Source organism: Polaromonas sp. P4_F6, from assembly GCF_056401275.1.
The window spans coordinates 331965-440375 of record NZ_JBFUJQ010000003.1; the positions used below are offsets into that span (position 1 = coordinate 331965).

The following is a 108411-nucleotide window of genomic DNA, read 5'->3' on the forward strand; positions in this document are numbered from 1 at the left end:
AGGCACGGCCACCTTCGGCGCCATCCTGCTGTACGCGCTGCTCAACCGCAAACACTGAGTCGGCCCCCACAAAAAAGCCCCGGCGGGTGATGCACCCGCCGGGGCTTTTGACTTGCGGCCTGGCCGTTTAACCGATAAAGCGGCCGCCGGCGCCCAGCACGCCGAGCTCCACAAACTTCGAGCCCGCGAAAGGCGGCGCGGCGTAGTCGACGCTGAAACCGCCGAGGTCGAATTTCTGCAGGCCGGCCAGCGCGTTGCGCAGCTTGGCGCGCGTCAGCTCGCGGCCGGCGCGCTCCAGCCCCTCGGCCATGACCAGCGTGTTGATGTAGCTCTCAAAGCTGACGGGCGAGAACTCCTGCTGGCCGATGGCGCGCATGGCGGCCTGGTAGTCGCGCACCACCTGCAGCTTGGCGCGGTACGGGTCGGGAAACACCATGGTCAGCGCCAGGCCGGAACCGGCCGCGCCCAATGCCTTGATGCCGTCGCCCGACAGCGTGACGCTCAGGCCCGCGATCGGCAGCATGGGCGAGGCCTTCTTCAGCGCGCTGATCAGGCCGACGGACACCGAGCCCGCGGTGCCCAGCAGCACGGCGCCGGGTTTGCCCGCGACGACCTGGTTCACGACCTCGGTGAGGTTTTTGCCGTCCACGGCGAGCGCCGCCTGCGTCGCGGCCTTGACGCCCTGCGCCTGCAGCGCGCGGCCGACGTCGACCAGCACTTCCTTGCCGTAGTCGTTGTCCAGGTAGACGACGGCCAGGTCCTTGATGCCCATGCTCACGATACGCTGCACCAGGCGCTGGGTTTCGTCGGTATAGCTGGCGCGAACATGGAACACGTTGCGCATGCCGGGCTTGCGCAGCGAGGAAGCGCCCGAACGCGGGCCGACGTAAGGCAGGTTGGACTCTTCAATCAGCGGCACGATGGCCGTGTTGTTGGGCGTGCCGACGCAGGACATCAGCGCAAAAATGCTGCCGTCGCCGATCATCTTCTTGACGTTGTCGGCGCTGCGCTGCGGCACGTAGGCATCGTCCATCATCTGGAACTGCAGCACCCGGCCGTTCACGCCGCCCTTGGCGTTGATCTGGCCCATGGCGGCGTCCACGCCTTGTTTGAGTTCTGCGCCGACACCGGCCAGCGGGCCGCTGGTCGCACCCGTGCAGCCTATGGTGACGGCCTTGGCGGTCAGGCCGTCCTGGGCATAGGCATTGCGGATAAAAGCAGGGGCGGCGGCAAGGGCAGCCATTTGAGGGGCAAGCGAAAGGAAGCGGCGGCGAAACATCGCGAAGAATCTCCAAGGGGGCGGCCGTGAAGCCGGAAGAACAAGGCCGTGCGGCCTTGGGGGTGAACAACTGGCCACCGCCCGGCGCAAAAGCGCGGGCCGGCAGCGTGAGCACCGGAGTGTAATGGATTCTAGGTAATAACCCTGATAAACCGTTCAACAACGGGGGCGATCAGGGACAGGCCGCGTGGGCCGCCGCCTTACTTATTTGGCCTGAGCTTGCCCTGTCGCCTTGGCCAGGGCGGCCTTGGTGGCCCTGAGTTCGCGCTCCAGGTCGGCGCGCTCGTCGATTTGCTGCTCCAGCACCTCGTTGACCTGGGCCAGGTCTTCGGCGGACTCCTGGATGCGGGTTTCCAGGGCATCGGTTTTTTCCAACGCCTGGGCGACATCGCCGCTTTGCACTTCGGGCGGGATTTCCTGTTTGAGCACCGTGTTGATCACCAGCAGTTCGGCGGCCGACTGTTCCACGGTGTCTTTCACGGACTCGTTCTGGTCAAGCGCGCGTTCCAGTGGCGTGGGTACGGCGGAGAGCGGCTGAGGCATGTCAGGGTCCTAGATGAGGGGAGGCAGGACCGTTGCCGTGGCAAACCTGTGCAAAAGCGAGGGCTTACAAACGGCACGCGGAATCCGCGGACGATTCTACGCTTGCGGCCCGCGGGGAGCCCGCCAAAGGCCTGGCGCGCGCCGGGGTCTCCCATCCCGCACAAAGCTCATCGGCTTGTGGCGGGCCTGGCCGTGCGCGCGGACGGCGGCGCGGAGGCGGGCGTCGCCGGCCCGGGGCTGAAAATTCTTCCCAGCGTAGCCCCTATGCGCGCGCCTATGGCCGTGCCCACGCCCGGCAGCACGGCCGTGCCGACCACGGCGCCCGCGATGGCGCCGTTGGGCACGGAGAATTTGACGTTGTCGAGCGGGCCGCTGACGCTGAGCGGGACGCCGACGATGCCGTCCACCAGGTCGACGGCGAACTCGGCCTCGATCTGCCGGTTGGCGACCTTGGCCTGGCCCGAGGCGCTCAGCGAGCCCGAGGTCGCCTTGAGATCTGTATAGGTGACCACCATGCCCTGCGGTGTGTTCTGCGTCTCGAGCTGGCCGGTGATGGAGTCCAGCGGCGTCTGGCCGGCGTGCTCCCTGCCGGCGCTGCGCACGGCCTTGTCCAGGTCAAAGCGCAACAGGGTGGACTTGCCGATGCTGAAGGGCGTGCGCGTGTGCAGCGAGCGCGCGAGCTCGCCCACCGTGTCGCCGTTGGCCGAGAGCGTGGTCTCGCCCGAGGCCTTGCCCGCGATGACGGAGCGGCGGTTGAAGGCCGCCATCATGGTCTCGACTTCCACGCCCTGCGGCTGCAATGTGCCCTCCAGGTGCATGCGGCCATTGGCACGAAAGTCCAGCCGGACTTCGCCGTTGGCCGTACCCCCGCCCACATGGATGCGCGCGGCCCAGCGATCCTCCTGGCCCTGGCGCGCCAGGCTCAGGTCGGTGGCGGGCTTGAAGCCGGGCCGGCGCAGCTCGGCCTTGCGCGGGCGCCAGCCGGGATCAAAATCAACTTCGCCCTCATAGACCACCGCGATGCCGCGCCGCGAAATCCAGGTCAGGTCGCGAAACACAAACCGCGCGAGCGGCAGTTCTTCGGCCGCCGTCTCGTCCTTCTCGCGCCCGCTGCCCAGGCCGTGCAGCGAGAGCTGGGGCACCACGGCGCCTTCCAGTTCGGCCCGGTCTATCTTGATGCGGCGCTGCGCCAGCGCGAACACGTCGGGATAGGCGGTGAGCTTTTTGATCAGTATGGGCTGGGGCTGCTCGGTCGCGACATCTTCGATGACCACGGCGGGCGAAGGCAGCAGCCGCCAGTGCAGCGCGCCCACGCGCACCTTGGTGCCCAGCCGGGCCTCCAGTTCGACAGAGGCGCGGCGCGCCAGCTCTTCGTCGGACGGCAGCCAGCGCAGCAACGCAAGCCAGGCGGCGCCCAGCACAAGCACGGCAATGCCCAGACCCAGCAGCCACTTGTTCGCGCGTGTCATCAAATCATGTCCCTCATGCAGGCCAGCTTAGGCCTTGGCGCCGCTGTTGCCGAGGCGACAAGTGGCCCACCTGCTGTAGGCCGCAGGCTTATAGTCCTGATAGCCGAGAAAGCCCCATCACCATGCCCATCTGGAAACAGCCCATCTCCGTCGCACTGCTCACCGCCGCCAACGCCGACAGCGCGGTGACGCACCTGGGCATAGAGTTCCTGGAGGTCGGCGACGACTTCATACGCGCGCGGGTGCCGGTGGACCGCCGCACGGTGCAACCCTATGGCCTGCTGCACGGCGGCGTGTCGGTGGTGCTGGCCGAAACCCTGGGTTCCTGCGGCGCGGCCTTCGCCGCGCCCGCGGGCCATCGCGCCGTGGGGCTGGACATCAATGCCAACCACCTCAAGGGCACGACCAGCGGCTGGGTCACGGGCACCACGCGCCCGGTGCACATAGGCCGCAGCACGCAGGTCTGGCAGATAGACCTGCACAACGACGCGGGCGAGCTGACCTGCGTCTCGCGCATCACCATGGCAATGCTGCAGCCGGGCTAAGGCGGCCGACTTACAAATAGCAACCAATTGCCCGCGCCGGGCAACCGCCCCGGCGCTTGCCGTTGGCAGCCCTTCATGGCCGGCGGACGGGCAGGCGCCTGCGGCTTTCGCGACAGCTTGCTCACCCACGCGGAGTGAGGCGGCAAGCCGCTTCCAGCCATGCCCCGCCGCATTCACCCAGACCGGCGCCAGCATCGGCACCATATTTTTTTCGTCTGGAAAAGCCGTTTTTATCGTATTTGATCTTATGAGTATTCGTCCCTATCGTTCGGCGACATAAGGCTCAAAGGTAACAAATGGACACGAAAACACTTCAAAGATGCGCGGCGGCGCTGCTGGCGGCCGCCCTGTGCGGCGCGGGACAGGCGCAGATCCTGATCGGCCAGACCGCCGGGTTCACCGGCCCCGTGGCCGCGGGCGTGAAGGAGACAACCGACGGGGCGCGCCTGTGGCTGGACGCGGTGAACGCCAAGGGCGGTATCGCGGGCCAGCAACTGGAGCTGGTGTCCATGGACGACAAGTTCGATCCCAAGCTCGCCGCCGAGAACGCGCAAAAGCTGGCCGAGCGCGGCGCCGTCGCGCTGTTCCTCACGCGCGGCACGCCGCCCACCGAAGCCGTGCTGCCCGTGCTGCAGGCCAACCGCCTGCCGCTGGTGGGGCCCTCCACCGGCGCGATGGTGTTGCACCAGCCGGTGCAGCGCTATGTCTTCAATGTGCGCGCAACCTACCAGCGCGAAGCCCAGAAAGCCATTGAGCACCTGAATACGCTGGGAATCACGCGCATCGCCCTGGTCCATGCGGACGACTCCTTCGGCCGTGACGGCCTGGAGGGGGCCAACAAGGGCTTTGCCCAGGCCAAGCTGAAACCCACGCACGTGCTGAAAGCCGACCGCAGCAAGCCCGACTACAGCCAGCTCGTGCCGCCCATCCTCGCCAGCGATGCGCAGGCCGTGCTGTGGATTGGCTCGGCCAACGCCGTGGCCGAGGGGGTGAAGGCCTTTCGCGCCGCCAAGTCGTCGGTGCGTGTGGTCACCCTGTCCAACAACGCATCGCAGGGCTTCGTCAAGGCGCTGGGGGAGTATTCGCGCGGCGTCATCGTCACGCAGGTCTACCCGTCCGAGCGCTCTTACGCCTACACCATGGTGCAGGAAGCCACCGAGCTCGCCAAGGCCAAAAAAATCATGCTGTCGCCCGCCATCCTCGAAGGTTATGCCGCCGCCAAGGTGCTGGTGGAAGGCCTGCGGCGCGCCGGCAAGAACCCCACGCGCGAGACGCTGCAAGCGGCGCTGGAAGGCATGAAGCGTTACGACCTGGGCGGGCTGGAGGTAAGTTTCGGCCCCGACGACCACACGGGCCTGGACTTCGCCGACCTCTCCATCGTGGACCTTGAAGGCCGCTTCGTGCGCTGATGGCGGGCCTTCTGTTTTGACGACCTCCGCCGCACCGGATCCATCCACAAGGAGAACCCGCCATGGCCTGGAAAAAGTCGCTGCACAGCTGGCTGCACGAAAGCGTCGCCGCGGCAGGCAAACCGCAGCACCTGGAGGCGCTGCGGCTCCAGCTCCACGAAGCGCTGCTGCGCTGCGAAGGGCCCATGTGCGAACGCATGCACTGGCGCATAGACGCCGCGTGCACCGCGCAGCACCTGTGGCTGTTGCGGGGGGAAATATTCCAGCTTGTCTCGCGCCAGTTCTGCCAGGAAGAGGCCGCGCGGCGCGTCAACGCGCTGCTGCCCGCCTTCTCCGGCCGGTTGCCGGAGCGCATGCTGACCCGGGTCCAGGGCTCTTAGGATGTTTTGGTGATTTAGAACGAACTAATCAGTAGTTCCTCAAATAAGGGCGCCTGCCCACAATCCGGTGTTTGACCTCTTCAACACCGCGCGCCCCGCGCCTTCGCCACCATGAATTTCCAGCAGCTGCGTTCCATGCGCGAGGCCGTGCGATGCAATTTCAACCTGACCGATGTGGCCAATGCCCTGCACACCTCGCAACCCGGGGTCAGCCGGCAGATCCGCGAACTCGAGGAAGAGCTGGGCATTGAACTCTTTGTGCGTGCCGGCAAGCGCCTGACGGGGCTGACCGAGCCGGGCGCCCATGTGCTGCCCATCATCGAACGCCTGCTGCTGGAGAGCAGCAACCTGAAAAAAGCCGGCCAGGAATTCATGGCCCAGCAAAGCGGCCTGCTGTCGATTGCCGCCACGCACTCCCAGGCGCGCTATGCGCTGCCGCATGCGGTGCAGGAGTTCCGCAGCCAGTTCCCCAATGTGAAACTGCACCTGCACCAGGGCTCGCCCAAGCAGGTGGCCGACATGCTGGTGTCGGGCGAGGTCGACGTGGGCATCGCCACCGAGGCGCTCAACGACTACCCCGAACTCGTCGCCCTGCCCTGCTACCGCTGGACACATTCGGTCATCGTGCCGCCCGGGCACCCGCTGCTGGACGGCCCGCTCACGCTGGAAAGCCTGGCGCGCTTTGCGCTGATCACCTACGACACCGGCTTCACCGGCCGCTCGCACATCGACGGCGCTTTCACCCAGCGCGGCCTGGCGCCCAACATCGTGCTGACGGCCATGGACGCCGACGTGATCAAGACCTATGTGGAGCTGGGCATGGGCGTGGGCATCGTTGCGTCCATCGCCTACGAGGCCGAGCGCGACACCGCGCTGCGCGCGCTGGACGCGGGCGCGCTGTTCGGCATCAACCTCACCAAACTCGCGGTGCGCCGCGGCAGTTACCTGCGCGGTTACGTCTATGCCTTTATCGAGTCCTTCGCGCCCACGCTGACACGCGCCGTGGTCGAGAAAACCTTGAGCGACGAGCCGGGCGCCGCGAGCTACGACATCTAGCGCCGCTCGTCTGTTCGGGCTGAGCATCGAAGCCTCTTCCCCTGTTCAGTGCCTGACAGGCGGCATCCCAAGGATGCGGCACGCGGGCGTCAACAGCCGCGCTATTCGCTTGCCGCGCGCGCCATGCGTTCGCTCTTCCAGTACACATCGTCGCCGCCATTCATGCGGTTGAGCACGCGCGACAGCACAAACAGCAGGTCGCTCAGGCGGTTGAGGTACTGGCGCGGCGCATCCTTCAAGGGCTCGGCCGCGCCCAGCGCCACCACGGCGCGCTCGGCGCGGCGCGCCACGGTGCGGCACACATGGGCCAGCGCAGCGGCGCGCGAGCCGGCCGGCAGGATGAACTCGGCCAGGCGCGGCAGCTTCGCGTTGTGCTCGGCCAGCGCCTCGTCGAGCAGCGCCACGGCCTCGGGCTTGAGCAATTCAAAGCCCGGGATGGACAGCTCGCCGCCGAGGTTGAAGAGCTGGTGCTGCACCTCCACCAGCAGCTCGCGCACGCCGGGCGGCAGCTCTTCGCACAGCAGCACGCCGATGTGCGAGTTCAGCTCGTCGACGTCGCCCATGGCATGGACGCGCAGGCTGTCCTTGGACACGCGCGTGTTGTCGCCCAGGCCGGTGGTGCCGTTGTCGCCGGTGCGGGTTGCGATCTGTGAGAGTCTGTTGGCCATGGTGCGAAGGCGCGGTGAAGCGCGATGAGGAAAAGTCAATGAAGCAAAGGGACTAATAAGAGACCCAAGCGGCAAGCGTTACGCGGGGCAAAAAAATGTGTCGTCCTAGGACATCATGTCAGTGAGGCAACACCCTGAAAAACTGCTGGCCGCAAGGCGCCGGCTGGGTTGCAATGGCGGCTTGTTCACTCTTTGAAAGACTCCTCGCATGACCCTACACACGACGGCAACCTCCCCCGTAAAACATTCAAAACATTCTATTCCCGGCTTTGAGTTGCGCAGCGTGCTGCTGGTGGCCGCATTGGCCGCGGGCGCTGCCGGCGCCGCGCGGGCCCAGACCGCCCCGCCTTCGCCGGCCAGCCCCGGCAGCCCGCCCGCCCAGATGGCGCCCTCCGCCACCCCGGGCGCCGTGCCGCAAAACCGCACCACCCCCAAGGACGTCGAGGCGGCTTTCAACCGCGCCGACGCCAACAAGGACGGCAAGCTGGACCGCCAGGAGGCCGAGCACCTGCCGGCCGTGGCCCAGCGTTTTGAGCAGATCGACACCAACCACGACTCCTTTATCTCGCTGGCCGAACTCACCAAGGCCGCCACGGGCTCGGGCTCCTGATCCCTCGCGGGGTGACCATCGCCCCGCTTTCATGCCACTCTCCCGCGGCCACGGCCGCGGGGTCTTCGGGCCGCCCTGGCGGAAATGGCGAAATGGCGGAAAGGGCGCACACGTCGTAAACTGTGCCACCGATCCGGAGACAACCATGAACGCCCCCCTTCCCCAGCACCTGCTTCCCGAAATCCACCAGCGCGAGACACCGGCGGCGCTGATTGACGCGCTCAAGGCCCGCTTCGCCGAGCGCTGCTCCACCGCCCTGGTGGTACGCGAGCAGCACGGCCGTGATGAATCCTCTTTTGCCGCGCCGCCGCCCTCGGCCGTGGTGTTCGCCGAAAGCACGCAGGACGTGGCCGATGCGGTCAAGCTGGCCGGCCAGTACAACGTGCCCGTGATCCCCTTTGGTGTGGGCACCTCGCTGGAAGGCCATTTGCTGGCCGTGCAGGGCGGCATCAGCATCGACGTGAGCCGCATGAACAAAGTCTTGTCCATCAACGCCGAAGACCTGACCGTCACCGTGCAGCCGGGCGTGACGCGCAAGCAGCTCAATGAAGAAGTCAAAAGCACCGGCCTCTTCTTTCCGATAGACCCGGGCGCCGACGCGACCCTGGGCGGCATGAGCGCCACGCGCGCCAGCGGCACGAACGCCGTGCGCTACGGCACCATGCGCGAGAACGTGCTGGCGCTGGAAGTCGTGACCGCCGACGGCAGCGTCATACGCACCGGCACGCGCGCCAAAAAATCATCGGCTGGCTACGACCTGACCCGCCTTATGGTGGGCAGCGAAGGCACGCTGGGCGTGATCACCGAAGTCACCGTGAGGCTTTACCCGCTGCCCGAGGCCATCTCGGCCGCGGTGTGCTCTTTCCCGAGCATAGAGGCGGCCGTGCGCACCACGATTGAAGTGATACAGCTGGGCGTGCCGATCGCGCGCGTGGAGCTGATAGACCACAACACCGTGCGCATGGTGAACACGCATTCCAAGCTCACGCTGCGCGAGGAGCCCATGCTGCTGATGGAGTTCCACGGCTCTCCCAATAGCGTGAAGGAGCAGGCCGAGCTGGTGCAGGAACTCGCCAGCGGCCACGGCGGCAATGCCTTTGAATGGGCCAGCACGCCGGAAGAGCGCACGCGCCTCTGGACGGCGCGGCACAACGCCTATTTCGCGGCCATCCAGTCGCGGCCCGGCTGCCGCGCGATTTCCACCGACACCTGCGTGCCGATCTCGCGCCTGGCCGACTGCCTGCTCGAGTCGGTGGCCGAGGTCGACGCCAGCGGCATCCCCTACTTCCTGGTCGGCCACGTCGGCGACGGCAACTTCCACTTCGGCTACCTGATTGACCCGACCATCCCCAAGGAACGCGAAGTGGCCGAGGCGCTGAACCACAAGCTGGTGGCGCGCGCGCTGGCGCTGGAAGGCACTTGCACCGGCGAGCACGGCGTGGGCCTGCACAAGATGGACTTCCTGGTGACCGAGACCGGCGACGGCGCGGTCGACATGATGCGCACCATCAAGCGCGCGCTGGACCCGAAGAACATCATGAACCCGGGCAAGATTTTTTCACTGTCCTGAAGCCGCATCGCCTCAGCCCCCGGCCAGAGTGCCGGGATCGCCGAGCGTGAAGAAAAACGTGGCGCCCCGGCCGGGCTCCGAATGCGCCCACACCCTCCCCCGGTGCCGCGCCACCACGGCGTGGACAATCGCCAGGCCGGTGCCCAGGCCGGGGAATTCGTCCGCCGCGTGCAGCCGCTGGAAGGGCATGAACAGCTTGTCGGCGTAGGCCATGTCAAAGCCCACGCCGTTGTCCCGGATCCACCACATAGGCACGCCGGATTCGTCCTGGCCGCAGCCGACCTCTATCTCCGAAACGTCACGGGTGGCGCTGAACTTCCAGGCATTGCCCACCACATGCCAGACCACCACCGCCAGCAGGCTGCGGTCGGCGTGCGCGGGCCGCGTGGGCCCGGCAAACAGCCTCAGCCGCCGGCCCGGCTCCTGCTCGCGCAGCTGGGCCACCATGGCCTTCACCAGCCCGCTGACATCCACCGTCTGTATCCACAGGCTTCGGCTGGAGACACGTTCCAGTTCCAGCAAGGCGTCGGCGCAGGCGTCCACCTGCCGGGTGGCGCGCAGGATGCGCTGCATGAGCTTGCGGCCTTGCGCGTCCTTGGTTTCAAGCAGCCGGCGATCCAGCAGTTCGCCGAAGCTGCCCAGGGAGATCAGGGGCTGCCGGAGGTCATGGGCCAGCAGGCTCATGAAGGTGTTCAGGCGCTCGTTGGTTGCGTTGAGTTCGGCGGCGCGTTCGTGCACACGCTGCTCCAGGTGCTTGTTGAGCGCGAAGATCTCCGCGCGCGCCAGGATGTTGCGGCTCATCTCGCGCCGGACCGATGCCATCAGCACGACAAACACCGCCACCGCCAGGCCTATGGTGACGAGAAGCGACACCAGCATGGTGGTGCGGCCCTTTTCCAGGGGGCCGGCCTGCTCGCGCCGCAGCGACTGTTGTGCGGTTTCAAGCTCCCTCTCCAGCCGCGAGAGTTCCGCGAACAGCACCACGCTGGCGAAGGAGTCACCGGCATCGCCGTAGCCGGCCGGCAGCGGCGCGCCCGGTGAGGCCGACAGCGCCTCGGCCGTCACACGCTGCGCGCGCGCCAGCGAGGCTTTGAGCGCCGCGACACGCTGCTGCTGGCCGGCCGCCATCTGGTCCGCGTGCCCGGTGAAGTCCACCACCGAGCGATAGGTGTAGCTGGCCGACGCCACCAGGACCACCAGCGTGCCGGCCATGGCGAGCACCACCTTGATCTCCAGCGGGGAGAGTTCGGTTTCCATGCTGCTGAGCGAGGTGTCGCGCGCATGCGCGGCGGCCACGGCAAGCCCCAGGGCGGTGAAGGCCAGCGCGGTGTTGACCGCCACGGGCGGCAGCCAGACGTCCGTGACCAGCTCGCTGGCATGCCAGAGGTAGCCCAGCAGGCTGACCGCGCCTATGCTGGCAACCTGGCCGCCGCACACATAAGCCAGCCAGCCCGCGTGCCGGCAGCGCACAAAGCCCAGCCCCATGCCCAGCCCCATGCCCAGCATGAAAAACGTCCAGGCGCTGAAGGGCGACATGCGGCCGGGGGTCAGGTTGTAGGCGATGGCCCCGTCGCGAAACAGCAGCTCATCAATCCCCAGGTCCGCCGCGAAGAGGTACTCAAACAGCGTGGCCGCGCCTATGGCGCTGACGGCGGCGGCCAGGGCGTAGCCCCAGTAGCGCATTCTTTTTTCATGGCGGCGCAAACCCACAAGCAGGGCCGCGGCGGACAGGCACAGGCCGACGGCCGTGTTGGGTTTCATCTGGACGGCGCCCGGTATCAGGCTTTTCAGGATGTCCAGCTGCAGCACCCAGCCCAGCAGCGCCACGATACCCATGGCCATGGCCAGGCCCGCGGCAACCAGGACGGTATGCCTTCTGATGTGGCTCAGATTAAAGGTGCGCATGGCGGACCCCATTGCTTCTTCGCCGGCGCGGCCAGCTCCGGAGGGAGGTCTGAAGACCTGGCCGCACCCTTGAGCCCAAAGATTAGCACTTTATTACTCAGACAAATAGAGCAATTAACACTATTTGGGTATGTCTTTGGCGCCGAAGCGGAAAAGAAAAAGCCCCCTGGAAGGGGGCTGCGGCACAGCGTAAAAAGGCCTAGCCCGAGCCGGCCGGGCGGGCTATTTGTTGCCGCGCAGGCGCTCGATCAGCCCGTTGAGTTCGTCCATGGAGGCGAACTGTATCGCCACCTCGCCCATGTCCTCGCGCTTGCCGTTGCGCTTGACCTGTTTCTTGACGCGCACTTCCACGTCGGCCATCAGCAGGTCGGCCAGTTCTTCTTCCACGCGGCGGGTGTCGCGCGATTTTTCCTTGGCGGCTTTTTGCGGCTTGAGCGAGAACTCCGCGCTCAGTTTCTTGACCAGGCTTTCGGCCTCGCGCACCGACATTTTTTTGGCCGAGATCTGGTTGGCCGCGGTGATCTGCGCGGCGCGATCCAGGCCCAGCAGCGCACGCGCATGGCCCATGTCCAGGTCGCCGGCCATCAGCATGGTCTGCACCGGGTCGGCCAGGTTGAGCAAACGCAGCAGGTTGGAGGCGGCGCTGCGCGAGCGGCCCACGGCCTGCGCGGCGAGCTCATGCGTGAGGCCGAACTCCTTGACCAGGCGTTGCAGGCCGTGCGCTTCTTCCAGCGGGTTGAGGTCTTCGCGCTGGATGTTTTCGATCAGCGACATGGCGGCGGCCGACTCGTCGGGCACATCGCGCACCAGCACCGGCACGCTGTCCAGGCCGGCCAGTCTGGCCGCGCGGAAGCGCCGTTCGCCGGCGATGATTTCGTACTTGCCGTCGTTGGCGCCGGACGTCAGGCGCCGCACAAGGATGGGCTGCATGATGCCCTGCACCTTGATGGATTCGGCCAGCTCATAGAGCGCGCCCTCGTCCATGCGCGTGCGCGGCTGGTACTGGCCGGCGACCATGTCTTCCAGCCGCAGCGAGGCCGGCAGGCCCGGGCTGTTGGCGCTGATGCTGGCGTTCTCGGCGTCGCTGGCGCTCTCGCTGACCTTGGGGCCCAGCAATGCTTCGAGCCCGCGGCCCAGGCCTTTGGGTTTTTTGGTGACCATGGTTTCTATTCCTTCAATCCGTCAATGTTTATTTATGTATGGCGCAGTGTTATTGGGGCGTGAGGCTGCCGCCCAGGGACTGCAGCACGCCGCGCCACAGGGCGTCGCGCTCTTCGTAAGGTTGTGCATCCTGCTTGCCGCTGGCCTGCTCCCAGGCCGATGTCATCACCAGCACAATGCCGGTGGAGGGCTGCACATAGACCGTCTGGCCGTGGATGCCCTGCATGGCGAAGGTGCGCGCCCTCAGGGGCATGAGCCAGAACTGGTAGCCGTAGCCGAAATAGGGCGTGGCCGTGCGCGGCTTGAAAGCCTGCGGCTGGCGCGTCGCGTCGGTGGCGTCCAGCAAATACTCCAGCGGCAGGACCTGCAGCGCGCCAGGCTTGCCGGTGGCTTTGTCGATGGCGCGGCCGTCATTGGCCAGCAGCTGGCCCAGGCGCGCCCAGTCGCGCAGGCTGGCGTTGAAGCCGCCATTGGCTATCTCTTGCCCATCGACGCCGATGCGCCAGAAGGCGTCGTGCTCGGCGCCCATGGGTTTCCAGATCCACTCAGTGGTGAGCTCGGACATGTTCTTGCCGGCGGCGCCGGCCAACGCGCGGCCCAGCACGTCGGTCTCGGAACTGGCGTAGACAAATTTTTCGCCGGGTGGCGAGTGGCGGTCGGTGATGGACTTCAGCACATCCACCGGTTTGCCCGCACCGGGCGCCCCGGCGGCCGCGCGCGCGAGACGCGCGATGTCGTCCTTGCCGTCGTAACGCTCGGTAAAAGTGAGGCCCGAGCTCATGCGCAACAGCTGGCGCAGGGTGGTCGCGCCATAGGGGCTGCCGGCGAGTTCTTTGACGTATTTCTCGGCCGGGTCGTCGAGCGAGGCGATCAGCCCCAGCGAAAGTGCCTTGCCGACCAGCATCGAGGTGACGCTCTTGGCCATGGAAAAGGACAGGAAGCGCGCGTCGTCCTTGCGGCCGTAACGGTAGTGCTCGGCGACGATCTCGCCATTCTTCAGTATCAGCAGGCCGGTGGCGCGCTGGCGGTCCAGGTAGTCGGCCAACGTGTAGTGGGTGTTCTTGTAGCGGTAGCTGATGGACGCGGGGCTGGCCGCGCGCGGCAAGGGGCTGGGCTCAGCCGGGCGCGCCACCGCGCGGACCTGCACACCGGGCACCTTGTCCATGGCCGACCAGGCGCCGATGCGGTAAGGGTTGCTGTACCAGGTGCTGGCGTTGCCCAGCGGGTAGCCCTGCGATTTGCCAAGCAGCTCTTCATCAGGCTCGGCATGCAACGCGGTGCAGGCGAGCGAGGCGGCCAGGGCGGCCACGGCCAGTGCGGTGGACGCCAGGTGAGAACGAGAGCGGGCGAATAAGCGGGGCAAGGGCATGGGTTCTCTTGTCATGAATGTGTGCCTGGGAGAGAAGCGGGCAAGGCTTGAAGGCGTTGCAATTTTTCAAAGGCCTCGGGCCAGTCGCCCAGGCGGCTGTCGGCATTGAGGTGGCCGCGCGGCCCGGCTTCAACAAGCTCGGCGCCCCAGGCCGCGGCGAACCGGCGGGCGCGCTCGGGCGCGCAAAACGGGTCGTCGCTGCTGCAGAACACCACGGCGGGAAAAGGCAGCTTGCCCAGCGGCACCGGCGCCCAGCCCGGCAGCATCTGGCACACGTCCTCGCGCTCCACATCGGGCGGCGCGACCAGCAGCGCGGCCTTGACGCGGTGGGTGTTGCGCGAGTGCGAGGCCCAGGCGGCGGTGAGCATGCAGCCCAGGCTGTGCGCAACCAGCACGGCCGGCTCGTCGCGGGAAAGCAGCACCTCTTCGAGCCGCGCGCTCCAGTCGCCGCGCAGCGGCCGCATCCAGTCGTGCTGCTCGACCCGGGTATAACCGTGCGCATTCTCCCAGCGGCTTTGCCAGTGGCCGGGGCCGCTGTTTTGCCAGCCGGGGAGTATCAGGACGTTGCGGGGGTTCATCGCTTGGTGGATCAGCTTGCTATAAATTCAGTAGCAACAGGAGCCCTGTTTATATGGCTCTCTGGCGCGCCCGATTTACATTGCCTTGATGCGGTCGACCATCTCTTCGGCGAAGGTGATGAAAGCCTGCGCGCCCCTGGAGGACGGGTCGAACACCACGCCCGGCAGGCCGTAGCTGGGCGCTTCGGCCAGGCGCACATTGCGCGGGATCACGGTGTTGAACACCTTGTCGGCGAAGTGTTCCTTGAGCTGGTCGCTGACCTGCTGCTGCAGGGTGATGCGCGGGTCGAACATCACGCGCAGCAGGCCGATGATCTGCAAATCCTTGTTGAGGTTGGCGTGCACCTGCTTGATGGTGTTGACCAGGTCGGTCAGGCCTTCGAGCGCGAAGTACTCGCACTGCATGGGCACGATCACGCCGTGCGCGCAGCACAGGCCGTTGAGCGTCAGCATGCTGAGCGAAGGCGGGCAATCGATGAGCACGAAGTCGTACTGGCTGTCGACTTCGGCCAGCGCGAGCTTGAGGCGTTTTTCGCGGCGCTCGACATCGACCAGCTCAACCTCGGCGCCGGCCAGTTCGCGGTTGGCGCCCAGCACGTCATAGCCGCATTTTTCGCTGCGCACCCGCGCCTCGGCCACCGAGGCGGATTCGAGCAGCACGTCGTAGACCGTCATCTCGAGCTGGCGCTTGTCCACGCCCGAACCCATGGTGGCATTGCCCTGCGGGTCCAGGTCGATCATCAACACCCGCTGGCCGACTTTCGCCAGCCCCGCCGCCAGATTCACCGTGGTGGTGGTCTTGCCCACCCCGCCCTTTTGGTTGGCAACGCAGAATATTTTGGCCATGTGTGTTTTTAGTTTTTGTTCGGAAGACGACGCGAAATGCGATGGCGGCTTATTTGGAGACCGCGAGCTTGAGGCCGAAGCCGATCAGGAAAATACCGGCCAGCTTGTTCAGGACCGCCGTGATTTTCGGGTTGGCGCGTATGCGCTCGGCCAGGTGGTAGGTGATCATCACCGAGCACAGGCCGTACAGAAAGGTCAGCCCGGCAATCGTGGCCGCCATCACGGCAAAGGTCTTCAGGCCCTGGTGCTGGGCCGGGTCCACGAACAGCGGGAAGAAAGCCATGTAAAACACGATGGCCTTGGGGTTCAGCAAGGTAATCATCATGGCCTGCTGAAAGTAATGGCGCGGCTTGATGTTGAGCAAGGGCGCGTCGCCGGGTTTGGCCACCAGCATCTTGATGCCCAGCCAGGCCAGGTAAATCGCCCCGGCCCACTGGACGATGTGGAAAGCCGTGGGGTAAGCCGCCATGATGGCCGACACGCCGGCCACCGCTGCCCAGAGCAAGACCTGGTCGCCGGCGATCACGCCAAGGGTGGCGCCCAGGCCGCCGGCAATGCCGCCCTTGCTGGTCGAGGTGATCAGCGCAAGGTTGCCCGGGCCGGGAATCAGCAAAAACACAATGATGGCGACGACAAAAGCACCGTAGTCGGCAATGCCGACGAATGAGCCCAACATGGAGGTTCTCCAGAAAGTAGAGAAAGGAAAGAGGAACCGAGTTTACAGGGTATAGCCCCCACGCTTGTCGCTTCGCGTACTGCGCTGCCCCCCAAGGGGGCCGCTGCGCCTGCGGCCCGGCAAAGCCGGTTCCGCGGCCCCGGCTGGCCGACCCTTTTTTAAGGCTGTGAACTGGCCTTGACCCGCATCCAGACAATGCAGCGCTCGGCATCCAGCCCGGGAACCTGCAGCTGTTCCACGTGAAACACCTCGGCGCCGGCCGGCAAGGCCGCGATTTCCTCGGCCGGGTGTTTGCCTTTGAGCGCCATCCAGACACCTTGGGGCGCCAGGGCGCCGACCGACCAATTGCTGAAATCCGCCAGCGAGGCAAAGGCCCGGGAGCAGATCACCTCAAACGGCGTGGCGATGGTTTCGACCCGGGCGTGCAATCCCGAGAGATTGGGCAGCTTGAGCGCCAGCGCCGCCTGCTTGATAAAGGCGGCTTTTTTGGCGACCGTGTCCACACAGGTGACGGCCACTTCCGGGCAGCAGATCGCAATCACCACCCCAGGCAGGCCGGCGCCGGATCCCACGTCCAGCAATCTGGCGCCCTGCCCCAGCCCGACTTTTTGCAGGTGGCGGCGCAGCGGCAGCACCGCAGCCAGGCTGTCCAGCAGGTGGTGGGTCAGCATTTCCGCCGGGTCGCGCAGCGCCGTCAGGTTGTAGACCTTGGTCCATTTGCCTATCAGGTCCTGGTAATCCAGCAACTGGCCGACCTGGGCGTCGCCCAGCTCCAGTTGCAGCGCCTTCAGGCCGGCGCGCAAATCCTGTTCACCGGCCCGCATCAGGCTTTGGCTTTTTCATTGACGGCGCCAGCAGCCTGGAGCGGAACCGTGTTCCTCCACAGGTTCTTTTTCAGGTGCACCAGCAGCAGGGACACGGTGGCCGGCGTGATGCCCGAGATGCGCGAGGCCATTCCCAGGGTTTCGGGCCTGTGCTTGGCCAGGGTCTGGCGCGCCTCAAAACTCAGGGCCGAAACCTGCAGGTAGTCCAGGTTGGCCGGCAGTTTGAGGTTTTCATAATGGGCGGCACGCTCGACCTCGGTCTTTTGCAGGTCTATGTAGCCGGCGTACTTGGCGGTGATTTCGATCTGCTCGATCACGCTTTTGGCCAGGTCGTCGCTGGCCGCGGCTTCGGCCGCCAGCTCGGGGTTGGCGTACTTGCCCTCCTCCAGCGACATCAGCCCGGCATAGTTCACATCGGGGCGGCGCAGCAGGTCCAGCAGGTTGTACTCGCGCTCAATTGACTTGCCCAGCACGCGCTCGGCTTCGGCCGCCGGCAGGTTGTTGGGGTTGACCCAGATCCCGCGGAGCCGGGTTGTTTCACGTGAAACCGTGTCGCGCTTGCGATTGAAAGCGTCCCAGCGGGCGTCGTCGACCAGGCCCAGTTCGCGGCCTTTTTCGGTGAGGCGCATGTCGGCGTTGTCCTCGCGCAGCATCAGACGGAACTCGGCCCGGCTGGTGAACATGCGGTAAGGCTCGGTCACGCCCTTGGTGATCAGGTCGTCGACCAGCACGCCCAGGTAGGCTTCGTCGCGCTTGGGCAACCAGGCTTCTTTACCCTGGCACTGCAGCGCGGCATTGATGCCGGCGAACAGACCCTGGGCTGCCGCCTCCTCATAACCGGTGGTCCCGTTGATCTGGCCGGCAAAGAACAGGCCGCCGATCGCCCGGGTTTCAAAGCTGGACTTGAGCGCCCGCGGGTCGAAGTAGTCGTACTCGATGGCATAGCCGGGCCGCAGGATATGGGCGTTTTCCATGCCGGCCATGGACCGCACCAGCTCGTACTGGATGTCAAAAGGCAGGCTGGTCGAGATGCCGTTGGGGTAGATTTCGTGGGTCGTCAGGCCTTCGGGTTCCAGGAAAATCTGGTGGCTGTCCTTGTCGGCGAAGCGGTTGATCTTGTCTTCCACGCTGGGGCAGTAGCGCGGGCCGACGCCGTCTATCTTGCCGGTGAACATGGGGCTGCGGTCAAAACCGGAGCGGATGATCTCGTGGGTGCGCTCGTTGGTATGGGTGATCCAGCACGGCACCTGGCGCGGATGGGCGATGTGGCCGCCCATAAAACTGAACACCGGCACCGGCCCTTCGATGCCGCCGGGCATACCGTCCCCGGGCTGCTCTATGCATTTGCTGAAGTCAATCGTGCGGCCGTCTATGCGCGGGGGCGTGCCGGTCTTGAGCCGGCCCTGCGGCAGCTTGAGCTCCTTGAGCCGGCTGGACAGCGAGACCGCCGGCGGGTCGCCCGCCCGGCCCGCCGAGTAATTGTTCAGGCCCACATGGATCTTGCCGTCCAGGAAAGTCCCGGCCGTCAGCACCACGGTGCGCGAGCGGAACTTGATGCCCACCTGGGTGACGGCGCCGACCACCCGGTCGCCCTCCACCATCAGGTCGTCGACCGCCTGCTGGAACAGCCAGAGATTGGGCTGGTTCTCCAGCCTGCGGCGTATCGCCGCCTTGTACAGAATGCGGTCGGCCTGGGCCCGGGTGGCGCGCACGGCCGGGCCCTTGGAGCTGTTCAGGATGCGGAACTGGATGCCGCCTTCGTCGGTGGCCAGCGCCATCGCACCGCCCAGGGCGTCCACTTCCTTGACCAGGTGGCCCTTGCCAATGCCGCCTATCGAGGGGTTGCAGCTCATCTGGCCCAGCGTCTCGATGTTGTGCGACAGCAGCAAAGTCTTGCAGCCCATGCGGGCCGAAGCCAGGGCGGCCTCGGTGCCGGCATGGCCGCCGCCGACCACGATCACGTCAAATTCTTGGGGGTAAAACATATCCAACCTTCAGCTTTCTATCAATTCCGTGGCCAGGCCCATACCGCGTGCCACCTGCGCCTGGCGCCTGTCCGCCGTGACAAACAGGTCCACGCGGCTGGCCAGCGCGCTGCCCACATGCAGGGCATCCATGCCGTGCAAGGGCCCCTGCTCCATCGCCGCAAAGGCAAACCGCTCCACATGTGCGTCCAGCGGCACCAGGGTCATGTCGGCCACGTCGCGCTGCGCCGCCGCCCACGCGCGGTCAAACTCGGGCGCGGGCAGGCTGCCGTCACGCCGCCGCCGCAGCAGCGCCGAGGCCACCTCGGTCTTGCAGTGCGCGGCCACCAGCAGCTCGCTGGCCGCCTCGAACAACATCAGCACCCGGTCGCGCCCGGCCTCGCTGGCGTAGCGTTTGGTCAGCGCCGAGGCGTCGAACATCAGCCGCGCCTCGCCGTCACGCGCCACCACCCGGGTGGCGGAAACGGCCTGCGGCGCATAAGCGGCTTGCGCCCTCTTCACCATGGCGATTCATTCCGTTCGTCCAGCACCGCCTGCGACAGCGACACGCCGGGCGGCAGGACCACGGGTTCAAACGGCTTTTTCCAGCTCGGGACTTTGGCGTCGTCTTCTTCCGCCTTCAGGGGCACCAATTCGGCCACCGGCTTGCCGTGCCGAAGTATGCGGACGGTTTCGCCCTGCTCCACCAGGTCGATCATGGCGGAGGCATTGGCGCGAAACTCGCTGAGTGGGATGGTATGCATTTTGTACAAATTTCAATGTTTTGTACATTTTAGCGGGTTTGTGCTTGCAAGCCGCTCCACACGCAGTTTTTCACCTTACGGCCTGTGGTGAAATCGGACGCATGAACGCCCCCCAAAAACTCCTGATCTTCGCCGGCAGCACCCGCCAGAACTCCTACAACCGCAAGCTGGCCCATGTCGCGGCCGCCCTGGCGCGCGCAGCCGGCGCCGAAGTCACCCATATTGAATTGGCCGACTTCGACATCCCCATGTACAACGCCGACCTCGAGGCCAAAGGCACGCCGCCCGACGTCATGAAGCTCAAGCAGATCATGTACGAGCACCCGGCCTGGATCATCTGCTCGCCCGAGTACAACGGCAGCTACACCGCGCTGCTCAAGAACACCGTCGACTGGGTGTCCAGCCCCGTCAAGAGCGAGCCGGCCTGGCACGACGGCTTCAAGTCCTTTACCGGCAAGGTGGTGGGCGTGCTCAGCGCCTCGCCCGGCGCGCTGGGCGGCCTGCGCTCGCAAAGCCACCTGGTGCCGCTGCTGCTCAACGCGCAATGCTGGGTCGCGCCCAAGGCGTTTGCCCTGAGCCGCGCCGGCGATGCCTTTGATGCCGAGGGCAAACTGGTCCACGAAGCCAGCCTGCAGAACGTGCAGGCCGTGATCGACCAGGTGCTGTTCGCCAGCCAGCGCCTGGCAGCATGACAAAGCGCTCGGGCCGGTGGCTGTCCGGTCTGGCGGCCTTTTGTCTCGCTTCCTGCACCTACGCGATGGACGTAGAGATCAAGGAGCCTTTTATCTTTCTGTCGGGCAAGGTGACCGGCAATGAGCAACGGATCTTGCAGGCCGCAGTAGAGGAACACCCCGGTATTACGACGGTGGTACTCAAAAACTCTTCCGGCGGGGATGCCCGGGCCGGGTATGCCACCGGCGAATACATCCGCGAAAAAGGCCTGGCGACTTTGTTATCGGGCTATTGCCGCTCTTCCTGTTCACGCATGTTTCTTGGCGGCAAAACACGCGCCTACTCCGACGACCAGCCTCTCGACAGAACAGCCGTGGCCTTCCATGGCAACTACGCGCAGGACGGCAGCTTGCAGCAGGCGCGCATGCCGGCGTTGAAAGCCTGGATCATCAAATACAGCGACGGCAAAGCCAACCCGGAGCTGGTTGAGCAGTGGGTCAATCTGCCCAACCGCAACGGCTTTGCGTATTTCTATCACCCGCAGGTGCCCGGCACAGGCCCCGAGGGTGTGATGCTGTGCCAGGGAAGCGAAGACGCGAAACTGCGCAAGGAACTGTGCGCAAAACCGCAACAGGGTGATGCGCTGGCCAACGGGATCGTGACCACACTGGAAATCGCAAAAATACCCCGGTGACCGTCGCATTAATTTGTAGCCAGCATCCGTGCCCGCTCCATCGCCGCGGCCTTCGTCACCGCCAGGTCTTCGGGCGGCACCAGCGTCGGCGCGGCGCTGATTTCCGCCTCGACCGCAATATCCAGAAAACGCAGCCAGCGCCGCATATACGGCTTCTGGAAATCCGAATCGTCCTCCTCGGGCCGCAGCGGATAGGCGCCGGCGCTTGAATACACCAGCGTTGCGCACTTACCCGACAGCAGGGCCTGGTAGCCGGCCTGCCGCGACCAGGACCAGTTCTGTCCCGGCAAGGTCACCACATCGATGAAATGCTTGAGCCGGTAGGGGATGCCGAAATTCCACATCGGCAGGCTGAAGAGGTAATGGTCGGCCGCGTTGAAGCGCCGTGACAGCGCCACCGCGCGCGCCCACAGCGCCTGCTGCGGCGCCGTCGCATTCTGCGCGCGCAGCACGGCGAACTTGGCGGCGATCATCTCGGCGTCAAAGGGCGGCAGGTCGATATCCCAGACATTGACGGCGTCCACCGTGTCCCCGGGATGCGCCGCGCGCCAGGCATCCAGCCAGGCGGCGGCGACGGCACTCGATGTTGATGCGGCCTGCATGGGCGACGCTTCTATATAGAGCAGATGGGTCATGGGGCTTCTCCTTGCCGGGGGCCTATCACGCCGCACCATCCAGCAGACGCAAGCCCACCATGCCGGCCACGACAAACGCCACGCACAGCAAGCGCAGCGGCGTGGCGCTTTCGCCCATCCAGAGGATGCCGATAACGGTCACGCCGACCGAGCCTATGCCGGTCCAGATCGCGTAAGCCGTTCCCACCGGCAAGGTCTTGACGGCATGCGTCAAAAAGAAAATGCTGGCGCCCGCCGCGGCCACGCCCAGCACGCTGGGCAAGAGCCGGGTCCAGCCCTGGGAAGATTTGAGAAGCAAAGCCATCGCGATTTCGACAATGCTTGCGGCGAACAGGTAGAACCAGGCCATGGGAGTCTTTCTTTTAAAGAACAGGGTTAAAGATTGAAGAGCCGCCAGCTTAGGGTTACGATTACCCATAGGCAAGTACGCACCTTTTGGTAACCATGACAATTCCCGACGCGCCCGACACCGATTCCTCCACTGTGTTTAGCCAGGCCTGCCCCTCGCGCCAGGCGCTGGAGCTGGTCGCGAGCAAATGGGCGCTGCTGGTCATCCCGGCGCTGGCCGAGGGCCCGGTGCGCAACAACGAGCTGATGCGCAAGATCGAAGGCATCTCGCAAAAAATGCTGACGCAGACCCTCAAGGAGCTGGTGCGCAACGGCCTGGTGCTGCGCTTTGACCGCCAGACCGTGCCGCCCCATGTGGAATACCAGCTCAGCACCTTGGGCCAGTCCCTTAGCGAAACCCTGATCCCGCTGGACAACTGGGCCGAGCGCAACCACCAGAACCTCAAAGCCGCGCGCGAACGTTTCGACGCATCTTTCAACTAGCCCGCACAACGCGGCAGGGTTAGCCTCATTAGCGGAATCACGTAGCGGCCCGCCGCAAGTACGGTCCTATATTGGGCCAACGACAACGATACGGAGACATTCATGAAACTCACCAACACGCGCCGCGGCGCATTGCAGTTCGGCCTCAAGGCCGGCGGCGCACTCGCCGCGGCTTCGGCCTTTCCGGGGCTTCTCCATGCGCAGGCCGGCTGGCCCAGCAAACCAATACGCCTGCTCGTGCCCTTCGCGCCCGGCGGCAGCTCTGAAATCGTCGCGCGCTCGGCCGCCAACGAACTCGGCAAAAGCCTGGGCCAGAACGTCTTCGTCGAGAACAAGCCCGGCGCCAGCGGCAACATCGCGATGCAGGAATGCGCGGCTTCCACCGACGGCCACACCATCATCCTGGGCCACATCGGCACCATGGCGGTCAACCCCTTCATCTTCGACAAGCTGCCCTTCGACACCAACAAGGACTTCAAGCCCATCTCGCTGCTGGCCAAGGTGCCCAGCCTCTACGTGATCAATTCCAGCGTGCCCGCCAACAACCTCAAGGAATTCATCGCGCTGGCCAAAGCCAAGCCCGGCCAGCTCAATTACGGCTCGGCCGGCAACGGCAGCGCCGGCCACCTGGCCTTTGAATACCTGAAGATGGCCACCGGCATCTTCGTGCTGCACGTGCCCTACCGCGGCACCGGCCCACAGCTCACCGATTTGCTGGCCGGCCGGCTCGAAGCCGCCAGCGTGGGCGCGCCCGCCATCCTGGCCCACATCAAGTCGGGCAAGCTGCGCTGCATCGCCACCGGCACCAAGGAGCGCCTGCCCCAGTTGCCCGACGTGCCCACGGTCGCCGAAAGCGGTTATCCGGGTTTTGAGATGACGCAGTGGTACGGGCTGAACGCACCGTCCAACATGCCGCAAGCCAACATAGACCGCATCGCCGAAGCCTGCAACAAGGCCATGCGCAACCCGCAGGCCACCGAACGCCTGCGCGGCGACACGGCCCAGCCCGTGGGCGACACGCCGGCGCAGTATGGCGCCTTTATCAAGACCGAGCAGGCGCGCTGGAAACTGGTCGCCGACCGGGCGAAAATCAAGCCTGATTAAGCGGCCCGCCGCATTCCCATTCTTCCCAACCGCGAGCCCTCTTCATGAACTGCCGCCCCGGCTGCGGCGCCTGCTGCATTGCGCCGTCCATCAGCTCCGCCATTCCCGGCATGCCCCAGGGCAAGCCGGCCGGCGTACGCTGCGTGCAGCTGGGCGATGCCAACCAGTGCCTGATCTTCGGCCGGCCCGAGCGGCCAGCATGTTGTTCCGGACTACAGCCTTCCGTGGAAATGTGCGGGACATCACGCGAACTGGCCATCCAATGGCTGGATGACCTTGAGCGTTCCACCTCTACAACGCCGGCTACGTCCCTCACAGACTGATGGCCTGAGGCCATCGCTTCGCAGCCCCGATGGGCCGCAGGCTCCTTGGGTCGGCCCGGCACCCATCGCGTTCTACCCGTTTCGATAGCACCTACGGTAGCCCGCTACCGTAATCGCGGCCTGCACCAACCGTAATTTTCCGACTGGGCTGCGGCCTGGTTCCATCGCACACTGAGGTCACAGCTTCTTGTGTGTGGACGGACTCCGCGTATCCAATATCGCCATCCAAGCTGGCTTGCATTTCCATCCATTCACAAAGGACACTCGCCATGAAGAGGTTACTTGCATTTGCATACGGCTTGACGGCCTATGCCGTTTCCTTCGGCACAAGCTTATACGCCGTCGGTTTCCTTGGCAACTTCCTGGTCCCCAAGACCATGGATTCCGCACCGCATATGCCCTGGACGCAGGCACTGTTGGTCAACGTCTTGTTGATCGGCGTATTTGCGCTGCAGCACAGCGTCATGGCCAGGCCCGCATTCAAAAAGGCCTGGACACGGATTGTTCCTGAACCCGTGGAGCGCAGCACCTATGTCCTGGCCTCAAGCCTGGCCCTGATTCTGCTGTTCTGGCTGTGGCAGCCCATGGGCGGCGTTGTCTGGAGCGTGCAAGACACCAACGGCAGAACACTGCTCTACATCCTGTATGCGCTGGGATGGCTGACCGTGTTTGGCAGCACCTATGCCATCAACCATTGGGACTTGTTTGGCCTGCGGCAGGTTTACTGCTACTTGCGCGGCGAGTCCTACCAAACCATCCCGTTTGCATCACCAGGCCCTTACCGGTACGTACGCCACCCCATCTACCTGGGTTGGTTGCTGACTTTCTGGGTGACGCCCACCATGACGATCGCGCATCTGGTGTTTGCTGTTGCCACCACGCTGTATATCCTGATCGCGATCCGGTTCGAAGAACGCGACCTGATCGACTATTTCGGTGACACCTACCGGCAGTACCGCAAGCGCGTGGCGATGATCATTCCATTTCCCGGAAAGACGCTTCGCTAAGGCCAAGGCGTCAACATGGACGCTTGTGAACTGGTGAACATGCCTAGGACATGCTTTTAAGCACAGGATATCCGCCCCATTGAAGCGAGGCGGACTCTGGGCCAGATGTCGTTGGACTGCGCCCTGGTCGCCTCTTACAATCGGCGCGATGCACCGGGAACGACAACAGCAGATTCGTTTTTGCACCAGCGCGGACGGCACGCGACTGGCCGTTGCGACGCTCGGGGAAGGCGCGCCCCTGATCAAAGCGGCCACCTGGCTGACCCATGTCGAGAAGGACCCGAGCAACCTGTTCACCCGGCACTGGGTGTCAGAGTTGAGTCGCGGCAATACCCTCATCCGCTACGACTCCCGCGGCTGCGGCTTGTCGGAGCGGCAGGTCGAACGCATTTCCATGGAAGCCTGGATCGAGGATCTGGAGGCCGTGGTCGCCACCCTGGCCATAGACCGCTTTCCCCTGTTTGGCATGTCCCAGGGCGCAGCCATCGCCGTCAACTACGCGGCGCGCCACCCGGACAGGGTCAGCCACCTGGTGCTCTATGGCGCTTGCGCTCGCGGCCTGTTGAAACGCGATCCGCCGGCCAAGGTCATCGACGCGGCGCTGGCCATGCTCAAGGCGGCAGAACTGGGCTGGGGTTCCGACAGTTCGTCGTTCAGGCAAGTGTTCATTTCCCAGTTGCTGCATGATGCAACGGCGGAACAGCAACGCGCGGTCGACGAAGCGCAGCGGCTGACGATCTCCGGCGCGAACGCCGTGCGTTTCCTCAAGGAGGTCTTCGAGATCGACTTGCGCGAATCGGCGCCCAAGGTGCGCTGCCCAACGCTGGTGTTCCACGCCAAAGACGACCCCTGTTTTCCCTTCGAGGAGGGCCGTCTGCTCGCATCGCTGATCCCGAACGCGCGCTTTATACCGCTAGAGAGCAAAAACCACCTGCCGTTCGAGACCGAGGCCGCGTGGCCCGTGTTCCTGTCCGAATTTCGGGCCTTCCTGCCCGGGACCGGCGCCGAATCCGCACCTCGTGATGCGAACGCGCCAACAACCAGCAAGCCGCCGCTGACACCGCGGCAAATCGAGATCCTGCGCGAGGTTGGGCAGGGCCAGACCGACAAGCAGATTGCGCGCAAGCTCGCCCTAAGTCCGCGCACCGTTGAAATGCATGTCGCGAACGCACTGCTGGCCTTGAAGTGCCGCACGCGCGCCGAGGCGGTGAGGCGCGCAACAGAACTCGCGTTGATCACCTCGGCCCCCGGGTGACCTTGGCCACCCGGCTCCTCGGGCCCGCGCCTTCAGGTGCGCACGGTGGCGAGGATCGGGCTCACAGTCAACGCACCCTCAGCACCGTGCGCCCCTGTGCCGAGCGTTGTGTGACCTTGTGCATGCCGGTGCGAAACTCCTCCAATGGGAGGCTGGCACTGACATGTGGTTTGATACTGCCCTGCGCCACCCATGCGAGCAACTGGGCATCGGCATCAAGACTGGCCTGCGGAAAGCGCTCAGCCCAGGCGCCCCAATAGGAGCCTACGACGGAATAGTTCTTCAGCAACGGCAGGTTCATGGGGACCGAGACTATTTCCCCGCTGGTGAAACCAACCGGCAGCATCCGCCCGCCCCAGTTCATCAACCGTGTCATGGTGCTGAAAATTTCCCCGCCAACGTTGTCGAAGAACACGTCAACCCCTTTGCCGCCGGTGATGTCCTTGATCCGTTGGCGCAAGCCTTCACTGCCATAGACAATGACTTCCTGCGCTCCATACGCCCTGGTGATCCCGGCCTTGTCCGGCGTCCCGACACCGGCGATGATTGTTGCGCCGAGGTGCCGCGCCAGATCAACCGCCGCCAGCCCCACGCCGCCGGCCGCGCCCGATATGAAGATAGCCTCACCGGCCCGCAGCCTGGCGCAGTCAAGCAGCGCGTAGCGGGCGGTTCCATAGCAATGGCGAACGATGGAGCCAGTCTCGAAATCGACGCCGTCCGGCAGCAAAACCGTCGCGTCCTGCGAAGCGACCACCCGTTCCGCATAACAACCAGACCAACTGCCGCAAATCACCCGGTCACCCGGCTTGAAGCGGGTGACCTCGCTGCCGACTTCCGCCACCACGCCCGCCGCGTCCGTCCCCGGCACAAAAGGGGTCTGCGGGCGCAACTGGTACTTGCCGGCAACCATCAGGCAATCCATGAAGCTGATGGAGGCGGCATGCACGTCGACCAGTACTTGATCAGCGCGCGGCTTCGGGGAGTCCATGGTTCCAAGCACCAGGGAATCGACGCCATCAAAGTTGTTGCAAATAACGGCGCGCATCATCAGCCCATCCCTTTGACACGAATGGCCACGACTTCCGCACTGGCGCACTCGGCGCCATTCTGCAAAACCCGGCATGCCACCACAAATTTCCGGTCGGTTTGTTCCTGGACCCGCGCGTAGAAATCCAAGCAAGCATCAATTGCCACGGGTTTGAGGTAGTTGACGGTCAATCTGCCGGTGACAAATGCAAACGGCGGGGGACCGCCTGCGAGATCGTGGCCCGACTGCCGGCAAGCGGTGGCCAGCGCGGTCCAGATGGCATGGCAATCAACGACGCAGGCAATTGCTCCGCCATACACAAAACCAGGATGGCCGATGTGAAAGGGTTGCGGGCGCCAGCGGCACACCAGCTCCTTTCCCACCCAATGGCTCTTGATTTGCAGGCCGTGCGCGTTGAGAGCGCCGCAGCCGAAACAATGGACTTTGAACTGATCCTGCAGCGCCTGTCCGGCCTCGGCCTGCATCTGATCTTCGACAACGGGTTCCTGAACGCTCATCACAACTCCATGAAAATGCCTGGAGCCAGTGTTGCATCGCCCGCCGGACCAGGTAACTGTGCCTACTACGGTATTGGCGCCCGGCGCTACGGTACGCCTACGGTAACCCGAACTCGCGCGCTCAACTCAACCCGCCGCCCCCAGCACCTCCAGCCGGTCCATCGCCAGGATCTCCATGCGCCCATAGCGCAGCGCCAGCACGCCTTGCGCCGCCAGCGCCTTCAATTCTTTGGAGAGCGTCTGCCGGCTGATGCCCAGCATCATGGCCAGCGCCTCCTGCGACACCGGCACCGCCGGCCTTGCCTTGGGCGCCATGGTGGCGTCGCCGCGCGCCAGCAGCAGCAGGCGCCGCGCCACGCGGGCGCGGGTCGAGCGCAGCGCCGCGTCCTCCACCATGCCGTAAAGCGAGCGCACGCGCGCCGCCAGCAGCCCCGCCACCGCACGCGCAAAGGGCGCGCCCTCCATCAGCGCGGCAAAAGCCGCCTGCGGCACCACCAGCACCTCGGCCGCCGACAGCGCCGTGGCATCGTGGGTGCGCGGCTCACCGTCCATCAGCGAGATCTCGCCAATCCAGTTGCCGGCCTCCAGCACCACCAGGATGGCCTCGCGCCCGTCTTCGCGCAGCGAAGAAATCTTGAGCAGCCCGCCCAGCAAGCCGTAAAAGCCGCCGGGCGCATCACCCTGGCGAAACAGCATTTCACCGGGCCGAAGCCGCAGCAGCTCGGCCGAGCCCAGCAGCGCCTGCCTGTCCGCCAGGGGCAGCGCGCCAAACCAGGGGTTGGCCGACATGCGGTCCAGCAAGGAAGAAGGCAGGGCTGTCGCGGGAACGATAGGCATGCGGTCAATTGTCAAATTTTTGACAGTTCGCCGTCAAGCACGGACGTATCGTGCACCTGAACCCATTCAAATCACCAAAACCACTACAACCATCACCCCCGGAGACAAACCCCATGCACATCCCCTCTCTCAAAGAAGTCGTCAGCGACCAAGAATGGCAATTGCGCTGCGACCTCGCCGCCTGCTACCGCCTGGTCGCGCTCTACGGCTGGAGCGACCTGGTCTTCACCCACATCAGCGCCAAACTGCCCGAGTCGGTGTCGGGCGCCGGCAATCACCACTTCCTGATCAACCCCTACGGCCTGATGTTCGACGAGATCACCGCCTCCAGCCTGGTCAAGGTCGACGGCCAGTGCAACAAGGTGATTGACTCGCCCTTCCCGGTGAACCCGGCCGGTTTTGTGATCCACAGCGCGGTGCATGAGGCGCGCGCCGATGCCGGCTGCGTGCTGCACACCCACACGCGCGCCGGTGTGGCCGTGAGCGCCCAGCAGTGCGGCGTGCTGCCCATCAGCCAGCAATCCACCTTTGTGCTGGCGTCGCTGGCCTATCACGAGTACGAAGGCGTGGCCTTTCGCGATGAAGAGAAGCCGCGCCTGCAGGCCGACCTGGGCAATGCCAATTTCCTGATGCTGCGCAACCACGGCCTGCTGGTCGTGGGCAAGACGATTGCCGACGCCTTCCTCAGCATGTACACCTTCGAGAACACCTGCCGCATCCAGCTCGACGCCCAGGCCGGCGGCCCGCTGACCGAGGTCAACCCGCTGATCGTCAAGGGCGTGGCCGAAGCCATGCGCGTGCAGACCGGCGGCATGGGCGGGGCTTTTGTCTGGCCCTCGCTGATCCGCAAGCTCGACAAGCTCGATGAAAGCTACAAGTCATGAGCGGCGGCTCACCCATCGTGGCCCAACTGCTGATCGCCGCGCTCGCGCTGGTCATGCTGGGCCTGGGCCTCACGCTCAAGGTTGAGGATTTCACCCGCCTGCTCAAATACCCCAAGGCCGTGATCGTGGCGCTGGTGCTGCAGGTCGTCGTGCTGCCCATCGCCTGCTACGCCATCATCGTGCTGCTCAATGTGCCGCCGCTGTTCGCCGTGGGCCTGATGCTGCTGGCGGCCTCGCCCGGCGGCATCTCGGCCAACCTGTTCAGCCACCTGTTCGGCGGCAACGTCGCGATGAACATCTCGCTGACCGCCATCAACACCCTGCTGTCCATCGTCACCATGCCGCTGATCGCCAACTGGGCCATCAACACCTTCGCCAAAACCGGCCAGGTCGTGCCGCTGCAGTTCGGCAAGGTGGTGGAGGTCATCGTCATCGTGCTGGTGCCGGTGGCCATTGGCATGTGGCTGCGCACCGTCAGGCCCGGCTGGGCCGCGCGCAGCGAGAACCCGACCAAGGTCTTCAGCATCATCGTGCTGGTCGTGGTGGCCGTGGGCGCGGTCGTCAAGGAATGGCAGGCGCTGAGCGGCGGCTTCGCGGCCATAGGCCCGGCCGTGCTGGCTTTCAACCTCGTGAGCCTGCTGGCGGGTTATTACGTGTCGCGGGCGACCGGCCTGGACAAGCCGATTTCCACCGCCATCAGCTACGAGATCGGCATCCACAACGCAACCCTGGCCATTTTCATCGCGCTGGCCGTGCTGAACAACTTCCAGCTGGCCCTGCCGGCGGCCATCTACTCCTTCAGCATGTACCTCACGGCCACGCTGTTCGGGCTGCTGGTGCTCAGGCGAAAGAGCGAGCCGGTGCCGGTGAAGGCGCCAGCCTAGGCGCTCACCACGGTCAGCTGGGGCGGCGCCTGCGCGGCGCCGGGCGGGCGCGGCGGCATGTCGCCCTCCTCCACCGTCAGCTCCTTGCGCGTCATGCGCACGTCGCCGAAGATGGTGGCGAAGGCCACGTCCTTGGCGTCGCGCCCCGTGCCCACGCGCACCAGCCGGTCTATGGGCGCCATGCGCGACGGGTCGAAAATCACCCAGCGGTCCTCCAGCCAGGCTTCGAACACCGCGTGGAAATCCTGCGGCGGCTCCTCGAAATGCACATAACCGACGACCAGCCGCGCCGGGATGTTGAGGGCGCGGCACATGGTGATGCCCAGGTGGGCGAAATCGCGGCACACGCCCGCGCGCTGCACGAACACCTCCTGCGCCGAGGTCGTGGAGTCGCTGAAGCCGGGCAGGTAATTGATCGATTCATGGATCCAGCTTTCGATGGCACGCACCCGGCCTATGCCGGGCGGCAGCTGGCCGAACAGCTGCTGCGCCGCGCGGCTCATCACGTCGGACTCGCAATAGCGGCTGGGCATCAGGTAGCGCAGCACGTCGTCGGGGACGCCGGTCACCGGCGTTTCTTCCAGGTGCAGCGGGACGGGCGCGGGATGCAGTTCCACGCGCGTGCGGTAGTTGACCGACAGCAGCCCTCTGGGCGCATCCAGGCGTATGAAGCGGTTGCCGCTGCGCTCGTCGCAGAAGTTGCGCACCTTCATGCTGGGCGTGATGGTCAGGCGCTCCTCCACCACATGGTGGCCTTCATGGAAAGCCGTCTCGATATTGAACAGAAAGTGCGCGGGGCTGCCGACTTCGTATTCCAGCAGGGATTCAATCAGGGCGGTATGCATGGCTCAGGCGTGGGCCGTCACAGGCGGGTCCGATGGTCCGGACTGCCGCGGCGCGGCTGGGCAAACCAGTTCTGGCAGGTCACAAACACAATGCGCGCGGCGCGCTCCAGCACGTCCGCCGAAGGCTGGGCGCGCCGGCGCGCGCGCAGGCGATTGATCAGCAGGAACTCGGCAATGCTGGCCTGGAAAGTGATCTTGCGTTTTGCGACAGCCGGGGGCGCGCCGGCCGGCGCAAGCGGCCCGGACCAGGGATGGAACAGCCGCTGCCGAAAGCGCGACGCCAGCGATGCCGGCGGCACGGGGGCGCTATCCATTTTTTGTGGCGCCATCTACTTGAGCACCTTGTTCACCGCGCCCACGCCCAGGGCGGCCAGCAGCAGGAAGATGACCGCCAGGATCAGGAACAGCCCGAACAGGATCTTGGCGATGCCGGCGGCGCCCGCCGCCACGCCGCCGAAGCCGAGGGCGCCGGCAATCAGTGAAATCAGCGCAAAAATAATCGCGTACTTGAGCATCTTGGCCTCCTGTGCAAGGTAGGTCGGCCCGGTCCATGCGCGAATCGGCATGCCAGCCGGGGCCGGGACGGCCGCGACAAGGTGCCGCAGCGAATCTTCATGCTAAAAGTGCGCCGGCCCCTGCCCCATCAGCAGCACCCGCCAGGCGCTGTAGGACAAGGGCGCGGCGGCGGCGGCTTGCTATGTTTTTAGTAGCACAGCATCCCCAAGACACCGGGGCTGCGGGGCTTACTTGCCAAACAGGCTGCGAAAGCCCTCACCCACGCGGTCGCCCAGGTTGGCGCCCGCGCCGGTGCCCACGCCGGGCAGCAGCGCCGTGCCTATGGCCGCGCCCAGCAGGGCTGAGCGCGACAGCGTCACCTCGGGGTTGTCCAGCGTGCCGCCCACCGTCAAGGGCACGCCCACCGCGCCGCCTATGGCGCTGCCCAGCTTGCTGTCGCCGGCCACGTTCACGCTGACGCGCCCGCTCAGCACCTTGGCCGGCGAGATGGCGACATTGCCGGTCGCGCTCAGCGCGCCCGAACTCGCCACCAGGTTGGTCAGCTGCGCCGACTTGCCCTGGGTGTTGACCTGCCCGGCCAGGGTGTCCAGGGCCGTCTGGCCGCCACGGCTCAAACCAATGGTCTTGACCGCCTTGGCCAGGTCCAGGCCGTGGATCACCGCGTCACGCACCGTGAAAGTCGTCTGGCTCTGCAAGGCCTCCACCAGCGCGCCCGTGGTCGCGGCCCGCGCGTGCAGCGTGGTCGAGGCCTCCAGCCGGCCCGTCAGCGATTTGCTGGGCGCGGTCAGCGCCGACACTTCCACATCCCTGGTCTGCAGCTTGCCCTGCAGCTCCAGCTCTTCCCGCGCGGCCGCCGCCGGCACTTTCTTCAGGCCCAGCTTGCCTTCGACCTTGCCGCCGCCCACGTCCACGCGCAAGGCCCATTCGTCGCCTGCGGCGCCGGCCTTGGGCTCCTCGCGCTTCAAGTGGGCCTCCAGGCCCTGCAGGTTGCCCTTGATGAGCTTGAGCGAGACGCTGTCGGGCAGGCCGTCGTCACCCAGCGCGGCTTCGGCATTCACGGTGGTGCGCGCGCCCGCGGCGCTGATCCAGGTCACCTCGTCCAGTACCGTGCGGCGCGGCAGCCAGTCCATGGAGGCCTGCCCTGGCGGCGCGGAAGGCGCGGCGGCGGCCTGCGCCGGGGTTTTCTTCTTTTGCAGCAGGAGCAGCACGGCATCAATGCCCTGCTGCGGCAGCACCGCCTTGCGCACCAGCAGGGTCGCCACCGCCAGCTTTCCCGTCAGCAGCGGCTGCCAGCGCGGCCGCACCTCCAGGCGCTCCAGCGTGAGGGGCGGCTTGCTTTTGATGGAAATGCCGCTCAAGGCCACCGCCGGCAGCGGCCAGACGTCCACGGCGACCCGGTCCAGCGCCACCGGCACACCCAGCGCGGCCGAGGCCTCGCGCTCCACGCGCTGGCGGAAATCATCGGTGCTGACCCAGCGGTGCAGCGTGAAAGCCACCACCGCCAGCAACACCATCAAACCCAGGGCCAGGAACACCAGCCATTTGAAAACTTTTGCCATGCGGCTATTGTGGCGCGCCCATGGCACGCTCCCGCAGCAAAAATCCGCCGATGCGGCTAGCATCGGGGGCTCTGCAACATTCCCGCCACACCCCAAAGGACGAGACACCATGAAGCTTTATTACTCCCCCGGCGCCTGCTCCCTCTCCCCGCACATCACGCTGCATGAGTCCGGCCTGAAGTTCGAGCACGTGGCGGCGCCCACCAAAACCCACCAGCTGGATGACGGCACCGACTACTACACCATCAACCCGCTGGGCTATGTGCCCCTGCTCGAGCTCGACGACGGCACGCGCATCGCCGAAGGCCCGGCCATCGTGCAGTACATCGCCGACCAGGTGCCCGAGAAGAAACTCGCGCCCGCCAACGGCACGCTCGACCGCTACAAGATGCAGTCCTGGCTGACCTTCATCGGCACCGAACTGCACAAGGGCTTCAGCCCGCTGTTCAACGCCGCCACGCCGGCCGAGTACAAAACCATCGTCATCGACAAGCTGCTGTCGCGCCTGAAGTGGGTCGACGGCCAGCTCGCCGGCAAGCAGTACCTGATGGGCGACAGCTTCAGCGTGGCCGACCCCTATCTTTTCACCGTCACCAACTGGGCGCCGCGCGTGGGCGTGGACATCTCGGGTTTCACCAACCTGGCGGCCTTCCGTGAGCGCATGGCGGCCCGGCCTGCGGTTCAGGCAGCCATGAAGCATGAAGGTTTGACGAAGTAACACCCCTGTCCAAGCTCACTTCGTGTAGCTTGTTCCCCCCTCAAGGGGGCGGCGCCTGCGGCCCGGCAAAGCCGGTTCCGCGGCCCCTGCTGGTTCTATCGGCGGGGCTCCAAATACCACGGATTTAGCAACCCGTGTTGGGCAAGCCAATCGAAACAGGGCCAAACTGGCCCTGTTTTCATTCAGCCCCTCAGGACCCAAGCCATGCCCACCTTATTCGACTCCAACAAAGCCGGTGACCTCGTCCTTGCCAACCGCATCGTCATGGCGCCGCTCACGCGCAACCGCTCGCCCAATGCCGTGCCGCCGGCCATCGCCCGGACCTATTACGCGCAGCGCGCCAGCGCCGGCCTGCTGATCACCGAAGCCACGGCCATCAGCCACCAGGGCCAGGGCTATGCCGACGTGCCGGGCCTCTACGGCAGCGAGCAGCTCGACAGCTGGAAAAAAGTCACCCACGCGGTGCATGAAAAAGGCGGCAAGATCGTCGTGCAGCTGTGGCACGTGGGCCGCGTCTCGCACAACAAGCTGCAACCCAATGGCGGCAAGCCGGTCGCGCCCTCGGCCATCACCGCCAAGACCAAGACCGTGCTGATCGAGGACGGCGTGCCGACTTTTGTCGAAACCTCGGAGCCGCGCGCGCTCGACCTCGGCGAAATCCCCGGCATCGTGCACACCTTCGCGGCGGCGGCGCGCAACGCGGTCGAGACCGCCGGCTTTGACGGCGTGGAAATCCACGGCGCCAACGGCTACCTGCTGGACCAGTTCCTCAAAGACGGCAGCAACCACCGCCGCGACGACTACGGCGGCAGCATCGAAAACCGCGCCCGCCTGCTGCTGGAAGTCACGCGCGCCGTGACCGACGCCGTCGGTGGCGGCCGCACCGGCATACGCCTGTCGCCCGTCACCCCCGCCAACGACGTGCACGACAGCAAGCCCCAGGCCTTGTTTGAATACGTGGTCAAGCAGCTCGCCAGCCTGAACCTGGCCTATGTCCATGTCATCGAAGGCGCCACCGGCGGGCCGCGTGAAATCGACGACCGGCCCTTTGACTACCCGGCGCTCAAGGCTGCCTACCGCAAGGCCGGCGGCAAGGGCGCCTGGATGGTCAACAACGGCTACGACCAGGACCTGGCTGAAAAAGCCGTGGCCGACGGCGCCGACCTGGTGGCTTTCGGCAAGCCCTATATCGCCAACCCCGACCTGGTGGAACGCCTGCGCGCCAGGGCGCCGCTCAACACGCCCGACAAAAACACCTTTTACGGCGGCGGCGAAAAAGGCTACACCGACTACCCGGCGCTGTCGGCTTAAGTGCCGCGGGCCTGCGCCGCCAGGGCCAGGCCCTGGCGCGCGGCCTCTTGCGGGTCGGCCGCCAGCGTCACCGCGCTGACCACCGCCACGCCGTCCACACCGCAGGCCAGCACGCCCGGCATCAGCGCCAGCGAAATGCCGCCTATGGCCACCACCGGATAAGGCGCGGCGTCCTGCGCCCATGACTTCAGGCGCTCCAGGCCCACGGGCTCATAAGGCATGACCTTGAGCGTGGTCGGGTAGATCGGGCCTATCGCAAGGTAAGAGGGTTGCACCGCCTTGGCCCGCGCAAGCTCAGCCGGCGTATGCGTGCTCAGGCCCAGGCGCACACCGGCTTTGCGCAGGGCCGCAATGTCGGCCGTGTCCAGGTCTTCCTGGCCCAGGTGCACGCCGTAAGCGCCGGCCTCCAACGCCAGCGCCCAGTGGTCGTTGATAAAGACCTGCGCGCCCGGTACCTCGCGCCCCGCCGCCACCGCTGTGCGCACTTCCCAGGCGATCTCGTCCGCGTCGTGGTCCGCCGCCTTGATGCGCAGCTGGACCGTGCGCACGCCCCAGCCCAGCAGGCGCCGCACCCAGGCGGCGTCGGGAACGACGGGGTAAAAACCAATGGGGCCGGTGAGGGGCTTAAAGGAATTCATGGGGGCCTCAAGGGGAATGCCAGAAGGGAACACCGACGGTGGGCGTCGAGGCCTGCGCCGCCGCGCGTTCGGGCATCGGTGTGGATTCATATGCGGCGCGGCCTGCCGCCACACCATCGGCAAAAGCGCGCGCCATGCGCACCGGGTCGCCGGCTTGCGCCACTGCGGTGTTCAGCAGCACGGCGTCAAAGCCCAGCTCCATCACCTGCGCGGCATGCGAGGGCCGGCCCAGGCCGGCATCGACCACCAGCACCGCATCGGGCAAACGCCGGCGCATGGTTTCCAATGAGTAGGGGTTGAGCGGCCCGCGGCCCGTGCCAATCGGCGCGGCCCAGGGCATCACCGCCGCGCAGCCGGCCGCATGCAGGCGCTGCGCCATCACCAGGTCGTCGGTGGTGTAGGCGAACACGGAAAAACCCTCTTTCACCAGCGTGGTCGCGGCTTCCAGCGTAGCCACTGTATCGGGCTGCAGCGTGTAGTCGTCGCCTATGACCTCCAGCTTGATCCAGGGTGTGCCGAAAATCTCGCGTGCCATCTGCGCCAGCGTGACGGCCTCTTCGGCGCTGTGGCAGCCCGCCGTGTTGGGCAGGATGCGGCAGCCCATGGCCTGCACGCGCTGCCAGAAGCTGTTGCCGCCGCCGCTCTCGGGCTGCAGCCGGCGCAGGCCCACCGTCAGCACCTCGGTGCCGCTGGCGCGCACCGCGTCGGCCAGCACCTGCGGAGAAGGGTAATGCGAGGTGCCCAGGAAAAAGCGGCTGGACAGCGTGACGCCGGCCACGGTCCAGGAGCTGCCGTGGGCGATAGGGGATGAAGAAGCGGTGGTGGTGTCCATTCAGCCTCCGGTTATTGGGGTGACGATGTCTATCCGGTCGCCGTTATTCAAGACGCGCTCAGGCCACTGAGGCCGTGGCACAAAGCTGTTGTTGATCGCGCAGGCAAACGCGCCTTGCAGCTGGTAGCCCCGCGCCAGCAGCAAGGCCTGCAAGGTAGGCGCATCGGTTTCAATGGCTTCGCCATTCAGCGAAATGTTGAGTCTTGTCATGCCATCCATTTTCACTGCCCCAACAGTTGATGAACCAGGTCTTCGACCAGCGCCGGCGCACACAGGTAGCCGTGGCGGTAAAGGCCGTTGATATGCCACACGCCCTCGCGTTGCTGCAGCGTGGGCCGGTGGTCGTCCAGCGCCGGGCGCAAGGCCGCTGCCAGGCGCAGCACCCGCGCCTCGCCAAAAGCCGGGTGCAGGCTGTGCAGCGCGCTGCCCAGCTCCAGCGTGGAGCGCAAAGTCACCGGCCCGGTGTCTTCCGACTCCAGCTCGGTCGCGCCGACCACAAACTGGTGGTTGGGGCGCGGCGCCACATACAGCTGGTAGCGCGGGTGCATCAGGCGCACCGGGCGCTGCAAAGTCACACCATCACATTCGACTGTCAGCACTTCGCCGCGCACGCCGCGCAGCTGCGGCCAGCTGCCCTTCGCGCCCACGCCGCGGGCATCGACCGCCACATCCACATCGTAGCTTTGCCCGCCGCATTCAATATGGCCGTCTTCCACCACATCGACCGCCCGGCCTTCAAGCCAGCTGCCGCCCAGCCGGTCTATCTCGGTCGCCAGCGCGGCCATCCACTGGTCGTTGGCCAGCTGGCCCTCGCCGTCCAGCATCAGCCCCTTGCCGAAGCGCCCGGCCAGCGCCGGCTCGGCCTGGGCCAGTGCGGCCGCGTCCAGCGTATGCACCTGGGCGCGCGCGGCTTCGGGCAGCTTGTGCAGCAGCAGGCCGGTGAAATGCGCCAGCGAACTCTGGTCGGGCGCATGCGCGACGACCAGCGTGCCCTCGCGCCGGAAATACACCGGCAGGCCCCGATCGGCCAGCTCGCTGATCCACTGCGGCCACAGCTGCATGGAGCGCTGGCCCAGCGCAAACACGGCCTCATCGGACACCGCAAGCTCGGCCAGCGGCGAGAGCATGGCCGCCGCCGTCATGGACGCCGTGGCCAGGTCGCCGCGCGCCCGCGCATCGAACAGGCTCACGCGGCAGCCGGCACGCAGCAGGCGCCAGGCCAGCGTGCGGCCCGCCAGGCCCGCGCCTGCAATGCCGATGTGCAAACTATTCATTTCAAGAATAAATCTCGCTGCCGCCTTCGCGGAACTCCTTGGCCTTTTCCTCAAAGCCCGTCGCGATCTGCTTGATGGGAATCGTACCGGCGGCCGGTGCCAGCGTCGTCGTGGCCGGATTCAGCCGCGCGAATTCACGCACTTCCTGCGAAATCTTCATCGAGCAGAACTTCGGCCCGCACATGGAGCAGAAATGCGCGACCTTGGCGTTCTCTTTCGGCAGGGTTTCATCGTGGTAGGCCATGGCCGTGTCGGGGTCGATGGCCAGGCGGAACTGGTCTTCCCAGCGGAACTCGAAGCGCGCTTTCGACACCGCGTTGTCCCACATCTGCGCGCCCGGGTAGCCCTTGGCCAGGTCGCCCGCATGCGCGGCGATCTTGTAGGCGATCAGGCCCTGCTTCACGTCGTCGCGGTTCGGCAGGCCCAGGTGCTCCTTGGGCGTCACGTAGCACAGCATGGCCGTGCCGTACCAGCCGATGTTGGCCGCGCCCATGGCCGAAGAGATATGGTCGTAACCGGGCGAGATGTCGGTGATCAGCGGGCCCAGCGTGTAGAACGGCGCCTCGAAGCAGGCTTCGAGCTGCTTGTCGACGTTTTCCTTCACGAGCTGCAGCGGCACGTGGCCGGGGCCTTCGATCATCACCTGCACGTCGTGCTTCCAGGCGATCTGCGTGAGCTCGCCCAGGGTGTGCAGCTCGGCAAACTGCGCTTCGTCGTTGGCGTCGGCAATCGAGCCGGGCCGCAGGCCATCGCCCAGCGAGAAGCACACGTCGTAGGCCTTCATGATCTCGCAGATCTCGTCAAAGCGCTCGTACAAAAAGCTTTCCTTGTGGTGCGACAGGCACCACTTGGCCATGATGGAGCCGCCGCGCGAGACGATGCCCGTCAGGCGGTTGGCCGTGAGCGGCACATAGGCCAGGCGCACGCCGGCATGGATGGTGAAGTAGTCCACGCCCTGCTCGGCCTGCTCGATCAGCGTGTCGCGGAAGATTTCCCAGGTCAGGTCCTCGGCCTTGCCGTTGACTTTTTCGAGCGCCTGGTAAATCGGCACCGTGCCGATGGGCACCGGCGAGTTGCGCAAAATCCATTCGCGGGTTTCATGGATGTTCTCGCCGGTCGAGAGGTCCATCACCGTGTCGGCGCCCCAGCGGATCGACCAGACCAGCTTGTCGACTTCTTCCTCGATGCTCGAGGTGACCGCCGAGTTGCCGATGTTGGCGTTGACCTTGATCAGGAAGTTGCGGCCGATGATCATCGGCTCGCTCTCGGGGTGGTTGATGTTGTTGGGGATGACGGCGCGGCCGCGCGCCACTTCATCGCGCACAAATTCGGCGGTGATTTCTTTGGGTATCGAGGCGTTGAAGGAATGGCCGGCCTTGGGCAGGCGCTCGGTCTTCAGGCGCTCGGCCAGCTGCGCGCGCACCAGGTTCTCGCGCACCGCGATGTATTCCATCTCCGGCGTGATGATGCCTTTGCGCGCGTAATGCATTTGCGACACATTGGCGCCCGCCTTGGCGCGCCGCGGCACGGGCGCATGCGCCATGCGCAGCGCGGCCAGGGCCGGGTCGTTCAGGCGCTGGCGGCCGTAGGCGCTGCTGATGCCGGCCAGGGCCTCGGTGTCCTGGCGCTCGTTGATCCAGGCGCCGCGCAGCGGCGGCAGGCCGCGCGTGATGTCGATGGGCGCAGCCGGGTCGGTGTAAATGCCCGAGGCGTCGTACAGGCGCAGGGGCGGGTTGGCTTCGCGGCGCGGCTCGCCGGCGCCCTCGTGCACCAGGGTGTCGGTCAGCGTGACCTCGCGAAACGGCACGCGGATGTCGGGGCGCGAGCCCTCGATATAAATCTTCGCCGAGCCGGGAAAGGGCGCGCGCGTGATGCGCCCCGTGAGGTCTTGGGTGTCAACGGTGAGTCGGGTTTTGGCCATGTGGTTCTCCAGGAGGTGGGGTGCCTGCTGGGGAGCCGGAGGGTCCTTGCGCGGCCTCTGGGGGTGCCGCTACGGAATACCGGAGCCAATTGCGTTGTTCCCTACGCGGGGATGACCCCGATCAGGTTCAGCGGGTCTCGCATACTGCGATCTCAGCCTCGACACTCCTTACGGAAAATCTTTGGCACCCCGACAAGCTGCATGCATTGTATGCACGCCCGCCCATCCTGGCAACGACGGTGCTTACGGCAGGTTTTCGCGGAAGATGACCTGGCTGCGTACGGCATCCACCCCGCTCATCACATCCCGCCCATCGCGCAAATTGGTGAACATGCGCACGCAGCTCATCATGGCCGACTGCGGGCTTTGCGTGATCACCGCGTCCATGCTGCCGTCTATCAGCATCGCGCGCGTGTCCGGCGTGAGGCCGTGGCCTATGAAGACCACCTTGTGCTCACGCCCCATTTCTTTCAACGCCCGCGCCACGCCGTCGGAGGCGCCGCCTATGTTGTAGATGCCGGCCAGGTCCGGGTATTGCTCCAGCAGCGTGCGCGTCTGCTCGTAATTTTTCTGCGCATCGTCGTGCCCCTCGCGCAGGCCCACCACCTGCAGTGTCGGAAACATCTCCTCGATCACATGCAGGAAGCCGGCTTCGCGCTCCTCATGCGCGCGGTAGCTCAGCGACCCAGCGATCAGCGCCACCTTGCCGCCGCGCGCGCCGGGCGCGATAAAGCGGCCCAGCAGGTAGCCCGCCGTACGCCCGGCCGCGCGGTTGTCCAGGCCTACATAACCGGCGCGCTGCGAGCCCGAGAGGTCCGAGATCAGCGTGATCGTGGGCACGCCTTTTTCGGCCAGTTCACTGACGGCCTCGCGCACCGCCGGGTGTTCCAGCGCCATAAAGGCAATGCCCTCGCTGCGCTTGCCCTGCTGCAAGAGGCTGGCGGCCAGCTGCTGCGGGTTAAAGCTTTCAAACAGCTCGGTGCGGCACTTCACGTTGAACGGCGTCAGGTGTTCCTGCGAATAACCCACCGTGTCGCCCAGCATGCGGATAAAGCGGTTGCTGCCGTCGGGCAGCAAAAAGGTCAGGCGCATGGGCGGCGCCGCCAGCGCGGCATACAGCCCCGTCTCCGGCAGGTAGTCCATCTCGGCCGCGGCCTTGAGCACTTTTTGCGCAGTGGCCCCGCGCACGCCGGGGCGCTGGTTCAGCACCCGGTCTACAGTGGCGGTGGAAACGCCGGCGGCCCGCGCAATGTCCACCACGCGTGCCCGCTGCTGCGGTACCTGCAACCCATCAGGGATAACCCTCATACATCAAATTCCATCATTTTTCTCGTTTGACGCTTCAACACCATGAACCTATCGTTGCGCTGCTTTCGCCCGATGATGCATCAAAACGCATCAAAACAAAACTGGAGACAAACCATGACCGAAGTCACCCGCCGCAGCGTGCTGCGTACCCTGTCCGCCGTTCCCGCCGCCGGCATCGCCGCCGCCCTGCCCTCCATGGCACGCGCCGCCGAGTTCTCCTACAAGTACGGCAACAACCTGCCCGTCACCCACCCGCTCAACATACGCGCCCAGCAGGCCGCCGACCGCATCCTGAAAGAAACCAACGGCCGCGTCGAGATCAAGATCTTCCCGAACAACCAGCTGGGCGGCGACACCGACATGCTGGCCCAGGTGCGCTCGGGCGGCATCGAGTTCTTCACGCCCTCGGCGCTGGTCATCGCCACGCTGGTCCCGGTGGCCGCCATCAATGCCGTGGGTTTTGCCTTCAGCGATTACAACCAGGTCTGGGGCGCCATGGACGGCAAGCTGGGCGCCCACGTGCGCGAAGCCATCAGCAAATCGCGCCTCTATGCCTTTGAAAAGATGTGGGACAACGGTTTCCGCCAGACCACCAGCAGCAAGGCGCCGGTCAACACGGCCAAAGACATGGACGGCCTGAAGATTCGCGTGCCGGTCAGCCCGCTGTCCATCTCCATGTTCAAAGGCCTGGGCGCCGCGCCCGCCAGCCTGCAGTTCAGCGAGGTGTATTCCTCGCTGCAGACCAAAATCGTCGACGCGCAGGAAAACCCGCTGCCCATCATCCAGGTTGCCAAGCTGTACGAAGTGCAGAAGTTCTGCTCGCTGACCAACCACATCTGGGACGGCTACTGGTTCATCGCCAACGGCCGCGCCTGGGAAAAACTGCCCGCAGACCTCAAGACCATCGTGGCGCGCGCCATCAACGAGGCCGGCCTGCAGCAGCGCGAGGACATCAAGAAGCTCAACGAAACCGTGGTGACCGATTTGCAGTCCAAGGGCCTGAGCATCAACCGCCCCACCTCGGACAGCTTCCGCGCCAAGCTGCGCGAGGCCGGTTTTTATGGTGAGTGGAAAGAGCGTTTTGGGGCCGAGGCCTGGGGTCTTTTGGAACAGTCAGTCGGCAAACTCGCCTGAAGGCGGAAATAAACCTACTGCGCAGACCGATCCCGGCACTCCGGTCCTCACCGTACTGGAGTACGGCTCCGGTCCTCCTGCCGGGCTAGGCCTGCTCGCTACGGTTTCTTCCGCGCCTTCACCGCGTCCCTCCTCAGGGTTTTCCATCTCTCACAGATTCCAGAACCACCATGTCCCACGCCTCTCCCCAAGCGCCAGCCGACGCCCCACCCGCCAATCCGCTGAGCCGCCTTGCGCACACGGCGGACCGCGGCCTGGGCGCCGTGGTGGAAGCCATCGCCGCCGCGCTGGTGCTGGCCGAGATCTTCGTGCTGTTTGCCGGCGTGGTCTCGCGCTACGTCTTCCATGCGCCGCTGGTCTGGTCGGACGAGCTCGCCTCCATCATGTTCCTTTGGCTGTCCATGCTGGGCGCGGTCGTCGCGCTGCGCCGCGGCGAGCACATGCGCATGACGGCACTCGTCAACAACGTCAGCCCGCACACCCGCGCGCTGCTCGACACGATTGCCATCACCGCCTCCATCGCCTTCCTGGTGCTGGTGATCTACCCGGCCGGTGAATACGCCTATGAAGAAAGCTTCATCGTCACCGCGGCGATGGAAGTCAACAACGCCTGGCGCGCCTCGGCCATTCCCGTGGGCATGGGGCTGATGGTCATCGTCGCCGTGCTGCGGCTGCTGCGCATCAGCACCTTCAAACAAACCGGCATCGCGCTGGCCGGCACGGCTGCCGTTGTTTTGCTCTTCTGGTTCGCGCAACCGCTGCTGCAGCCGCTGGGCAAGCTCAACCTGATCATCTTTTTTGTCGTCATCGTCGCCAGCACCGTGCTGTCGGGTGTGCCCATCGCGTTCTCGTTTGCGCTCGCCACCTTCGGCTACCTGGCACTCACCACGTCAACGCCGCTGCTCGTTATGGTCGGCCGCATGGACGAAGGCATGTCACACATGATCTTGCTGGCGGTGCCGCTCTTCATCTTCCTGGGCGCGCTGATCGAGATGACCGGCATGGCCAAGGCCATGATCCAGTTCCTGGCCAGCCTGCTGGGCCACGTGCGCGGCGGCCTCAGTTATGTGCTGATAGGCGCGATGTACCTGGTCTCGGGCATCTCGGGCTCCAAGATCGCCGACATGGCGGCGATTGCGCCCGTGCTGTTTCCCGAAATGAAAAAGCGCGGCGCCAAGCCCGGCGACCTGGTGGCCCTGCTGTCGGCCACCGGCGCGCAGACCGAAACCATTCCGCCCTCCATCGTGCTCATCACCATAGGCTCGGTCACCGGTGTGTCGATTGCCGCGCTGTTCACCGGCGGCCTGCTGCCGGCCGTGGTGCTGGGCGCGGCCCTGTGCGCCGTCGTGTGGTGGCGCTACCGCCATGAAGACCTGAGCGGCGTCGCGCGCCACAGCAAGCGTGAAATCGGCAAGCTGCTGCTGGTCGCCCTGCCCGCCATCATCCTGCCCTTCGTGATTCGCGCCGCGGTGGTCGAGGGCGTGGCCACGGCCACCGAGGTGTCGACCATAGGCATCGTCTACTCGGTGCTGGCCGGGCTCTTCCTGTACCGCCAGTTCCCGTGGCGGCGCCTCATGCCCATGCTGATCGAGACCGCCTCGCTGACCGGCGCCATCATGTTCATCATCGGCTGCGCCACCGCCATGGCCTGGGGCCTCACGCAGTCGGGCTTCTCGCAGGACCTGGCGCGCGTCATGGGCAGCCTGCCCGGCGGCGCCTACGGTTTCCTCGCGGTGTCCATCGTCGCCTTCGTCATCCTGGGCAGCGTGCTCGAGGGCATTCCCGCCATCGTGCTGTTCGGCCCCCTGCTGTTTCCCATCGCCCGCATGGTCGGCGTGCACGACGTGCACTACGCCATGGTCGTGATCTTCGCCATGGGCATAGGCCTGTTCGCGCCGCCCTTCGGCGTCGGCTACTACGGCGCCTGCGCGGTCAGCAAAGTCGACCCCGACGAAGGCATTCCCTACATCTGGGCTTACATGGGCGCGCTGCTCACAGGCCTGGCCCTGGTGGCGGCCGTGCCCTGGTTCTCCACCGGCTTCCTCAAAACCTGAACCCCACTTCCTCCCCTTTCACTGGAGCAAAACAACATGAGCAAGTTTTTTGGCGAGATCCGCCAGCTGGGCTACGTCGTGCCCGACATCGAGGCGGCGATGGACTACTGGAGCAAAACCCTGGGCGTGGGCCCCTGGTTTTACAACCCCAAGGTGCCCATCAAGAACTACCGCTACAACGGTGAATCGCATGAGCCGCACAACTCGGTGGCGCTGGCCAACTCGGGCTTTGTGCAGGTCGAGCTGATCCAGACGCGCAACGACGTGCCTTCCATGTACCGCGACTTCCTGCGCGCCGGCCGCACCGGCCTGCAGCACGTCGCCTACTGGACCAGCGACTACGACGCCGACCTGGCGCGCCTGCTCAGGCAAGGCTTCAAACCCGTCATGAGCGGCGAGGTCGGCGAAAAAGGCCGCTTCATCTACTTCGACACCGAATACCACCCCGGCACCGTGATCGAGCTGTCCGAAGTCGCCGGCCCCAAGGGCAAGATGTTCGACCTGATACGCGCCTCGAGCGAAGGCTGGGACGGCAGCGAGCCGGTGCGGCCCTTTCCTGACCTGAGCAAACTCTGAGCCCCGCGATGCAAGCCGACCGCTTCGAGGCCACCTACCTGATCGAAACCCCGCTGGCGCCCGCGCAGGTCGCCGAAGTCATGGCGGGCGAACAGTCCTGCGGCACCTTCACGCGCGTCGAAGGCGAGACCGACGAGCTGCGCCGGCGCGCGCGCGCCACGGTCGAACAGATCGACGAGCTCGAATCCGTGAACGCGCCCAGCCTGCCCAATGCCTTGCTGGAACGAAAAGGCCACACGGGCCCCTGGCGGCGCGCGCGCGTGCGCATCTCCTTCCCGGTCGCCAATGTGGGCACCAACCTGCCTACGCTGGCCGCCACCGTGTCGGGCAACCTTTATGACCTCGGCGAGGCCAGCGGCTTGCGCCTGGAAAGCCTCAAGCTGCCCGCCGGCTACCGCGCGCTTTTCGACATGCCGCGTGTCGGCATCGCCGGCACACGCAAGGCTACCGGCGTTGCCGGCGGCGCGCTGGTCGGCACCATCATCAAACCCAATGTCGGCTTCAGCGCGGCGCAGACCGCCGAGCTGGTGGCGCGCCTGTGCGCGGCCGGCGTGGACTTCATCAAGGACGACGAGGTCTGCGCCAACCCGTTCCATGCGCCGCTGGGCGAACGCGTGCCGGCCGTGATGGCCGTGGTGCGCGAACACCAGCAGCGCAGCGGCAAACACGTCATGGTGGCCTTCAACATCACCGACGAAACCGACGCGATGAAACGCCACGCCGACCTGGTAGCGCGCGAAGGCGGCTCCTGCGTGATGGCCAGCCTCAACTGGTGCGGCCATTCGGGCATGCAGACCTTGCGCCGCCACACCGGCCTGGCGATCCACGGCCACCGCAACGGCTACGGCGCGCTGTCGCGGCACCCGCTGCTGGGCATGTCCTTCCAGGCCTACCAGACCCTGTGGCGCCTGGCCGGCGTGGACCACATGCATGTGCACGGCCTGCAAGGCAAGTTCTCGCAGGCCGACGAAGAGGTGATCGAATCCGCGCAGGACTGCTACACGCCGCTGACCGAAGCCTTCGACGACCGCGTCATGCCGGCCTTCTCGTCGGGCCAATGGGCCGGCACCGTTCCCGCCACCTGGGCCGCCGTCAAAAGCGACGACCTGCTCTTCATGTCCGGCGGCGGCATACTCGCGCACCCGGGCGGCCCCGCGGCCGGCGTGGCCAGCATTCGCCAGGCCTGGGACGCCGCGCGCGCCGGTGTGGCGCTGGCCGACCACGCGCGCGGCGCGCCGGAACTCGCGGCGGCGCTGGCTTTCTTCGGCAAATAAACGATGGCCGCTGACGAGGGCTCATTGAAGATCGCCTACTACGGCGACGACTTTACGGGCGCCACCGACACCCTGGCCACGGCCGCGCGCGCCGGCCTGCGCAGCCTGCTGTTCCTGGGCCTGCCCACGGACGCGCAACTCAAACGCGCCGGCCCGCTGGACTGCCTGGGCATTGCCGGCGCTGCACGCGCCATGAGCCCCGATGAAATGCGCGCCGAACTCGAACCCGTGGGCCGCCTGTTCGCGCGCCTGGGCGCGCCCGTCATGCACTACAAGACCTGTTCGACCTTTGACAGCGCCCCCGAAGTCGGCAGCATAGGCGCTGCCATCCGCATACTGCGGCCGCACGCCGGCAATCCCTTTGTACCCATCGTCGGCGGCCAGCCCAACCTCAGGCGCTACTGCGTGTTCGGCAACCTGTTCGCCGGCGCCGGCGCGTCCATGCACCGGCTCGATCGCCACCCGACCATGAGCCGGCATCCCATCACGCCCATGCATGAGGCTGACCTGCGGCGCCACCTGGCCGCGCAGGGCCTGGCGCAGGTCGCCGGCATGGACTACCCCGACTACGCGCAGGACGCCCAGGCGCTGGACCGCCAGCTGGCTGGCCTGCTGGCCCGCAAGCCCGACGCGGTGCTGCTGGACGTCGCCCATGAAGGCCACCTGGCGAGCGTAGGCCGGCTGATCTGGCAACAGGCGCAACAGCAGCGCCTGCTCGCCGCGGGGCCCAGCAGCGTGGTGCAGGCCCTGGCAGCGCACTGGCGGCAGGCAGGCACCGAAGCGGCGCCGCCCCACATCGCCGCGGCGGCAGGCCCGGTGCTGGTGCTGGCCGGCAGCCTGTCGCCCGTGACGGCGCGCCAGGTCCAGGGCGCAAGCTCCTACCAGCAGGTCGCGCTTGACGCCGCCCGCCTCAGCAGCGACACGGCCTACGCACAGCAGATGTCCGGGCAGGTCACGGCGCTGCTGGCCCAGGGCCGCCATGTGCTGGCCTGCACCTCGGCGCCGGGGCTTGCGCCCGCCGGCGCCGTAGACGGCCGCGCGCTGGCCCAGGCCAGCGGCGCCCTGCTCGCGCGCGTGCTGCAGTCCATGCCCCTGCACCGCCTGGGCATTGCCGGCGGCGACACCTCCAGCCTGGCGGTGCAGGCGCTCAAGGCCTGGGGCCTGTCCTATGCCGCCCAGCTCGCGCCCGGCGTGGCCCTGTGCCGCCTGCACAGCGACGAGGCCGCGCTTGACGGCCTGGAGATCATGCTCAAAGGCGGGCAAATGGGCGGCGACGATCTGTTTGAAACCCTGCTGCACGGCACCGCCTGACGGCAACAGCGAGCTGTCCCAGCTTCAGGGGGCCGCGGTCCGGCTTTGCCGGCCGCAAGGCGCCCGTCCCCTGCAAGGGGAAAAGGCACTACACGAAGTGAATGCCGATAGGGGTGAGCTTTTTTCCAGAAACTTTACAAACCCTCATCGCTCCGGCAACGGCGGGTATACAGACGGCCGCCACACTTGCCTTCAACCTGAAGCCGAGCCGTATGTCACGGCCGCGGATTTCAGGCATCTTCTCTTCGAAAGGAAGTCCCCATGAAATTCGCATTCAAGCCCTCCGCTTCCCTCAACAGCCTTGTCCTGGCCGGCTTGCTGGCAACGGTGGGCGCCGGCGCCATGGCGCAAACGCCTCCCGCACCACCTGCCGGATCGCCTCCTCCCGCCGGCGCGCACGGCGAACGCATGGGCCGCCATGACCCCGCCAAGATGCAGGCCATGATCGCCAAGCACCAGGCCGAACTCAAGGCCAAGCTCAAGCTCACCCCGGCCCAGGAAGGCGCATGGACCAGCTACACCGCCGCCATGCAGCCGCCCGCACGCGGCCCCCGCCCCACGGCCGAGCAGCGCGCCGAGTTCGACAAGCTGACCACGCCCCAGCGCATCGACAAGATGAAGGAGATGCGTACCCAGCACGTGGCCGAGATGAACGCCGCCATGGACAAGCGCGGCGAAGCCACCAAGGCCTTTTACGCCGTGCTGAGCCCCGAGCAGCAAAAAACCTTTGATGCCGAGCACAAAAAGCACGGCCCGCGCGGCGGCCACCGCGAGCACGGCGGCCCCGCCCCGCAAAAAGGTTAAGCCAACGCCTTCGCCAAGCCCGCACCGCAAACCGGTGCGGGCTTTTTTGTGCGCCTGGTCATGAACAGGCAGCAAAAAGCCGGGCCGCGGGACATGCCCGCGCCCGGCCTTGCAAGATCAATGGCACCGGCCGCGAACGGCCGGCCCGGACTTCTGCTTTTAGTGAGCGCCGCCGCTGACGGCCGCGCCACCCTGGACACTGCCCTGCACGCCGCCCTGGAGGCTGCCCGCGGCATTGCCCATGCCGTTGCTCACACCGTTGTAGGTGCGCTTGGCGCCGCTCTTCACGGCGCTGCCCGTGCGGGCCACGGCCCGGCCTGTGGCGCGTGCGCTGTCGTCCACCGCGCCCGAGACATTGGCGCCCGCGCCGACGCTGCTAGCAGCGCCCACACGGCCGGCAGTTGCGCCGGTGCCGCTGTCGCCACCGCCGCCCGCATTCGCGCGGGTGGAAGCATCAATATTGGCGTTCTGGCCGGCATTGACACCCAGGTTCACACCCAGGCCGGCGCCGGCATTGCTGCTGGTCCGGTTGCCGCTCAGGCCCGCGCCGGCGCCCACACCCACGCCGACACCCAGGCTTTGCGCAAAAGCGCCGGGGGCGGCCAGCGCGGCCGCCAGGGTCAGCGCCACGGCGCCGGGAATCGAACGAATCAAGAACTTGGACATTTCAGTCTCCTTCAAAAACGGTGGGCTTGCTCAACATGGCAACCCACCCGGCAGGGCCGCCTGGGGCCGTGGATCACGTCGCCCCAAAACGGATCGGCGGTCTTAATGGTTGTCGCCCTTCGTGGGACCTTGCGCGCCGCCGGTCGAGGTCGCGGCCGCATCACGCGCGGCGGAGTTCCGGGCACGTTTGGCCGCGCGTTTTTCGCGTTTTTCGGCCCTGGCGACCGCGCGGTCAGCCTTGGCGGCCGTGCGTGCTTCAGGCGTCGTGGGCGTACCGCCCGCAGGCGCCGCCGCGACCTGGTCCTGTGCCTTGGTGCTTCCGGGCGGGGTCGTGGTGTCGGTCTGCGCATGGACTTGCGCGCCCAGCAACAAGGCGGAAACAATTGCAGCCGCTGCGGGAATGGACTTCATTGAAATTTTCGTCATGGTGATTTCCTCTTCGGTTGGCCCCATTGGATAAGGCGCGTTGGATAAACAGGCCCTGATGTGTACGGGGCTGGTTTCAATTTAGGGGCCGGGCCGCGGCGGACTTGCCGGAGAGGCCCGCCGCGCCATGTAGGACACTGCGCCCGCGGCGTGTGGTTGCGCCCATTTCCGTGAACCTGTTCACGCGAAAGGGTCAGCCAGGCTCGTGTACAAATAAGTTTCTGTCCTACACCTGGGAAAAGACGCGCGGGGCCACAATGGCTGTCCGGGTGACCGCCCTCCTGCCTGCCGCACTCCTGCGCGTTTCCCCGACTGTCTTATGCAAAATCTTCCGTCCGACTCCTCCCGCCGCCGCGCGCCCGACGCGCTCTCCGTCGCCGTGCCCGTCGCCCCACCCAAAGCCGGCACACGCGTCGACATGGCCGCCGTCGAGGCCGACACCCAGACCGCGCTGGCGGCCGTGAGCCCCGAGTCCTCGTTTTCCTTCAAGGTGCTCACGGTCAACATCCACAAGGGCTTTACCTTCTTCAACCGCAAGTTCATCCTGCCCGAGCTGCGCGAGGCGGTGCGCAGCGTGGGCGCGGACGTGGTGTTCCTGCAGGAAGTGACGGGCAACCACGTCAAGCACGCCGACAAGTTCGACAACTACCCCGACACGCCGCACTACGAATTCCTGGCCGACACCATCTGGCCGCAGTTCGCCTACGGCCGCAACGCCGTCTACACCAACGGCCACCACGGCAACGCGGTGCTGTCGAAATTTCCCATCGTGCGTTTTGAAAACCGCGACGTCTCCATCAGCGGCCCCGAGCGCCGCGGCCTGCTGCATTGCGAGCTGCAGATCCCCGGCCGCAGCGTCAACGTGCACGCCATCTGCGTGCACCTGGGCCTCATGGAAACGCACCGCGAGCAGCAGATGGACATGCTGTGCGAGCTGGTGCGCAAGGACATCCCGCCGCACGCCCCCGTGGTGGTGGCCGGCGACTTCAACGATTGGCGCCACCGCGCCCATGCGCGGCTTGAAAAAGGCGCCGAGCTGCACGAGGTTTTTGTGCAGGCCAACGGCCACGCGGCGCGCACCTTCCCCGCGCGCCTGCCCCTGCTGCGCCTGGACCGCATCTATGTGCGCAACGCCATAGGCCATGCGCCCGTGGTGCTGCCGCTGCGGCCCTGGTCGCATCTGTCCGACCACGCGCCCTTGGCGGCAGAAATAGAGCTCTGAGCATGAGCAGGTGGGTGAGCGGCAACCAGTTCCACCTGCTTGAGAACGGCGAGGAGTTTTTTCCGCGCGTGTTCGAATGCATCGCCGCCGCCAAACGCGAAGTCGTGCTGGAAACCTTCATCCTGTTTGAGGACAAGGTCGGCGAAGAACTGCACGCGGCCCTGCACCAGGCCGCGCGGCGCGGCGTGCAGGTCGACGTGACCATAGACGGCTACGGCTCGCCCGACCTGTCGCCCGAATTCATCTCCACCCTCACGCGCGCCGGCGTGCGCGTGCATGTGTTCGACCCGGGCCCCAGGCTCTGGGGCTGGCGCACCAACCTGTTTCGCCGCATGCACCGCAAGATCGTGGTGGTCGACGGCGAGCGCGCCTTTGTGGGCGGCATCAACTACTCGGCCGACCACCTGGCCGACTTCGGGCCCCAGGCCAAGCAGGACTACGCCGTTGAAATCGAAGGCCCGCTGGTCGCCGACATCCACAGCTTTGTGCTTCGCGCCCTGGCCGCCGGCCAGCGCAATGCCGGCGCCGAGCCGCCCGGCCTGCGCGAGCGCTTTTCCGACCGCGCGCGTTCGCTGGCCGGCGCCTGGCGCGGCGACAGCATTCCCGCGCCGGTGGGCGAGGCCTCCGCGCTTTTTGTCACGCGCGACAACCGCAAGCACACCAACGACATCGAGCGCCACTACCGCGCGGCCCTGCGCACGGCGCGCAAGCGCGTGGTCATCGCCAACGCCTACTTCTTCCCCGGCTACCGGCTGCTCAGGGAAATGCGCCACGCCGCGCGCCGCGGCGTGGACGTGCGCCTGATCCTGCAGGGCGAGCCCGACATGGCCATCGTCAAGACCGCCGCCAGCATGCTTTACCACCACCTGCTGGACGCCGGCGTGCGCATCTACGAATACTGCGAGCGGCCGCTGCACGGCAAGGTGGCCGTCATCGACGACGACTGGGCCACCGTGGGCTCCAGCAACCTGGACCCGCTCAGCCTCTCGCTGAACCTGGAAGCCAACGTCGTCATACGCGACCCGGCCTTCAACAGCGAGCTGGGCGCGCGGCTGGAGGCGCTGATCCGGCACAGCTGCAAACAGGTGACCCATGACCAGCTCGTGGAACCCAGCTGGTGGCGCACCGTGCGCAGCTATTTTGTGTTCCACCTGCTGCGCCGCTACCCGGCCTGGGCCGGCTGGCTGCCGGCGCACACGCCGCGCATCACGCCCGCCGGCCAGGGCCTTGCCGCCAAGGCCGGCGCCATCGGCCCCACTGGCAGTGACCCCGAGCCGGTGGGCCAGGCCAAACCCGTGTGAGCGCCTGATGGCTTCAAGCCACAGCCCCCTGCGCGCACGCCCCTGGTGGCCCTGGCTCAGGCGCGGCACCACCGCCCTGTTTTTTGCACTGGTGGCCGGCCTGCTGGTGTCGCAGGCGCGCAGCATTGAATGGGGCGAGGTGCTCAGCTCACTGGCGGACTACCCGCTCAGCGCCGCCTGGGGCGCCGTGGCCCTGGCCGCGGCCAGCTTCACGCTGTACAGCTGCTTTGACCTGCTGGGCCGGCGCTACACGCACCACAAGCTCAGGGCCTCCACCGTGATGCTGGTGACTTTCACCAGCTACGCCTTCAACCTCAACCTCGGTTCGCTGGTGGGCGGCGTGGCCTTTCGCTTTCGCCTGTACTCGCGCCTGGGCCTCAAGCCCGGCGCCATCACCCGCGTCATGTCCATCAGCATGCTGGCCAACTGGATGGGTTATGTGCTGCTGGCCGGCCTGGTGTTCAGCCTGCACCCGCCCACCTTGCCGGCGGACTGGCCCGTCACCGCCGGCCACCTGCGCCTGGCCGGCCTGGCGCTGCTCGCGGCGGCCGCGGCCTACCTGGGTGTTTGCGCCTTCACGCGGCAGCGCCACTTCGAGCTGCGCGGCCACACCATCGAACTGCCCTCGCCGCGGCTGGCCGTGCTGCAGCTGCTGATGGGCGCCGGCAACTGGCTCATCATGTCGGGCATCCTGTACATCCTGCTGCAGCACCGCATCGAGTTTTCCGCCGTCGCCAGTGTGCTGCTGCTCGCGGCGGTGGCCGGCGTCATCACCCACATCCCGGCCGGCCTGGGGGTGCTGGAAGCGGTGTTTGTCGCCCTGCTCTCGCACCTGATGCCGCAGGCCGAGCTGCTCGCCGCCCTGGTGGCCTACCGGCTTATCTATTACGTGGTGCCGCTGGGCATTGCCACGGCGGTCTATGCGGTGATGGAAGCCCATGCCAGAAAACTGGCCCGCGCGGCCAGGACGGCCCAGCCCCCGCGAAACGCCCACCCCGCCACACGCTGAGCCGCACGGGCCCCAGCCAGGGGTTTTCAGCGCCGTTTAGGCGCCAAAGCCACATGCCGCCAGGGTTTTGGGCCCAGGCTTTGTGTCCATAAACCCAAACTACTGTATATTGATACAGTGTTTTTGGTTTTCTCTTTCCCGGCGATGCGCCGCCCGCACCCGGGAAGTCGGCTTCTTTGCCTACAAACGCGCCTGAACCCGCGGCGGCACCATGAAGTCAGACCGTGAAGCAGAAAGGATGTATCGCATGGGCGTGATGAATGACCTGCTGACGACCGACCTCTTTCCCCAGGCCGCGCTGCCCGTCGCGCTACGCGGCCAGACGGACTTCGAGGGCTTTCGCCGTGCCGCGCGCGGCCTGCTGGCGCAAAACATCCTGCCCGCGCAGGTCTGCTGGCAATGCGGCGCTGCGCCCCCGCAAACGGCCCAGGCCCCGCAGGCCGCCGGCAGCGCGCACAGCCCGGCCTTCAGCGACGCGCCCGCCGTCAGCGTGCCGCCCGAATTCCTCGCGCTGTGCCAGGCCGCCGTGCTGCACCGCAACCCGCAGCGCTTTCACCTGCTCTACCGGCTGCTGTGGCGCCTGGTGCATGAACCCGAACTGCGCCACACACCGCAGGACGCCGACATGGACCAGGCCCGCCAGATGGCCGACGAGGTGCGCGAAGACATCCGCAAGATGAAAGCCCAGCTGCGCTTTCGCTCGGTGCAGGACGACAGCTTCAGGGCCAGGCCCCTGGCCGGGCCGCTGCATGTCGCCTGGTATGAGCCTGAACACCATATTGTCGAAGCCGTGGCGCCCACCTTCGCCAAACGCTTTTCCCTGATGCGCTGGGCCATCCTCACCCCCGGGGGCAGCGTCGAGTCCGACTACCTGGGCCCGCAGGACTTTGCGGCAGACGCAAAATCGCCCGGCGAGGGCCTGGCCGCGCTGCGCTTCGGCCCAGCCGCCGACCCGCAAGACGCGCCGGCCCTGGATGCCGGCGAACAGCAGTGGCTGGCGTACTACGAGCAGGTCTTCCACCCCGCGCGCCTCGCCAGGCGGCGCCTGCTGCAAAAACAGGCATCGCCGCGGCGCTACCGCAAGGCCCGCGGCCCGGCAGGCCGCAAAGCCCATGCGCCCCGGGCACCCGGCGCCAGCCGGGCCGGCAGCCAGTCGCTGTCGCTCTAAGCGGCAAAAATCCCTAGGGCCTGCGCGCGTCCGATGCCGGCGGCTCAGGCGGCAACACCGCGTCGCGCCCGTCGCTGCTGACAGGCGGCAGCGTGGGCCGGGAAGTCGAATCGCGCGGGTCCGGCGGTGGGATGGAGTTGTCCGGCGGCAGCGCGCGGCGCGCCGGGTTGCGGTTCAGCGGGTTCTTCAAAGGCACGGCGGGCTTTTGCACAGCGCCCGGCTCCACGGCAGGTGTTGGCGATGTGGTTTGCGCCTGCGCCATGGGCCCGGCCAGCAAGGCCAGCACAGCGCCGAGCGCCAGGGGGATGGGGTGGGTTTTTCGCATGGCCATGAATGACTCCTTCAAGCCGCATTGACGTTGCGGGGCTTGTTGCCTTTTACTGTACGCCGATCAAAGTTCAAGATCATGGCCGGAATGCCGGCCGCACAGTCAGGCCCGGCCTACAGGCTTTGCCACCAGCTCCTTGAAACCGGTTTGCGCATCATGCTCACGCGTGAACACCCAGCCCGGCAAAGGTGCCAGCACAATCTCCGCCGTGGTCCGCACCACACAGCCCGGCATCACATGGCCGCCGCGCATCTCGCCGCGCGCCGTCGCCACACTGGCATGCAGATGCACGCCGCCGGCGCTCAGCGTGCCCGACAAGGTGATCAGCTCCAGCGGCTCCACCAGCACCGTGCCCTCGGGTTCGGCTGCATAGCGCAGGACGGCTTGGGACAGGCTGCCCACGGCCGAGATGATGCAGGCCGCGGTCGTGCTCTGCTCCACCTGCAGCTGGGCGAAGGCTTTGGTCAGGGTGGTGCGGAGGTCTTCTCCAGGTTGCAGCCGCAGGACGTGAGTTTGGATATGGCTTTGGGGCATGGGCGTTAGGGTAACGAGGCGACTGGGGTTATTCAAGAGGAGGGTTCTCCTCTTACTCCTGCTGGCCGGGACTCGCCCCGGCGGGCGACTTACTTTCTTTTGCTTCGCCAAAAGAACGTAAGCAAAGAAAAGGCGACCCGCAGTCTGGGTCCCTCCGCTGCGCTACGGGCAACCTGCGGTGCTCGACTACGGCGGGGTCTCGCGCAAACTCGCCTTCGGCTCAGACAAGCGCGATCCCTGATCCGCCTACGTCTGCGCTCCTCGGCCCAGCCAGGACGGGGCAATCGGGAGCGGGAACAGAAGACAAATACCAAAGAACAAACCAAGACAAACAAGGACTCGCCACGGCGAGTCCTTGTTTCTTCAGGTATTGGTATTCCTTCCCCACCCCTTGTGTATGCGCCGAGGAGCGGAGGGCCAGACGGATCAGGGCTGGCGTTGTCTGAGCGAAGCGAGTTTAGCCAGACCCCGGCTGGACCGAGCACCGCAGGTTGCCCGTAGCGAAGCGAAGGGACGCAGACACCAGGGTCGCCTTTTCTTTTGCTTACTTTTCTTTTGGCGAAGCAAAAGAAAAGTGAGTTGCCGCCGGGCAACCCCCGGCCAACCACACTCAGCAAGAGAACTGAGGAAATAAGAGAACCGAAGAGCGCGCCCGCCGGAGCAAGACCCGGTGAAAACTATGCAGAAACCAATTTCAAAAAAGTAATCTCGGACGGTGCCCCAAACCGCTTGGGCGGCCCCCAATATCCCGTCCCGCGACTCGTATAAACCCAGAGGTTCTGCAGCTTGTGCAAACCCGCCGTGAACGGCTGCTGAAACCGCACAAACAAATTCCACGGATAGAACTGCCCGCCGTGCGTATGGCCCGACAGCTGTAAATCAAAACCCGCTTTGGCCGCCGCTGCAGCGCTGCGCGGCTGGTGGGCCAGCAGCACGCGCACGGCGTCCAGCGGCGCGCCTGACAAGGCCGCTTCGGGGTCGCTGCGGTGGGCCGGGTCGAAGTGGCCGGCGCTGTAGTCCGTCACACCGGCCAGCACCAGCGGCTTGCCGTTCTGGCCCGGCTGGCGGATCACCACGTGTTCGTTCATCAGCACCGTCAGGCCCAGGCGGCGCAGCTCGTCCACCCAGGCGTGGGCGCCCGAGTAGTACTCGTGGTTGCCGGTCACAAAAAAGGTGCCGTGGCGCGACTTCAAGTCCGCCAGCGGCGCGGTGTGGGCCGCCAGCTCGCCGACCTTGCCGTCCACCAGGTCGCCGGTGATGGCCACCACGTCGGCGTCCAGTGCGTTGACCTTGTCGACGATGCGGCGCAGGTATTGCTGCTTGATGGTCGGCCCCACGTGGATGTCGCTGAGCTGCGCCACCGTAAATCCCTGCAGCGCGGGAGGCAGGCCTTTGATGGGCACGTCCACCCTGACCACAGCCGCGGTGCGCCGCGCATTCAGAAAACCCAGCAAGGTCACCAGCAGGCCCAGCAGCGGCACGGCCTCGGCCGAGGCGATGCGCAGCCAGGCCAGCGGCAACTGGCCGGGCACCAGCAGGTCGGCCAGCCACAGCAGCAGCAAACCGGCGTCGCGCGCCAGCGTCAGCACAAACAGGGACGAGAACAGGCCCATGAACAGCAGCCCCACCCAGGTCAGCACATCGGCAAGCGGCTGTTTGGCCACACGCCCGGCCATCAGGCCCAGCGGCATCAGCAGCGCCGACAGCGCCAGGCCGATGATGAGCAGCCACTGGACAAGGAGATGGGCCTGCAGCCCGGGAACAAGGCGTGCGCCAATGTAAACATGGAGCAGCGCGGTTACAAGCGCCAGCGGCAGGAAGTTCATGAACAGGGTTCCGGTAATGAGCACTGCATATGGGTGCGGGCCGCATGCATTCAATGCCAAAGCGCTTTCCGGTGATGGACGGTGATGGACGGCGGCAGCGCACCAAGGCCGTGCACGCGGCTTCAAGGCGTTTCACCCGCTCACAACTGCGACAAAGCGTGCGGCTCAATCGCGCACTTCACGGGCTACCCTCGGCCATCTTTTCATTTGCCGCACACACCGGCCTCTTCCGCCCATGCGCCTATGACCGTCGCCCTCCAGGCCACCACTCCCGCCACCTTTGAAATCAAGAGCGCCAACCTGCCCCTGGTGGCCTTGCTGCTCAAGTCGACCGACCTCGTCGCGCTGGCACGCGAACTGGAAGCGCGCTTTGGCGACATTCCCGACTTCTTCGACCAAGACGCGCTGATGGTCGATCTCTCGCCCTTGCCGCCGGCGGCGGGCGATATCGACTTTCCGGCGCTGATCAGCCTGCTGGGCAGCTACCAGCTGGTGCCCCTCACGGCCAAGGGCGGCAGCCCCGCGCAAATGGCCGCGGCGCTGCAGGCCGGCCTGCTGCCCGTACCCGATGCGCACCTGGTGGCGGCCCGGCCTACGGTAGCAGCGCCGCCCGCGCCAACACCTGTTGCCCCTGTTGCATCGGCGCCCGCCGCACCGCTGGGTGCCCTGGTCGTCGACAAGCCCTTGCGCTCCGGCCAGCAGGTTTATGCGCGCGGCCGCGACCTGGTGGTGCTGGCCATGGTCAATGCCGGCGCCGAAGTGATTGCCGACGGCCACATCCATGTCTATGCGCCGCTGCGCGGCAAGGCCATGGCCGGCGCGCGCGGCAACACCGAGGCGCGCATCTTCTCGCTGGCGCTGGAGGCCGAGCTGCTGTCGATCGCCGGCGTCTACCGCACCAGCGAACACCCCCTGCCGCCCGGCATGGCCGGCAAGCCCACACAGGTGCGGCTCGTTCCGGGCGACGAGGGCGACAAACTCGTGATGAATGTGATGTCAGCATGAACACGGCCACTTTGCTTCCCCCTGCTTCCACTGCACACCCTGCCTCCACCCAAAACACCTCTCCCGTTCTCCAAGGAAATTCAAGCATGGCAAAAATCATTGTGGTCACCTCCGGCAAGGGCGGCGTGGGCAAAACCACCACCAGCGCCAGCTTTGCCACCGGCCTGGCGCTGCGCGGCCATAAAACCGCAGTCATCGACTTCGACGTGGGCCTGCGCAACCTGGACCTCATCATGGGCTGTGAACGCCGCGTGGTCTACGACCTCATCAACGTCATCCAGGGCGAGGCCACGCTGAACCAGGCCCTGATCAAGGACAAGCAGTGCCACAACCTGTTTGTGCTGGCCGCTTCGCAGACCCGCGACAAGGATGCGCTGACCAAAAGCGGCGTCGAGAAGGTGCTCAAGGACCTCGGCGAAATGGACTTTGAGTACATCGTCTGCGACTCCCCCGCCGGCATAGAGACCGGCGCCCTGATGGCCATGCATTTTGCCGACGAGGCCCTGGTGGTGACCAATCCCGAGGTGTCATCGGTGCGCGACTCCGACCGCATCCTGGGCATGCTCTCGAGCAAGACCCAGCGCGCGATTGCCGGCGGCGACCCGATCAAGGAACATCTCCTGATCACCCGCTACAACCCCGGCCGCGTCGACCAGGGCCAGATGCTCTCTCTCGAAGACATCCAGGACATCCTGCGCATCAAGCTCATAGGCGTGATCCCCGAGTCCGAGTCCGTGCTGCAGGCCTCCAACCAGGGCGTGCCGGCGGTGCACATGAACGGCAGCGACGTCTCCGAAGCCTACAAGGACGTGGTCGACCGCTTCCTGGGCGACAAGGACAAGCCGATGCGGTTTATCGATGCGCAAAAGCCGGGGATCTTCAAGCGCTGGTTCGGAGGCAAATAAAGCATGGCGTCTTTTTTGTCCTTCCTGCTTGGCGAGAAGAAGAAAACCGCCAACGTCGCGAAAGAGCGGTTGCAGATCATCCTGGCGCACGAGCGCACCGACCGCAGCCCCAAGCCAGACTACCTGCCCGCGCTGCAACGCGACCTGATCGCGGTGATTGCCAAATACATTCCCATCAACCCTGAGCACATCAAGCTGCACCTGGAGCGGCAGGACAACCTCGATGTGCTGGAAGTGAAGATCGAGCTGCCCGACAAGAAGTAGCCGGCAGCCCTCTCCTGTGGGCATCCCGCTGGCGCCGTCAATGGCGCCACGGCCTCGCCAAAAAAATCGCCTGGACCGATTCGTTTGGCCCTTGCCCAACGTCTATACAGGTACGAGCCCTCCTGTACGGGTTCGCGGAGCCTGTTCATGTCGATACCACACACCCCCGGCCGGCCTGGCCGGCGCAAGCTGCTTGCCGGCGCGCTGGTGCTCGCGGCGAGCGCGCCCTTTGCCTCACCCTCCCAACCGAAACCCCACACCATGACACTCAACATCAACCCCGATGCCAAACTCACCACGCTGATCAACGTCTTCAGCGTCTCCCCTGAAAACCTCGACCGGCTTGTGGCGCTGCTCAAGGAAGGAACCGACGCCTGGATTTCCAAAGTCCCCGGCTTCGTCTCGTCCTCTTTGCATGTCTCGCGCGACGGCAAGCGCGTGATAATCTACGGCCAATGGCGCAGCGCCGACGCGATCGCGACGATGCGGCAGCGCCCCGAAATGCCGGAATACTTTGAACGCATCAAGGCGATCGCGCAGATGGAAGCGACGATTTGTGATGTCATCTCCACCATTGCCGCCTGATTCGCATCCCCTGTCGTCGGTGGACCTCGAGCGGCTGCGGCCCACCCTGCACCGCTACTGCGCCAGGATGGTGGGCTCAGCCCTCGACGGCGAAGACATTGTCCAGGATGCCCTGGTGCGCGCGCTGGAGTCAGCCCCGCCGGACCAGCCGATAGCCAACCCCGAGGGCTGGCTGTTCCGCATCGCCCACAACCTGGCACTCGACCTGCTGCGCCGCAGGGCGCGCGCGAACGGCACGCAGGAGGAGGACGACATGGACCTGATCGTCCACCCCGTCGACGAACTGGCGCGGCGCGAGGCGGCCGCCGCGGCCTTGCCGACCTTTATGCACATGCCCGCCTCCCAGCGCAGCGTGGTCATCCTGTTCGATGTGCTGGACTATTCCGCCGAAGAGGTCGGCGAGATCCTCGGCACCACGGTGCCCGCGGTCAAGTCCCTGCTGCAGCGCGGGCGCGGCCGCCTGCGCGAGCTGGTGGGGCAAACGGCGGCGGCGGGCAAGCGCGCCGCCTTGTCCGCCGCTGAAGAAGGGCTGCTGCGAAGGTATGTCGAGCTGTTCAACGCACACGACTTCGACACGCTTCGCAGCATGCTGGCCGCCGACGTGCAGCTCGACCTGGTGAACCGGCGGCGCCTGCAGGGGCCTGCCGTCGGCGAGTACTTTACGCGCTACAGAGAGGCGCCGGGCTGGAGAGCCTGGCCGGGCCTGGTCGAGGGCCGGCCCGCCGTGCTGATTCAACAGCAACAGCTCGCCGAGCTGCGGCGGCCGGACTATTTTGTGGTGCTGGGCTGGTCCGGCGAACGCGTGTCGACGATTCGCGATTTTCTGTTTGCCCGCTATGTGATGGCGGACGTTGAACACGCGTCGCTGTAGCCGTGCCGCCGTCGGCGATCGCTACAGCTTGAGGCTGGCCGGCAAATACTTGGCCATCAGCTCGTCGTAATAAGGCTTGAGTTCAGCCAGCACCGGCGGCTTGTCATTCTTGGAATAAAGGTCATAGGGGTTGAACTTCTGCACCCATGAGAGGTGCGCCTTATCCTGGGCATCGGTCAAATGCCCATACCCCCCTTCCCGGTGCCAGGCATAAAACGAGTGATAGCGGATCATGTACAGCGCCGGCAGCGGCAGGTAGGGCTTCATGAGCTGGTACAAATATTCGTCGTGACCCCATGACATGTGCACCGCGTCTAGCCCGCAGCCGGGCGTGTAAATGCCGTTCTCGCTGTTGTAGCGGGCATCGTTGCTGTCAGGGTTCAGCGCAAAGTACTCGGGGTACACAATGCGCTCCGAAAAACGGCAGCCCACCGGGAAGGTGTCGCCCACCACCGCCCACTGCGGCTCGCCGAACAGGCACAGCACCTTGCCCAGGTCGTGGATAAAACCCGTCAGCACAAACCAGTCGGGGTGGCCGTCGGCGCGAATCGCTTCGGCGGTCTGCAGCAGGTGGCTGATCTGCGGCAGCTCGATGTCCGGGTCCGACTCATCGACCAGGGTGTTCAGGAACTCCAGCGCCGCCCAGGGCGTCATCTCGCGCTGCCCAAAACCCAGCCACTGGGCCTTCTTGGCCCGCACAAAGTCCAGCGTCTGGTGCTGGTGGTTGTTGCGGTAAAAGTTGCGCACCCTGTCTATGCCGGGCTGGTCGTAATCGCGGTAGGCGGCGCGCTCGGGCTCGCTGGCCAGCAGGGCGGTGGTTTGTAAAGCGGGGCTGGCGGCGTGGGGCGTGGCGGCGTTCATCATCAGCCGATTGTAGAAAGCGCCGCGACTGCGTGCAAACCCGCTGGCGCGCCGGGCCGCAGCGGCTATATTGGGCCGCACCCCGTGCACTGAAAGCACCCCATGCCACGCACAACCCTCTTACGCGCCCTCTTGCGCACCCTTGCCACAGGCCTGTTGCTGGCCTTGGCATGCCTCACGGGTGCCGTGGCCCAGGCCCAGCCCAAAATCGGCGTGCTCATGCTGCACGGCAAAAGCCCCGGCAGCAACAACGACCCCAATATGGGCCGCCTCAAGCCCGTGCTCGAAGGCGCGGGCATGCTGGTGCTCTTTCCCGACATGCCCTGGTCGCGCGGCCGCTACCTGGACGGTAGCTGGGACAGCGCCATGGCCGAAATCGCCGCGCATGTCAAAACCCTGCGCAGCCAGGGCGCCACCGCCATCGTGATCGCCGGCCACAGCATGGGCTCGCCGGCCGCCATGGGTTTTGCGGCGCGCGGCGGCGACGTGCAGGCCCTGGTGCTGCTGGCACCCGGCCATGTGCCCGCGCGCTACTACGCCTTCCAGCAAAACACCGCGGTGCGCGAAAGCGTGGATGAAGCCCGCAAGCTGGTCGCCGCCGGCAAGGGCGATGCGCGTGAACGCTTTTACGACATCAACCAGGGCAAACAGCAAGCCGTGGTCACCAGCGCCAAAGACTATTTGAGCTATTTCGACCCAGGTTCCGACGCCGACATGGGCGTCAGCGCCCCGCGCATCCCGGCCGCCACGCCCGTGCTCACCGTGGTGGGCGACGAGGACGGCATCAGCAAATACGCGCGCGCCTACTTCGTCGACAAGCTGCCCGCCAACCCCAAAAGCCAGTACCTCGAAGTCAAGGCCAACCACCTGAGCACGCCCGTCGTCGCCGGCGAGGCCGTGGTGCAGTGGATCAAGGCTGCCGTCAACTGACAAAAAACAGCAGAAGGACCACCATGAACACCCGCCTCTTTCCCCGCCGCCTGTGGCTGCTGCTGGGCCTGTGCGCGCTGCTGGCCGGCCGGCCGGCTTTTGCGCAAAGCGCCGCGCCGCGTGTGGTCGACATCCCCACCCGCCCCGGCGTCACCCAGCGCTTTGTCTATATCGCCCCCGCGGGCGCACCCAAGGCCTCGGTCATCCTGCTGGCCGGCGGCCATGGGGGCTTGCAAATCAAGGACGGGGGCAGCTTTGGCTGGGGCGAGGGCAACTTCCTCGTGCGCACGCGCCAGCTGTTTGCCGACGCCGGCCTGGCCGTCGCCGTCATAGACGCGCCTTCCGACAAACAGTCGCCGCCCTACCTCTCGGGCAACCGGCAGCGGCCTGAGCACAGGGCCGATGTGCTGGCCGCCATTGCCTGGCTCAAGCAGCAATCACCTGTCCCCGTGTGGCTGGTCGGCACCAGCCGCGGCACCCAGTCGGCCGCTTATGTCGCCACCGAAGCCACGCCCGAGCAGGGCGGCCCCGACGGCCTGGTGCTGACATCCAGCATCCTGCTGGACCCCAACGGCCGCGCCGTGCCCCGAATGCCGCTGGAAAAGCTCGGCATCCCCGTGCTCGTGGTGCACCATGAAAGCGACGGCTGCAAGGTCTGCCCCTTCAGCGAGATCCCGGCCATGATGGACAAGCTCAGCAAAACACCCAAAGCCGAACTCATCAGCGTGAGCGGCGGCCAAAGCCGCGGCGACCCCTGCGAGGCCATGGCCTACCACGGCTTTAACGGGCTGGAGGCCGATGTGGTCGGCAAGATCAGCCGTTGGGTGATTGCGGCAAAGCCTTGAGAGAAAGAAGAAGGCAGGCCGCTCAAGCCTGCTCAGGCTTGTCCTGCGGCAGGTCGCTGGGGCTGCTGCCCACGGCCGCATGGTTAAGCGCCAGGCTCACACCCGCGCGCTTCTCTGCCTTCTGCATGGTGTCCATCACATCCGGGTCCGGCGCCACACCCCAGGCCATGGCGGTGGTCAGCACCACCAGCGAGGGAATCGCGCGCAAATAACGCGGGCGGAACAAAAAGTCGGCAAGCTTCTTCATGGCAGGCACTCCGGTCTCAACAACATCAGCAAAAACAACAAGCCTCGATGCTGCGCCGCCAGGCTTAGGGTCGTGCGTCTGCCATGTTGCGCTATGTATCAATTTGCGCCAATGCCCAGCCGGCGCGGCCCGGCGGCCGGTATCTTTACGTAAATGCCTGCCCGGCGGGGCCGGCTAGGCCCTGCCGCGGCGCGACTGCAGCTGGTTGCTGCCACCCACATGCGACTCGCGGTCGCTGCGGCTGTTGGCCGTGCGCTGGCCTTCGTTGCGCTGGGTGGGCTTTTGTTCGCCCACCTGGTTGAAGTCGTTCTCCACCTTGCCGCCGTGGCCTGATGGGGCGGCCTTGGGGCTGGTGTTGTTGTCCTGCTCGACGGTCGGGTCGGCATCCGTGCCGGTGATGCCCACACTGCGCTGGACATTGGGCTTGCCTGGTTTCATGGCCATGATGCACGTCTCCTTGTGAAGGGTGGTTGGGTTGATCAATCCATTCTGGAAACCCCCACAGCCCGCCCCTGTCAGACGAAGCCCTGTGCCCCCGCACGACAAGGCGAGGAGAAGGCGAAGCAGGCAGCTCAGCCCCCGGCCGCCTCATCCCAGAACATGGCCTCAATCTTGTGCCCATCCAGGTCGCGCACAAAAGCCCCGTAATACTGCGGCCCATACAGATCACGCGGGCCCGGCGCGCCATCGCTCTGGCCGCCCAGCTCCAGCGCCTTGGCATAAAAAGCATCGACCTGTGCTTTAGAAACGGCCAGAAAACCAAAGTGCGAGCCATTGCCCACCTGCGCCCTGCCCCCGTCATGCGGCACCCCCACCCAGAACTCCGGATACGCCCGCCCAAAGGCCATGGCACCGGGGTGCTCCATCATCACCTTGACCTCCAACGTGGCGAGCACGGCGGTGTAGAAAGCCTTGGCACGTGGGTAGTCATTGGTGCCCACGGAGACGTGGGACATGATGCTGTGAGGGATGGAGGGAGTGTTGGGCATAAGTGTTTCCTTCCGGATTGGAAGGAGCGAGGTTAGTCAGTCAATGGACTAATGGCAACAAGTAGGCACACGATGAAACGGGATTTTCTCCCCAATGCCACTCTCTCTAGATTAACTAAGAGACTTAATGGATGATCGAGCCAGTAAAACAAACACGGGAGATCATTGCCATGGAAATATCTTTGAGTATTGTCGGCGTGCTCGCATTGTGGATCGCGCGTGAGATCGCTGGCTTCATTCTTAAAACAAAACTGGAACCACATAAGCAGACGGTAAACCGACTGGTGAATAAGAAGCTTCTCTTCGTCGTCATGGATGTACTTATTTTTTGCTACTCCTTCTGGTACGCATTTTTTCTTCTTAACAGTACGGAAGCCGCCACGAAAAGAGATGTCCTGATCGGCTTCGGACTCTCCCTATTTATCACGCTTCAAGTTGTTAATCTGCTCGACGATTTGGTGCAATGGGCGCGGCGCTACAAGGAATTGAGCAAAGAGCATGCCGAAAAACTCCCAGTACTCATTGATCAATCCATGAAGCAATAGGAGTTCTCCTCCTAACCCCCAAAGCAGATGACGTGCTACTTGTGAGGCAAGAATTTTGAGCGAAGTAAAACTTCATCGCGGTGGTATTCCAAATAACCCCGCTGCCCAGAAGAAAAGGATCCAACATTGCGCTTGTCGCCTGGCGAGAGACCCATTCGTGCCAATGACTCTAAATGCGCCACCGGAGAAATTATCAAATCTCCATTTCCCTCGAACCCAATAAATCCCTGATCAAATAAGTGATCCATTGTTGGCGTAAGTAGGAGCCCGTTTTCGCCGTCCAATCGCTCTTCATTAGAGGAATCGCGCCAAGGTTTGCAATGGCTGGCTCGCAAATGAGCTTCTTTTGTGACTCCAGTTATCCGGCACGCCCTCTCCAACTGCATCACACGTTGTTTAAAAAGACCTTGGCCACGGCGCGCCATCACAACAGTTTCCTTCTCCGTCTCGGTTATCTTGCTGTTGCGTTGAACCTGGGCAATTAAATACTCTTCCCACTGAATCTGAATAACAGATGGTTGGACTGGAGCAGATTCGGTCGCCCGGAACCCCATAACCAAAGTTCGCGCTTCAGCTCCAAGAAGGTTAACAAGCGCGGCAGCAAAGGCATCCGGCAAATAGGTTAGGTAAACACCTTGCATGCCTATGCCGTCTGGGCGCAGTGGTGCGTAAACCTTTTGAAGCAAGGGAGCCAGCACACCCATGTGATCGGAAGGCCGAACCCGCGAACGCAGCTCGACGAACGATACGTTGACTCGCCAACCAACATTTTCCCAATATGCACCGGTGGTTCCGAACTCGGCTGGCTTAGGTGACTCCTGCGCATTGGATGTCGCAATACCAATGGCGGCAATCACGGTCCCAGCAAAAGAGAAGATCACATCGCCAGGAGATACCTCGCGCATGAAATCGTAGAAAGGATTTCGAGCTTGGTTTGCTTTGCGTTTAGGCGACCAGAGATAGCCGCCCTCCACTTCTTGGCGATAGGTCTGATTTTGATTGACCCACCAGTAACGCAATTTATTCCCGCCATCCCGATTGGACGCCAGCCACGCTGGCCCTCCTGCTCTTGAAGCGACTCAATAAGAGCAGATTAGTCCATGGTATCCACAGCTATACAAACCCACAAGCGATCAGAAGCCCCAAGAGCACCACTTTCACGCTTCTGCGAACTTAGACATCAACGCCGAGACCCCCGGCTTCGCACAACGCTGCAGCGCCAGCAACAAACCATGATCAGGCCGCGCCACCCGATGCCGGCTACGCAAATCATCCTGGATCTGGCCCAACAAGGAAGCCGCCATCTCCGCATCGGCCATGGCCCTGTGGGCGCGGCCGGCTTTGGGCAGGCGGTGGTAGTCGATCAGTACACCTAGCTTGTGGCTGGGGGCCTGGGGGTATAGCCTTCTGGCGACCAGCATGGTGCAGGCAAAGGGCCGGCTGACTGCTTGTTCGCCGGCCAGGCTGAGTTCAGCTTCCCAGAAGCGGCGGTCAAAGGAGGCGTTGTGGGCCACCATGGGGGCGCTGCCGACAAAGCGGCTGGCTTCCCTCATCACGGTATCGGCCGCGGGCGCGGCGGCGACCATGGCGTTGCTGATGCCTGTCAGGCTTTCGATAAAGGACGGGATGTAGCGCCCCGCGTTCATGAGGCTCTGGAAGCGGTCCACTACTTTGCCGCTGGCTTGATCGACGAGCACGATGGCGATTTCGGTCGCACGGTCGCCCATGGCGGGTGACAGGCCTGTGGTCTCGAAGTCGATGACGGCGATGCAGCTCATGGTTTGCTGATGTTGTTGTTTACGCAAAGAAAAACACCATGAAGATCACCTGTGGGAGGTAAACACTTCATGGTGTTGATCGGTGGCCGCCTGGTCATCACAACGACCACGGCCAGGCGTTTTTTGCCTATTTGTAAAACGCCTCAACCTTGCCCTTGAGCTTGATCATCAGCGGGTTGCCCTTGCGGTCGACCTTGTTGCCGACGGGGACCTTGATCCAGCCTTCGCTGATGCAGTATTCGGCGACGTCAAAGCGTTCCTTGTCGTTAAAGCGTATGCCGACGTCGTGCTCAAAGATGGCCCTGACGAAGTGCGGGCTGCGCTCGTCGGTGGAGAGGTGATCGGGCAGCGCCGGGCGTTCTGTGGTCGCTGCTGCAGCTGTTGTTGTGGTTTCTTCGGTCATGGTCATTTTCTTTTACTGATCAATACTTCAATTCATTATCCTGGCGGTGTCTTGTCCTGAATCACTTCAAGTGCTTCAAGGTCCGCCAGGTCTTTGTGTCGTCCAACGGCCTTCTTGTTTGCCTTGAAATCTTCCAGTGCGATAAACCCTAGAGGCAAGCCGTCCACCTCAACAATCATCCGGCGTTCGTAGCACTCCGCAAAATTAACCCCATCGATGCTGGTCAGCAAGTCAATTCGTGCTGGAGGAAACCCCATCTGTATGACCTGGTTGGGCGACGTTAGGTCTTCCCTTTTAATACCCAGGCTTCCGAACCCGAATTCAGCCAATGCCGTCAACACGCGACCCGCGTTTTCTTCCTCGGTACCAACCCAGAAGTCCAGATCACCTGTGTAGCGGGGGTGCCCGTAAGCAGCGAGTGCGTAACCCCCAACTACGAGGTACTTAACTCCGTTTGAGTTGAGTAACGCGGCAAACTCTTTGAAGTCGGGTGTCAACATGAGGCTGTCCTTGACTGTGTTGAAGACGCAGAGTTTCTACCGCATCAATACGCGCCTGCACAGGCTGGGCAAGCCAATAAGCAAGGTCGGTTGTCATTTGCGACTTATGCAAACTGGTTTTGACGACCGTTCTCTGCATGGTGACACTCCTAAAACAAAGCTCGGCTTAAACGTCGATATTGGCGGCGCGCAAGGCGTTCTGCTCAATAAACTCGCGGCGCGGCTCGACCTCGTCGCCCATCAGCATGGTGAAGACGCGGTCGGCCTCGATGGCGTCGTCGATCTGCACGCGCAGCAGGCGGCGCACGGTCGGGTCCATCGTCGTTTCCCAGAGCTGGGCGGGGTTCATCTCGCCCAGGCCTTTGTAGCGCTGGCGGGCGGTGGCGTTTTCGGCCTGGCCGATCAACCAGGCCATGGCCTGGCGGAAGTCGCTGATTTTTTCTTCCTTCTGGCGCTCGCCTTCGCCGCGCAAGACTTTGGCGCCTTCGCTGCTGATCAGGCCCCTGAAGGTGGCGGCCGCTTCGGCCAGGGTGGCGTAGTCGGCGCCGTGCACAAAGTCCTGCGTGATGACGCTGCTCTTGACGTTGCCGTGGTGGCGGCGGCTGATGCGCAGGATCGGTTTGTCGTTGCGGGTGTCAAACTCGCCGGCCACTTCGGCGGGGGTGCCGGTGGTGTTGAGTTCGCGCAGCTTGGCCTGCAGGGCCACGGCTGAGACTTCAGCGTCGGCCACGGTGTCCAGGTTCAGGCTCACGCCGTCGGCAATCGCGCGCAGGGCCTCGGCATCCATAAAGCCGCGCAGGCGGGCAATGACGGACTCGGCCAGCTGGTGCTTGCGCGCGAGCTCGGCCAGGGTGTCGCCGGTGAGGATGGATTTTTCGTCGGGGCCGACCTGCACGCTGGCATCCTTGAGCGCAATGCGCAGCAAAAAGCCGTCCAGGGCCGCGGTGTCCTTGAGGTACTGCTCTTCCTTGCCGGCCTTGACTTTGTAGAGCGGCGGCTGGGCGATGTAGATGTGGCCACGCTCGACGAGCTCGGGCATCTGGCGGTAGAAGAAGGTCAGCAGCAGAGTGCGGATGTGGGCACCGTCAACGTCGGCGTCGGTCATGATGATGATGCGGTGGTAGCGCAGCTTGGCGACATTGAAGTCGTCGGTGCCGGCCGTGCCGCCCACGCCGCCGGCCTTGCCGATGCCGGTGCCCAGGGCGGTGATTAGCGTCAAAATTTCATTGCTGGTCAGCAGCTTTTCATAGCGGGCTTTTTCGACGTTGAGGATCTTGCCGCGCAGCGGCAGGATGGCCTGGAATTTACGGTCGCGGCCCTGTTTGGCGGAGCCGCCGGCGGAGTCACCCTCGACCAGGTAGATCTCGCACATGGCGGGGTCTTTTTCCTGGCAGTCGGCCAGCTTGCCGGGCAGGCCCATGCCGTCGAGCACACCTTTGCGGCGCGTCATGTCGCGGGCCTTGCGGGCGGCTTCACGGGCGCGGGCGGCTTCAATGATCTTGCCGACGATGATTTTCGCGTCGTTGGGGCGTTCCTGCAGGTAGTCGTGCAGCAAACGGCTCACGATGTCCTCGACCGGGCCGCGCACTTCGCTGGAAACCAGTTTGTCCTTGGTCTGGCTGCTGAACTTGGGCTCGGGCACCTTGACGCTGAGCACACAGCACAGGCCTTCGCGCATGTCGTCGCCGGTGACTTCAACTTTGGCTTTTTTGGCCAGCTCGCTGTCGTCGATGTATTTGTTGATGACGCGGGTCATGGCGGCGCGCAGGCCGGTCAGGTGGGTGCCGCCGTCACGCTGGGGAATGTTGTTGGTGAAGCAGAGGACTTGCTCGCTGTAGCCGCTGTTCCACTGCATGGCGACTTCGACGCCGATGTTGGTGCCCTGGTCGCTCTGGCGGTCGCCCATGGCGGCAAACACATTGGGATGCAGGACGGTCTTGCCCTTGTTGATGAACTCGACAAAACCCTTGACGCCGCCGGCGCCGGCGAAGTCGTCTTCCTTGCCGGTGCGCTCGTCTTTCAGGCGAATGCGCACGCCGTTGTTGAGGAAGCTCAGTTCGCGCAGGCGCTTGCTGAGGATTTCATAGTGGAAGTCGTTGTTCTCTTTGAAGATCTCGGTGTCGGGCAGGAAGTGGACTTCGGTGCCGCGCTTGTCGGTGTCGTCCATGACCTTCATGGGCGAGACATCAACGCCGTCGATGGTCTCGACGATGCGGTTCTGCACAAAGCCGCGCGAGAACTCCATGACGTGGACCTTGCCGTCGCGGCGAATCGTCAGGCGCAGCATCTTGCTGAGTGCGTTGACGCAGCTCACGCCCACGCCGTGCAGGCCGCCTGAGACCTTGTAGCTGTTCTGGTTGAACTTGCCGCCGGCGTGCAGTTCAGTCAGGGCGATTTCGGCGGCCGAGCGTTTGGGCTCGTGCTTGTCGTCCATCTTGATGCCGGTGGGGATGCCGCGGCCGTTGTCGGTGACGCTGACGGAGTTGTCGGTGTGGATGGTGACGACGATGTCGTCGCAGTGGCCGGCCAGGGCTTCGTCGATGGAGTTGTCGACCACCTCGAAGACCAGGTGGTGCAGGCCGGTGCCGTCGGAGGTGTCGCCGATGTACATGCCGGGGCGCTTGCGCACGGCTTCCAGGCCTTCCAGGATCTGGATGGAGCCTTCACCATAGGCTTCGGACGCGCCGGCCTGGTTGGTGTCTATCTTGGGCTGGAAATTGGAGCTTTCCTCGGTGGCCGCGCCTTCGGACACATGCACCTGTTCGGCTTCGTTCACTTTGTTTTCTTCAGTCATATCCGGCTTCTTTTCCGATCTTTTCACGAGCTATTTCGTGAGCTGTTTCGCGATCTCTTTTCGAATTGCTTCGATTTCTTCAATCTCTTGAATGACCAAACCCGCGTAGGGTCGCGGGTCTGATGGTTGTTGGCGTGTGTTCAGCGCGCTAGATGCGCATGGGCATCACCACGTATTTGAAGGCCGAATCGTCGGGGATGGTCAGCAGCGCGGAGCTGTTGGAATCGGCCAGTTCGATCTTGACCATGTCCTGGTCCATATTGGCCAGCGCGTCGATAAGGTAGGTCACGTTGAAGCCGATTTCGATGGCGTCGCCGCCGTAGTCGATGTCGAGCTCGTCGACGGCTTCTTCCTGCTCGGCATTGTTGGAGGCCACGCGCAGGGTGCCGGGCTCGATGTTCAGGCGCACGCCCTTGAACTTCTCGCTGGTCAAAATCGCGGTGCGCTGCAGGCTGGCCAGCAGGGGCACGCGACCCAGGGTGATGATGTTTTTGTGGTTCTTGGGGATCACGCGGTTGTAGTCGGGGAACTTGCCCTCGACCAGCTTGGTGACGAATTCCATGCCCTCAAAGCTGAACTTGGCCTGGTTGCCGGCGAACTGCATCTCGATGGCGCCCTCTTTGTCGCTGAGCAGGCGCTGCATTTCAAGCACGGTCTTGCGCGGCAGGATCACTTCCTGCTTGGGCACTTCAACATCGAGCATGGCCGAGGAGAAGGCCAGGCGGTGGCCGTCGGTGGCAACCAGGCTCAGCTGCTTGCCTTCGGCGACGAAGAGGATGCCGTTGAGGTAGTAGCGGATGTCGTGCACGGCCATGGCGAAGGAGACTTGGTTGAGCAGCTCCTTGAGGACCTTTTGCGGCACCGAGAAGCCGGGGCCGAAGTTCGCGGCTTCCTGGACCAGGGGGAAGTCTTCGGCGGGCAGGGTTTGCAGCGTGAAGCGGCTTTTGCCGCCCTTGAGGATCAGCTTGTTCTGCGAAGACTCGAGCGAGACGGTCTGGTCGCTGGGCATGGAACGCAGGATGTCGATGAGCTTGCGGGCACCCACGGTGGTGGTGAAGTTGCCGCTGTCGCCGTCGAGCTCGGCGGTGGTGCGGATCTGGATTTCAAGATCGCTGGTGGTCAGCTGCACCTGTGCGCCGGTTTTGCGGATCAGCACGTTGGCCAGAATCGGCAAGGTGTGCCTGCGCTCCACGATGCCGGCGACCGATTGCAGTACCGACAAAACTTTATCCTGGGTTGCTTTCAGAACGATCATGACTTCCTCTGTATATATCTTTAATTCTTTAATTCAAATTAGTAGTAGTAGATAAGGGGGGAGCCCATCTGTGGATAGTGCCATTTTCCCCTTTTTGATCAACCACTTGGCGTTTGTTTAACCATGTGCCCAGATGCCTTGGAAGTTCACTGCCGGATATGAACAACTTTCGATTGTCATCTGCTTCTGTGGATAAACCATGGGTTGTTCAAAAGTTGTCCCCAAACTTGTTGTGAAGGCCTTTGAGCCGGGGATTGGGCCCCAAAAACTGAGCGCTAAAGGATTCATTTCCCATATATAGACGTGCTTTCAGCCTTTCAGGGTCTGTTCCAGCACATGCAGCTGCTGGTTGAGCTCGGTCATCTGCTGGCGCTCCGCGGACATCTTGCGCACGGCGTGCAGCACCGTGGTGTGGTCGCGCCCGCCGAAGAGCTCGCCGATCTCGGGCAGGCTCTTCTGGGTCAGTTCCTTGGCCAAATACATGGCGATCTGGCGCGGCCGGGCGATGCTGGCGGGCCGTTTCTTGGAATACATGTCGGCGACCTTGATCTTGTAATAGTCGGCGACGGTCTTCTGGATGTTCTCCACGCTGATTTGCCGGTTCTGGATGGACAGCAGGTCGCGCAAGGCCTCCCGGGCCAGCTGGATGGAGATTTCCTTCAGGTTGAAGCGCGAATAGGCCAGGATCTTGCGCAGCGCGCCTTCGAGCTCGCGCACATTGGAGCGCACGTTCTTGGCGACGAAGAAGGCGACTTCCTCGGGCATGGAGGCGCCTTCGGCCTCGGCCTTGCGGATCAGGATGGCCACGCGCATTTCGAGCTCGGGCGGCTCGATGGCGACCGTGAGGCCGGAATCAAAGCGCGAGACCAGGCGTTCGTGGATGTCCGTCAAACCCTTGGGGTAAGTGTCGCTGGTCATCACGATGTGCGACTTTTTGGTCAGCAAGGCCTCAAAAGCGTTGAAAAACTCTTCCTGGGTGCGGTCCTTGTTGGCGAAGAACTGGACGTCGTCGATCAGCAGCAAATCCAGGGAGTGGTAACGCTCCTTGAATTCATCAAAAGTCTTGCGCTGGTAAGCTTTAACCACATCTGAAACAAATTGTTCAGCATGGATGTAGAGAACTTTGGCGGCGGGGTTGTCCACCAGCAGTTTGTTGCCGATGGCGTGCATCAAATGGGTCTTGCCCAGACCGACGCCGCCGTAGATAAAAAGCGGGTTGTAAAGCTGGCCCAGGCTGCTGGACACATGCAGGGCGGCGGCCCGGCCCATGCGGTTGGCCGTGCCTTCAATCAGGGTGTCGAAGGTCAGCGCGCTGTTGAGCCGGTTTTTGAAAGGCGCGCCGGCGGCTTCCTCGGGAACGCCCAGGCCGGCGGGCTCGGGGATATTCGAGCCTTCAAAGCTGCGAATCAGGGAATTCGATTTGACGGGCGCTTCGCGAGGAGCAAGCGCTAACTCAAGGGCTATGGCCTGGCCGGAAATCTTCTCGAGCAGGGCCGAAATACGGCCCGCATACTGGGCGCGCACCCAGTCCAGTTTGAAGCGGTTGCCCACCAGAACCGTGACTTTGGAGAGGTCGGCCGCGACGTCAACCACCAGTGGACGGATCCAGGTGTTGAACTGCTGCTCGGGCAATTCCTGCGCCAAATGGTCGACGCAGCTTTGCCACAAGCCCTGGCTCAGGTTTTGGACGGATGCCTCACTCATGCTGGTTTTTGCCGGGTTGCCGGCCTGGCAGAAGGGGCCGGGCGGCGTGTCGCTGCTTGTGGATATTGTTAATTTTGAGCACCGGCAATTGTAGTCCGGGCGGGGAGTTATCCACAAAATAAATGCTCAGTGTTTCAACCTATTCTCGGGCCGCCCGGATGGGTTTTGGCGGCCCCGCGGCGGCGCCCGGGAGCTTCTCAGCCTTTACCCCCAATGAGTGGGCTAACTTGTTGCCAGCGTTGGGAAATCTGCGATAATCATGGGTTTCCCTGATTCGCAGCGGGTTTTACCTGTTTGCAGACTTGCAGAGTTGGTTGTGTTGTACGGCCACCAAGATCATTCGAATCGCCCAGGGGAAGCTTTGTAGCTGACCGGCTAACAGGACTCATCATGAAACGCACATACCAACCTTCCAAAGTCAAACGCGCCCGCACGCACGGCTTTCTGACGCGCATGAAAACGCGCGGCGGCCGCGCAGTGATCGCCGCGCGCCGCGCCAAGGGCCGCAAACGCCTGGCTGTCTAAGCCTGTCGTTTTTGCTGGCCATCCGCAGTTTTCCGAACTGAGGCCTGGCGCTCGTGCAGCGGCTTCAAACCCGTTCCCAGTTCCAGGCAGTCCTTGCCGGCGCCATCGTTGCAAAAACAACGCACTTCGCATTGCACCGCAATGCGCTGGACGCCAGGCCGGTGCAGACCGAGTCCGGCGGCCCTGTTGATGCCCTTTCGGCGAGGTCGCTGTTCCCCGTCCAGGACACCTGGCTCGGGGCCATGGTTCCCAAACGCTGGGCCAAACGGGCTGTCACGCGCAACGCCATCAAACGCCAGATTTACACCGTGAGCGCTGATTTTTCGCATCAGTACCCCGAGGCCGCTTATGTGGTCCGCTTGCGGCGTGATTTTTCGCGCACCGAATTCGCCAGCGCGAGCTCCGAGCCGCTCAAGCAGGCCGTGCGCGCCGAAGTCCAGGCCCTGATGCAGGCCGGAGCCAAAGCGCCATGAGCCTGCCGGCCGCCCTCGTCCGCCTGCCGCAAACGCTGTTGATAGGCCTGGTCAAAGGCTATCGCCTGCTGCTCAGCCCCTGGCTGGGCTCGGCCTGCCGCTTTGAGCCGACCTGTTCCGCATATTCTTTAGAGGCGCTGCAGCAGCACGGCGCCGCCGTGGGCAGCTACCTCACGCTGCGCCGCCTGGCCCGTTGCCATCCCTGGTGCGAAGGCGGGCACGATCCCGTACCGCCGGCCACTGCGGCGCGCTCCTTCTCTCTCTTTTCCCGCCTGGCCACGCCCGTGGCCCCTACCCCTTCTAAAAAGACGCCGTCATGAACGACATCCGCCGCACCATCTTGTGGGTGATATTTGGTTTCTCCATGGTCCTCCTGTGGGACCAGTGGCAGGTTTTTAACGGCCACAAGGCGACCTTCTTCCCCTCCAGCACGCAGTCCGCCAAGGCGCCCGCTGCTGGCGCGGCCGCTTCCGCGCCGGCTGCCGGTGCCGTGGCTTCTTCGGTGCCCGCGCCCCAGGCCGCCAATGCGGCGCCCGCCGCGCCGGGCAGCGTGCCCACAGGCGCGCCCAGCCTCACGCCCGCGGCCGCCAAGGAGCGTGTGGTGGTGAACACCGACGTGCTCACGCTGACCTTTGACAGCGAAGGCGGCACCCTGGTGCATTCGGCCTTTGCCAAATACAAGGACCAGACGCACAAGGACCAGGGTTTTGTGCTGCTCGATGAAAGCGCCAACCGCGTTTATGTGGCGCAGACCGGCCTGATCGGCGGCAGCGCTCCCGACAGCTTCCCCACGCACAAGACCCTGATGAAGCTTGTCCCCGGCGAGCGTTCGCTCAAAGACGGCCTCAACGAGCTTGAAGTCAAGTTCGAGTCGGCCGACGTCGGCGGCCTCAAGGTGGTCAAGACCTATACGCTCAAGCGCGGCGCCTATGACATCGCGGTGCGCCACGACGTTGTCAATACCGGCACGGCCGCGGTTTCGCCGCAGCTCTACCTGCAGCTGGTGCGCGACGGCAACAAGCCGCCCGGAGAGTCGTCCTTCTATTCCACCTTCACCGGCCCGGCGATTTACACCGAAGCCAAGAAGTACCAGAAGGTCGAGTTCAAGGACATCGAGAACAACAAGGTAGACGTGGAGAAACAGGCCAGCAACGGTTATGCCGCCATGGTGCAGCACTACTTCGCTTCGGCCTGGATATTGGGCGACGGCATCAAGCGTGACCTGTTCTTCAAGAAGGTCAGCACCAACCTCTACTCTGTCGGCATGATCACCTCGCTGGACACGATCGCGCCCGGCGCGAGCAAATCCATCGACTCGAAATTTTTTGTCGGCCCGCAGGAAGAAAAAACCCTGGAAGCCATTGCCCCCGGCCTGGAGCTGGTGAAGGACTACGGCTGGCTCACCATCCTGGCCAAGCCGCTGTACTGGCTGCTCGACAAGCTGCACGGCTTCATCCACAACTGGGGCTGGTCCATCGTGGCGCTGGTGCTGCTGCTCAAGGTGGCCTTCTACTGGCTCAATGCCAAGGCTTACGCCAGCATGGCCAAGATGAAGGCCATCAACCCCAAGATCATGGAAATGCGCGAGCGCCTGAAGGACAAGCCGCAGGAAATGCAGCAAGCCATGATGAAGATCTACCGCGAGGAAAAGGTCAACCCCATGGGCGGCTGCTTCCCCATCATGATCCAGATCCCGGTGTTCATCGCGCTGTACTGGGTGCTGCTGTCCAGCGTCGAAATGCGCAACGCGCCCTGGATAGGCTGGATCCACGACCTCTCGGCGCCGGACCCTTTCTTTATCCTGCCCATCGTGATGACGCTGACGACCATGCTGCAGACGGCGCTCAACCCCGCGCCGCCGGACCCCATGCAGGCCAAGCTGATGTGGTTCATGCCGCTGATCTTCAGTGTGATGTTCTTCTTCTTCCCGGCCGGCCTGGTGCTGTACTGGATCACCAACAACATCCTGTCCATTGCCCAGCAGTGGGTGATCAACACCCGCATGGGCGTGCCGCCTCAGTTCAACCTGCCTAAATTCAATTAAGGCGGGGCGAAAAATAAAAATTGGGCCGCTTCGCGGCCCTTTTTCTTTGGAAGCTGATGGGGGCCCTGCCGCCGCGCCCCGGCCGGGCCCGCCAACCGATTGCCGCTTAATATCTAACACCATGCTGGCCCAACACCAAGACCCCATTGTTGCCATCGCCACCGCGCCTGGCCGTGGTGCCGTGGGCATTGTGCGTGTCTCCGGCAAACACATCGCGCCCGTGATGGAGGCGCTGTGCGGCCGCGCGCTGCTGCCGCGCCAGGCGACCTACCTGCCCTTTCGTGACGCGCAGGGCGCGGCCATAGACCAGGGCCTGGCCCTGCATTTCCCCGCACCCCATTCCTATACCGGCGAAGACGTGCTGGAGCTGCAGGCCCATGGCGGGCCCGTGGTGCTGCAGCTGTTGCTGGCGCGCTGCCTGGAGGCCGGTGCCGCGCTCGATCCCATTACCGGTCAGGCCGCCGTACCACGGCTGCGTGTGGCGCAGCCCGGCGAATTCACCGAGCGTGCCTTCCTCAACGACAAGATAGACCTGGCGCAGGCCGAGGCCATCGCCGACCTGATTGACGCCAGCACCGAAACCGCGGCGCGCTCGGCCGCGCGTTCGATGTCCGGTGAGTTCTCGCTGGCGGTCAACACGCTGCTCGAGCAGCTGATCCACCTGCGCATGCTGGTGGAAGCCACGCTGGACTTCCCGGAAGAGGACATCGACTTCTTGCAAAAAGCCGATGCGCAAGGCCAGCTTACGCGACTGCAAACGACGCTGGCCGCCGTGATGCAGCGCGCCGTGCAGGGTGCGCTGCTGCGCGAAGGCATCAAGGTGGTGATCGCGGGCCAGCCCAATGCCGGCAAGAGTTCATTGCTTAACGCACTGGCCGGCGCCGAACTCGCCATCGTCACGCCGATTGCCGGCACCACGCGCGACAAGGTGTCGCAGCTGATCCAGATCGAGGGTGTGCCCCTGCATGTGGTGGACACCGCCGGCCTGCGCGATGCGCTCGATGAAGTCGAAAAAATCGGCGTGGAACGCGCCTGGGCCGAAATCGCCAGCGCCGACGCCGTGCTCTTCCTGCACGACCTGACCCGCCACACTGCCGACTACCTGGCTGCCGACGCGCACATCGCGCAGGTGCTGGCTCGCGAGCTGCCGCGCAACACGCCCGTCATCGATGTCTGGAACAAGTGCGATGCGGCCGACGCACAGGCGCTGGGCTCTATCAGGGGCGGCGTACTGATCTCCGCCAAAACCGGCACCGGTTTGCAGGACTTGCGCAACCGGTTGCTGGACGTCGCGGGCTGGCAGGCTGTGCCTGAAGGAGTGTTTATGGCGCGCGAGCGCCATGTGCGCGCGCTGCGCCAGGTTGAAGAGCAGCTTGTGAAGGCTGGCATGCAGCTTCAAGCGGCGCAGCCGGCGCTGGACCTGCTGGCCGAGGACTTGCGGCAAGCCCAGCTGCACCTGGGCGAGATCACCGGCGCGTTCACGCCGGACGACCTGCTGGGTGAAATTTTCTCGAGATTCTGTATTGGAAAGTAGTAAACGGGCGGCCAGCGAACGATAGGCGGGCGCTGCGCACGGACCAGCGGTCGCAAACCCCCGGAAAGGGTTAAAAATGGCCTGTTCTCGAGGGGGAAATTACAAATCGGACCACCCCTGTATCAGGTGTAAGTGGGCGTTAAGAGCCCTTGCTGCTGTTGTAGTGCGAAGGTATCTTCCGTTGCACTATGAACGCTCCACTCCCCGCCGCCATCCGTTTTGACATCCAGGGCCTGGCCCAGGCCATCCTGCATTGCCACGCCAGCGATGCCCTGCGTTGTCAATTCAACCAGCCGCACTGGGACATCCTGGCCAGCTACCTGCAGCCGTTTGCCCTGAACAGCGGCCAGGTGCTGATGGAGCAAGGCGCGCTGGACCGCACGCTGTACTTTGTTGAAAGCGGCACCCTCAGCGTTCACTACGAAGATGAAAAAGCGCGCGTGCGCATGGCCCTGGTCGGCGCCGGCACCGTGCTCGGCGAAGGCGCATTTTTCTCGCACATGCCGCGCAGCGCCACGGTGCATGCCTCCACCCCTTGCAAGCTCTGGTGCCTTACGCCCATGCGTTTCCTTGAACTGGCCAATCGCCACAGCCCCATCGCACTGGAGCTGACCATGGCCATGGGTTCGGTGATGGCCAAGCGCCTGTACAACCGGCCCAAGCGCGTCGCGGTGACCTGAGGCGACATGCGGGTGCGCCACGGCGCGCACAGCAGTCATCAGACAAGGCTTCTTGTGAGCCAAAGGTTTGCATGTGTTGGCGACAAAGCGGCAACGCTCGTGATTTTTTACCGTGCGATAACGCGGGCGATTCGATAAAGTGACCGTTAAAGCAGCCGCCAAACAACAGCAGGTGTGGTTTGTGGGCATTGCTTACAGACTTCACACATCGCATTGACGGAAAATTGCCCCATCCATTACAAGAACGCCGATATATGTCTTTCCTCAACTGGTTTTCCAGCAAACCAAGCCCGGTCAAACCTTCTCCCGCCGAGGAGCAGAGGCGCGCCTCCGCCGCGCGTGACAAATCACCCCTTTCCGTCCCGGGACGGCTGCCTGTTGAAGCCGCCGCGCCCGGTGACGGCGCCAAGCTCAAGCGCCACGCCCGCCGCGAGCAGCTGTATGTCGCGATCCGCGAGTCCATGACACGTTCCGGCGTGCTGTCCGCCAGCTATAAATTCAAGGTGCTTTCGCTGGACCAGCGCGGCAATGAGTTCCTCGTCATGATGGATCTCGCCAAAGCTTTCGGCCGTCCTTCGGAGCAGCTCGGCGAAATCGAGACGCTGATCATCCAGAATGCCAAGGCGCGTTTCGAAATCACGGTGCCCGCGGTGTATTGGCGCATCGACGAAACGGCGGTGGTGGTCAAGCCCAAGCCCAGCACCCAGGACGCGCCACAAAGCGTGGCCGCCCCCGCTGCTGCTGCCGTTGTCCCCGCTGTTCCCGATGCGGCGGCCAAGCCCGCCAAGCCACCGACTCCCCGCTACGAACCGATACAGGCCGACGAAGTGGCCGCGTTCAAGCAGGCCTTGCTGGCTGCCTCCGCCCAGGGGCCGGCCACCGGACCCGAGAAAGGTGTCAAAGACGCCAAGGAAGCCAAGGAAGTCAAAGAGGCCAGGGACGCCGCCAGGAGCAAAAGCGGCCCGCGCTCCTACGCATTGCTGACTGGCTTTGAAGACACGGAGATGCCGGATTCGCCGTCCTCGCCGGCGCTCAGCAGCACCCAGTACGGCGACCTGGTCTAGGCGCCCGACTGCGCCGGGCGGCGTTCAGTGCCCGGCAAAATCAATCAGCGTGAACAAGGGCAGGCCCGCGGCCCGCAGCTTCACCGACCCGCCCAGTTCGGGCAAATCCACAATCGCCGCACCCTCGGTCACGCTGGCGCCCAGCTTCTCCAGCAGTTTCTTGCCGGCCATCATGGTGCCGCCGGTGGCGATCAGGTCGTCGATCAGCAGGACCTTGTCGCCGGGCTTGACGGCGTCGGTGTGCAGCTCCACCGTGGCGCTGCCGTATTCGAGTTCATAGGTCTCCTGTACCGTGGAGAACGGCAGCTTGCCCTTTTTGCGGACAGGCACAAAACCGACATTGAGCTCGTAGGCCACCACCGCGCCCAGGATGAAGCCGCGCGCGTCCAGGCCGGCCACCACGTCGGGGCGCAAGGCCGGATCCATATAGCGGTGCACAAAAGCGTCGATCAGGACGCGAAACACCTTGGGGTTTTGCAGCAGCGGCGTGATGTCGCGAAACTGCACGCCGGGCGCGGGCCAGTCCGGCACGGTGCGGATGTGGTTGCGCAAATACTGGCTGATGGACTGGTGCTGGAGGCTGTGGAGGTCTGGCATGGTGCGTCGTGCAGATGGGGTGCGCGGGTGGGGTGCGCGTATTGTGCGCCCGGCGGGCGAAAAACGCCTCAGCCCGGTGCGCCCGCGGGGCTGGTGGGATTGGACTTGGCCGGCCGGCCGCGCAGCAGTTTTTCTTCGGCCATGGCCAGCGCCTCGGGTTTGCCGGAGAGCACCAGCGTGTCGCCGCCTTCCAGCAGGGTTTCCGCCTGCGCGGCCACGGCTTTGCCGTTGCCGCGGCGCAGGCTCACGACGCGCACGCCGCCGGCTTCCAGCGCCATGGCGCCCAGAGGCTTGCCCAGGGACTTGATGCCCAGCGGCAGCGTGACGTTGGACAGCCGCTCCTGCTCCAGCTCGTTGACCGTGTCGTCGTCGGCGCCGCGAAAGTAACCGCGCAGCAGGTTGTAGCGCGCGTCGCGCTGGTCCTGCACCACGCGGATCACGCGGCGCATGGGCACGCCCACCAGCGCGAGCGCGTGGCTGGCGAGCATCAGGCTGCCTTCTATGGCTTCGGGCACGACCTCGGTGGCGCCGGCCGCCTGCAGCTTTTCCAGGTCGTGGTCGTCCACGGTGCGTACGATGACCGGCACCGTGGGCGCATGGGCGCGCGTGTTGGCCAGCACCTTGAGGGCGCTGGCGGTGTCCAGGTAGGTGATGACGACCGCGCTGGCGCGCGCCAGGCCCGCGGCCATCAGGGCCTGCAGGCGCACCGCGTCGCCGAACACCACGGAGTCGCCCGCGGCGGCGGCCTGCCGCACGCGGTCGGGGTCCAGGTCCAGTGCCATGTACTGGATGCCTTCGCGCTCCAGCATGTGGCCCAGGTTCTGGCCGCAGCGGCCGTAGCCGCAGATGATCACGTGTTTGTTGGCATTGATGGACTTGCGCGCGATGGTGGTCATCTGCAGCGACTGCTGCAGCCATTCGCTGGAGACGAGTTTCATCACGATGCGGTTGCTGTACATGATGATGAAGGGCGTGGCCAGCATGGACAGCACCATGCTGGCCAGGATGGGGTTGAGCAGGGCCGGCGGCACCAGGCGGTTCTGCTGGGCCAGCGTGAGCAGCACAAAACCGAATTCACCGGCCTGCGCCAGATAGAGGCCCGTGCGCAGCGACACGCCGGCGGTCGCGCCCAGCGAACGGGCCAGCGCCGTGACCAGCACCAGCTTGAAAATGACGGGCAGGGTCATCAGCAGCAGCACCAGCGGCCAGCGCTCCAGCACCAGGCGCCAATCCAGCAGCATGCCTATGCTGATGAAGAACAGGCCCAGCAGCACGTCGTGGAAAGGCCGGATGTCGGTCTCGACCTGGTGTTTGTATTCGGTTTCCGAGATCAGCATGCCGGCGATGAAGGCACCCAGCGCCAGGCTCAGCCCGGCGCGCTCGGTCAGCCAGGCCAGCGCCAGCGTGACCAGCAGCAGGTTCAGCACGAACAGCTCTTCGCTCTTGCGCCGCGCCACGATGGTGAGCCACCAGCGCATGACGCGTTGCCCGCCGGTCAGCAGCAGGCCCACAAGCACGGTGGCCTTCACGCCGGCGACGGCCAGCGCCATGAGCAGCGCGTCAGCGGGCGCGCCCAGCGCCGGGATCAGCACCAGCAGCGGCACCACGGCCAGATCCTGGAACAGCAGCACGCCCATGATGCGCTTGCCGTGCTCGGACTCCAGCTCGAGCCGCTCCGACAGCAGCTTGACGACGATGGCGGTGCTGCTCATGGCAATCGCGCCGGACAGCGCCAGCGCGGTCTGCCAGCCCATGGTCCACAGGCTGGGCGCCATGCTGGCCAGGAACAGCGAGCCCACGGTGGCCAGCACGATGGTGAGCGCCACCTGCAGCAGCCCCAGGCCGAACACGTGGCGCCGCATGGAGCGCAGCTTGGGCAGGTTGAATTCGAGCCCGATCACGAACATCAGGAAGACCACGCCGAACTCGCCCAGGTGCCGGATGCCGTCCGAATTTTGCGCCAGCGCCAGCGCGTTGGGGCCTATGATCACGCCCACCGCCAGGTAGCCCAGCATGGGCGGCAGCTTGAGCGAGCGGCACGCAACCACACCCAGCACCGCGGCCAGCAGGTACAGCAGGGTCAGTTCAAGCGCGCTCATGCGCCGATGGTAGCCGAGGAAACCACGCCGGCATGGGCCTTTGTGCGCCTCTATAGAATGCAGCCATGAGCGCAGACCCCGTGAAACTGGATGCCGAGCAGGTGCTGAACCTGGCCCGCAAGACCTTCGAGATAGAAGCCGCCGCCGTGCTGGGCCTGGCGCAGCGCCTGGGCGGCGAGTTTGTCCAGGCGGTGGAGCTGATACTGGCCTGCCGGGGCCGCGTGGTGGTCATGGGCATGGGCAAAAGCGGCCACATAGGCCGCAAGATCGCGGCCACGCTGGCCTCCACCGGCACCCCCGCCATGTTTGTGCACCCGGCCGAAGCCAGCCATGGCGACCTGGGCATGATCACCGGCCAGGACGTGGTGCTGGCGATTTCCAACAGCGGCGAAAGCGAGGAACTCACGGTGATCCTGCCGGTGCTGAGCCGCCAGGGCGTGCCAATGATCGCCATCACCGGCGGCGCCCAGTCCGCGCTGGCGCGCCATGCGCGCGTCACGCTCGACAGCAGTGTCGCGCTGGAAGCCTGCCCGCTCAACCTGGCGCCCACCGCCAGCACCACCGCGCAGCTCGCCATGGGGGACGCGCTGGCCGTTGCGCTGCTCGACGTGCGCGGCTTCAGGGAAGAAGACTTCGCCCGCTCGCACCCCGGCGGCGCGCTGGGCCGCAAGCTGCTCACGCACGTCAGCGACGTGATGCGCAGCGGCGATGCCGTGCCGCAGGTGCGGGCCGACACCGGTTTTAGCGACCTGATGCGCGAGATGAGTGCCAAGGGCCTGGGCGCCTCCGCGGTGGTCGACGGCACGCGGCGCGTGATCGGAATTTTTACCGATGGCGACTTGCGCCGCCTGGTCGAAAAAGGCGTGGACCTGCGCAGCAGCAAGGCCGGCGATGTGATGCATGCCAACCCGCGCACCGTGCGGGCGGATTCGCTGGCCGTGGAGGCGGCCGCGCTGATGGAGCAATACCGCATCACCAGCGTGCTGGTGGTCGACGAGGCCGGCGTGCTGTGCGGCGCGCTCAATTCCAACGACTTGATGCGCGCGAAAGTCATCTGATGGTGTTGTCATGCCCTCTTTGACGCCACCCATGCCGCAGCCCGTCCCCGCCCTGAACTTTGCTCCCGAGCTGTTGCTGCGGGCCCAGGGTGTCAAGGTGGCGTTTTTCGATGTGGACGGCGTGCTCACCGACGGCGGCCTGTATTTTTCCGAATATCCCGACGGCCATGCCCTGGCCCAGGCCAGCGGCGGCTACCGCGCCTCCGGCGAAATCATCAAGCGTTTCAACACCCTGGACGGCCACGGCCTGAAGCTGCTGCAGCGCGCCGGCATCACCCCCGTGGTGATCACCGGGCGGGACAGCGATGTGCTGCGCGCGCGCCTGCGGGCGCTGGGCGTCACGCATGCGCATTTCGGCACCGAAGACAAACGCCCCGCGGCCGAGACTACCCTGCAGGCGCTGGGCCTGGATTGGTCCGCGGCTGCCGCCATGGGCGACGACTGGCCCGACCTGCCGGTGATGTCCCGGGTGGCGCTCAGCTGCGCGCCGTCCAATGCGCATGTGGAAGTCCGGGCGCAGGCCCACCATGTCACGCAGGTGCCGGGCGGCCACGGCGCGGCGCGCGAGTTTTGCGACCTGCTGCTCGTCGCCGGCGGGCGCTATGCGGAGTTGCTGCGGGAATACCGCCAATGACGACCGCGACACAGGGCCAGGACGCCGGTCGCGCCGGCGCGCTCTCCCCGCTCAAGAGAGCGTGGCGCGGCTTTTTGCGCGTGTGGGACAGCATGTCCATCTACATGCCCTTGCTGATGATGGGTGCACTCGCGCTGGGCACCTATTGGCTGGTGCGCAATACGCCCATCTTCAGCACACCCGAAGCGCCCCGGGAAGCCAGCCACGACATCGACTATTTCATGCGCAAGTTCACCGTCAAGACCTTTGACGAAAACGGGCAGCTCAAGAGCGAAATCTACGGCATTGAGGCCCGGCATTTCCCCGACACCGATATTCTTGAAATCGACCAGGCGCGGATTCGCAGCATCCGCCCCGACGGCCGTGTGACTACCGCGACGGCGAACCGCGCCTATTCCAACGGCGACGGCTCGGAAGTGCAGCTGACCGGCAATGCGCGGGTGGTCAGGGACGCCAGCAAGGACGCCAGCGGCAAGGAAACACCGCGCATGGAGTTTCGCGGTGAGTTCCTGCATGCCTACCTGAACGACGAGCGCGTGAAATCCCACAAGCCCGTGCTGCTGATTCGCGGTACCGACCAGTTTGTCGGCGACACCTTCGCTTATGACAACCTGGACCAGGTGGCGAACCTCAACGGTCGCGTCCACGGTATTCTGGTGCCCCGCTCCGCCGCCAGCGCCCCCGGTCTTCCCGCATTGACCTTACCGGCGGCGCCGGCAAGCCCCGCCAAACCGGCTGCGCCTTAGCGGCCGACTTTTTCAACGGCCACCCATGTCCAGACTCGTATTCATCACCGGCGCGTCCAGCGGCATAGGCCAGGCGCTGGCCATGCGCTTTTATTCGGCGGGCTACCGGCTGGCGCTGGCCGCGCGCCGCACGGCCGAGGTCCAGGCCTGGGCCGAGGCCAACAGCCTCAGCGCGGGGCGCTACCAGGTCTACAGTGCCGATGTGGCCGATACCGGCAGCATCGTCGCGGCCGGCCAGGCCTGCGTTGCGGCGCAGGGCGTGCCTGACGTCGTGATTGCCAACGCCGGGATCAGCATAGGCATGGACACCGCGGTGCGGTCGGACCTGGACGTGATGGCGCAGACCTTTGCGACCAACAACACCGGCGTGGCCGCCACCTTCCACCCCTTCATCGCCGGCATGGTGACGCGCGGCACCGGCACCCTGGTGGGCATAGGCAGCGTGGCCGGCATACGCGGCCTGCCCGGCCATGGCGCCTACTGCGCCAGCAAGGCGGCGGTCATCGCGTATTGCGAAAGCCTGCGCGGCGAGCTGCGTCCCAGCGGCGTGAAAGTGGTGACCATCTGCCCCGGCTATATCGATACGCCGCTGACCCGTGAAAACCGCTACCCCATGCCTTTTTTGATGAAGGTGGAGGCGTTTGCCGACAAGGCGTTCGGGGCCATTCATGCCGGGCACAGCTATCGCGTGATTCCCTGGCAGATGGGCGTGGTGGCCAAGCTGCTGCGCTTGTTGCCCAATGCGCTGTTTGACAAGGCCTTGTCCGGGCGCGCGCGCAAGCATCGCCAGGGTGAGCGCTGACACCGCGCTTTTTTGCGGAGCCTAAAAGCAAAAAGGCTTCAAAACCGAAGTCTCGAAGCCTTTTTAGCGCTCTTCAGCCGGGGCTGAAGAGACAGGGGGTTCAGCAGGGCTTAGTAGCCGCCGCGACCGCCACCACCGCCGCCGCCGGAACGGCCACCGCCGCTACCGCCGCCGCCGTAAGGGCTGCGGAAACCGCCGTCGCTGCCGCCGCCGCCGCCACCGGAACGGCCACCGCCGCCGTAACCGCCGCCGCCGCCACCACCACCGTAGCCGCCACCACCGCCGCCGCCGAAGCCGCCGCTACGGGGGGGACGTGCTTCCATCGGACGTGCTTCATTCACGACGACGCTGCGGCCGCCCAGAGGCTGGCCGTTCATGCCGTTGATAGCTGCCTGGGCTTCTGCATCGCTGCCCATTTCGACAAAGCCAAAGCCCTTGGAGCGACCCGTGTCGCGTTCCATCATGACTTTCGCGCTGGTGACAGCGCCGAATTGGCCAAAAGATTGTTGCAGGTCTTCGTCACGCACCGAGTAAGGCAGGTTGCCGACGTATAGTTTGTTGCCCATGAAGGGACTCCTCTAAAACACAAAAACAAAAGCGATGGGGTCCCGAAAGCACAACAAATCTTGATACGTACCGCTGTAGCGCGCGAAACTGACCGATCACCTAACGTGTGCGAATGCTGACACTCGCACCGGCATATTATGCTTCACGAATCCAAAACACAATCCACTAGCGTTACTACCTAGGCGGCCCCAGCCCGCATAAACAGGGGCTTTGCGGCCCTATGGGCAAGCAGCTGGTGGCGGGTTTTTACGGCAAAGTCAGTGCGCTCACATGCTGACACGCGCGACGATGGCAAACCAGGCCCGGATCAAATGAAGCATAAAGACTTCCATGCCTCGCTCGCCTGATAAAAGCTGAATTTCTACGCCTTTGTTCAAAAAATCAGTCCGTAATTGATCTGTAAGCTAAGTTAGTGCATACATTAAAAAAGCAGGCACCTTAAAAACCCGGAAAGGCCCGGTTTTTGAGGCCTGCCCGGCTTACAACCAGCGCGCATTCCGTATAAACGCTTCGGGAGTGCAAGACATGCCCCGCGCCGGATATGCATCTTGTTCCAACTTTGGGAAATAGTTACACAAAATTGCATCCACGAAGAATGCTTTTTTCGGCATCTCGCGGCTGCAGCGACCGACGGCGGCTGCGCTGCGCCCTGCGGCGGGGCCTTACTTCGATGAATCGCCTTCAGCCTGCCCCACTGCGTCCGCCGCGTCGCCGGAATAGTGGCGCCAGCGTTTCATCGCGGCGCGCAGGGTCAGGATCTGGTTCTCGAATTTGGGGCAGGCGCCGCAGGCCATCAGGTGCAGCTTGAGCGCGACATGGTCCGGCAGGCTGAGCGCGCGGTCTTCTCGCGCGATCAGCAGCGCCGCGGCCTCCCGGCAGGTGCGTCGTAACAGGGTGATTTTGGGTTTCACGTCAGGGGCGCCGGGCGGTCAGGTGCTGGGTTTGCCGAACCAGTGGATATTCAGGCACTCCTGCAGGCGCAGGCGGGCCCGGTGCAACTGGACATAGAGGTTGGTCGGCGTCAGCGAGAGTTCCTTACAGACTTCCTGCGAAGAAAGCTCCAGCCATTCCCGCATCAGGAACAGCCGCCCCAGCGCCGGCGGCAGGCGCTCCATGCAGGCGTCCAGCACCTGGAAGAACTGCGTTTGCTGCAAGGTCTGGTCGGGATTGCCCCAATCGTTGGGCGTCTCCGTAAAGTGGCCGTCGGCCTTGAAAGACAGGCGGTCCAGCTCGTCGCCCTCCTCGTCGGCCTGCGCATCGGGCACGGCCACCAGCCGGGCATTGCTGCGGATCAAATCGATGACCTTGTGCTTGAGGATGCCGACCAGCCAGGTCTTGAGCTGAGAGCGGTTGCCGAAGGACTGGGGCTTGGACAGGGCCGCGAGCAGGGTTTCCGACACCGCGTCTTCCGCCCATTCGTCATTGCGCAGCTGCAGGCGCGCAAAACGAAGGAGGTAGAGCCGGTGCTCCACCAGCTGCTCTTCAAAAGTAGGCATGGCCGGAAGTCTAGCGGCAGGCGGCCGCAGCCGCCACCCATTGCTACCAGTTGACCTCGCGGTCGGGCGTCGCGCCGATTCGGTGCACGGAAAGGTCGGCGCCCTCAAACTCTTCTTCCTGGCTCAGGCGCAAGCCCATGGCGGCCTTGAGGGTGCCGTAAACGGCCAAGCCCGCCAGCAGTGCCCAGGCCACACCCATGGCGCTGCCGATGAGCTGCGCACCCAGGCTCACGCCGCCCAGGCCGCCCAGCGCCTGGCTGCCGAAAATGCCGGCCGCGATGCCGCCCCAGAGGCCGCACAGGCCATGCAGCGGCCACACGCCCAACACGTCGTCGACTTTCCATTTGTTCTGCGTCAGCGTGAACATCACAACGAAGACGCCGCCAGCCACGCCGCCCGTCACCAGCGCGCCCAGCGGATGCATCAGGTCCGAGCCCGCGCACACCGCCACCAGCCCGGCCAGCGGGCCGTTGTGCACAAAACCCGGGTCGTTCTTGCCGAAGGCCAGCGCCGCCAAGGTGCCGCCCACCATGGCCATCAGCGAGTTGACGGCGACCAGGCCGGAAATCTTGTCTATGGTCTGCGCGCTCATCACGTTGAAGCCGAACCAGCCCACGGTCAAAATCCAGGCGCCCAGCGCCAGGAAGGGAATGTTGGACGGCGGATGGGCCGACACCGCGCCGTCCTTGCGGTAGCGGTTGCTGCGCGCGCCCAGCAAAATCACCGCGGGCAATGCCAGCCAGCCGCCCACCGCATGGACCACGATGGAGCCCGCGAAATCATGGAACTCCGCGCCGGTCAGGGACTTGATCCAGGCCTGCACGCCGAAGTGCTGGTTCCAGACAATGCCCTCGAAGAAGGGGTAGACAAAGCCCACGATGACGGCCGTGGCGATCAGCTGCGGGTAAAAGCGCGCGCGCTCGGCAATACCGCCCGAAATAATCGCCGGGATTGCCGCGGCAAAGGTCAGCAGGAAAAAGAACTTGACCAGCTCGTAGCCGTTCCTGGCGGCCAGCTGCTCCGCGCCGACAAAAAAATGTGTGCCGTAGGCCACGCCATAGCCCACCACAAAATACACCACGGTGGACACCGAGAAGTCCACCAGGATCTTGACCAGCGCATTGACCTGGTTCTTTTTGCGAACCGTGCCCAGTTCCAGAAAGGCAAAACCGGCATGCATGGCCAGCACCATGATGCCGCCCAGCAGAATGAACAAGGCGTCCGAGCCCTGTTTTAGTGCTTCCATAGGTCCCTCTTGAGATGAAATGTGATTTATTGGTGCGTAATTCCGTGAATTTCAGGAATCGCACCAAATGCAAGCAAGAAATGCGCCGCAAACGTGCGAACGATGCTTGTGTGCACCAATTTCAGTCTTCAAGCGGGGGTTGGAGGGCGCCGGCTACAATGCAGGCTGTCATTGGGGAGTAGCCAGCCTTTCAATCCTGGAAGGGGCTTGCGTCAACAGACTTGCCCACTCAGGGCATGGCGCAAGCGGTCTTCGGACTACGCGAGACCTTTGACTGCACAGCCTCCGCTTCAGGCCGGGGATGGCGTGCAGTCATGGGTTTTCGTCCGGCCGGAGTCTTTATACATGGAAGCTTTCCTCGTCTCCACGGGCATCGTCGCCCTCGCCGAAATGGGCGACAAGACGCAACTCCTCGCCCTCATCCTCGCCGCCCGCTTTAAAAAGCCCTGGCCCATCGTCGCCGGTATCTTGGTCGCGACCCTTGCCAACCACGCCCTCGCCGGCGCGGCCGGTGCCTGGGTGACCACGCTGGTCGGCCCGCAAATGCTGCGTTGGATTCTGGGCGCATCGTTCCTGGCCATGGCGGTGTGGATGCTGGTGCCCGACAAGATCGAGGCGGACGAGGACGGGAAACCGCCGCGCTTCGGCGTGTTCTTCACCACCGTGCTGGTGTTTTTTCTCGCCGAAATGGGCGACAAGACGCAGATCGCCACCGTGATGCTGGCCGCGCGCTATGACGCCATCGCCAGCGTGGTCGCGGGCACCACGCTGGGCATGATGCTGGCCAATGCGCCCGTCGTCTGGCTCGGCGAGCGCGTCACGCGCCTGCTACCGCTGCGCGCCGTGCACATCGTCTCGGCGCTGATCTTTGCCGGGCTGGGGCTGGCCGCGCTCTTGATGTGACCCCGGCTTGGTATACTTCCTTTCAGCGCCGATTTGCTCAGCTTGCGGGCGCTTAAAAAGTACAGCTAAAGACGAACTCCAAAGGACCCGGACTCGCTTTAGCGACGCCGGGTTTTTTGTTTTCTGCAGGTGATTTTTTGACACTGATTGCCACCCCGCTCAGCATGCATTTTGTCGAGGCACTGCCGCTGCAGAGCGGCGCCTCGATACGCGCCTACGACCTGAGCTATGAAACCTACGGCGAGCTCAACGCCGACAAATCCAACGCCGTGCTGATCTGCCACGCGCTCAACGCCTCTCACCATGTGGCGGGCCTCTACCTCGATGCGCAGGGCCAGCCCATAGACAAGTCCGAAGGTTGGTGGGACACCATGATTGGTCCCGGCAAGCCGGTCGACACCGACCGCTTCTTCGTGATCGGTGTCAACAACCTGGGCTCCTGCTTCGGCTCCACCGGCCCCATGCAGCCCAACCCCGACACGCAGGAACTCTACGGTGCCGATTTCCCCGTCGTCACCGTGCAGGACTGGGTCAGCGCGCAGGCCCGCCTGCTGGACCGCCTGGGCATACAGACTTTGGCCGCCGTGATGGGCGGCAGCCTGGGCGGCATGCAGGCCCTGGCCTGGACGCTGCAATACCCCGAACGCGTGCGCCACGCCGTGGTGGTGGCCAGCGCGCCCAACCTCACGGCCGAAAACATCGCCTTCAACGAAGTCGCCCGGCGCGCCATCGTGACCGACCCGGACTTCCACGGCGGCCATTTTTACCGCCATGGCGTGCTGCCCAAGCGCGGCCTGCGCATCGCCCGCATGATCGGCCACATCACTTATTTGAGCGACGACGTGATGAACGAAAAATTCGGCCGCCAGCTGCGCCAGGCGGTCGCGGAAACCGCGAGCGCCGACGCGCCCTACAAATACACCACGCAGGACATCGAGTTTGAAATCGAAAGCTATTTGCGCTACCAGGGCGACAAGTTCAGCGAGTACTTCGACGCCAACACCTATTTGCTGATCACGCGCGCGCTCGACTATTTCGACCCGGCGCGCGCCTACGGCGGCAACCTCACCCAGGCCCTGGCCCAGGTCAAGGCCAAATTCCTGCTGGTGAGCTTCACCACCGACTGGCGTTTTTCCCCGGCGCGCAGCCGTGAAATCGTCAAGGCCCTGCTCGACAACCAGCGCGACGTGAGCTACGCCGAAATCGACGCGCCGCACGGCCACGATGCCTTCCTGTTGGAGGACGAGCGCTACCTCGGTGTCGTGCGTTCCTATTTCCAGAGCAAGGTGGCCGCATGAACCCGATTGCCGACCTCACTGTGCCGCCTTCGGCCGACCTGCTGTCCATCGCCCGCCTGGTGCCGCCCGGCTCCCGCGTGCTTGACCTGGGCTGCGGCACCGGCGAATTGCTGGACTACCTGATCCGCGAGCGCGGCTGTTCGGGCTACGGCGTCGAGATCAACGACGCCAACGTGCAGGCCTGCGTGGCGCGCGGCGTCAACGTGATCCAGCTCAATCTCGAGGAGGGCCTGGCGCTGTTCGGCGACAGCTCCTTCGACGTGGTGCTGCAGATAGACACGCTGCAACACCTGCGCAACGCCGAAACCATGCTGCGCGAGACCGCGCGCGTGGGCCGCGCCGGCATCGTCGTGTTTCCCAACTTCGGCCATTGGCCGAATCGCCTGGCCGTTGCGCGCGGCCGCATGCCGGTGACCAAGGTGCTGCCCTACCAGTGGTACGACACGCCCAACATCCGTGTCGGCACGCTGCAGGACTTTGAAGCGCTGGCGCTGCAGAACCGGCTGGAGATTCTCGACGCCTTCGGCCTGCAGGACGGCCGCGAAGTTCGCTTCTGGCCGAATGCCCGCGCCAGTCGCGCGGTGTTCAAGTTCCGGCGTGAGTAGCGTTGGCGCTGGAGTGCCTGGACTAAGGCTGATCTCTAACGGCGGCTTCGGCTAAAAGCAGACATAAGCTGCAATCCGATTTGGTCGGTCGGAATTCTGAGCTAGCACCCCGGCGCTTCCAAGTAGTGCTGGGTCATGTTGCAACGCGTCCGAAAAAGCTGCCAACAGTGCATTTTCAGCCCAAATTCGGGCAACCCTCTTGTAACGCTCATCACTTTATGAGATATTTGCTTCATGAACGACTGGCTGATCCTTACTGCGACGCTGCCGACCACCCCAAGTGGCCTGCGAGTTCGGGTGTGGCGCGCACTCAAGGCGACAGGTGCGGGAACGCTTCGGGAGGGGGTCTACGTTCTTCCGGCCACCGCGCCCTCCGCCGTTGCTCTTCGGGAGCTTGCGAAGACGATTGCTGACGCTGGCGCTGACGCCTATTTGCTCGAGTTGCGGGCGCGCGATGCGGCTCAGGAACAGGCGTTCCGGGCCCTGTTCGACCGCTCCGAGCACTATGCGGAGCTGTTGCAGGCCGTGAAGGACGCGCGCAAGAGCATTGGGAAGGCCACCGAAGCGGAGCTCCACAAGACATTGCGCAACCTTGAGCAGCAGCTGCAGCAAATCCAGGCGGGCGACTTCTTCCCGAGCGAGGACGGCACCCGATGTGTTGACGCGGTCACGACGCTGCGTCGTGAGATTGAACTTCATCTCTCACCGGACGAGCCGTCGCCTACGAAGGCTGTTGTCCCCTCGCTCGCCATCGCGGACTATCAGGGCCGCACCTGGGCCACCCGCAAGCGCCCGTGGGTAGACCGTCTGGCCACCGCCTGGCTGGTCAGTCGCTTCATCGACAAGTCCCCGAGCTTCATCTGGCTGGCGGGTCCGAAGAAGTGCCCTAAACAGGCACTCGGCTACGACTTCGACGGAGCGGCTTTCACGCACGTGGGTGAGCTGGTGACTTTCGAGGTCGTCGCCAGGAGTTTCGGCCTTGACGGGAAGCCCGCCCTGGCGCGGCTCGGGCAGCTCGTGCACTACATCGACGTCGGGGGTATTTCGCTCGACGAAGCCCCGGGAATTGAAATGATCGTTCGTGGCTTGCAAGCGCAATACGCAGACGACGACGAGCTGCTTGAAGCGGCTTTCGCCTTTTTTGACACCCTGCACGCTGCTTTGAAGGCCGCCAAATGACAACGCATACCCTGGACCAAACGGCCCCCGAACCCATCACTCGGGGACAAGCGTTCTCCTTCTGGCTGAAGCTTGGCTTCATCAGCTTCGGCGGGCCCGCCGGGCAGATTGCCATCATGCACGAGGAGCTCGTGGAGCGCCGGCGCTGGATTTCCGAGAATCGCTTCCTGCACGCCCTGAACTACTGCATGCTGCTGCCCGGCCCGGAGGCGCAGCAGCTTGCGACCTACATCGGGTGGTTGATGCACCGGACGTGGGGCGGCATTGTCGCCGGCGGGCTGTTCGTCCTGCCGTCGCTGTTCATCCTGGTTGCGCTGTCCTGGGTCTACATGGCTTTCGGCCACGTCCCGGCCATCGCGGGCCTTTTCTACGGCATCAAGCCCGCGGTCACCGCACTGGTCGTGCATGCCGCGTACCGGGTTGGCTCCCGCGCCCTCAAAAACGGCTGGTTATGGGGCATCGCGGCCGCGGCGTTTATCTCCATCTTTGCATTCAACATACCCTTCCCGTTGATCGTGCTCGCGGCGGGCACCATCGGCTACTTCGGCGGGAAGTACGCACCCGACAAGTTCAAGACCGGCGGCCACGGCGCTTCCACCAAGCAGTTCGGCCCGGCCCTCATCGATGACCACACGCCTACGCCCGCCCATGCGCTCTTCACCTGGAAGCGCGTCAGGCAAGTGCTGCTAGTTTGCCTGGGCCTGTGGACAGCCGCCATTGCGACACTTGCCGCCGCGTATGGGTGGGACGCGGTGCTCACACAGATGGGATGGTTCTTCACCAAGGCCGCGCTGTTGACGTTTGGCGGCGCCTATGCGGTGCTGCCCTATGTCTACCAGGGCGCAGTGGACAACTACCAATGGCTCACCGGCCCCCAGATGATTGACGGCCTGGCGCTCGGCGAGACCACGCCCGGTCCGTTGATCATGGTCGTCGCGTTTGTCGGCTTCGTCGGTGGCTGGACCAAGGCCATTTTCGGCCCCGAGTCGCTGTTTCTGGCCGGTGCTGCCGCAGCGACGGTGGTCACCTTCTTCACCTTTCTGCCGTCGTTCTTCTTCATCCTGCTCGGAGGGCCTTTCATTGAGTCCACGCACGGCAACCTGAAGTTCACGGCCCCGCTGACCGGCATCACAGCCGCCGTGGTGGGCGTGATCTTGAATCTCGCCGTGTTCTTTGCCTACCACGTGCTCTGGCCGCAAGGCCTCTCCGGCCGTCTCGAGTGGGCTTCAGCCGTCATCGGAGTAGCGGCCGCCGTGGCGCTGTTCCGCTTCAAGGTTGGCGTCATTCCCGTCGTGCTGGTCTCCGGCATCGTCGGCCTGGCGCTGCGGCTTAGCAACGTTATTTAAAGGTGCACCATGAACGCTCGAATTCACGACCTCTCTTTCGACCCTGCCGGCATGAACGGCCTTTCGGAGAAATTGCTGCGCAGCCACCACCAGAACAACTACAGCGGTGCCGTCAAGCGGCTGAATGCCATCCGTGGCCGGTTGCGGGAGATGCCTTTCACGACGGCCACCGGCTTCGAGCTGAATGGACTCAAGCGCGAGGAACTCATCGCCACGAACTCGATGCTGCTGCACGAGCTGTACTTCGACTGCCTCGGTGCCACCGGTGAGCCGCTGGCACCTGCTGCGGTGCTCGCGCTGCAATCGAATTTCGGCAGCGTTGAACGATGGCGCGAGGAGTTCGTCGCGATGGGCAAAGCCCTGGCCGGTGGCTCCGGCTGGGTGCTGCTGGTATTCCAGCCGCGCGAAGGAACCCTTGTGAACCAATGGGCCGCAGACCACACGCACGCGGTGGCGGGTGGTATCCCCATCCTGGCACTCGACATGTACGAGCACGCCTACCACCTGGATTTCGGCGCGGCCGCCGGCCAGTATGTCGACGCCTTCATGGAGAACATCAACTGGACGCGCGTGTACGAGCGCTACCAGGCCGCGGTGGAGGCTTCAAGCGAGCCGTTCGCAGCCACTGCGGACGATCTCGCCGGCGCCCATGTTCTGGATGTCCGGCGGGCAGGGGTCTTCGACCAAGCGGACTCGCTGATCCCCGGTGCGCAGTGGCGAGACCCAGCCCAGGTGGACGACTGGTCGGCGCAGTTGCCCAAGGACAAGCCCGTGATGGTCTATTGCGTTTACGGGCACGAAGTCGGGCGATCCACCACCATGCGCCTGCGTGCGGCAGGGGTCGATGCCAAGTTCCTGAGCGGCGGCATTGACGGCTGGAAAGCCGCAGGCCGGCCGCTCGTGGCAAAGCAAACCTGAGGCGTGATTCATGGACGTGATCGACTTTCACTGCCACTTCGCCGGAACGGGAATTCCGGTCGATGCGTCCAGAGGCAACCCACCAGCCCAGAAGGAATTCTGGGATGGCGTAAGCAGGCGGCTGACGCAAGAGGCAGCATTGCTTGCGTCGCTGCAGACGGCAGGTGTGACGAGCCGCGTCATCAACACGTCCCTCGAGTTCGTTTTGGCCCCAGGTGAGGAAGCGGATCTCAACACCATCCGCAGAATCAATGATTCGACGGCAGAGGTGACGCGCCGCCACAGCGGCATGTTGCATGGGCTCGCCACCGTGGACGCCTACCGAGGCGAGGAATCGGCCCGCGAATTGACGCGAGCGGTCAAGGAGTTGGGCCTGAAGGGTGTATTTATCGAGAGTGCGAAAGGGGACCTGTTGCCCGACGCGCCGGAGGCCAGGGCGACCTTTCTTGCGGCGTCGGAGCTGGACGTTCCCGTGTTCCTGCACCCGGTGCCGGATGCAGTTCTGCGTCAGAAGTTCAGGCGCACAGGAAAGTTCAGCGAACGTCTTTCGCGCAGCGCGATCAACGGCGCCGCCTTGCTTGCCATGGCGCACGCAGGCATGTTCGAGGAGATGCCTAACCTGAACGTGGTCGTTACTGCGCTTGCGCTGGGTGGCTTGATGGTCGGGGAATGCCTGGCGGATGGCGCGCGGATCGGCGAACACGCGTCGCCGCGGCGCAATGTCTACATCGACACGACGGGCACGCACCCGGTCATGCTGCGTGCGGCCATCGACCTCGTTGGGGCGGACCATGTGGTCACCGGCACGGATTGGCCCGTGGTCAATGAAACGGATTTGCCGGCCCGGCTCGCCAGCATGTTCGATCAGTGCGACCTGGGCGAAACCGACCGGGAGCTGATCGCCAACGGAAATGCGCGGCGCCTGCTGCACGCGTAGGCCTTTAAGGAGCTGATCATGCCCAGATCTTCCGTCGCATTGCTCTACCCAGGCGATCGCGCCATGCGGGAGCGTGCGGATCCAGCGGAAAGCCGTTTTGCCGCCTTGTTCGAGGCGTTTGCGAGTGTTGGAGTAACCGCCGTCCCGGCCGTGTACAACGACGCCTTCGCCGAGGAGGTGGAGGCGCAGTTGCGCGACTGCCGCCTTGTGCTGACCTGGTGCAACCCCATCGAAGGTGGGCGAAGGCGGGATGTTCTGGATGCCATGCTGCGACGGGTTGCCGACTCGGGGGTTGTGGTCAGTGCGCACCCCGAGACCATCCTGAAGCTGGGAACCAAGGACGTGTTGTTCCACACGCGCGATCTCCCGTTCGGCAGCGACGTTTGCCGAATCGAAAGCCCCAAACAGCTTGAGGAGGAATTGCCGGAACGACTCCGCCAGGGCCCACGGGTGCTCAAGCAATACCGGGGGCATAGTGGGATCGGTGTCTGGCGTGTGGAACTGGTTAGCCCCATTGGCACACCCGCGTGCCTGCGTGTACGCCACGCCCAGCGTGGCAGCGACGAGGAGCTGATGGAGCTTCCGGCGCTCCTGGCAAGACTGGCCCCTTACCTCGAGCCGGCGAATGGCGGACACATGATCGACCAGGCATGGCAAGCGCGGTTGGTGGAAGGTATGGTTCGAGCCTATCTGGTGGAAGACCGGGTCGAGGGGTTCGGGCACCAGTCGGTGAACGCGCTTTACCCCGCCAAGGCTGGGGAGCCGGCACCGCCGCCCGGCCCGAGGCTTTATTACCCTGCGGATCTGCCGCAGTTCCAGTTCTTGAAGGAACGGCTTGAGACTGAATGGGTCGAGTTGCTGCGTGCACGCGTCGGCCTGTCGCGCGAGCAGCTTCCGCTCCTCTGGGATTGCGACTTCATGTTCGGTGAGCCCCTCGCCGATGCCTCTGAGCACTATGTGCTTTGCGAGATTAACGTCAGCAGCGTAGCGCCGTTCCCGGACTCCGCGATTCAGCCACTGGTTTTGGCTGTGCAACGTCGTCTGGAGCAGATTTGATCCAGGTCATCGCGGCCGCGGCCGCGGCCTCGGCCCTGGCCGGGCTGCTGCTGCGCCTATCCGGCCTGGCCTGATCACCCGGGGCAACCGGCATGCCGGGCGCGGTATGCTCAAGCCCTTGTGATGGAACCCTCAGCCGCCCCAGCACCCCGGTCATCAATTCCGTTCCTGGAACGCCTGTTCGGCGACTGGGTGCGCGAAGTGTCGCCCGCCACCCTGCGGGCCGACGCGATGGCCGGCCTGCTGGGCGCGGTGCTGGTGCTGCCGCAAGGCATTGCCTTTGCGACGCTGGCCGGCCTGCCGCCGGCCTACGGCCTGTACACCGCCGTCATTCCCTGCATCATTGCCGCGCTGTTCGGCTCCAGCCGGCATGTCATGTCGGGCCCGACCAACGCCAACTCGCTCGCTCTGTTCGCCATGCTCTCGCCGCTGGCCGTGGCCTTCAGCCCGCTGTACATCCAGCTCGCGCTGGCCGTCACCGTGATGGTGGGCGTCATGCAGTGGCTGATAGGCGCGCTGCGCCTGGGCGTGCTGGCCAACTTCATCTCGCCGGCCGTGTTGTTCGGTTTTACCTCGGGTGCCGCGCTGCTGATCGCCGTGCACGCCCTGCCCGATTTGCTGGGCCTGGCCGCCGCGCCGGAGCACAGCGCGGCCGCCGTGCTGGGGCATGTGCTCACCAAGCTCACGTCCGCCCAGCCGCTGGCGCTGGGCGTCGCGGCCATTACGCTGGCTGTGGCTCTGCTGCTGCGCCGCCTGCGCCGCAACTGGCCTTATATGCTGATCGGGCTGGCGGTGGCCACCGCGCTGGCCTGGGTCTGGAGCAGCTGGCTGCAGCCCGGCGCCCAGCCCTCGGCCGCGCTGCGCACCGTGGGCCAGATTCCCGTGCCCTGGCCGCGCTTTGAGCTGCCGCGCATCAGCTGGGCGCAAGCCGCCGACCTGGTCGGCCTGGCCTTCGCGCTGACCATCGTCGCGCTGGGCCAGGCGATCTCGATTGCCAAGACGGTGGCGCTGCGCTCCGGCCAGCGCATAGACGCCAACCGCGAGTTCCGCGGCCAGGGCCTGTCCAACATTGTGGGCGGGTTTTTCTCGAGTTATGTGTCCTGCGGCTCCATGAACCGCTCCATGCCCAACCTGGAGGCCGGCGCGCGCACGCCGCTGGCCTCGGTGTTCTCCGCCCTGCTGTTGCTGGCGCTGGTGGCCCTCAGCGCGCCGCTGCTTGCGCAGATCCCCATGGCCGCGCTGGCGGCGCTGCTGGTGCTGGTGGCTTTCGCGCTGCTCGACGCCGCGCGCTGGCGCCAGCTGTTCAGCCTGAGCCGCAGCGATTTCGGCGTGGCCCTGGCCACCATGGCGGCGACCGTGACCATCCGGCTGGAAATCGCCATCCTGCTGGGCATGATCCTGTCGCTGATGTCTTTTCTCTACCGCACCTCAAAGCCCGCGATGCGCACCATGGGTTTTGACAGCCGCGGCCTGGACCGCCAGTTTGTGGTGATAGACAACTCGCCCGATGCGGGGCTGGAAACCAAAAAATCGTCGGGCCCGTCAGGGCCCGACGAGGTGCCGCGCCAGGCGCTGCCGGAGTGCCCGCAGCTCAAACTGCTGCGCATGGAGGGCGAGGTGTATTTCGGTGCGACCCAGCACGTGGCCGACATCCTGCACGCACTGCGCACCCGGCCGCAGCCGCAAAAACACCTGCTGGTCATGGGCAAGAGCATGAACTTCATCGACCTGGCGGGCGCCGAACTCTGGGAGGCCGAACTCGCCGCGCGCCGCGCCATGGGCGGCGACCTGTACTTTCACAGGCCGCGGCCCGAAGTGATACGCATGTGGCGCAAGACCGGTTTCACGAGCGTGCTCGGGCCCGAACACCAGTTCCCCGACAAATTCACCGCGATCGCCACCATCTTCAACAAGCTGGACCCGGACATTTGCCGGCACTGCACGGCGCGCATATTCTGGGAATGCAAAACCGCGCCCGGTCCCGGCACCGCCGACACACCCGCCGCCTGACGCCCATGCCCCAATTCGCCGCCAACCTCAGCTGGATGTACACCGAGCTCCCCATGGCCGAACGTTTTGGCGCGGCCGCGCGCGACGGCTTCACGGCCGTGGAGATCCTCTCGCCTTACGTCTGGGCGCCGGACGAACTCAAGGCCATGCTGCGGCGCCACGGCCAGCAGCTGGTGCTGTTCAACGCACCGCCGGGCGGCGTGGACCCGGCCGGCATCGAAAAAGCCTGGGCCTCTTCGCAAAAAGGCACGGCCTGCCTGCCCGGCCGCGAGGCCGAGTTCCGCGCCGGCATCGCCATCGCGCTGGCGTACGCGCAGGCCCTTGGCTGCCCGCGCATCCATGTGATGGCCGGCGTGCTGCCCGCGGGCATGGAGCGCGAGGCGCTGCAGCCCACCTATGTGAACAACCTGCGCGAGGCGGCCGCGCTGGCCGCCAGGGTGGGCGTGGACCTGCTGATAGAGCCCATCAACACCCGCGACATCCCGCGTTTCTTTTTGAACCGGCAGGACCATGCGCACGAAATCATCCGCGAAGTGGGCGCGGCCAACCTCAAGGTGCAGATGGACCTCTACCACTGCCAGGTCGTTGAAGGTGACCTGGCCATGAAGCTGCGCAAATACCTGCCCACCGGCCATGTCGGCCATTTGCAGATCGCCGGCGCGCCCGGCCGCAACGAGCCCGACGTCGGCGAGATCAACTACCCCTACCTGCTGGCGCTGCTCGATGAACTGGGCTACGGGGGCTGGGTCGGCTGTGAGTACAAGCCGCTGCGCGGCGCCCAGGCCAATGCCACAAGCGACGGGCTGGGCTGGCTGAAAAAATTTCGCGAACGCGCCTGAGCGCGTTCGAAGCCCATTCAGCATCTGCTTAGCGCGCGCAGCGAAACGTCAAATTGATGCGCTGCCTGCCCAGGCGCACATGCTCACCCTCGGCCAGCGGCGCCACGCCGTGGTAAGCCAGCCGCGACGCACCGCCCCACACCGCCACGTCGCCATGCAGCAGGCGATAGCGCGCGGGCTTGTCGCTGCGCTTCAAGCCGCCGAACAGAAACACCGCCGGAAGGCCCAGCGACACCGACACAATGGGCGCGTCCAGGTGGCCTTCGTCCTTGTCCTGGTGCAGCGACAGGCGTGCGCCGGGTTCATAGCGGTTGATCAGGCAGGCGTCCGGACGGAAGTTGCCGAAGCCCACTTCCGCGGCGGCCTTTAAAGCGAGCTCGGAAAAACAATCCGGCATGGGCGGCCAGAGCTTGCCCGAGAGCGGGTCCCTGGGGTCATAGCGGTAGCCGCTGCGGTCCGATACCCAGCCCAGCTCGCCGCAGTTGCTCATTGCCACCGACATGGTGTAGCCGCCCGGCGTGACCAGGTGGCGCAGCGGCGCGGCCGCCGTGATGCGCTCCACGGCTTGCAGCAAGGCTTCATCAACCTCCAGGGCAAAGCCGCGCAATAGCGCCGCGCCCGGGGCGATCGTCTCCGGAGTCGCATATGGCGCCGGTGCATCATCAAAAAGCTGCAGGGTCACACCATCTCCTTGATCGCTTGGCGGCGCGAGCGGTCATCACTCAGCGTCATGAAAAATAATTCCCAGCGTATGCCGGTGGCCGCTGCGCACCGTGCTCACACCGTGCCGCATATTGACGCGGTAAAAGCCGCGGCCGCCCTGCACCGGCCGGTGGTGCACGGCAAACACCACGGCATCGCCCTGCTGCAGGGGCACCACCTCGGGCCGCGACTGCATGCGCGGGCGCTGTTCGGTCAGCACAAATTCGCCGCCGGTGAAGTCCTCGCCCGGCCGCGACAGCAGCACCGCGACCTGGAGGGGGAACACATGCTCGCCATACAGGTCCTGGTGCAGGCAGTTGTAGTCGCCGGGCCCGTATTGCAAGAGCAGCGGCGTGGGCTTTTGCTGGCCGGCCTGGTGGCAGCGCGCGAGGAAGTCGGCATGGTCGTCCGGATAGCGCAGGTCTATGCCCATGGCCTGGTTCCAGGCATTGGCCACGCCGACCAGGCGCGGATACAGCGTGGCGCGCAGCCGCGCCACGATGTCCGGCAGCGGGTAGCTGAAGTACTGGTATTCGCCTTGGCCGAAGCCGTGGCGCTGCATCAGCACGCGGCTGCGGAAATGGCGCGTGTCGGCATACAGCCCGGCCACGATTTTGCATTCGCGTGCGCTCAGCAGCTCCGGGAGCACGGCGTTGCCGTGGAGGTCCAGCGCGGCGGTGGTGGCCGCCCAGTCATCCGTCTCGGCGGGCAGCAGGGAAAGTGTGCTGGAAAGAGGTGGCATGCGGCGGTCCGTGAGGCGATGGAAGAGCCATCAATACCCCCAGGATAAATCCGCCGGCTCGCTTGCGCTCGCCGGATCCGGACATTTCATTGAGCCTTGCTCAGGCCGCCAGCTCAGTCAGGATGGGGCAATCAGGCCGGCTGTTGCCCTGGCAGCAGTGCGCCAGGTGGCCCAGGGTCTGCTTCATCGCCTCCATCTCGGCAATGCGGCGTTCCAGGTCGGCCACATGGGCCAGCGCGATGCGCTTGACGTCGGCGCTGGCGCGGCGTTTGTTCTGCCACAGCTTGAGCAGCTCGGCGATCTCGGCCATGCTGAAGCCCAGCGCGCGGGCGCGGCGTATGAAGCGCAAAGTGTGCACCTCTTTTTCGCCGTACTGGCGGTAGCCCGCGTCGCTGCGGTGCACCACCGGCAGCAGGCCCAGCGATTCATAGTGGCGAACCATCTTGGCCGACACGCCGGAACGCGCGGCAGCCTGGCCGATATTGAGTGGACCTGTGCTATCAACGGTTTCAGTCATGGGAGCTTCCTTTCCAGCGGCGCAGCAGCAAGGCATTCATCACCACGCTGGCGCTGCTCAGCGCCATGGCGGCGCCGGCGATCACCGGGCTCAGCAGGCCCAGCGCGGCCAGCGGTATGCCAACCACGTTGTAAACAAAAGCCCAGAACAGGTTCTGGCGTATCTTGGCGTAGGTGCGGCGTGAAATGTCGACGGCGCCGGCCACCAGCGACGGGTCGCCGCGCATCAGCGTGATGCCGGCCGCATGCATGGCCACGTCGGTACCGGTGGACATGGCAATGCCCACGTCGGCCGCGGCCAGGGCCGGCGCGTCGTTGATGCCGTCGCCCACCATGGCCACACGCCCGCCCTGGGCCTGCACGCCGGCCTTGAGCTGGCCCATGATGACGGCCTTGTCTTCGGGCAACACCTGGCTGTGCACCAGGTCTATGCCGAGCTGCCGCGCCACGGCATCGGCGCTGCCGCGGTTGTCGCCGGTCACCAGGGCGGTTTGTATGCCCAGCGCATGCAGGCGGGCCATGGCCGGCGCCGCGCTGTTTTTGAGCGTGTCGCCAAAGGCCAGCAGCCCCAGCAGCTGGGGCGTGCCCGCGACGTCGGCCAGCCAGGACACGGTACGGCCCTGGGCTTCGAGTTCCCTGGCGCGCGCATCCAGAGCCGCGAAGCTGCCGAGGTCCAGGCCCAGCTCCTGCATAAAACGCGGGCTGCCCAGCCGCAGTTCGCGGCCGGCGACCACGGCGGCCATGCCGCGCCCGGCGACGGCCCGCAGCTGGCTCGCTGCGGGGATTTCAAGAGGCTGCTGCGCCGCGCGCCGCATGACCGCGCGGGCCAGCGGGTGTTCGCTGCCCGACTGGATGGCGGCGGCCCAGGCCAGCAGTTCCTGCTCTGCGATGCCGTGCGGCTGTAGTGCCACCAGTTCAGGCTTGCCCTCGGTCAAGGTGCCGGTTTTGTCGAAGGCCACGACCTTGAGGCTGTGCGCGACTTCCAGCGCCTCGGCGTCCTTGATCAGGATGCCCTGGCGGGCGGCGGCCCCGGTGCCGACCATGATGGCGGTGGGCGTGGCCAGGCCCAGCGCGCAGGGGCAGGCAATCACCAGCACGGCGACGGCGTTCAGGATGGCCGCCTCCCAGTTCCGCGTGGCCAGGCCCCAGCCCAGCAGCGTGACCAGCGCAATGCCTATGACCACCGGCACAAAGACGGCGCTGACCTGGTCCACCAGGCGTTGAATCGGCGCTTTTTTGGCCTGGGCCGACTCCACCATGCGCACGATGCGCGCCAGCGTGGACTCCGCGCCTATGGCCGTGGTGCGCACCACGATCAGGCCTTCGGCATTGACCGCACCGCCGGTCACGCGCTCGCCCGCGTGTTTGGCCACGGGCAGGCTTTCGCCAGTGATCAGGGATTCGTCGACCTGGGTGGCGCCTTCGACGATTTCGCCGTCCACCGCGATGCGCTCGCCGGGGCGCACCACCACTAGGTCGCCGAGCTGGATGTTTTGCAGGGCCACGTCCTCGTCTTTGCCATCGCGGCGGCGGCGCGCGGTGTCGGGGCGCAGTGCCTGCAGTGCGCGGATGGCGGCGCTGGTCTGGTGCTTGGCGCGCGCCTCCATCCATTTGCCCAGCAGCACCAGCGTGATGACCACGGCCGAGGCTTCAAAGTACAGGTGGGCCATGCCGTGGCCGCCGTGGCGCAGCAGCTGGTAGACGCTCAGGCCATAGGCGGCCGAGGTGCCCAGGGCCACCAGCAGGTCCATGTTGCCGGTGCCGGCGCGCAAGGCCTTCCAGCCCGCGCGGTAAAAACGCGCGCCCAGCCAGAACTGCACCGGGGTGGCGATCAGCCATTGCAGCCAGCCGTCCAGCATCCACTCCCGGCCGAACAGCGCACCCACCATGGGCAGGGCCAGCGGCGCCGACAAAGCGGCGGCCAGCGCGACAGGCCACCAGGCGGCGGCGGGTTTGTTGGCGGGGCTTTCGCCGGCCGCCGGGATGCCCCGCGCCTGGTAGCCGGCCTTGGCCATCGCCGCGATCAGCGCGGGCAGCAGGGCAGCGCTGCCGGCCACGCTGACTTCAGCGGTTTCGGTCGCGAGGTTGACGCTGGCCGAGAGCACGCCCGGCACCTGTTGGAGCGCTTTTTCCACACGCGACACGCAGGAGGCGCAAGTCATGCCCTCTATCCTGAGCCTCAAGGTTTGTTCGGCCACGCTGTAGCCGGCTTTCGCGACGGCGGCCTTCAAGGTGTCCATGCCGACGTCGCCGCGTGCTTTCAGGCTGGCCTGCTCGGTTGCGAAATTGACGCTGACGTCCTGCACGCCGGGAATGGCGGCCAGCGAGCGTTCCACACGTGCCACACAGGAGGCGCAGCTCATGCCCTGGACGGGAAACCGCCATTCGGCCAGCGCGGCCGCGGCAGGCGGGATTTTCAGGGAGGTCGTGGTATTCATGTGAGGCAGTCTGAACCTTACCATCATGGGAGGGTCAAGCCCCGGGGACAATAGCCACAGACGCGGGGCGGGTTTGGCCGGCCTGGCTGGACTTTGCCCCCATGGGAAGGTTCAGACTCCTGCCAACCCTTTTCACCACTCTCAGGAGGCTTTATGGAATTCACGATCCCCGCCATGAGCTGCGGCCACTGCGCCGGCGCCATCACCAAGGCCGTCAAGGCACTGGACCCGGCCGCGCAGGTCAATGTGGACCTGGCGTCCAAAAAAGTCGTGGTCCAGACCCCGCGGGACCGGCAGGCCGTGGCCGCGGCGCTCGCGCAGGCGGGTTATCCCGCACAGTAGGGCAGCGCTGCGCGGCGGCAAGGCGTTTGGGCGTCGATAGAATGGCCCTTCCTCCACCCTTCAAGCCGCCTAGTGTCCGACCGATTCGCCGTCCTTCCCCAATACCTGTTTCCCAAGCAGGCACTGACTTCCTTTGCCGGTTTTGTGGCTTCGCGCGAACGCGGCTGGGTCACCACGGAAATCATCCGCCGCTTTGTCGCCAAGTACCGGGTCAATATGGAGGAGGCGCTGAACCCGGACATCGCCAGCTACCCGACCTTTAACGACTTTTTCACGCGCGCGCTCAAGCCCGGCGCGCGGCCGCTCGCGGCGGCCGAACTGGTGTCGCCGGTGGATGGCGCGATCAGCCAATTCGGCGCGATCGAGAAAGACCAGATCTTCCAGGCCAAGGGCCACCGCTACTCCACCACCGCGCTGGTGGGCGGCGATGCGGCGCTGGCGGCTCGCTACCAGGACGGCCATTTCGCCACGCTCTATCTAAGCCCCAGGGATTACCACCGCATCCACATGCCCTGTGACGGCCGGCTGGTGCGCATGATCTATGTGCCCGGCGAGCTGTTTTCGGTCAATCCCGTCACCGCGCGCGGCGTGCCGGGCCTGTTCGCGCGCAACGAGCGTGTGGTCTGCGTCTTTGAGTCGGCGCGCGGGCCTTTTGTGCTGGTGCTGGTCGGCGCGACGATTGTCGGCAGCATGGCCACGGTCTGGCACGGCGTGGTCAACCCGCCGCGCGGCAAGGACGTGCGGCAATGGGACTACCCCGACGAGCCGACCTCCGCGATACGCCTGAAGCAAGGCGAGGAAATGGGCCGCTTCCTGCTGGGCTCTACCGTCGTCATGCTGTTTCCCAAGGGGCCGCTGCAGTTCAATCCCGAATGGGCGCCCGGCCGCGAGATCCGGCTGGGCGAGGCCATGGCCTCCTAGCCCTGAGCTGGGGGCGTAAAGCCCAGGCGCTTTAAGAACGCCATGGCCGCGGCAGGTGCCCTTTCCTTGGCGCCGTTGATGAAATACACAAACACGTCGCGCGGCTCTCCCTGCGCCGGGGCTTCTTCCAGCGCTGGCAGGTCCCCGGGTGCGCCGCCTGCGGCCCATTGCCTTGCACGTTCAGCCCAGGCGTGCAGCGCGCCTTCCTCATAGCCGGTCTCCAGGCCTGCCTCGCTCATCATCAAGCGGGCATAGGCGAAGTCGCCCGTGAGGTCGGCGAAAGACGGGAACTTGTCAGCGTCGGTAAATACCGTCGCAACCCTGTAACGGCGCGCCAGCGCCAGGTAGTCGGGCGACATAAAACTTTCATGGCGCACGTCGACCACATGGCGCAGCGCAAGGCCGTCCACCTGTTTGGGCAGCAGCGCCAGAAAGGCCTCGAAATCGCCGGCCTCGAACACCTTGCCGGGCATGAACTGCCAGACGATGGGGCCCAGCTTGCCGCCCAGCTCGCTGATGCCGCTTTCGGTGAAGCGCCGGATGGACTCGCCCGCCTCCGCCAGTACGCGGCGGTTGGTCGCGTAGCGCGAGGCCTTGAGGGAAAACACGAAGCTGTCCGGCGTCTCGTCATGCCATTTTTTGAAGCTGGCCGGCTTGAGCGTTCCGTAATAGGTGCCGTTGACCTCGATGGCGCTCAGCTGGCGGCTCGCGTATTCGAGTTCCCGGCTGTGCGGCAGGCCGGGCGGAAAAAAGCTGCCGCGCCAGGGCTCAAAAGTCCAGCCGCCCACACCCGCGCGTATGCGGGCATCGACGGTGGAAGGCGCGGCAGAAGACGGCGCTTGTGCGCGGCTGGTGGGTGTCATGGCGGCTCCGTGGCGTATTTGTCTGTTCTCTCGTCCAAATAGAGGAGATATCTTTGCCCTCGCCGGCTGCCGGCGCTGTAGGTTGAATTCTCCAATTACGCGGCCCCTTTAAGATCGTAGACAGGCTCTATGTGGCGTGGTCTGTGCCGGAAGCGTACAGTAGCAGCTGCCGCAGCAAAACGCTGTCCTAAAAAGCCGACTTTTTTCTCCCGGAGCCTTTCCCATGAACGCCCCACTGCACCGCGAAATCCCCGCCAGCATCCTCAACGCCGCCCAGGCCCTGTCCCAGGTCACGGCCCAGTGGGACGGGGACATCGTCAAACAGATCACCGACTACATCTCCATCCCCGCCAAGTCCCCCACTTTCGACAGCGACTGGGCGCAGCACGGTTTCATCGACACCGTCATGCGCAATGCGGCGGCCTGGGTCGAGGCGCAAAAAGTCGAAGGCCTCAAGCTGGAAATCGTGCGCATCGAAGGCCGCACGCCGGTGCTGTTCTTTGAGATCCCGGCCACACGCGCCGATTCCACGCAAACCGTGCTGATGTACGGCCATCTCGACAAGCAGCCCGAGTTCACCGGCTGGCGCAATGACCTGAGCCCCTGGACGGCCAAGTACGAGGACGGCAAGCTCTACGGCCGCGGCGGCGCCGACGACGGTTATGCCGTCTATGCCAGCATTGCTGCGGTGCAGGCTCTCAAGGCGCAGAACGTCCCGCACCCGCGCATCGTCGGCCTGATCGAAACCTGCGAGGAAAGCGGCTCCTATGACCTGCTGCCCTATGTCAACGCGCTGCGCGAGCGCCTGGGCGAAGTCGCCCTGGTGGTGTGCCTGGATTCCGGCGCCGGCAATTACGACCAACTCTGGCTGACCACCAGCCTGCGCGGCAACGCGGCCGGCGTGCTCAAGGTGGAAATCCTCACGGAAGGCGTGCACTCCGGCGACGCCAGCGGCCTGGTGCCCTCGAGCTTTCGCATCATGCGCCAGGTGCTGGACCGCCTCGAGGACAGCAAGACCGGGCGCCTGCTGCCGCAGAGCTTTCACTGCGAAATCCCGGCCGACCGCCTGGCCCAGGCGCAGGCCACCGCCAAAATCCTCGGCGACGAAATCTACAAGCGCTTTCCGTGGGCCCATTACGACTGCGAAGGCTCCAGCACCTTTGCCTTGCCCACCACCACCGACCCTGTCGAAGCCCTGCTCAACCGCACCTGGCGCCCCACGCTCAGCGTGACCGGCGCCGAGGGCTTTCCGGCGCTCAAGGACGCGGGCAATGTGCTGCGCCCCTACACCGCCTTCAAGCTGTCGCTGCGGTTCCCGCCGCTGATCGACGCCGGCGCGGCGGTGCAGGAGCTCAAGACGCTGCTCGAGGACAACGCGCCCTACCAGGCCAAGGTCACCTTTGAAAGCAACGGCGGCGCCACGGGCTGGAATGCACCTGGCACGGTGCCCTGGTTCGAGAACGCGCTCAATGACGCGTCGCAAAGCTTTTTCGGCGCGCCCTGCGGCACCATAGGCCAGGGCGGCACCATTCCGCTGATGAACATGCTGAGCAAGGGTTTTCCCAAGGCGCAGATGATGGTCTGCGGCGTGCTGGGCCCCAAGAGCAACGCCCACGGCCCCAACGAGTTCCTGAACGTGCCCTACGCCAAGAAGCTGACCGCCGCGGTCGCGCACGTGATGGCCCGCATTCCCGGTTGATTCGGGTGCGGCGTCCTTTTCTTTCGCATCGCGGCCTGCCGCGCGCGCTTGCCCCAGGCCAGGCTTTCGCCGCCGCATGCACTCGACCGTCCTAGCCCCCTTTACTGCCCGCGACGGCGAAAACCTGGCCCTGTACGAGTGGCCGCTGGACGCCTGGGCCGACGAAATGGGCCAGTATGCGCCGCCGCCGCGTGCCGTTGTGCTGCTGG

The 108411-nt window shown here is 65.0% G+C and carries 117 protein-coding genes and 2 riboswitches (2 of these 119 running past the window's edge); of the genes, 61 read left to right on the forward strand and 56 right to left on the reverse strand.

Going from position 1 to position 108411, the window contains the following annotated elements; translation table 11 throughout:
- A protein-coding gene (locus tag AC1DUN_RS10975; protein WP_477714096.1) for a solute carrier family 23 protein crosses the window boundary here: on the forward strand, positions 1–58 show its 3' end. It extends 1229 nt beyond the left edge of the window; only the last 58 of its 1287 coding nucleotides appear in the window; its start codon lies off the left edge, out of view; it ends in the stop codon at positions 56–58.
- Between the two features lie 69 nt (positions 59–127).
- Here the strand turns inward: AC1DUN_RS10975 and AC1DUN_RS10980 are convergent, their stop codons facing one another.
- From AC1DUN_RS10980 to AC1DUN_RS10990, 3 genes are all read right to left on the reverse strand, one after another.
- On the reverse strand, positions 128–1279 hold the full coding sequence (locus AC1DUN_RS10980; RefSeq protein ID WP_477713966.1) for an ABC transporter substrate-binding protein: 1152 nt from the start codon (positions 1277–1279) through the stop codon (positions 128–130).
- Positions 1280–1483: 204 nt separating this feature from the next.
- Positions 1484–1822, reverse strand: a complete 339-nt coding sequence (locus tag AC1DUN_RS10985) for a hypothetical protein (protein WP_477713967.1) — start codon at positions 1820–1822, stop codon at positions 1484–1486.
- A gap of 167 nt (positions 1823–1989) precedes the next feature.
- Positions 1990–3291 carry a hypothetical protein gene (locus tag AC1DUN_RS10990; RefSeq protein WP_477713968.1) on the reverse strand — a complete coding sequence of 434 codons (1302 nt, stop codon included), beginning with the start codon at positions 3289–3291 and terminating at the stop codon, positions 1990–1992.
- A gap of 122 nt (positions 3292–3413) precedes the next feature.
- Here AC1DUN_RS10990 and AC1DUN_RS10995 point away from each other — a divergent pair, with 122 nt between their 5' ends.
- The 4 genes from AC1DUN_RS10995 (at position 3414) to AC1DUN_RS11010 (ending at position 6681) form a co-directional block, all read left to right on the forward strand.
- Positions 3414–3836: a hotdog fold thioesterase gene (locus AC1DUN_RS10995; RefSeq protein ID WP_007873686.1), complete on the forward strand. Its 423-nt coding sequence runs from the start codon at positions 3414–3416 to the stop codon at positions 3834–3836.
- A gap of 296 nt (positions 3837–4132) precedes the next feature.
- Positions 4133–5245: an ABC transporter substrate-binding protein gene (locus AC1DUN_RS11000; protein ID WP_477713969.1), complete on the forward strand. Its 1113-nt coding sequence runs from the start codon at positions 4133–4135 to the stop codon at positions 5243–5245.
- Between the two features lie 62 nt (positions 5246–5307).
- Positions 5308–5625 carry a hypothetical protein gene (locus tag AC1DUN_RS11005; protein WP_477713970.1) on the forward strand — a complete coding sequence of 106 codons (318 nt, stop codon included), beginning with the start codon at positions 5308–5310 and terminating at the stop codon, positions 5623–5625.
- A 111-nt stretch (positions 5626–5736) separates the two neighbouring features.
- Complete coding sequence (locus tag AC1DUN_RS11010) at positions 5737–6681, forward strand: CysB family HTH-type transcriptional regulator (RefSeq protein ID WP_413330062.1); 945 nt, start codon at positions 5737–5739, stop codon at positions 6679–6681.
- Positions 6682–6782: 101 nt separating this feature from the next.
- On the opposite strand, the gene AC1DUN_RS11015 is transcribed toward AC1DUN_RS11010, so the two are convergent.
- The gene (locus tag AC1DUN_RS11015) at positions 6783–7349 is read right to left on the reverse strand and encodes a cob(I)yrinic acid a,c-diamide adenosyltransferase (RefSeq protein ID WP_477662634.1); all 567 of its coding nucleotides are present in this window, start codon (positions 7347–7349) and stop codon (positions 6783–6785) included.
- Positions 7350–7557: 208 nt separating this feature from the next.
- On the opposite strand from AC1DUN_RS11015, the gene AC1DUN_RS11020 reads away from it, so the two are divergent.
- Positions 7558–7959: an EF-hand domain-containing protein gene (locus AC1DUN_RS11020; protein ID WP_477713971.1), complete on the forward strand. Its 402-nt coding sequence runs from the start codon at positions 7558–7560 to the stop codon at positions 7957–7959.
- A 145-nt stretch (positions 7960–8104) separates the two neighbouring features.
- Entirely contained in the window at positions 8105–9529 is a 1425-nt protein-coding gene (locus tag AC1DUN_RS11025; RefSeq protein WP_477713972.1) for an FAD-binding oxidoreductase, read from the forward strand.
- A gap of 12 nt (positions 9530–9541) precedes the next feature.
- On the opposite strand, the gene AC1DUN_RS11030 is transcribed toward AC1DUN_RS11025, so the two are convergent.
- The 10 genes from AC1DUN_RS11030 to AC1DUN_RS11075 all read right to left on the reverse strand — a co-directional run bounded on the left by AC1DUN_RS11030 (position 9542) and on the right by AC1DUN_RS11075 (position 19616).
- Positions 9542–11434, reverse strand: a complete 1893-nt coding sequence (locus tag AC1DUN_RS11030) for a sensor histidine kinase (RefSeq protein ID WP_477713973.1) — start codon at positions 11432–11434, stop codon at positions 9542–9544.
- Between the two features lie 222 nt (positions 11435–11656).
- Entirely contained in the window at positions 11657–12595 is a 939-nt protein-coding gene (locus tag AC1DUN_RS11035; protein ID WP_477713974.1) for a ParB/RepB/Spo0J family partition protein, read from the reverse strand.
- A 49-nt stretch (positions 12596–12644) separates the two neighbouring features.
- Positions 12645–13964, reverse strand: a complete 1320-nt coding sequence (locus AC1DUN_RS11040) for a serine hydrolase domain-containing protein (protein ID WP_477713975.1) — start codon at positions 13962–13964, stop codon at positions 12645–12647.
- 11 nt (positions 13965–13975) lie between these two features.
- Complete coding sequence (locus AC1DUN_RS11045) at positions 13976–14542, reverse strand: RBBP9/YdeN family alpha/beta hydrolase (RefSeq protein WP_477713976.1); 567 nt, start codon at positions 14540–14542, stop codon at positions 13976–13978.
- 75 nt (positions 14543–14617) lie between these two features.
- Complete coding sequence (locus AC1DUN_RS11050) at positions 14618–15388, reverse strand: ParA family protein (protein WP_477713977.1); 771 nt, start codon at positions 15386–15388, stop codon at positions 14618–14620.
- A gap of 49 nt (positions 15389–15437) precedes the next feature.
- Positions 15438–16064 carry a LysE family transporter gene (locus tag AC1DUN_RS11055; protein ID WP_477713978.1) on the reverse strand — a complete coding sequence of 209 codons (627 nt, stop codon included), beginning with the start codon at positions 16062–16064 and terminating at the stop codon, positions 15438–15440.
- A 158-nt stretch (positions 16065–16222) separates the two neighbouring features.
- Positions 16223–16888, reverse strand: a complete 666-nt coding sequence (gene rsmG, locus AC1DUN_RS11060) for a 16S rRNA (guanine(527)-N(7))-methyltransferase RsmG (RefSeq protein ID WP_477713979.1) — start codon at positions 16886–16888, stop codon at positions 16223–16225.
- Positions 16888–18873, reverse strand: a complete 1986-nt coding sequence (gene mnmG, locus AC1DUN_RS11065) for a tRNA uridine-5-carboxymethylaminomethyl(34) synthesis enzyme MnmG (protein ID WP_477713980.1) — start codon at positions 18871–18873, stop codon at positions 16888–16890. Before mnmG ends, rsmG begins: the two co-directional genes overlap by 1 nt.
- 9 nt (positions 18874–18882) lie before the next feature.
- Positions 18883–19377, reverse strand: coding sequence for a type II toxin-antitoxin system VapC family toxin (locus AC1DUN_RS11070; protein ID WP_477713981.1), 495 nt, complete (start codon positions 19375–19377; stop codon positions 18883–18885).
- The gene (locus AC1DUN_RS11075; protein ID WP_477713982.1) at positions 19371–19616 is read right to left on the reverse strand and encodes a type II toxin-antitoxin system Phd/YefM family antitoxin; all 246 of its coding nucleotides are present in this window, start codon (positions 19614–19616) and stop codon (positions 19371–19373) included. Before AC1DUN_RS11075 ends, AC1DUN_RS11070 begins: the two co-directional genes overlap by 7 nt.
- A 101-nt stretch (positions 19617–19717) precedes the next feature.
- Between AC1DUN_RS11075 and AC1DUN_RS11080 the strand changes: the two genes are divergently transcribed.
- Together AC1DUN_RS11080 and AC1DUN_RS11085 are read left to right on the forward strand one after the other, a co-directional pair.
- Positions 19718–20308: an NADPH-dependent FMN reductase gene (locus AC1DUN_RS11080; RefSeq protein WP_477713983.1), complete on the forward strand. Its 591-nt coding sequence runs from the start codon at positions 19718–19720 to the stop codon at positions 20306–20308.
- Positions 20305–20982: a hypothetical protein gene (locus AC1DUN_RS11085; RefSeq protein WP_477713984.1), complete on the forward strand. Its 678-nt coding sequence runs from the start codon at positions 20305–20307 to the stop codon at positions 20980–20982. The genes AC1DUN_RS11080 and AC1DUN_RS11085 overlap by 4 nt, the downstream gene beginning before the upstream one ends.
- 8 nt (positions 20983–20990) lie before the next feature.
- Here the strand turns inward: AC1DUN_RS11085 and AC1DUN_RS11090 are convergent, their stop codons facing one another.
- Positions 20991–21617, reverse strand: a complete 627-nt coding sequence (locus AC1DUN_RS11090) for an FMN-dependent NADH-azoreductase (RefSeq protein ID WP_477713985.1) — start codon at positions 21615–21617, stop codon at positions 20991–20993.
- A 25-nt stretch (positions 21618–21642) separates the two neighbouring features.
- Positions 21643–21966, reverse strand: coding sequence for a DMT family transporter (locus AC1DUN_RS11095; RefSeq protein ID WP_477713986.1), 324 nt, complete (start codon positions 21964–21966; stop codon positions 21643–21645).
- 95 nt (positions 21967–22061) lie between these two features.
- On the opposite strand from AC1DUN_RS11095, the gene AC1DUN_RS11100 reads away from it, so the two are divergent.
- The 5 genes from AC1DUN_RS11100 (at position 22062) to AC1DUN_RS11120 (ending at position 26137) form a co-directional block, all read left to right on the forward strand.
- Complete coding sequence (locus AC1DUN_RS11100; protein WP_477713987.1) at positions 22062–22448, forward strand: winged helix-turn-helix transcriptional regulator; 387 nt, start codon at positions 22062–22064, stop codon at positions 22446–22448.
- Between the two features lie 102 nt (positions 22449–22550).
- A complete protein-coding gene (locus tag AC1DUN_RS11105) occupies positions 22551–23552 on the forward strand; it encodes a Bug family tripartite tricarboxylate transporter substrate binding protein (protein ID WP_477713988.1) in 1002 nt (333 codons plus the stop codon).
- 44 nt (positions 23553–23596) lie between these two features.
- Positions 23597–23875: a YkgJ family cysteine cluster protein gene (locus AC1DUN_RS11110; protein WP_477713989.1), complete on the forward strand. Its 279-nt coding sequence runs from the start codon at positions 23597–23599 to the stop codon at positions 23873–23875.
- 269 nt (positions 23876–24144) lie between these two features.
- Positions 24145–24882: a methanethiol S-methyltransferase gene (gene mddA / locus AC1DUN_RS11115; protein WP_477713990.1), complete on the forward strand. Its 738-nt coding sequence runs from the start codon at positions 24145–24147 to the stop codon at positions 24880–24882.
- 148 nt (positions 24883–25030) lie between these two features.
- Entirely contained in the window at positions 25031–26137 is a 1107-nt protein-coding gene (locus AC1DUN_RS11120; protein ID WP_477713991.1) for an alpha/beta fold hydrolase, read from the forward strand.
- A gap of 67 nt (positions 26138–26204) precedes the next feature.
- Here AC1DUN_RS11120 and AC1DUN_RS11125 read toward each other — a convergent pair whose 3' ends face one another.
- From AC1DUN_RS11125 to AC1DUN_RS11135, 3 genes are all read right to left on the reverse strand, one after another.
- On the reverse strand, positions 26205–27185 hold the full coding sequence (locus tag AC1DUN_RS11125; protein WP_477713992.1) for an NADPH:quinone oxidoreductase family protein: 981 nt from the start codon (positions 27183–27185) through the stop codon (positions 26205–26207).
- On the reverse strand, positions 27185–27682 hold the full coding sequence (locus AC1DUN_RS11130) for a PaaI family thioesterase (RefSeq protein ID WP_477713993.1): 498 nt from the start codon (positions 27680–27682) through the stop codon (positions 27185–27187). The genes AC1DUN_RS11125 and AC1DUN_RS11130 overlap by 1 nt, the downstream gene beginning before the upstream one ends.
- A 126-nt stretch (positions 27683–27808) precedes the next feature.
- Positions 27809–28519 carry a Crp/Fnr family transcriptional regulator gene (locus AC1DUN_RS11135; protein ID WP_477713994.1) on the reverse strand — a complete coding sequence of 237 codons (711 nt, stop codon included), beginning with the start codon at positions 28517–28519 and terminating at the stop codon, positions 27809–27811.
- 113 nt (positions 28520–28632) lie between these two features.
- Between AC1DUN_RS11135 and AC1DUN_RS11140 the strand changes: the two genes are divergently transcribed.
- Both AC1DUN_RS11140 and AC1DUN_RS11145 read left to right on the forward strand, forming a co-directional pair.
- Positions 28633–29403, forward strand: a complete 771-nt coding sequence (locus AC1DUN_RS11140) for a class II aldolase/adducin family protein (RefSeq protein ID WP_477713995.1) — start codon at positions 28633–28635, stop codon at positions 29401–29403.
- Positions 29400–30287, forward strand: coding sequence for a bile acid:sodium symporter family protein (locus AC1DUN_RS11145; RefSeq protein ID WP_477713996.1), 888 nt, complete (start codon positions 29400–29402; stop codon positions 30285–30287). The genes AC1DUN_RS11140 and AC1DUN_RS11145 overlap by 4 nt, the downstream gene beginning before the upstream one ends.
- Here the strand turns inward: AC1DUN_RS11145 and AC1DUN_RS11150 are convergent.
- From AC1DUN_RS11150 to AC1DUN_RS11165, 4 genes are all read right to left on the reverse strand, one after another.
- Positions 30284–31132 carry a transglutaminase-like domain-containing protein gene (locus AC1DUN_RS11150; RefSeq protein ID WP_477713997.1) on the reverse strand — a complete coding sequence of 283 codons (849 nt, stop codon included), beginning with the start codon at positions 31130–31132 and terminating at the stop codon, positions 30284–30286. The genes AC1DUN_RS11145 and AC1DUN_RS11150 overlap by 4 nt on opposite strands.
- Positions 31133–31149: 17 nt before the next feature.
- Positions 31150–31446: a hypothetical protein gene (locus tag AC1DUN_RS11155; protein ID WP_477713998.1), complete on the reverse strand. Its 297-nt coding sequence runs from the start codon at positions 31444–31446 to the stop codon at positions 31150–31152.
- A gap of 15 nt (positions 31447–31461) precedes the next feature.
- Positions 31462–31647, reverse strand: coding sequence for a DUF1328 family protein (locus AC1DUN_RS11160; protein WP_477662659.1), 186 nt, complete (start codon positions 31645–31647; stop codon positions 31462–31464).
- A gap of 228 nt (positions 31648–31875) precedes the next feature.
- Positions 31876–33207 carry an AsmA family protein gene (locus tag AC1DUN_RS11165; protein ID WP_477713999.1) on the reverse strand — a complete coding sequence of 444 codons (1332 nt, stop codon included), beginning with the start codon at positions 33205–33207 and terminating at the stop codon, positions 31876–31878.
- 109 nt (positions 33208–33316) lie between these two features.
- Here AC1DUN_RS11165 and gstA point away from each other — a divergent pair, with 109 nt between their 5' ends.
- Positions 33317–33925: a glutathione transferase GstA gene (gstA, locus tag AC1DUN_RS11170; protein ID WP_477714000.1), complete on the forward strand. Its 609-nt coding sequence runs from the start codon at positions 33317–33319 to the stop codon at positions 33923–33925.
- A 204-nt stretch (positions 33926–34129) separates the two neighbouring features.
- Positions 34130–35236, forward strand: a complete 1107-nt coding sequence (locus tag AC1DUN_RS11175; RefSeq protein WP_477662662.1) for an alkene reductase — start codon at positions 34130–34132, stop codon at positions 35234–35236.
- Here AC1DUN_RS11175 and thiE read toward each other — a convergent pair.
- From thiE to AC1DUN_RS11205, 6 genes are all read right to left on the reverse strand, one after another.
- Positions 35233–35874 carry a thiamine phosphate synthase gene (gene thiE, locus AC1DUN_RS11180; protein ID WP_477714001.1) on the reverse strand — a complete coding sequence of 214 codons (642 nt, stop codon included), beginning with the start codon at positions 35872–35874 and terminating at the stop codon, positions 35233–35235. The two genes, AC1DUN_RS11175 and thiE, sit on opposite strands and share 4 nt — an antisense overlap.
- A 7-nt stretch (positions 35875–35881) precedes the next feature.
- Complete coding sequence (locus tag AC1DUN_RS11185; protein ID WP_477714002.1) at positions 35882–36706, reverse strand: thiazole synthase; 825 nt, start codon at positions 36704–36706, stop codon at positions 35882–35884.
- Entirely contained in the window at positions 36707–36916 is a 210-nt protein-coding gene (thiS, locus tag AC1DUN_RS11190; RefSeq protein ID WP_477714003.1) for a sulfur carrier protein ThiS, read from the reverse strand. It lies immediately after the preceding gene.
- An 11-nt stretch (positions 36917–36927) separates the two neighbouring features.
- Positions 36928–37980: a glycine oxidase ThiO gene (thiO, locus tag AC1DUN_RS11195; protein WP_477714004.1), complete on the reverse strand. Its 1053-nt coding sequence runs from the start codon at positions 37978–37980 to the stop codon at positions 36928–36930.
- A 1-nt stretch (position 37981) separates the two neighbouring features.
- Positions 37982–39901, reverse strand: coding sequence for a phosphomethylpyrimidine synthase ThiC (gene thiC / locus AC1DUN_RS11200; protein WP_477714005.1), 1920 nt, complete (start codon positions 39899–39901; stop codon positions 37982–37984).
- A gap of 81 nt (positions 39902–39982) precedes the next feature.
- Positions 39983–40103: riboswitch (TPP riboswitch) on the reverse strand.
- Between the two features lie 41 nt (positions 40104–40144).
- On the reverse strand, positions 40145–41209 hold the full coding sequence (locus AC1DUN_RS11205; RefSeq protein WP_477714006.1) for a LacI family DNA-binding transcriptional regulator: 1065 nt from the start codon (positions 41207–41209) through the stop codon (positions 40145–40147).
- 114 nt (positions 41210–41323) lie between these two features.
- Here AC1DUN_RS11205 and AC1DUN_RS11210 point away from each other — a divergent pair, with 114 nt between their 5' ends.
- The 6 genes from AC1DUN_RS11210 to AC1DUN_RS11235 all read left to right on the forward strand — a co-directional run bounded on the left by AC1DUN_RS11210 (position 41324) and on the right by AC1DUN_RS11235 (position 48362).
- On the forward strand, positions 41324–42343 hold the full coding sequence (locus AC1DUN_RS11210; protein ID WP_477714007.1) for a TRAP transporter substrate-binding protein: 1020 nt from the start codon (positions 41324–41326) through the stop codon (positions 42341–42343).
- Between the two features lie 170 nt (positions 42344–42513).
- Positions 42514–44397 carry a TRAP transporter large permease gene (locus AC1DUN_RS11215; RefSeq protein WP_477714008.1) on the forward strand — a complete coding sequence of 628 codons (1884 nt, stop codon included), beginning with the start codon at positions 42514–42516 and terminating at the stop codon, positions 44395–44397.
- A 36-nt stretch (positions 44398–44433) separates the two neighbouring features.
- Positions 44434–44973, forward strand: a complete 540-nt coding sequence (locus AC1DUN_RS11220; protein ID WP_477662671.1) for a VOC family protein — start codon at positions 44434–44436, stop codon at positions 44971–44973.
- An 8-nt stretch (positions 44974–44981) separates the two neighbouring features.
- Positions 44982–46247, forward strand: a complete 1266-nt coding sequence (locus AC1DUN_RS11225) for a ribulose-bisphosphate carboxylase large subunit family protein (RefSeq protein ID WP_477714009.1) — start codon at positions 44982–44984, stop codon at positions 46245–46247.
- 3 nt (positions 46248–46250) lie between these two features.
- A complete protein-coding gene (locus tag AC1DUN_RS11230; protein ID WP_477714010.1) occupies positions 46251–47558 on the forward strand; it encodes a four-carbon acid sugar kinase family protein in 1308 nt (435 codons plus the stop codon).
- Positions 47559–47819: 261 nt separating this feature from the next.
- A complete protein-coding gene (locus AC1DUN_RS11235) occupies positions 47820–48362 on the forward strand; it encodes a Spy/CpxP family protein refolding chaperone (RefSeq protein WP_477714011.1) in 543 nt (180 codons plus the stop codon).
- 159 nt (positions 48363–48521) lie between these two features.
- Here AC1DUN_RS11235 and AC1DUN_RS11240 read toward each other — a convergent pair whose 3' ends face one another.
- Positions 48522–49028, reverse strand: coding sequence for a hypothetical protein (locus AC1DUN_RS11240; protein WP_477714012.1), 507 nt, complete (start codon positions 49026–49028; stop codon positions 48522–48524).
- Positions 49029–49130: 102 nt separating this feature from the next.
- Positions 49131–49454: a hypothetical protein gene (locus AC1DUN_RS11245; RefSeq protein WP_477714013.1), complete on the reverse strand. Its 324-nt coding sequence runs from the start codon at positions 49452–49454 to the stop codon at positions 49131–49133.
- Positions 49455–49872: 418 nt separating this feature from the next.
- Between AC1DUN_RS11245 and AC1DUN_RS11250 the strand changes: the two genes are divergently transcribed.
- The 4 genes from AC1DUN_RS11250 (at position 49873) to AC1DUN_RS11265 (ending at position 54154) form a co-directional block, all read left to right on the forward strand.
- On the forward strand, positions 49873–50676 hold the full coding sequence (locus AC1DUN_RS11250) for an endonuclease/exonuclease/phosphatase family protein (protein WP_477664263.1): 804 nt from the start codon (positions 49873–49875) through the stop codon (positions 50674–50676).
- 2 nt (positions 50677–50678) lie between these two features.
- On the forward strand, positions 50679–51977 hold the full coding sequence (clsB, locus tag AC1DUN_RS11255) for a cardiolipin synthase ClsB (protein ID WP_477714014.1): 1299 nt from the start codon (positions 50679–50681) through the stop codon (positions 51975–51977).
- Between the two features lie 7 nt (positions 51978–51984).
- Positions 51985–52986 carry a lysylphosphatidylglycerol synthase domain-containing protein gene (locus AC1DUN_RS11260; protein WP_477714015.1) on the forward strand — a complete coding sequence of 334 codons (1002 nt, stop codon included), beginning with the start codon at positions 51985–51987 and terminating at the stop codon, positions 52984–52986.
- A gap of 247 nt (positions 52987–53233) precedes the next feature.
- Positions 53234–54154: a TIGR03915 family putative DNA repair protein gene (locus AC1DUN_RS11265; protein WP_477714016.1), complete on the forward strand. Its 921-nt coding sequence runs from the start codon at positions 53234–53236 to the stop codon at positions 54152–54154.
- Positions 54155–54167: 13 nt separating this feature from the next.
- Here the strand turns inward: AC1DUN_RS11265 and AC1DUN_RS11270 are convergent, their stop codons facing one another.
- The 3 genes from AC1DUN_RS11270 to AC1DUN_RS11280 form a co-directional block, all read right to left on the reverse strand.
- A complete protein-coding gene (locus AC1DUN_RS11270) occupies positions 54168–54485 on the reverse strand; it encodes a hypothetical protein (RefSeq protein ID WP_477714017.1) in 318 nt (105 codons plus the stop codon).
- A 99-nt stretch (positions 54486–54584) separates the two neighbouring features.
- Complete coding sequence (locus AC1DUN_RS11275) at positions 54585–55016, reverse strand: PPC domain-containing DNA-binding protein (protein ID WP_477714018.1); 432 nt, start codon at positions 55014–55016, stop codon at positions 54585–54587.
- Positions 55017–55693: 677 nt separating this feature from the next.
- Positions 55694–56842 (reverse strand): metallophosphoesterase, encoded by a 1149-nt coding sequence (locus AC1DUN_RS11280; protein WP_477714019.1) that lies wholly within the window; start codon positions 56840–56842, stop codon positions 55694–55696.
- 243 nt (positions 56843–57085) lie between these two features.
- On the opposite strand from AC1DUN_RS11280, the gene minC reads away from it, so the two are divergent.
- From minC to AC1DUN_RS11305, 5 genes are all read left to right on the forward strand, one after another.
- Complete coding sequence (gene minC / locus AC1DUN_RS11285; RefSeq protein ID WP_477714020.1) at positions 57086–57847, forward strand: septum site-determining protein MinC; 762 nt, start codon at positions 57086–57088, stop codon at positions 57845–57847.
- A gap of 86 nt (positions 57848–57933) precedes the next feature.
- Positions 57934–58752 (forward strand): septum site-determining protein MinD, encoded by an 819-nt coding sequence (minD, locus tag AC1DUN_RS11290; protein WP_074578576.1) that lies wholly within the window; start codon positions 57934–57936, stop codon positions 58750–58752.
- Positions 58753–58755: 3 nt separating this feature from the next.
- Positions 58756–59016 (forward strand): cell division topological specificity factor MinE, encoded by a 261-nt coding sequence (gene minE, locus AC1DUN_RS11295; RefSeq protein WP_074578574.1) that lies wholly within the window; start codon positions 58756–58758, stop codon positions 59014–59016.
- A 147-nt stretch (positions 59017–59163) separates the two neighbouring features.
- Positions 59164–59601 carry a putative quinol monooxygenase gene (locus tag AC1DUN_RS11300; RefSeq protein WP_477714021.1) on the forward strand — a complete coding sequence of 146 codons (438 nt, stop codon included), beginning with the start codon at positions 59164–59166 and terminating at the stop codon, positions 59599–59601.
- A complete protein-coding gene (locus AC1DUN_RS11305) occupies positions 59576–60472 on the forward strand; it encodes a sigma-70 family RNA polymerase sigma factor (RefSeq protein WP_477714022.1) in 897 nt (298 codons plus the stop codon). Before AC1DUN_RS11300 ends, AC1DUN_RS11305 begins: the two co-directional genes overlap by 26 nt.
- 21 nt (positions 60473–60493) lie before the next feature.
- Here the strand turns inward: AC1DUN_RS11305 and AC1DUN_RS11310 are convergent, their stop codons facing one another.
- Positions 60494–61336 (reverse strand): inositol oxygenase family protein, encoded by an 843-nt coding sequence (locus tag AC1DUN_RS11310; protein ID WP_477714023.1) that lies wholly within the window; start codon positions 61334–61336, stop codon positions 60494–60496.
- A gap of 99 nt (positions 61337–61435) precedes the next feature.
- Between AC1DUN_RS11310 and AC1DUN_RS11315 the strand changes: the two genes are divergently transcribed.
- Together AC1DUN_RS11315 and AC1DUN_RS11320 are read left to right on the forward strand one after the other, a co-directional pair.
- Positions 61436–62263, forward strand: coding sequence for an alpha/beta hydrolase (locus AC1DUN_RS11315; RefSeq protein WP_477714024.1), 828 nt, complete (start codon positions 61436–61438; stop codon positions 62261–62263).
- 23 nt (positions 62264–62286) lie between these two features.
- Positions 62287–63108 (forward strand): alpha/beta hydrolase, encoded by an 822-nt coding sequence (locus AC1DUN_RS11320; protein ID WP_477714025.1) that lies wholly within the window; start codon positions 62287–62289, stop codon positions 63106–63108.
- 22 nt (positions 63109–63130) lie between these two features.
- On the opposite strand, the gene AC1DUN_RS11325 is transcribed toward AC1DUN_RS11320, so the two are convergent.
- From AC1DUN_RS11325 to AC1DUN_RS11335, 3 genes are all read right to left on the reverse strand, one after another.
- A complete protein-coding gene (locus AC1DUN_RS11325; protein ID WP_477664239.1) occupies positions 63131–63355 on the reverse strand; it encodes a hypothetical protein in 225 nt (74 codons plus the stop codon).
- A gap of 174 nt (positions 63356–63529) precedes the next feature.
- A complete protein-coding gene (locus tag AC1DUN_RS11330) occupies positions 63530–63799 on the reverse strand; it encodes a hypothetical protein (protein ID WP_477714099.1) in 270 nt (89 codons plus the stop codon).
- 128 nt (positions 63800–63927) lie between these two features.
- On the reverse strand, positions 63928–64344 hold the full coding sequence (locus AC1DUN_RS11335; protein WP_477714026.1) for a VOC family protein: 417 nt from the start codon (positions 64342–64344) through the stop codon (positions 63928–63930).
- A gap of 131 nt (positions 64345–64475) precedes the next feature.
- Between AC1DUN_RS11335 and AC1DUN_RS11340 the strand changes: the two genes are divergently transcribed.
- On the forward strand, positions 64476–64889 hold the full coding sequence (locus AC1DUN_RS11340) for a hypothetical protein (RefSeq protein WP_477714027.1): 414 nt from the start codon (positions 64476–64478) through the stop codon (positions 64887–64889).
- 35 nt (positions 64890–64924) lie between these two features.
- Here the strand turns inward: AC1DUN_RS11340 and AC1DUN_RS11345 are convergent, their stop codons facing one another.
- The 7 genes from AC1DUN_RS11345 to dnaA all read right to left on the reverse strand — a co-directional run bounded on the left by AC1DUN_RS11345 (position 64925) and on the right by dnaA (position 73323).
- Entirely contained in the window at positions 64925–65908 is a 984-nt protein-coding gene (locus AC1DUN_RS11345; RefSeq protein ID WP_477714028.1) for an HNH endonuclease, read from the reverse strand.
- 138 nt (positions 65909–66046) lie between these two features.
- On the reverse strand, positions 66047–66667 hold the full coding sequence (locus AC1DUN_RS11350) for a 3'-5' exonuclease (protein WP_477714029.1): 621 nt from the start codon (positions 66665–66667) through the stop codon (positions 66047–66049).
- A gap of 127 nt (positions 66668–66794) precedes the next feature.
- Positions 66795–67070 (reverse strand): DUF3297 family protein, encoded by a 276-nt coding sequence (locus tag AC1DUN_RS11355; RefSeq protein WP_477714030.1) that lies wholly within the window; start codon positions 67068–67070, stop codon positions 66795–66797.
- 35 nt (positions 67071–67105) lie between these two features.
- A complete protein-coding gene (locus AC1DUN_RS11360; protein ID WP_477714031.1) occupies positions 67106–67570 on the reverse strand; it encodes a hypothetical protein in 465 nt (154 codons plus the stop codon).
- A gap of 166 nt (positions 67571–67736) precedes the next feature.
- On the reverse strand, positions 67737–70364 hold the full coding sequence (gene gyrB, locus AC1DUN_RS11365) for a DNA topoisomerase (ATP-hydrolyzing) subunit B (protein ID WP_477714032.1): 2628 nt from the start codon (positions 70362–70364) through the stop codon (positions 67737–67739).
- A gap of 148 nt (positions 70365–70512) precedes the next feature.
- On the reverse strand, positions 70513–71619 hold the full coding sequence (gene dnaN / locus AC1DUN_RS11370; RefSeq protein ID WP_074580175.1) for a DNA polymerase III subunit beta: 1107 nt from the start codon (positions 71617–71619) through the stop codon (positions 70513–70515).
- A 309-nt stretch (positions 71620–71928) separates the two neighbouring features.
- Positions 71929–73323 carry a chromosomal replication initiator protein DnaA gene (gene dnaA, locus AC1DUN_RS11375; RefSeq protein ID WP_477664244.1) on the reverse strand — a complete coding sequence of 465 codons (1395 nt, stop codon included), beginning with the start codon at positions 73321–73323 and terminating at the stop codon, positions 71929–71931.
- Between the two features lie 390 nt (positions 73324–73713).
- Between dnaA and rpmH the strand changes: the two genes are divergently transcribed.
- From rpmH to AC1DUN_RS11410, 7 genes are all read left to right on the forward strand, one after another.
- Positions 73714–73848 (forward strand): 50S ribosomal protein L34, encoded by a 135-nt coding sequence (gene rpmH, locus AC1DUN_RS11380; RefSeq protein ID WP_007862708.1) that lies wholly within the window; start codon positions 73714–73716, stop codon positions 73846–73848.
- Positions 73849–73901: 53 nt separating this feature from the next.
- The gene (locus AC1DUN_RS11385) at positions 73902–74321 is read left to right on the forward strand and encodes a ribonuclease P protein component (RefSeq protein WP_477714033.1); all 420 of its coding nucleotides are present in this window, start codon (positions 73902–73904) and stop codon (positions 74319–74321) included.
- Positions 74322–74344: 23 nt separating this feature from the next.
- Positions 74345–74641, forward strand: a complete 297-nt coding sequence (yidD, locus tag AC1DUN_RS11390; RefSeq protein ID WP_477714097.1) for a membrane protein insertion efficiency factor YidD — start codon at positions 74345–74347, stop codon at positions 74639–74641.
- Positions 74638–76365, forward strand: coding sequence for a membrane protein insertase YidC (yidC, locus tag AC1DUN_RS11395; protein ID WP_477714034.1), 1728 nt, complete (start codon positions 74638–74640; stop codon positions 76363–76365). The genes yidD and yidC overlap by 4 nt, the downstream gene beginning before the upstream one ends.
- A gap of 121 nt (positions 76366–76486) precedes the next feature.
- On the forward strand, positions 76487–77899 hold the full coding sequence (gene mnmE / locus AC1DUN_RS11400; RefSeq protein WP_477714035.1) for a tRNA uridine-5-carboxymethylaminomethyl(34) synthesis GTPase MnmE: 1413 nt from the start codon (positions 76487–76489) through the stop codon (positions 77897–77899).
- A gap of 188 nt (positions 77900–78087) precedes the next feature.
- The gene (locus AC1DUN_RS11405) at positions 78088–78579 is read left to right on the forward strand and encodes a Crp/Fnr family transcriptional regulator (RefSeq protein WP_007862691.1); all 492 of its coding nucleotides are present in this window, start codon (positions 78088–78090) and stop codon (positions 78577–78579) included.
- Between the two features lie 254 nt (positions 78580–78833).
- Entirely contained in the window at positions 78834–79643 is an 810-nt protein-coding gene (locus AC1DUN_RS11410; protein ID WP_477714036.1) for a hypothetical protein, read from the forward strand.
- A gap of 24 nt (positions 79644–79667) precedes the next feature.
- Here the strand turns inward: AC1DUN_RS11410 and AC1DUN_RS11415 are convergent, their stop codons facing one another.
- Entirely contained in the window at positions 79668–80240 is a 573-nt protein-coding gene (locus tag AC1DUN_RS11415) for an adenine phosphoribosyltransferase (protein ID WP_477714037.1), read from the reverse strand.
- A 68-nt stretch (positions 80241–80308) separates the two neighbouring features.
- A complete protein-coding gene (locus AC1DUN_RS11420; RefSeq protein ID WP_477714038.1) occupies positions 80309–82339 on the reverse strand; it encodes a monovalent cation:proton antiporter family protein in 2031 nt (676 codons plus the stop codon).
- A 65-nt stretch (positions 82340–82404) separates the two neighbouring features.
- Here AC1DUN_RS11420 and AC1DUN_RS11425 point away from each other — a divergent pair, with 65 nt between their 5' ends.
- The 4 genes from AC1DUN_RS11425 to AC1DUN_RS11440 are packed head-to-tail and all read left to right on the forward strand — an operon-like array spanning position 82405 to position 85579.
- Positions 82405–83397 carry a KpsF/GutQ family sugar-phosphate isomerase gene (locus tag AC1DUN_RS11425; RefSeq protein ID WP_477714039.1) on the forward strand — a complete coding sequence of 331 codons (993 nt, stop codon included), beginning with the start codon at positions 82405–82407 and terminating at the stop codon, positions 83395–83397.
- A 31-nt stretch (positions 83398–83428) separates the two neighbouring features.
- The gene (locus AC1DUN_RS11430; protein ID WP_477714040.1) at positions 83429–84031 is read left to right on the forward strand and encodes a KdsC family phosphatase; all 603 of its coding nucleotides are present in this window, start codon (positions 83429–83431) and stop codon (positions 84029–84031) included.
- Positions 84028–84777, forward strand: coding sequence for an LPS export ABC transporter periplasmic protein LptC (gene lptC / locus AC1DUN_RS11435; RefSeq protein WP_477714041.1), 750 nt, complete (start codon positions 84028–84030; stop codon positions 84775–84777). The genes AC1DUN_RS11430 and lptC overlap by 4 nt, the downstream gene beginning before the upstream one ends.
- Positions 84778–84802: 25 nt before the next feature.
- Entirely contained in the window at positions 84803–85579 is a 777-nt protein-coding gene (locus AC1DUN_RS11440; RefSeq protein WP_477714042.1) for an SDR family oxidoreductase, read from the forward strand.
- A 110-nt stretch (positions 85580–85689) separates the two neighbouring features.
- On the opposite strand, the gene AC1DUN_RS11445 is transcribed toward AC1DUN_RS11440, so the two are convergent.
- The 4 genes from AC1DUN_RS11445 to AC1DUN_RS11460 all read right to left on the reverse strand — a co-directional run bounded on the left by AC1DUN_RS11445 (position 85690) and on the right by AC1DUN_RS11460 (position 88888).
- On the reverse strand, positions 85690–86145 hold the full coding sequence (locus AC1DUN_RS11445; protein WP_477714043.1) for an RNA recognition motif domain-containing protein: 456 nt from the start codon (positions 86143–86145) through the stop codon (positions 85690–85692).
- A 663-nt stretch (positions 86146–86808) separates the two neighbouring features.
- Positions 86809–87057 (reverse strand): zf-HC2 domain-containing protein, encoded by a 249-nt coding sequence (locus AC1DUN_RS11450; protein ID WP_477714044.1) that lies wholly within the window; start codon positions 87055–87057, stop codon positions 86809–86811.
- Between the two features lie 18 nt (positions 87058–87075).
- Positions 87076–87642: a sigma-70 family RNA polymerase sigma factor gene (locus tag AC1DUN_RS11455; RefSeq protein WP_074580190.1), complete on the reverse strand. Its 567-nt coding sequence runs from the start codon at positions 87640–87642 to the stop codon at positions 87076–87078.
- Positions 87643–87685: 43 nt separating this feature from the next.
- On the reverse strand, positions 87686–88888 hold the full coding sequence (locus AC1DUN_RS11460; RefSeq protein WP_477714045.1) for an ammonium transporter: 1203 nt from the start codon (positions 88886–88888) through the stop codon (positions 87686–87688).
- A 161-nt stretch (positions 88889–89049) separates the two neighbouring features.
- A riboswitch (yybP-ykoY riboswitch) is annotated at positions 89050–89228 on the forward strand.
- 5 nt (positions 89229–89233) lie between these two features.
- On the opposite strand from AC1DUN_RS11460, the gene AC1DUN_RS11465 reads away from it, so the two are divergent.
- The 10 genes from AC1DUN_RS11465 (at position 89234) to otnI (ending at position 99979) form a co-directional block, all read left to right on the forward strand.
- Positions 89234–89791, forward strand: a complete 558-nt coding sequence (locus AC1DUN_RS11465) for a TMEM165/GDT1 family protein (RefSeq protein ID WP_477714046.1) — start codon at positions 89234–89236, stop codon at positions 89789–89791.
- 137 nt (positions 89792–89928) lie between these two features.
- On the forward strand, positions 89929–91089 hold the full coding sequence (gene metX, locus AC1DUN_RS11470; protein ID WP_477714047.1) for a homoserine O-succinyltransferase MetX: 1161 nt from the start codon (positions 89929–89931) through the stop codon (positions 91087–91089).
- Positions 91086–91694, forward strand: coding sequence for a methionine biosynthesis protein MetW (gene metW, locus AC1DUN_RS11475; protein ID WP_477714048.1), 609 nt, complete (start codon positions 91086–91088; stop codon positions 91692–91694). The genes metX and metW overlap by 4 nt, the downstream gene beginning before the upstream one ends.
- 234 nt (positions 91695–91928) lie before the next feature.
- Positions 91929–92873, forward strand: coding sequence for a chromate resistance protein ChrB domain-containing protein (locus AC1DUN_RS11480; protein WP_477714049.1), 945 nt, complete (start codon positions 91929–91931; stop codon positions 92871–92873).
- The gene (gene chrA / locus AC1DUN_RS11485; protein WP_477714050.1) at positions 92870–94219 is read left to right on the forward strand and encodes a chromate efflux transporter; all 1350 of its coding nucleotides are present in this window, start codon (positions 92870–92872) and stop codon (positions 94217–94219) included. The genes AC1DUN_RS11480 and chrA overlap by 4 nt, the downstream gene beginning before the upstream one ends.
- 9 nt (positions 94220–94228) lie before the next feature.
- Positions 94229–95137, forward strand: a complete 909-nt coding sequence (locus AC1DUN_RS11490; protein ID WP_477714051.1) for a Fe-Mn family superoxide dismutase — start codon at positions 94229–94231, stop codon at positions 95135–95137.
- 10 nt (positions 95138–95147) lie between these two features.
- Entirely contained in the window at positions 95148–96074 is a 927-nt protein-coding gene (locus AC1DUN_RS11495) for an amidohydrolase family protein (protein WP_477714052.1), read from the forward strand.
- Between the two features lie 18 nt (positions 96075–96092).
- The gene (locus tag AC1DUN_RS11500; RefSeq protein WP_477714053.1) at positions 96093–97130 is read left to right on the forward strand and encodes a Cj0069 family protein; all 1038 of its coding nucleotides are present in this window, start codon (positions 96093–96095) and stop codon (positions 97128–97130) included.
- A 123-nt stretch (positions 97131–97253) separates the two neighbouring features.
- Positions 97254–99140, forward strand: a complete 1887-nt coding sequence (locus tag AC1DUN_RS11505) for a SulP family inorganic anion transporter (RefSeq protein ID WP_477714054.1) — start codon at positions 97254–97256, stop codon at positions 99138–99140.
- A gap of 5 nt (positions 99141–99145) precedes the next feature.
- A complete protein-coding gene (gene otnI / locus AC1DUN_RS11510) occupies positions 99146–99979 on the forward strand; it encodes a 2-oxo-tetronate isomerase (protein ID WP_477714055.1) in 834 nt (277 codons plus the stop codon).
- A 28-nt stretch (positions 99980–100007) separates the two neighbouring features.
- On the opposite strand, the gene alkB is transcribed toward otnI, so the two are convergent.
- From alkB to AC1DUN_RS11530, 4 genes are all read right to left on the reverse strand, one after another.
- Positions 100008–100661, reverse strand: a complete 654-nt coding sequence (gene alkB / locus AC1DUN_RS11515) for a DNA oxidative demethylase AlkB (RefSeq protein ID WP_477714056.1) — start codon at positions 100659–100661, stop codon at positions 100008–100010.
- Positions 100662–100697: 36 nt separating this feature from the next.
- A complete protein-coding gene (locus tag AC1DUN_RS11520) occupies positions 100698–101423 on the reverse strand; it encodes a 2OG-Fe(II) oxygenase (RefSeq protein WP_477714057.1) in 726 nt (241 codons plus the stop codon).
- A 100-nt stretch (positions 101424–101523) separates the two neighbouring features.
- Positions 101524–101940, reverse strand: a complete 417-nt coding sequence (cueR, locus tag AC1DUN_RS11525; protein ID WP_477714058.1) for a Cu(I)-responsive transcriptional regulator — start codon at positions 101938–101940, stop codon at positions 101524–101526.
- A complete protein-coding gene (locus AC1DUN_RS11530; RefSeq protein ID WP_477714059.1) occupies positions 101933–104377 on the reverse strand; it encodes a heavy metal translocating P-type ATPase in 2445 nt (814 codons plus the stop codon). Before AC1DUN_RS11530 ends, cueR begins: the two co-directional genes overlap by 8 nt.
- Before the next feature lie 153 nt (positions 104378–104530).
- On the opposite strand from AC1DUN_RS11530, the gene AC1DUN_RS11535 reads away from it, so the two are divergent.
- A complete protein-coding gene (locus tag AC1DUN_RS11535; RefSeq protein ID WP_477714060.1) occupies positions 104531–104719 on the forward strand; it encodes a heavy-metal-associated domain-containing protein in 189 nt (62 codons plus the stop codon).
- Positions 104720–104791: 72 nt separating this feature from the next.
- Positions 104792–105640 carry an archaetidylserine decarboxylase gene (asd, locus tag AC1DUN_RS11540; RefSeq protein WP_477662180.1) on the forward strand — a complete coding sequence of 283 codons (849 nt, stop codon included), beginning with the start codon at positions 104792–104794 and terminating at the stop codon, positions 105638–105640.
- Here asd and AC1DUN_RS11545 read toward each other — a convergent pair.
- Entirely contained in the window at positions 105637–106503 is an 867-nt protein-coding gene (locus tag AC1DUN_RS11545) for a DUF72 domain-containing protein (protein WP_477714061.1), read from the reverse strand. The two genes, asd and AC1DUN_RS11545, sit on opposite strands and share 4 nt — an antisense overlap.
- A gap of 223 nt (positions 106504–106726) precedes the next feature.
- On the opposite strand from AC1DUN_RS11545, the gene AC1DUN_RS11550 reads away from it, so the two are divergent.
- On the forward strand, positions 106727–108202 hold the full coding sequence (locus tag AC1DUN_RS11550; RefSeq protein WP_477714062.1) for a M20 family metallopeptidase: 1476 nt from the start codon (positions 106727–106729) through the stop codon (positions 108200–108202).
- Between the two features lie 76 nt (positions 108203–108278).
- A protein-coding gene (locus AC1DUN_RS11555) for a lysophospholipase (RefSeq protein ID WP_477714063.1) crosses the window boundary here: on the forward strand, positions 108279–108411 show its beginning. It continues 794 nt past the right edge of the window; only the first 133 of its 927 coding nucleotides appear in the window; its start codon is at positions 108279–108281; its stop codon lies beyond the right edge, outside the window.

Excerpts from the sequence above, each read along its gene's own strand:
- AC1DUN_RS10980 (WP_477713966.1), bottom strand. The coding sequence starts at position 1,279 with ATGTTTCGCCGCCGCTTCCTTTCGCTTGCCCCTCAAATGGCTGCCCTT.
- AC1DUN_RS10985 (WP_477713967.1), bottom strand. The coding sequence starts at position 1,822 with ATGCCTCAGCCGCTCTCCGCCGTACCCACGCCACTGGAACGCGCGCTT.
- AC1DUN_RS10990 (WP_477713968.1), bottom strand. The coding sequence starts at position 3,291 with ATGACACGCGCGAACAAGTGGCTGCTGGGTCTGGGCATTGCCGTGCTT.
- AC1DUN_RS10995 (WP_007873686.1), top strand. The coding sequence starts at position 3,414 with ATGCCCATCTGGAAACAGCCCATCTCCGTCGCACTGCTCACCGCCGCC.
- AC1DUN_RS11000 (WP_477713969.1), top strand. The coding sequence starts at position 4,133 with ATGGACACGAAAACACTTCAAAGATGCGCGGCGGCGCTGCTGGCGGCC.
- AC1DUN_RS11005 (WP_477713970.1), top strand. The coding sequence starts at position 5,308 with ATGGCCTGGAAAAAGTCGCTGCACAGCTGGCTGCACGAAAGCGTCGCC.
- AC1DUN_RS11010 (WP_413330062.1), top strand. The coding sequence starts at position 5,737 with ATGAATTTCCAGCAGCTGCGTTCCATGCGCGAGGCCGTGCGATGCAAT.
- AC1DUN_RS11015 (WP_477662634.1), bottom strand. The coding sequence starts at position 7,349 with ATGGCCAACAGACTCTCACAGATCGCAACCCGCACCGGCGACAACGGC.
- AC1DUN_RS11020 (WP_477713971.1), top strand. The coding sequence starts at position 7,558 with ATGACCCTACACACGACGGCAACCTCCCCCGTAAAACATTCAAAACAT.
- AC1DUN_RS11025 (WP_477713972.1), top strand. The coding sequence starts at position 8,105 with ATGAACGCCCCCCTTCCCCAGCACCTGCTTCCCGAAATCCACCAGCGC.
- AC1DUN_RS11030 (WP_477713973.1), bottom strand. The coding sequence starts at position 11,434 with ATGCGCACCTTTAATCTGAGCCACATCAGAAGGCATACCGTCCTGGTT.
- AC1DUN_RS11035 (WP_477713974.1), bottom strand. The coding sequence starts at position 12,595 with ATGGTCACCAAAAAACCCAAAGGCCTGGGCCGCGGGCTCGAAGCATTG.
- AC1DUN_RS11040 (WP_477713975.1), bottom strand. The coding sequence starts at position 13,964 with ATGCCCTTGCCCCGCTTATTCGCCCGCTCTCGTTCTCACCTGGCGTCC.
- AC1DUN_RS11045 (WP_477713976.1), bottom strand. The coding sequence starts at position 14,542 with ATGAACCCCCGCAACGTCCTGATACTCCCCGGCTGGCAAAACAGCGGC.
- AC1DUN_RS11050 (WP_477713977.1), bottom strand. The coding sequence starts at position 15,388 with ATGGCCAAAATATTCTGCGTTGCCAACCAAAAGGGCGGGGTGGGCAAG.
- AC1DUN_RS11055 (WP_477713978.1), bottom strand. The coding sequence starts at position 16,064 with ATGTTGGGCTCATTCGTCGGCATTGCCGACTACGGTGCTTTTGTCGTC.
- rsmG (WP_477713979.1), bottom strand. The coding sequence starts at position 16,888 with ATGCGGGCCGGTGAACAGGATTTGCGCGCCGGCCTGAAGGCGCTGCAA.
- mnmG (WP_477713980.1), bottom strand. The coding sequence starts at position 18,873 with ATGTTTTACCCCCAAGAATTTGACGTGATCGTGGTCGGCGGCGGCCAT.
- AC1DUN_RS11070 (WP_477713981.1), bottom strand. The coding sequence starts at position 19,377 with ATGGTGAAGAGGGCGCAAGCCGCTTATGCGCCGCAGGCCGTTTCCGCC.
- AC1DUN_RS11075 (WP_477713982.1), bottom strand. The coding sequence starts at position 19,616 with ATGCATACCATCCCACTCAGCGAGTTTCGCGCCAATGCCTCCGCCATG.
- AC1DUN_RS11080 (WP_477713983.1), top strand. The coding sequence starts at position 19,718 with ATGAACGCCCCCCAAAAACTCCTGATCTTCGCCGGCAGCACCCGCCAG.
- AC1DUN_RS11085 (WP_477713984.1), top strand. The coding sequence starts at position 20,305 with ATGACAAAGCGCTCGGGCCGGTGGCTGTCCGGTCTGGCGGCCTTTTGT.
- AC1DUN_RS11090 (WP_477713985.1), bottom strand. The coding sequence starts at position 21,617 with ATGACCCATCTGCTCTATATAGAAGCGTCGCCCATGCAGGCCGCATCA.
- AC1DUN_RS11095 (WP_477713986.1), bottom strand. The coding sequence starts at position 21,966 with ATGGCCTGGTTCTACCTGTTCGCCGCAAGCATTGTCGAAATCGCGATG.
- AC1DUN_RS11100 (WP_477713987.1), top strand. The coding sequence starts at position 22,062 with ATGACAATTCCCGACGCGCCCGACACCGATTCCTCCACTGTGTTTAGC.
- AC1DUN_RS11105 (WP_477713988.1), top strand. The coding sequence starts at position 22,551 with ATGAAACTCACCAACACGCGCCGCGGCGCATTGCAGTTCGGCCTCAAG.
- AC1DUN_RS11110 (WP_477713989.1), top strand. The coding sequence starts at position 23,597 with ATGAACTGCCGCCCCGGCTGCGGCGCCTGCTGCATTGCGCCGTCCATC.
- mddA (WP_477713990.1), top strand. The coding sequence starts at position 24,145 with ATGAAGAGGTTACTTGCATTTGCATACGGCTTGACGGCCTATGCCGTT.
- AC1DUN_RS11120 (WP_477713991.1), top strand. The coding sequence starts at position 25,031 with ATGCACCGGGAACGACAACAGCAGATTCGTTTTTGCACCAGCGCGGAC.
- AC1DUN_RS11125 (WP_477713992.1), bottom strand. The coding sequence starts at position 27,185 with ATGATGCGCGCCGTTATTTGCAACAACTTTGATGGCGTCGATTCCCTG.
- AC1DUN_RS11130 (WP_477713993.1), bottom strand. The coding sequence starts at position 27,682 with ATGAGCGTTCAGGAACCCGTTGTCGAAGATCAGATGCAGGCCGAGGCC.
- AC1DUN_RS11135 (WP_477713994.1), bottom strand. The coding sequence starts at position 28,519 with ATGCCTATCGTTCCCGCGACAGCCCTGCCTTCTTCCTTGCTGGACCGC.
- AC1DUN_RS11140 (WP_477713995.1), top strand. The coding sequence starts at position 28,633 with ATGCACATCCCCTCTCTCAAAGAAGTCGTCAGCGACCAAGAATGGCAA.
- AC1DUN_RS11145 (WP_477713996.1), top strand. The coding sequence starts at position 29,400 with ATGAGCGGCGGCTCACCCATCGTGGCCCAACTGCTGATCGCCGCGCTC.
- AC1DUN_RS11150 (WP_477713997.1), bottom strand. The coding sequence starts at position 31,132 with ATGCATACCGCCCTGATTGAATCCCTGCTGGAATACGAAGTCGGCAGC.
- AC1DUN_RS11155 (WP_477713998.1), bottom strand. The coding sequence starts at position 31,446 with ATGGATAGCGCCCCCGTGCCGCCGGCATCGCTGGCGTCGCGCTTTCGG.
- AC1DUN_RS11160 (WP_477662659.1), bottom strand. The coding sequence starts at position 31,647 with ATGCTCAAGTACGCGATTATTTTTGCGCTGATTTCACTGATTGCCGGC.
- AC1DUN_RS11165 (WP_477713999.1), bottom strand. The coding sequence starts at position 33,207 with ATGGCAAAAGTTTTCAAATGGCTGGTGTTCCTGGCCCTGGGTTTGATG.
- gstA (WP_477714000.1), top strand. The coding sequence starts at position 33,317 with ATGAAGCTTTATTACTCCCCCGGCGCCTGCTCCCTCTCCCCGCACATC.
- AC1DUN_RS11175 (WP_477662662.1), top strand. The coding sequence starts at position 34,130 with ATGCCCACCTTATTCGACTCCAACAAAGCCGGTGACCTCGTCCTTGCC.
- thiE (WP_477714001.1), bottom strand. The coding sequence starts at position 35,874 with ATGAATTCCTTTAAGCCCCTCACCGGCCCCATTGGTTTTTACCCCGTC.
- AC1DUN_RS11185 (WP_477714002.1), bottom strand. The coding sequence starts at position 36,706 with ATGGACACCACCACCGCTTCTTCATCCCCTATCGCCCACGGCAGCTCC.
- thiS (WP_477714003.1), bottom strand. The coding sequence starts at position 36,916 with ATGACAAGACTCAACATTTCGCTGAATGGCGAAGCCATTGAAACCGAT.
- thiO (WP_477714004.1), bottom strand. The coding sequence starts at position 37,980 with ATGAATAGTTTGCACATCGGCATTGCAGGCGCGGGCCTGGCGGGCCGC.
- thiC (WP_477714005.1), bottom strand. The coding sequence starts at position 39,901 with ATGGCCAAAACCCGACTCACCGTTGACACCCAAGACCTCACGGGGCGC.
- AC1DUN_RS11205 (WP_477714006.1), bottom strand. The coding sequence starts at position 41,209 with ATGAGGGTTATCCCTGATGGGTTGCAGGTACCGCAGCAGCGGGCACGC.
- AC1DUN_RS11210 (WP_477714007.1), top strand. The coding sequence starts at position 41,324 with ATGACCGAAGTCACCCGCCGCAGCGTGCTGCGTACCCTGTCCGCCGTT.
- AC1DUN_RS11215 (WP_477714008.1), top strand. The coding sequence starts at position 42,514 with ATGTCCCACGCCTCTCCCCAAGCGCCAGCCGACGCCCCACCCGCCAAT.
- AC1DUN_RS11220 (WP_477662671.1), top strand. The coding sequence starts at position 44,434 with ATGAGCAAGTTTTTTGGCGAGATCCGCCAGCTGGGCTACGTCGTGCCC.
- AC1DUN_RS11225 (WP_477714009.1), top strand. The coding sequence starts at position 44,982 with ATGCAAGCCGACCGCTTCGAGGCCACCTACCTGATCGAAACCCCGCTG.
- AC1DUN_RS11230 (WP_477714010.1), top strand. The coding sequence starts at position 46,251 with ATGGCCGCTGACGAGGGCTCATTGAAGATCGCCTACTACGGCGACGAC.
- AC1DUN_RS11235 (WP_477714011.1), top strand. The coding sequence starts at position 47,820 with ATGAAATTCGCATTCAAGCCCTCCGCTTCCCTCAACAGCCTTGTCCTG.
- AC1DUN_RS11240 (WP_477714012.1), bottom strand. The coding sequence starts at position 49,028 with ATGTCCAAGTTCTTGATTCGTTCGATTCCCGGCGCCGTGGCGCTGACC.
- AC1DUN_RS11245 (WP_477714013.1), bottom strand. The coding sequence starts at position 49,454 with ATGACGAAAATTTCAATGAAGTCCATTCCCGCAGCGGCTGCAATTGTT.
- AC1DUN_RS11250 (WP_477664263.1), top strand. The coding sequence starts at position 49,873 with ATGGCCGCCGTCGAGGCCGACACCCAGACCGCGCTGGCGGCCGTGAGC.
- clsB (WP_477714014.1), top strand. The coding sequence starts at position 50,679 with ATGAGCAGGTGGGTGAGCGGCAACCAGTTCCACCTGCTTGAGAACGGC.
- AC1DUN_RS11260 (WP_477714015.1), top strand. The coding sequence starts at position 51,985 with ATGGCTTCAAGCCACAGCCCCCTGCGCGCACGCCCCTGGTGGCCCTGG.
- AC1DUN_RS11265 (WP_477714016.1), top strand. The coding sequence starts at position 53,234 with ATGGGCGTGATGAATGACCTGCTGACGACCGACCTCTTTCCCCAGGCC.
- AC1DUN_RS11270 (WP_477714017.1), bottom strand. The coding sequence starts at position 54,485 with ATGGCCATGCGAAAAACCCACCCCATCCCCCTGGCGCTCGGCGCTGTG.
- AC1DUN_RS11275 (WP_477714018.1), bottom strand. The coding sequence starts at position 55,016 with ATGCCCCAAAGCCATATCCAAACTCACGTCCTGCGGCTGCAACCTGGA.
- AC1DUN_RS11280 (WP_477714019.1), bottom strand. The coding sequence starts at position 56,842 with ATGAACTTCCTGCCGCTGGCGCTTGTAACCGCGCTGCTCCATGTTTAC.
- minC (WP_477714020.1), top strand. The coding sequence starts at position 57,086 with ATGACCGTCGCCCTCCAGGCCACCACTCCCGCCACCTTTGAAATCAAG.
- minD (WP_074578576.1), top strand. The coding sequence starts at position 57,934 with ATGGCAAAAATCATTGTGGTCACCTCCGGCAAGGGCGGCGTGGGCAAA.
- minE (WP_074578574.1), top strand. The coding sequence starts at position 58,756 with ATGGCGTCTTTTTTGTCCTTCCTGCTTGGCGAGAAGAAGAAAACCGCC.
- AC1DUN_RS11300 (WP_477714021.1), top strand. The coding sequence starts at position 59,164 with ATGTCGATACCACACACCCCCGGCCGGCCTGGCCGGCGCAAGCTGCTT.
- AC1DUN_RS11305 (WP_477714022.1), top strand. The coding sequence starts at position 59,576 with ATGTCATCTCCACCATTGCCGCCTGATTCGCATCCCCTGTCGTCGGTG.
- AC1DUN_RS11310 (WP_477714023.1), bottom strand. The coding sequence starts at position 61,336 with ATGATGAACGCCGCCACGCCCCACGCCGCCAGCCCCGCTTTACAAACC.
- AC1DUN_RS11315 (WP_477714024.1), top strand. The coding sequence starts at position 61,436 with ATGCCACGCACAACCCTCTTACGCGCCCTCTTGCGCACCCTTGCCACA.
- AC1DUN_RS11320 (WP_477714025.1), top strand. The coding sequence starts at position 62,287 with ATGAACACCCGCCTCTTTCCCCGCCGCCTGTGGCTGCTGCTGGGCCTG.
- AC1DUN_RS11325 (WP_477664239.1), bottom strand. The coding sequence starts at position 63,355 with ATGAAGAAGCTTGCCGACTTTTTGTTCCGCCCGCGTTATTTGCGCGCG.
- AC1DUN_RS11330 (WP_477714099.1), bottom strand. The coding sequence starts at position 63,799 with ATGGCCATGAAACCAGGCAAGCCCAATGTCCAGCGCAGTGTGGGCATC.
- AC1DUN_RS11335 (WP_477714026.1), bottom strand. The coding sequence starts at position 64,344 with ATGCCCAACACTCCCTCCATCCCTCACAGCATCATGTCCCACGTCTCC.
- AC1DUN_RS11340 (WP_477714027.1), top strand. The coding sequence starts at position 64,476 with ATGATCGAGCCAGTAAAACAAACACGGGAGATCATTGCCATGGAAATA.
- AC1DUN_RS11350 (WP_477714029.1), bottom strand. The coding sequence starts at position 66,667 with ATGAGCTGCATCGCCGTCATCGACTTCGAGACCACAGGCCTGTCACCC.
- AC1DUN_RS11355 (WP_477714030.1), bottom strand. The coding sequence starts at position 67,070 with ATGACCGAAGAAACCACAACAACAGCTGCAGCAGCGACCACAGAACGC.
- AC1DUN_RS11360 (WP_477714031.1), bottom strand. The coding sequence starts at position 67,570 with ATGTTGACACCCGACTTCAAAGAGTTTGCCGCGTTACTCAACTCAAAC.
- gyrB (WP_477714032.1), bottom strand. The coding sequence starts at position 70,364 with ATGACTGAAGAAAACAAAGTGAACGAAGCCGAACAGGTGCATGTGTCC.
- dnaN (WP_074580175.1), bottom strand. The coding sequence starts at position 71,619 with ATGATCGTTCTGAAAGCAACCCAGGATAAAGTTTTGTCGGTACTGCAA.
- dnaA (WP_477664244.1), bottom strand. The coding sequence starts at position 73,323 with ATGAGTGAGGCATCCGTCCAAAACCTGAGCCAGGGCTTGTGGCAAAGC.
- rpmH (WP_007862708.1), top strand. The coding sequence starts at position 73,714 with ATGAAACGCACATACCAACCTTCCAAAGTCAAACGCGCCCGCACGCAC.
- yidC (WP_477714034.1), top strand. The coding sequence starts at position 74,638 with ATGAACGACATCCGCCGCACCATCTTGTGGGTGATATTTGGTTTCTCC.
- mnmE (WP_477714035.1), top strand. The coding sequence starts at position 76,487 with ATGCTGGCCCAACACCAAGACCCCATTGTTGCCATCGCCACCGCGCCT.
- AC1DUN_RS11405 (WP_007862691.1), top strand. The coding sequence starts at position 78,088 with ATGAACGCTCCACTCCCCGCCGCCATCCGTTTTGACATCCAGGGCCTG.
- AC1DUN_RS11410 (WP_477714036.1), top strand. The coding sequence starts at position 78,834 with ATGTCTTTCCTCAACTGGTTTTCCAGCAAACCAAGCCCGGTCAAACCT.
- AC1DUN_RS11415 (WP_477714037.1), bottom strand. The coding sequence starts at position 80,240 with ATGCCAGACCTCCACAGCCTCCAGCACCAGTCCATCAGCCAGTATTTG.
- AC1DUN_RS11420 (WP_477714038.1), bottom strand. The coding sequence starts at position 82,339 with ATGAGCGCGCTTGAACTGACCCTGCTGTACCTGCTGGCCGCGGTGCTG.
- AC1DUN_RS11425 (WP_477714039.1), top strand. The coding sequence starts at position 82,405 with ATGAGCGCAGACCCCGTGAAACTGGATGCCGAGCAGGTGCTGAACCTG.
- AC1DUN_RS11430 (WP_477714040.1), top strand. The coding sequence starts at position 83,429 with ATGCCGCAGCCCGTCCCCGCCCTGAACTTTGCTCCCGAGCTGTTGCTG.
- lptC (WP_477714041.1), top strand. The coding sequence starts at position 84,028 with ATGACGACCGCGACACAGGGCCAGGACGCCGGTCGCGCCGGCGCGCTC.
- AC1DUN_RS11440 (WP_477714042.1), top strand. The coding sequence starts at position 84,803 with ATGTCCAGACTCGTATTCATCACCGGCGCGTCCAGCGGCATAGGCCAG.
- AC1DUN_RS11445 (WP_477714043.1), bottom strand. The coding sequence starts at position 86,145 with ATGGGCAACAAACTATACGTCGGCAACCTGCCTTACTCGGTGCGTGAC.
- AC1DUN_RS11455 (WP_074580190.1), bottom strand. The coding sequence starts at position 87,642 with ATGCCTACTTTTGAAGAGCAGCTGGTGGAGCACCGGCTCTACCTCCTT.
- AC1DUN_RS11460 (WP_477714045.1), bottom strand. The coding sequence starts at position 88,888 with ATGGAAGCACTAAAACAGGGCTCGGACGCCTTGTTCATTCTGCTGGGC.
- AC1DUN_RS11465 (WP_477714046.1), top strand. The coding sequence starts at position 89,234 with ATGGAAGCTTTCCTCGTCTCCACGGGCATCGTCGCCCTCGCCGAAATG.
- metW (WP_477714048.1), top strand. The coding sequence starts at position 91,086 with ATGAACCCGATTGCCGACCTCACTGTGCCGCCTTCGGCCGACCTGCTG.
- AC1DUN_RS11480 (WP_477714049.1), top strand. The coding sequence starts at position 91,929 with ATGAACGACTGGCTGATCCTTACTGCGACGCTGCCGACCACCCCAAGT.
- chrA (WP_477714050.1), top strand. The coding sequence starts at position 92,870 with ATGACAACGCATACCCTGGACCAAACGGCCCCCGAACCCATCACTCGG.
- AC1DUN_RS11490 (WP_477714051.1), top strand. The coding sequence starts at position 94,229 with ATGAACGCTCGAATTCACGACCTCTCTTTCGACCCTGCCGGCATGAAC.
- AC1DUN_RS11495 (WP_477714052.1), top strand. The coding sequence starts at position 95,148 with ATGGACGTGATCGACTTTCACTGCCACTTCGCCGGAACGGGAATTCCG.
- AC1DUN_RS11500 (WP_477714053.1), top strand. The coding sequence starts at position 96,093 with ATGCCCAGATCTTCCGTCGCATTGCTCTACCCAGGCGATCGCGCCATG.
- AC1DUN_RS11505 (WP_477714054.1), top strand. The coding sequence starts at position 97,254 with ATGGAACCCTCAGCCGCCCCAGCACCCCGGTCATCAATTCCGTTCCTG.
- otnI (WP_477714055.1), top strand. The coding sequence starts at position 99,146 with ATGCCCCAATTCGCCGCCAACCTCAGCTGGATGTACACCGAGCTCCCC.
- AC1DUN_RS11520 (WP_477714057.1), bottom strand. The coding sequence starts at position 101,423 with ATGCCACCTCTTTCCAGCACACTTTCCCTGCTGCCCGCCGAGACGGAT.
- cueR (WP_477714058.1), bottom strand. The coding sequence starts at position 101,940 with ATGACTGAAACCGTTGATAGCACAGGTCCACTCAATATCGGCCAGGCT.
- AC1DUN_RS11530 (WP_477714059.1), bottom strand. The coding sequence starts at position 104,377 with ATGAATACCACGACCTCCCTGAAAATCCCGCCTGCCGCGGCCGCGCTG.
- AC1DUN_RS11535 (WP_477714060.1), top strand. The coding sequence starts at position 104,531 with ATGGAATTCACGATCCCCGCCATGAGCTGCGGCCACTGCGCCGGCGCC.
- AC1DUN_RS11545 (WP_477714061.1), bottom strand. The coding sequence starts at position 106,503 with ATGACACCCACCAGCCGCGCACAAGCGCCGTCTTCTGCCGCGCCTTCC.
- AC1DUN_RS11550 (WP_477714062.1), top strand. The coding sequence starts at position 106,727 with ATGAACGCCCCACTGCACCGCGAAATCCCCGCCAGCATCCTCAACGCC.